Raw genomic sequence first — 115,343 nt, 5'->3', positions numbered from 1 at the left:
GTTCAGCCAATGCTCTGCATGCTTGCCGCGCACCACAATGCGAGCAGTGTTCCATTCACCCACAGGCTTGATGGGCTTATCGGCGGCAGCTGGAATCATGTCATAGAGTGAAGCAACGGTGCGGTCACCATCCTTACCGCGCTTCGCATCCGGGTGCAGAGCATCATCCAGAATCTGATACTCAAATCCAATGGGCGAACCATGTCCGTTCTTCCACGGCATCAGGTCCAGGTTCACAAAGTACATGATCCCGGAGTTCGCACCGGGCGACGTCTTGAAATCCACCGACAACTCAAAGTTGGAGTAAGTACGGTCGGTAACAATGTCGCCACCGTTGCCAGCTTCTTCGCCACCTGTCTCGGTCACAGTGATGGTGCCATCCTGCACAGCCCAGCCAGTAGCAGGGAACCCACCACCACGCGCACTGTGCCAGCCGTTGGTCGTCTTGCCATCAAACAGCAGCTTCCAGCCATCAGCCTTTTCTTTGGCGGTAAGCGTATTCGTCTTCTGTGCGGACGCCGGCAACACAGCAAGCGAAAGAGTCAGAACGCAGGCGGCAAACTGTTTCATCATGGCCAACAGCATATCGCTCTTTCGCAATCGCGATGTCAACGAGAACACGCCACGGAGGAACACATCAGAAAGCAAAAGGGCGAACTCACAAGAGTCCGCCCCAACTGCTTACACATCCGTTAGAAGTTAGGTTGAATATCCACCGGCGTAATCGACCACGGCAAAGAAATCACCGCACCCTTCACAGTCGAGCAAGCGCCGGGTCCCAGTGTCGGCCCAAAGATGCAGCCCCACCAGTTGCCGGTGGCATCAACAGTCGATGCACCCGTGTTGGATACACCGGTTCCTTTGCCCAGCAGATTGTTGAACTCCACCGTCACTGCCTGCGGATTGTTCACATTCACATCAATCTGTTCCTGCTGGATCTGATTGCCGGAGATCATGATGCCGCTCGCGTTCGATGTAGGCACTGCAGAGAACACATTGATGCCGGTCGGCCCCGCCGTCGCTGCATCTGCCGTATCTGCTCCATTGCCAACAAGCGTGTTGCCGATCAGCATGTTGTCATTCAACTGCTGATTCGGTGCATGCGCATGCATCGCAATACCCGGCAGCCCATTGTCCTTGGCGAAGTTGTTCACCACCACATTGCTGTATGTCTTCGCGCCCGGAATCGAAGCGAAGATACCGAAACCGGCACCGCCACCAATACCCGCGCCATTCCGCAACGAACGATTTCCATAGATCGTGTTGTGATACACGCCAAAGGGCACTGCCGCGCCGGTGCTCGGCGCAGGCACATGCGAAGCCATCGTGATGCCGCACGCGCCGGGATTGTCATGCACATTGTTAAAGCTGATCAGGTTGTCATGCGTCGGCCCGCTATCGTCTGAGATCAGGATGCCGCCCGCATTTCCCGTCACCGTGTTGTCCGTCACAATGGCGTGATCCGCTGCCTGCAAATGAATACCTTCACCGCAATCCTGCGCTTCACCCGGCTCATAGGTTAGCAGGTCAGGGCACATCCCTCCCGCCAGCGACGTGTTATTGTTCTTCACCGTGTTTCCAGACACGCTGACGTACGACGCATTCAAAACAAGAATGCCTTCATGCTTCGCGTTCTTGATCGTCAGATTCGAGATGTGCACATTCGCCAGACCGGGATTGTGCAGGCCATCGACAACAACTCCATTGACCATGCCGGAAGCATCAATCACACCGCTCAGCGCAGTCAGCGACAACGACTTGGTGATCGTCACCTGCTCGTGAAACGTGCCTTCGACGACCACGATCGTATCGCCTGGAGAGGCGGCAGCTACGGCATCGCTGATGTGGTGATAGCATCCGCCACCACTGGCGCTCACGCACAGTGTGGCAGCAACAGCAGCCTTGCACAGCAAGGCAGAGGCAAGAGTGAGAAGACTACGGACGTGCATGGGTATCTCCTGAAAAAGAGATTGCAGTGATGACGCGCATGGCAGAAATGCGGCGTCTGTCCGGGACAGATCCGGGCTCTCTAAGGGAGCGGCTTCATCAATTCAGTAAGTGCAAAAAAGTTGGGCAGCGCGGGAGTGATTGCAGCACCCCCGCAGCTTCCGGCGTAGATCATAGGCCGAACACAAAAGAATAGGAAAGAAAATATAAGGTGAATGTCTGTGCAGTAAAAATGCATACGGCCCGCACCTGCTTCATCGAAGCGAGATGCGGACCGCTATTCACCGTACAGGTATTTATCTACAACTACTTCTTGCTAAGTTCGCTCTCAATCGCGGCAATCACCTGCGGTGAATCCGGCGTCGTAGCGGGCTCAAACCGAGCCACCGGCTGACCATTGCGAGCAACCAGGAACTTAGTGAAATTCCACTTGATATCCCCGGCGAACTTCGGATCTGTCGTCGTGCTGGTCAGGTAACCATACAGCGGCGTCTGGTCCGCGCCCTTGACGGAAATCTTCGACATCATCGGAAACGACACATGATACTTGCGGTTGCAGAACGTCTTGATCTCCGCATCTGTGCCGCTCTCCTGGTTGGCGAAGTTATTCGCCGGAATGCCGACAATCACCAGTCCCTTGTCCTTGTACTTTTCATAGACAGCTTCCAGAGCCGTGTACTGCGGCGTAAAGCCACATGCGCTGGCCACGTTCACCAGCAACAAAACCTTACCCTTGTACGGCGCCAGTGTTGTCGGTGCGCCGTCGATCGTCTTCATGTGAAAGCTGTAGACCGATCCCGTCGAACCCGCGTTCGCGGCGACACTCATTGCCAACATTGCCACTGCCACTAACTGCTTCCGCATCTCATTCCCCCGATGTTTCCTTGCGGCCATTATAGAAAGCTTCCAGCCGCAGTTTGTCATCCGTTTGCCACGTCCCGAGACGGGAACCGGATTATCAATAAGAAACATTTTTATTGACGAATCTTCTTCATTTCGCATAGCTTCCTGTCCACCTCGCGAGACCCTCGATCCTGCGAGCTGAAACGTTTTCTTCCGGTTTTGTTCGTTGCGTTTCTTTTGGAGGCTTTATGACAATTTCATTGCGGAGAAGCGCACTGCTTCTGTGTCCGCTGCTGATGGGCGGAACCGCGCTGGTATCCACGCCCGCGGCATATGCTCAGGCCGCTGGCACGGCCAGTCTTTCAGGAACTGTGGTCGATCCCGCCGGTGCCACCATCCCAGGGGCCACCGTCACCATCAACAACGCGGCCACAGACTATACGCGTACCTCGACAAGCGATGCGGAAGGCCGCTACTCCTTCCCGAACATCCCGGTAGGAACATATAAGCTTTCCGTCACCGCATCGGGCTTTGCCTCGTACGTGCAGCAGAACATCCTCCTGCAAGTGGGTAACAGCAGCACCATCAACGCAGAGATGAAGGTCGGCGCTTCCACAGAAGAAGTGACGGTTCAGTCGAACAACGTGTCTCTGGAAACGGAGACGGTGAACTACAAGCAGGTCGTCGACTCTGCGCGTATCAACGAACTGCCGTTGAATGGCCGCCAGCCAACGCAGCTTGTGCTCATTACAGGTGGAGCCGTTACCTCGCCAAGCGGCGATATGGTGGGTTCAAAGAATTACGCCACGTCCACGGTCATCTCTGTTGCAGGTGGACAGGGCAATTACAACAACTACGTTCTCGACGGTGGCTATCACGTCGACGAGTTCACAAACGTCAACCTGCCATTCCCATTCCCCGATGCACTGCGCGAATTCTCGGTAGAGTCCAATTCGCTTCCTGCACGCAACGGTGTTCACCCGGGCGCACTGGTGAATGCGGTTACAGTTTCCGGCACCAATCAATGGCACGGAACGGCGTTTGAATTCATCCGCAATAACATCATCAATTCCACAAACTTCTTCTCTGTAGCAAAAGACACGCTAAAGCGAAATCAGTTCGGTGGAACTTTCGGTGGCTACATCCGACGCGACAAGTTGTTCTTCTTTGGCGGCTACCAGGGAACAAGAAACCGCCAGGTAGGCAACGCCACAGGCTATTGCATCCCCACGCCTGCAGAGCTCACGGGCGACTTCAGCAAGATGGGGGGTAACTGCACCATCAACGTGAAGGACGGACAGACGCTGGTCAATCCTGTAACTGGAGCGACGATCTCCACAACGCCTGGGACGCCGACGTATCGCCGCGTGGATACTTCCACCTACAGCCAGCAATCCTTGAATCTGGTGAAGTATCTGCCCAGTTCGCTTGCAGATCAATACGGATACGTCCGCGTCGCACTGCCAGCGAATTACTCTGAAGACCAATACATCGGCCGCGTTGATTTCACGTGGTCCCCCCGCCACTCGTTGTTTGGCCGGTACTACATCACCAACTACAACGCACCCTCGTATTACTCGCCAACCAATCTGTTGGTCACCACCACCGCAGGCAACGACGAACGTGTCCAAACCTTCACGCTCGGTGACACGTTCAACTTCACGCCACGCATGATCAACAGCTTCCGTGGAACCTATGCGCGCCGTCGCAATAATCGTGGACCGACAGCAGGTGGCATCAACGCGCAGACGTTAGGCGTGAACATCTACACCTATGTTCCCGTCGATCTTCGACTAACTGTTACCAACGGATTTTCTGTCGGTTGCGGAACCTGCTCGCCTGGCTTCTTTAACGTGAATACAGAAGCCTTTTCCGATTCTGTGGACTGGCAGCTCGGATCGCACGCACTCGCGTTCGGTGGTGAATACATCCGAACAGGAAACAACGTCCTCACGGGCTATCTGCAAAACGGTAACTACACCTTCAACGGCCAGCTAAGTGGCGCTAAGAACGGCAACACAGGTGAAGGCATGATCGACTTCCTCACGGGTCGCATGCAGGCATTCGGTCAAAGCCGTTCGCAGCAAAACTCGTTCCGTCAAAACATCTTCTCCCTGTACGGGCAGGACACGTGGCATGCAACGCAGAAGTTGACTGCGACCTATGGCCTCCGTTGGGAACCGATGTTGTATCAAACGGACAAGCAGGGACGTGGCAGCACGTTCGATCAAACAGCGTTTAACAACGGAACACATTCCACCGTGTTCCCCAACGCTCCGGCGGGTTCGCTCTACTATGGCGATGCGGGCATCCCGAAGAGTCTCACTAACAATCGCATGTTGAATTTCTCGCCGCGCGTCGGTCTCTCCTACGCAGCGGACGATAAGACTGTGATCCGGCTCGGCGGCGGCATCATGTATGACGTGCCCAATCTGTTCATGAATCAACGGCAGATCACCAACCCTCCATACACTAATGAAATCGATATCACCGGCAACATTCCATTCTCCAATCCGTGGTCGGTGTATCCCGGTGGCAGCCCGTTCCCCGGCGTATTCCCTCCGGATAAGACTGCAGTCTTTCCTACGCAAGGTCAGTTCGTTATCTTGAAGCGGAACGTCCGCACGCCGGTAATTTATCAGTGGACAGCCAGCTTGCAGCACGACCTTGGCATGGGCTGGTCCATGTCCATGAACTATCTTGGCAACCGGAATAACTTCCAGTGGATCGGTAATTACTTCAACCACGCAAGATACATTCCCGGTAACTCAACCGGTCTTGCCGGATCGTGCGGCGCACTAACAGGCTCGAACCTGCCAGCATCTGGAACGGCCTGCTCCACTACCGCATCAGCCAATGCGAACGCACGTACACCGCTTTCGCTCACGAATCCTACGCAGGGTTCGTATTACACGCCAACGATGACGTTGGTCGACGACAAGGCATACTCGGTCTATCACGGTGGCATCTTCACTGTGCAACATCGCGGTACCGGAAGCTTCAGCTTCCTGGCCAACTACACCTGGTCCAAGTGCCTTTCTCTGGCGGATAACCCAGGCGACGTAGCTTCCACCACGTTGCAAAACTCCGATAACCCACGCGGCGATTACTCCTACTGCGGTTTCGATGTCCGTCACATTGCAAACGTCACTGTCGTTGCGCAGAGCAACTTCAAGAGTCTGCATGGATGGGCATCCGCTGTGGTGAATCACTGGCAGCTTGCACCGTACCTTCGAATGCTCAGCGGTGCTGTCTACAACGTCACCACCGGATCGGACCGTTCGCTTACCGCGCAGGCAAACGATCGTCCCAACCTGGTCCCGGGGGCAAACGTCTACAGCGGCGTCAAGGTAACAAGCTCGACACCCGGAAACCGCTTCTACTTCGTGGGATCGGCATACACGCTCAACCCCACGGGAACGTACGGCAACCTGGCGCGCAACTCGCTGCGTGGTCCGGCTTACTACAACATGGACGTGGCCTTAAGCCGCATCTTCCCCATCCACGAGCGGTTGAATCTTCAGCTTCGGCTTGAGAGCTTCAACATGTTCAACCACCCATTTCTCAACGGTTTCACCACCGCCAATCCCACCAGCAGCACGTTTGGCTATGCGACCGCCGCAGGCGATCCCCGCATCTTCCAGGCTGCCGCAAAGTTCAACTTCTAGAGAGCAGTCCTCAAACCAGCACACAGACCCGTCCCCAACGACGGGTCTGTGTATTTTGACAGGGCGAAGATTGATGAATGTGGAATCATACTGGTGGCAGGATGCGTCTAATCTGCTAACAGTGACTATGGCGAATTCGTTTGACGTTCTGGCAGGGGTAGCGGTGGAACTGGCGCTGATTGTGCTCGCGGGCACCGTGCTGCAGCGCATCCTGGGCAAACTGTCGTTTGTGCCGGCGCGCATCAAGCTCCTGCCATTCAATCGCGGCGTTCTCCTCAAAGGCGACTCTGTGGTGAAGGTCGTAGCGCCCGGCTATCACTGGGTCCGGCCGTCGCAGTCGCTGGTTCCGGTAGACATGCGGACCAAGCCGTTCCAGGTCTCTGCCCGCGAACTCCTCACTGCCGACGACGGCGTCGTCCGTGCATCCTTCGGCGGAGAGTACCGCGTCAGCGACCCGCAACTCTACATCACGCAAAGCTCAGACGCATTCGGCGCTCTCTACGTCGCGCTGGAGAAGGTGATCCCATCCGCATCGGTGGAGTTTGAGACGGACACCATCCTCAACTCGCCTACGCTCTTTGCGGAACGCATCGTGGAACTCATTGAGCCGCGCGCCGCGCAGTACGGTCTGCGCGTGACCTCGCTTGAGGTGTCCAACAGCATCTCGCTCGGTTGGGTCATGAAGCACGTCGAACCGGAAAGATAAGAAAACGAATCACCGTGTTTTCCGTTGCGCCGGCAAAAGCTGGCGCTAGCGATTTTCACCTCGCGAAATCAGCCATCATCTCCCTCGCAGGATCTCAACGCGACCTCGCATTTTCGGTCAGACAAAAGCCAAAATAGGTTCTACAGTGAGGAGTGAATCCCAACCTCTCCTGGAGTGACTTGTGAAGCTGCCGATTTTCGTCTGTGTATCTCTGTCTCTTGCTGTCTCCCTTGCCGCGCAATCTCAGCCCGGCATCACCGGCAAATGGACCACGCAGACTGAGGTGCAGGGAATCGCCGTGAATGAGACCTGCATGTTGAAGCAGGCCGCGGACGGCGCTCTGACCGGCACCTGCGACACGCCCGGTGGAAAGTTTGCTGTTACGGGAAAAGCCAACGGCGGAAATGTAACCTTTTCACACCCTGCTGCGTACCAGGGAGAAGATATGACGGTATCCTTTTTCGGCAAGCTGGATTCGCCCGAATCGATCACTGGCTCCATTGATATGCAGCCAATCAACGCGGGTGGAGCATTTGCCATGAAGAAGATCGGCAACTAAATCTCAAGGCGGCAACACCTTTTGTGGAGGACAGGAATATGAAGAAAGTTTTGATCGCAGCATTTGCAGTGGCAGCACCCCTCCTGGCGCAGACAGCGGCCCCGGCAAACGTCGCCGGCGTGTGGGACATCGGTGGTGAAGTCGCAGGTGTTCAGGTCGTGGAGCACTGCACCTTCGTTCAGGCAGATGACGACAGCCTTACCGGCAGCTGCGACGTGCAGGGAGCCAAGTGGCCCACCAAGGGCAACGTCAAGGGCGGCGACGTCACCTTCCAGCACGCCGGCAAGTACAACGGTGACGACTACACCATCGTCTATCACGGCAAGCTGGATAAAGGCGCGTTGACCGGCACCATGGATGTTGATCCGTTCGGTGTCACCGGCAGCTTTACCGCGGCAAAGGGAACCGCCACCCCCGCACCAGCTCCTGCAGGCATGTAACTCCGCAAACAAGTTTGAGAAACAGAAGAGGGTCGCCATCAGGCGACCCTCTCTCGTTGCTTCCTTAACTCGTAACTTACTTGCCGGCGGGCTTCTGCGAAGCACTCTCGCGCTCTGCTTCTGCCTTTTCCGCATCCACGGGAACATAAGCATGCGGAGGCTGCGTAAACGCCGCATTCAATTCCGCCGCCAACCGAAGTCCACCCAGCTCCAACTGACGATCAATCGTTGGGATGAACTTCTGGTAGTACGCCTCATCAATATCGGCGCCGCTCGTCACCATGCCAGCGTCCGACACAACCTTGGACTGCTCCGTCCACGCAACCGGATCAATCGGCCCAGCCTCTACCGAGTGTGTTTTGATATCGCCTTCCAACATCGCCAGGTACTGCTTGTCGCTCAGCTTGCGACGGTCGATCAGGAATCCATCCCAGATAGCATGCAGGTTGCACTTCGCTGGGGTGGCATAGCTGCTGCACGTCGACTGACCAAACGCAGTGACGATAATGCCGTTGCCACCCTTCTCCACACCCGACGCATGAAACGGCTGATGGATATCGCCCACAAAATGCACCAGGAACTTCAGCGCCGTGGCGCGTTCCGAAGGATCAAGTGTCGTATCGGCAACAATTTTTTCAAAAAACGGAATGCGATCCGTAGCGCAGTCGCGCACCTTGTCGTTGTAGCTGCCCATCTTCACGCCCGGCTGCAACGGGCAGTCGCGGTCGCGGTCGTACTTATCCGTGTCTCCCGGAATATCCGTGAAGTGCCAGTTACCCGTCTGCGTCACGCTGGGGCGATACACATCCGGCCACGAAGCCACATCCGACAGCGATTCCTTACCCAGCAGAAACTGCACATTCTCGCGCGCAACCGGCGTCAGGTGGTCCCACGCAATCTGCGCCACCAGGCGGTGTCCCTTCTCCCACCACGCATGGGCGGCAGACGGCAAAAGAACGGCAACAAGGGCGGCTGAAGCAAGGAACTTACGCATACATTCAGCATAATGGAGCGGCGCGCGCCAGGAGATGTCACGCGTGTGAAACCACCCGCGAATCCACGCTACTCCGGTACACTTGCTCCGCAGATCCGATTTCATCCACGAAGGAAACCAACCATGAACCGGCGCGACTGGTTAAAGGGAGGCGCTGCCATGGCAGCAGCCGCAGGCATCGCAAACACAACCCCGTCCGTGGCGCAGGGCGCAAAGCCTCGCAGCTACTTCCTGACGCGCATTTACAAGATGCAGTCTGGCCCCTCCGGCAAGCTCCTCAGCACGTACCTGTCCGACGCGCTTCTGCCCGCGCTGCAGCGTCTTGGCCTCGGTCCCGTCGGTGTGTTCAACCTCAGCTACGGCGACGCCACACCGCAGGTCTACGTCATCATCTCCGGCAACGACCTTGAGAAGCTCGCCAAGCTCGACCTCCTTCTCGCGAAGGATCCCGCGTTCGTCTCCGCCGCCGCTCCGTTCTGGGCAACACCGGCCACGCAGTCGCCCTTCATCACCGTCACCAGCCGCCTGTCGATCGCGTTTGAAGGCTTCCCGCAACTCGTAGTCCCGGCAAAGGAGCCACGCATCCTGCAGCTCCGCACCTACATCAGCCCCACCTTCGCCGCGCACGAACGCAAAGTCGAAATGTTCCACCAGGGCGAGTTCCGCATCTTCGAGGAATCGGGCGCACGCGGCGTCTTCTACTCCGACAACCTCATCGGCCCCGACCTCCCCAGCCTCACCTACATGCTGGCGCACAAAGACCTCGCCGCCATGGATCAGAACTGGAAGAACTTCCTCAGCCATCCCGACTGGAAGAAACTTTCCAGCAACCCGCGCTACGCCAGCGAACCCATCGTTACGCACGTCGACAATCTGGTGCTAACACCCACTGCTTACTCGCAGATCTAGCAAGCAGCAAACAAAAACAAAACCGCCCTCTTCTCCCACAAGAAACACAGGGAGAAGAGGGCGGTTTGATTTACTGGCAAGCGGCGTTCTTCGCACCCGGCAGCGTGACAAAACTAACCGTCAAAGGAGCAAAGCTAACCTTCCCAGCAGTAACCTTCGCACCAGCCATGACCGGCAACGAACCATCCGCACCCGCAGTCAGTTCTGTCCCATTCAGCATCGTCTGCTTACTCGTCAGCTCCGGCGACGAAAGCGTGTAACGCTCTCCCGCAACGGGCAGCGTAAGTGCCTGCTCCGCCGAGTTATCAAAGTTAATCACCAGCAGCGTCACACCGCCCTTGTGGTCGCGTTCGCAAGCCGCATACACACGCGCTTTCCCCGTCAATGAAATCCCGGGATCAAGCACGCGCACATCCATCGTCCGCTTCCACAACACGGCAGCCCAGAAGTCCGGACGAGGCGCATACGTCTCTTCATCCAGCAGCCCGTAATCGCTCGAAGCCAGCGTGTTCACTATCACGCTGCGCACGCCCTTCGCCGACAACGAACCAAGCTGGTCCATGAACCGAAACACATCCACAAACTGCGCCGCAAACGGATCACCGCCGCACGCCGCCTCACTCGTTTCGGTCAGCCACATTTGCTTCCCGGGCAAATACTTATCGCGATCCGCAGCGTAGTGATTGAACCCCTGCATATTCCGGTCAAACCACGCTGCCGTCATCGCCGTCTCCGGCGTGTTCACAAACTTCAGCCCCATCATCCGCGTGCATCGCTGTGAAGCGTCGGAATAAAAGTGATATGAGAACGCATCGAAGATCGGGCCCGTAGCCTGCAGCATCTCCGGCGTCGTGGGCGACAGCTTCGGCCCACCAGCAGTCGCGCCGCCAGCCATCACCACGCCCTCGCCAATACTCCCTGGCCCCAGCAGCAGAGTGCTCGGTGAAGCTTTCTTCAGAAAGCTGCGGAACGCCTTCACATCGCGTCCAAAGTCCGCACCGCTATAACCCGCAGGCGCGCCGCCAATCGACGCATATGTCGGCTCATTCATGAACTCTGTAGCGGCAATGTGCCCACCCACGCTCTTCGTGTACTCGAAGAACCCCGCAGCTTCCGCAGGAGTCCACGCCCCACTCGCATCCCGAGTCCCCGCACTCGTGGCAACAGACGTCACCAGCTCCGCTCCCGCTGCGTGCGAGAAGTCCACCACACCCTTCCACTGCGCACGCGTCAACACCGCCTGATAGCCCGTTGGCGGACTCTTCGGTGCCGGATCATCCGTGTTTTGAAAGAAGCTGCTATTCCGCCACGTCCCGCTCACACGCATGTAAGCCGGAGCCAACGCACTCGCCAGCCGCCGCAGCTTCGCCTGCGAAAGATCAATCGGAGCGCGGTACTGAAACATGCTCGGATCAATCCCTACAGGCGCGTTCGTATTCGCCGTCTCGGCAGGCGTCTCAGCCTTGGAGGAATAGGGCTTCCAGAAGCGGCCACCCGTAACCTCCACCGTCTCCACGTTGTACGAAAGAAACCGCGGATCAACCTCCGCCACCTTCTTCATCTGCCCCGGTTGAACAGCGGTCTGGCAGGTTGCAGCAAGCGACGTGAGCAGGAAAAACGCAATACCGGAAGATCGAACAACAGCCATAGCGGGGCATCCTCAACAGTTACGTGTGCTCGCAATACGCCGCAGCACGCGCAAGTGTTCCGCCGCCTGTGTAGTGAACCGAACTACCGCCTGTCAACAGCGCTCAAAGAGCGCGTCGCGCCAGCTCGCGTACGGTTTCGCATACCACGCCATACACCACGTGTGTCACCATCTCGCTGCGATGCTCACGGCCCGAATGCGGATCAGGGCGCGCAGCCAATCCCAACGCCGGCAAAACACCTTCGTGTGTCACGGCCAGCATCGTCATGCCAAAGTTGGCCCCGTGCCTGTCCGTGACCGGCGGATAAAGTTCCGCCACCGCGCCATACGCGGCACCCGCCGCCGCGCCCAGTACCCACGGCATCAGTTTGCTCTCTTCGCTCTGCCGCCGTGCCAGTTCAGGGTGCGGAGGGTACACCTTTTCCGCAACGGTTCTGGCTGCCGTGGCCACCAGTCCGCCAATCATACCTGCCAGTGCGCCCTTCAAAATGTCTCGTGCCGGTGCGGGAAGCTTCTTCGTTTCTTTCGTCATAGCTCTCTCTGGGACGCCGGCTCCAGGAACCGGGTGGCCCGTCTTGAATCCTTTCATGGTCCTCGCGCATTTAGAATGATGGCTGTTGCGCTGCTTCGTACAGGTCAGCGCAAGAGAGACAGCAGATCGGACCTCATGTCGAACACATCCTCTACGCCTTCCAGCACCACACGCGACGTTGTCATTCTCGGCTCCGGCGTCAGCGGCCTTACCGCTGCCATCTACACGGCTCGCGCCAACCTCAAGCCGCTTGTCATTGAAGGTCACGAACCCGGCGGCCAGCTTTCCATCACCACTCTGGTGGAAAACTTCCCCGGCTGGCCCGACGGCGTACAGGGCCCCGAACTCGTGGAGAACATCCGCAAGCAGGCGCAGAAGTTCGGTGCGGAAATTGAGATGGGCCACCTTCACTCCGCCGACCTCTCCAAGACCCCCATCGAGCTGAACTTCGGTGGCGACCGCATCGTGCACACACGGACGCTCATCGTCGCATCCGGTGCATCGGCACGCTGGTTAGGCCTGCCCAGCGAACAGGCCCTCATCGGCCACGGTGTTTCGTCCTGCGCCACCTGCGACGGCTTCTTCTTCTCCGGCAAAGAGATCTGCGTCATCGGCGGCGGCGACTCCGCCATGGAAGAAGCCATCTTCCTCACGCGCTTTGCCACCAAGGTTTACCTGATCCATCGCTCGGGCACCTTCCGCGCCAGCAAGATCATGCTGGAACGCGCCATGGCCCACCCGCAGATTGAGTTCCTTCCGAACACCGTCGTGGAAGAGGTTCTTGGAGTCGAACAGAAGGAAGTCAGCGGCATCCGCGTGCGCAACACCGTCACCGGCGAGGTGAAGGAGATCGCGCTCAGCGGCTTCTTCCTCGGCATCGGTCACATTCCGAACGCCAAGTTCTTCGAAGGCCAGATGGATCTGGATGGCGACGGCTACATCAAGAGCAAAGACAATGTCTTCACCACGCTCGACGGTAAGGTCATCCCCGGCGTCTTCGCCGCAGGCGACGTACAGGACCGCCGCTACCGTCAGGCCATCACCGCCGCGGGCACGGGCTGCATGGCCGCTCTCGAAGTCGAAAAGTACCTCGAAGACCACGGCCGCTAATCCGAACCGAGACACAGGCAAGTAAGAGAGGCATCCCCAACGGGATGCCTCTTTTATTTCCAACGCGCAGGGCTTTAGCCGCTGAGGCAAACCCTACTTCGTAGCCGCCGGTGGAGCTGCCGCAGGAGCGGTGGTCGTAGCAGGAGGCGTCGTAGCAGGCTTCTTCTTCACTGTCTTCTTCTTCGGAGCAGTCTTCGCCGGTGGCGGAGCCGCTGCTGCCGCAGCAGCCGCCTGCTGTGCCGCTGCAATCTGGGCATTCTGCTGCTGAACCGTCGCCTGCAACTGGCTGATCTTCTTGTCCTGCGCCGCAGAAGAACTGATGATGCGTTCGCCCAGGCTACGGCGTGCCCCATCCAGCGACGCCAGAGCCCCGTCCAGGGCCTCGGCCTGGTCGCGTGGGGCGTTTCCCTTACCCGCAATCTGGATGCGCAGCAGCACGTTATACAGCGCGTCCAGGTTCAGCAGGATACGAAGACTCGCGGGCACAGATTCGGGCGCCTTATCGGAATCCGCAAGAAGGGGAGGCAGGGTGTTCTGCAAATCTTTCTGAACAGAGCCCAGATTCGCGTCTACCTCACCGCGCAAACCATTGCCACCCTTCCACTTGTTCAGGTCCACATTGCTGCCGGCCTGCGCCACCTTGTTCAGCGCCGGTTGCACCAATGAGGTGGGTTTCTGCGCTGCATCACCAGCAGCGTCCTGTGCAGTAGCCGTAGCTACGCCACCCAGAACAAAAACGGAAAGAAAGACAAACGATCGCAAACTCATAAAAATAAGGGCTCCTCAACTTTGAGAGACGTCTCAGAGGCGCGGGTTGCATGCACGCCAAACAGTGACAAGCAAATACTTCTCCAAATTTGCTGCGATGGAATAGTGCCACAATCGCCGGAAAAAGTTGTCAAGCCCCTAAGTCGCCTAAACTGCTCAAATCAAAAGAAATAGAGTTGGCAGGTTATTTCCACAAGTTCTCTAAAATAGAAATAGCCAAGAATCCCGCTGGCTGACGGACTCGGTAACCGGCTGCCTCGCTGCTCTTAACCCCTTTAGAAAGACGATTTTGCCTCTAAACCCAATGGGCAGACGATTTTAGCGGAACTGAAGGCGTAACTCTTTTAGAAAGACGATTTTAGAAAAACAGGGGGGAGGGGGTACCCCCCATACTGCCATCCCCAAATGAGAAACCCCGCCGAAGCGGGGTTTTCTCGTAAAGCGGGTTTGCTTACGAAGCCGATTCCACGCCAACAAGCTGGCCCTGTTCGGCCGGTGCGGAAGTCGTGGCAGCAGCAGCGGCAGCCTTCGGATCGCCGGGCTTGCGGATGTCGATGCCCCCCTTGAAGAACGCGCCGTCTTCAATGGAGATGCGGGCTGCAATCACGTCGCCCGTCAGCGAGCCTTCGCTGCGGATATCAATGCGGTCGCTTGCCTGGCAGTTTCCGCGAACCTTGCCCAGGACCACGATCTCACGGGCAGAGATGTTCGCTGCAACCTGGCCATTGCGGCCAACGGTCACGCGGTTGCCGGGAAGGTTGATGGTGCCTTCAATGCGGCCATCGATGTACAGCGATTCCGATCCGGTAACCTCGCCCTTGATCATCAGGCTCTTGCCAATGGTCGCCTGCTCACCAGTAGCTGCAGGTGCCTGCGGGCTGGCAGTGCGGGTGCTGGGCTGCTGTTCATACGACGACACAGCAGGCTGGCTGGGACGAACGGGTTCTGGGGTGGAGGGTGTGGCAGCGCCGGAGCCGGGAGTGTTGGGTTTCCACATGAGCTTCTTAATTTCCTTTCGGCTTGAAAATCCGGGCGGACAAGCGGCACAGCGGCCGGTTTCCGCAAGAACTTATGCCTGCATCTTACGCCTCCGTTTACTCGGTAGATTCTGCCGACCAGCGGAAAACTCTACCAATTTACGGAGGAACCTTCCTGGATACGCGAAAATCCCTTCGCCGCCACAGAATTCCGGATCTTTGGTATTTGCCCCGGTAGCTTCGGCAGCATTACCCTCCGCGTATGCGTTTCCTCCGGTTCACTGCAGTCCTCGCCGTCTCCACGGCGTTGCTGGCATCTCATGCTGCCGCGCCAAAGGTTCACACCGTAGTTTTGGGAGCGGTGCGCCGCGTGCCATTCGTGGCGGCAGACGTCTCCACCGAGGCGAAGGGAGACGAGGCAGGAACTCTGCGCATCCGCCCGCTGGTCGTGGATGGCAAGACACACGAGTGGCTTACCGGCGACACGCATGACATCACAGAGCGCAGCTTCGTGGCACGTCGCGTCCTGCACATCAACGACGCTCTGCCAGGAGAGAAGTCTGGTCGCTGGGTCTGGCAACCGGGATCGTGGATATTGGTGGACCGCATATCAGGCCGAGTAACCGCTCTCCACCTGCCGGACTTCGACGCCAGCATCAGCGATGTGGTCTGGTATCGCGACTACGCAGCGTACTGCGGCATTCACACCACGGCAAAGGCAAGTGGCCTCAGCGCAGAGGTGTGGCAGATCGGCGCGCACAAGGCGGCACTGTCTAAGGTGATCGCACCGTGGCCGCAGCCGGAGCGTGTTCGCCCCGTCTGCCTTCCTGCCGTGTGGCAGCGCGAACCCATGCGCGTCACCGTGAAGCCCAACGGCGGTGATCCGGTGGTCTACAACGTAGTCGGCACCTCCACCCAACTGGTAGAGGACGGCGAAGGTGGAGACGACGACAACTAGCCCTGCACTTGACACGGAACCGGCTGTGGAGAGCACCTCCAATCCCTGATACCCATGCCGGGAGTCCAGGCATACACTGTCCGCATGCGTCTTCGTTTTCTCCCGTTTGTTTTTGCAGTTGCAGTCACAGCTTCCGCTCAGCGACTTCCCTCGGATGTTCATCCCGAGCATTACTCGCTGCATCTCACGCCCAACCTGAAGGCAGCGACATTCACAGGCGAAGAGACGATTGATCTGACGCTGGACTCGCCGAAGACCGCGATCGCGCTGAATGCGATCGAGCTGAAGATCAACAGCGTGAAGGTGATTCGCCAGCGCATCGCAGACGCGCAGAAGCCGGAACTGGGACAAACGGGAACCGTAAGTTACGACACTGGCAAAGAACAGGCGACATTCACCTTCGCTTCGCCGCTGCCTGCGGGAAAGGTGTCGCTATCGATCCAGTTCACTGGCATCCTGAACGACAAGCTGCGCGGCTTCTATCTCTCCAAGACGGCGAAGCGCAACTACGCAGTGACACAGTTTGAGGCGACCGATGCGCGTCGCGCCTTCCCCAGCTTCGACGAGCCCGCAATGAAGGCGACGTTCGATCTCGCCATGACCATCGACAACGGCGATACCGTAATCGCCAACACGAACATGACCAGCGATAAGCCTGCGGACAACGGCATGCACACGCAGACCTTCGCCACCTCGCCGAAGATGTCCACGTATCTGCTGGCCTTTCAGGTAGGCGATTGGACATGCTCCAAGGGCGAGTCCGATGGCATTCCCATCCGCGTCTGCTCCACGCCAGACAAGGTCGCACTTACACCCTTCGCTGTGAAGGCAGCGGAACACTTCCTGCATTACTACGACCAATACTTCGGCGTGAAGTACGCAATGCCCAAGCTCGACCTCATCGGTATCCCTGACTTCGAGGCAGGCGCGATGGAGAACTGGGGCTGCATCACCTACCGCGAAACCGCACTACTCGTGGATGAGAAGCACTCCTCCCTGAGTGACCGCAAGAACGTGGCAATTGTGGTGGCACACGAGATGGCGCATCAGTGGTTCGGCGACCTCGTCACCATGAAGTGGTGGGACAACCTGTGGCTGAACGAGGGCTTCGCCACATGGATGGAGTCCAAGGCAGTGCACGAGTGGCAGCCAACATGGGGCGTCCTCGAGGACGAAGCCCAGACACTCAACAGCACACTGAACCTGGACGCCGCTGCACAGACGCGAGCCATCCGCAGCAAGGCCGATACACCAGAGGAGATCAACGAGCAGTTCGACGGCATCGCGTACGGCAAGGCAGGCGCTGTCATCGGCATGGTGGAACACTACGTTGGCGAAGGTGCCTTCCAGCGCGGCGTACATAGTTACATGGAAGCCCACAAGCTCGGCAACGCCACAGCAGAGGACTTCTGGGGCGCGCAGACCAAGGCGAGCAGCAAGCCAGTCGATGCCGTCATGGAGAGCTTCGTCGCGCAGCCGGGAGAACCACTGCTCACCTTCACCGCGAACGGCAAAGGCACATATGCGGTAAAGCAGAGCCGCTTCTTCCTCAACCCTCCTGCAACGAAGCCGATCCAGTCGTGGTCGATTCCCATCTGCCCTGCCAATGGAACATGCCAGGTGATCCGCGCGAACACCGACGTTACGGCAACTGCACCGGAAGACCTGCGTAACGCCAGCGCTCGAGGCTACTACCGCAGCAACTACGACACAGCCACCTTACAGTCCGTCCTCCAACACGCACCGACTTACACCGCACCCGAACGCATCCTGTTGGTGGGTGATCGATACGCCCTCCTCCGTTCCGGAGAAGGCTCTGTCGGAGAGTACATGCAACTAGTGCAAGCGCTGCGAGCAGACCCCAGCGCCCAGGTGCTACAGCAAGCCGTGGGTGGCCTGGGTTCCCTGCGCAGCCGTGTCGCAACCGATCAACAGACCGAACTGATCGAGACCTGGGTGCGGAATCAGTTCGGCCCCGTCTACCGTTTGTTGGGACAAGCTTCCTCGTCAGAGTCAGTCGAAGCGGAGCAACGTCGCGTTACGTTGTTCAGCCTGCTGGGTGGTGCGAAGGATCCCACTGTACTGACTCAGGCAAATACCATTGCCAACGCCTATCTCAGTGGCGACAGCAAAGCAGACCCGGAGCTTGCACAGTCTGCGCTAGCCATCGCGGCGCAACATGGGGATGCGGCCCTCTATGACCGAATGCAGAAGGTGGCACAGACCAGCGCTGACCCCAACCAGCAGACACAGGCGCTGTATCTTCTGGCGACGTTTGAAAACCCTTCACTGGTCAAGCGCACGCTGGATGACGTTGCCGCCGGCAAGGTTCGCAATCAGGATAGTTGGATACTGCTACAGATCCTGCTTCAGTCACGCAAAACACGTAAGCAGACGTGGACGTATATCGAAGAGCATTGGGATGCGATTCATGCACAGCTGACCACCAGTAGCGGTAACCGCCTGGTGTCTGCAACAGGTGCGTTCTGCTCGCAGGAAGAACATGACGATGTGCAACAGTTCTTCGCTTCGCATAAAGTGGAATCCGCAGACCGAGCTCTGCGTGACGCGTTGAACAGCATTGATGGCTGTGTACGATTCCGCGGCCAGCAGCAGCCCGGGCTGCAACAGTGGTTGTCGACTGCTTCACACTAGGTAAGAAAGAGAGCCGCGATGGAAACGCAGCCTGACTACCAGGGATTCTCGCCGTCGAGTTTTGGAGCGCCAACGATGCAGCCGCCCACCGCGCCTCTGCCTGTGCAGTCGCCCATGCTGCGGCCTCTTTCGACCGGCGAGATTCTTGATCGCACGCTCGCGCTGTATCGCAGACACTTCTGGTTGTTCGTTGGGATTGGTACCTTGCCCGCAGCGGTTGTTGCGCTGAGCACTGCTCTTCGGCTGCTGTTCCTGAAGGATTTTGCGCAGTTTCCTGGGCCAGCAGCGGGGAATGCAAACGCAACTTCCCAAGCCATGGGTGCCATTGTTCTGATGCAGGTGGCATTTCTACCGGCAGTGCTGCTCATTCTGGTTTCCTATGGACTTTCGCAGGCTGCTACGGTGCGCGCCGTGCAGCACTTGTCGATGGGCACGCTTTCAACAGCAGCCGAAGCTTATCGCGCGATCCGAGGCCGATGGCTTCGTTGGACTGGCATCGCGCTCCGCCAGATATGGAGCTTTGTGTGGCCCGTGATGGGTGGCGCCGCGCTGATGGTGGTTGCGTTGCTGTTGCCGGGCGGAGTTAACGCGCACCCCGCTGCGTTTGTAGGACTCGTCCTGCTGGGGTGGCTGCTGTTGATGGCCGGCTTTGTCCTTGGAGTATTGAACTATTTGCGTGTGGCGCTGGCCACCTCCGCTGGCGTGATGGAGAATCTCGGTGTCAATGCGTCGCTGCGACGTTCGCGCGCACTGGTAGAGGGGCGAAAGGGCCGCATCTTCCTGGCGTTTTTGCTTGTATACGTTTTGCACATGGTGGCGGGCGGTCTACAGCTGCCATTCGTTTTCCTCGCGCAGACCATGCACGGTGCACAACGCGTGCTGCTTCTGGCAGCAGACTTACTCATCGCTTTTGTTGCGACGGCCTTGGTTTCTCCGGTGGCTTCTATTGCAATGGCAATGTTTTACACGGACGAACGTGTTCGTCGTGAAGGCTATGACATTGAAGTGTTGCTGCAGCGCTCCATTGCAGAGCATGCTGAAGCTGGAGCCTGATCGCGGACGATGATCTATTCGCAGGGCGTGCGTCGATGGCTTTTAGCGATGGTTTTCGTTGCGCTGTGCATGCGCGCACAAGCGCAGGTCCCCGCGCTGACGCCCCCACAAGGGCTGCCTTCGTTGCAGGACGTTTCTGTTGAAGAGTATCGGCATCATCTGGATCAGTTACGCGGCCTGGTTGCAGATTGTGGCCGTGCTGTAACTGCGTGTAATCCCGAAAGCGTGGGCAATGACGATCGTGTCCATCCGTTGCGCGGGCAACCCTATGCCGTGCGCTATGGATGGCTGCGGGCATTGCTGGACGATCATGATCCTGCGGTGCATCGTTCCCGTGCGGAACTCCTCGCGCAGGCAGAGCAGCGACTGAACGATCAGGAAGAGGAGTTGAATCATCCGAAGTCTGTTTCACCGTTGCGACAGGAAGATCGTGTGCAGCGCGATCGCGTGCTGACCTCGAAAGAGTTTCAAGTGGTGCACGAATATTCCTGGAGGGAACGCGTCAGCGCATGGCTATCCGAGAAACTGGCACGCATCTTCGGCGGTGCAGCTTCTCTGGGCCGGATCGCTCCATGGCTTGGAAGGGCACTGGAATGGGGATCGCTGCTTGCGGCGATCACATTGCTTGTTCTTTGGATCTATCGCGCGCTTGACCGGCAGCGTACAGCTCTTGGGAGACTGACTGGAGATGTGTCAAAGCGGGAAGCGATTGAAGCGTCGCGCGCCTGGGCTGAACTAGCGCAGGCTCACGCTTTAAACACAGAATGGCGCGATGCAATTCATTGTCTCTATTGGGCGACGATCGTTCTGTTGGAGGAACGTCGCAGGCTACGTCGCAGCGAGACACGCACGCCGAGAGAGGCGCTCCAACTCTTAGTCGTCTCTCCACAACTGCGTGAACCGGTGGTCGCGCAGACTGTTGTGTTCGAGCGTGTCTGGTATGGCTTTGACTCTGCTACGCAGGAAGACTACGAAGCAGCGCAGCAGAACTATCGTCGCGTCCAGGGTGCTGCTATGGGAGCGACAATATGAAGTCGCCCAATGCAGATCGCAGAACCGTGTTGTGGGTGCTCGGAGTCATGATGCTTCTGGTGATGCTGACTGCCATCTTTGCTCCCGCAACCAGTGACGATGACAAGATGCCCACCACTTACAATCCCGGTGCTGCGGGTTGGAAGGGCGCGTTTCTATTGCTGCCGCGACTTGGCTACAGCGTTAGACGATCTGATGTATCTGCATCGATGCTGGATCAAGTGGATGCTATCCACACGACGTATGTGCTGGCCGCACCGAACGCGCCGGCGGAGGACGTGCAGAAGCGCGACTACGATTCCGTGGAACGCTTCCTGCGTCGCGGTGGTCGCGTCATCGCAACAGGATCGGGCGGTGCATTGTTTCTTCCCGGTGGTCGTAGTGGAAAGCCCACGCAGTTCGTAGGAAATCTATGCAATGCGGTGCCAGAGGGAAATAGTGACTTGGCGCAGACGGGCAGTTTTTCGCTTTACGATGCTGCGCCATGGAATGCGCTGGAACCGCTCGCACGCGTGGATGCACGATGTGGAGCGGACGCCGTACTCGTGCATCGCGAGTATCCGCATGGCGGCGCGATGGTCTATCTCGCTTCGTCGGAGCCGTTCAGCAACCGCGGGTTGAAGCAAGATCAGTCGTTGCATCTGTTGTTGCTTGCGGTAGGACCTGCATCGGGCGAAGGGCATCGTGCTGTCATCTTTGACGAGTTCTACCGCGGTGAGCAGGCATCACCGTCGGACTACCTGCATGGTTTACCGCTGCGTTCGCTGGTTGCGCAGGCATCGCTTGTCCTCTTGTTGCTTCTATTCACCTACACACGTCGCAGTGGACCGATACGCGAGCCGCTTATGGTGCCACGCACCTCGCCGCTCGAGTTTGTAGAGAGCATGGGCGCATTGTATGAACGCGCAGGTGTATCTAAGCCTGCTACAGATGGTGCCCATCGCAGACTCACCAGGTTCCTGATATCTATGTGCGGTGTTCCGTCCGATATGGCCGATTCCAGCCAAAGAACGGCAGATTTCATCGGGCAGCGGTTCGGTGGATCTCAAGGCTCTCTCAGTACGTTATTGGATCGTTTACAGGCTGCGCGTTATGAAACTCTGCGCCCACGTGATGCACTTGCACTCGTGCGAGAGGCGGACGCGGAGATCGAGAGGCTGCAAATCATGATGAAATCATCCCAATCCCAACCGCTTGTTCAGGAGATGAAGTGAATACCACCAGCAATTCCCTTGAATTGTTTCAAAGCGGTCGTGAAGAACTTGGCCGCGTTCTCGCTGGGCAACAGGAGTTGATTGAGCAATCCTTGTTGACCTTGCTTTGTGGAGGACATGCGCTCATTGAAGGTGTTCCAGGTGTCGCTAAGACACTTGCGGTGAAAACGCTGGCTCGTTTTCTTGGTCTGGACTTTCGCCGAGTGCAGGGAACGCCAGACATTATGCCAGCGGACATTCTGGGAACGAACGTGTTTTCTCCAAAGACGGGAGAGTTCGCGATGCATCGCGGCCCGGTCTTCACGGAGTTTCTGCTGGCCGACGAGATTAATCGCATGCCGCCGCGGACGCAGGCAGCTTTGCTGGAATCGATGGAAGAGCGCCAGGTAACGCTTGATGGTCAGACGTATCCTCTACCTCCCTATTTCACTGTTTTTGCAACGCAGAACCCGCTCGAATTCGAAGGGACGTATCCGCTTCCTGAGGCACAGCTCGATCGCTTTTTGCTGAAGATTCGTGTGGCTTATCCGGAGTCGGCGGAAGAGCGCATCGTGTTGGAGCGTCATCACGCTATTCCGGTGGGACATCGTTTAGAGGACGTTGTGTTGACGCCCGTGGCGCCGCAGTTGCTGGATGCCGCGCGCGCAGAGGTACGCGCAGTACAAGTAGAGCAAGCGCTGTTTGATTATCTTCTGGCCGTTGTGCGGCGCACACGAGAATGGCCTGCGTTGACGCTTGGTGCATCACCTCGTGCAGCGACAAGTCTGTTGCTCGTTGCAAAATCGTACGCGGCACGCGATGGCCGCGGCTATCTCCTGCCCGACGATGTGAAGGCTGCTACTGCGCCTGTCTTACGGCATCGTCTCATCTTGAAACCGGAAGCGGAGCTGGAAGGATTCAATACGGATCGTGTGATTGCAGATGTGCTCGCTGCTACTCCATTGCCTCGTTAACAAAGTATGCAGACGCTCATCCCACAGCCGGTTACTGCCACAGCGCACCCTAAGGGAAAGCGCGTCGGCCGGCTGCTGGGTTTTGGCGCCACACCGCGCCTGTTGCTTCTGCTGGCTGCCGCAGTACCGCTCAGTATCCCGGCTTTCCTTGCCAGTCGCACACCATGGCTGATGTTTGGATTCGATGTGTTGCTGCTTGGAACATTTGTCGTGGATGCACTCTTGCTGCCTGCGCCCGAGCGATTTCAGATAACACGAAGGTTTCTTCATGCACCGGAATTGGGAACTCCGGTGGCCGTCGAATTACAGGCCACAAAGTCTGCTCGCGGAATCCATACATTACGCTTCACGGATGACCTGCACGTATCCATGTTGTTCTTGCAGACCATTGGGGTCGTGATTAGTTATCCAAACGAACCATCGGTTACGGAATATATGGCAACGCCATCGCAGCGCGGTGACTTGGCGTTGGGCAAGGTGTATTTTCGCTATCGCAGTGCGATTGGATTTGCCGAGCGATGGGCGGTAGCTGATCTTCGTCAGACCATTCGTGTTTACGCCGCGGGAGAGCAGGCGAACGAGTCCTCAGAGTTTTTTCTGTTGCGCGCGCGACAGATTGAATTAGAGAAGCGAAGGCTGCGCCGCATTGGCCTCGGGCGTGAATTTGAACAGTTACGGGAGTATCGCACGGGCGATGAACTGCGCAACATTTCATGGAAGGCAACGGCACGGCACAACCGTCTGATCACGCAGCAATTCACGACAGAGCGTTCGCAGCAAGTGTGGATCGTACTGGATGCCGGAAGGTTATCGCGAACGACATTTGCATTGGAGAATGCATCCACGGCAAACGGCGACGAGGATGCAACACAGATTGTCACGCAGTTGGATCAGGCCGCCTCAGCAGCGGGACAACTTGCGCGTGTTATTCAGCAATCGGGAGATCGCAGTGCGCTGTTGACGTATGGTCGCAGCGTGCAACAGCAACTGCTTCCATCGTCAGGGACGCTGCATCTGCGCCGCATGATTGATGCTTTGTCACAGGTGCGATCAGAGACGGCAGAAGCGGATCACCTGATGGCCTCAGTACGTTTGCGGCAGTTGCAGCGGCGACGCGGACTCGTCTTGTGGATTACCGAGATGACGGAAAGCGCGGGGAGGCCGGAGATTGTGACCGCGGTAAGCGCCCTGGTTCGCCGGCATCTGGTCGTTCTCGTTCTGTTGCAGCAGCCAGAGTTGGAATCGTTGGCTTCATCCACTCCGAAGAACGCACGCGAAATGTATGCCATTACCGCGGCGCAGGAGATGCTTGATCGTAGAAGAGCTTTGCTGGCACAGTTGCGTTCACAGGGCGTGTTGGTGGTGGAAACCAGTGCGGCCAACGTCGCCAGTGACAGCATTTCAAAATATCTGGAAGTTAAATCGCAGGGGCAACTTTGATATCAGGTTGACGATCGCGTCCGCCTTCGCTTAGCCAGAAGAAGAGTCCTGTCAGTAACAGCCCACACACTGAGAATTTCACTGCCTTTGGTACATGTGTGGGATCGAGAAAAGCTTCCAGGACTCCCGCGATAAACAGCATCGGGATAGTGCCCGCAAGCAGCCGTACAGCTTCATTACCCGCCCGCGCAAGTGATGTTTTTCGTGTTAAGGTTCCTGGAAACAGTAGACCTGTTGCAATACGCAGGCCCGCACCACCGGCGATGAATATACTCGGAAGTTCTAATGCACCATGCGCTGCGACGAAACTCCAAAGATCAAGCGCCATGCCATGTTGCGCGCATGCCGTAGAGATAATACCGACGCTCATGCCATTCCAGAACAGCATCAGTACGGTGGGAATGCCCGCGAGAATGCCACCCGCAAACACATAGAATGTGACCGCAATGTTGTTCGTCATGATGGCGCTGGATTCCTGTGGTTTTGCACTCAGCACGCTCTCTGTCCACATCTCATGGCGTTCAATGGTGGCCACCATCTCCGGACCCAGAACAGCGCGCATGAAGTGTGGTCGAGCAAGCGTTTCCAGAGAGCCGAGCAGCGCGCCCAGAAGACACAGCGTTACAGAGGTGGCAATGTAAGGCCACAGACGCCGGACCAGTATGGGGAAATCCGCACTGAGAAAATACCAGACGCTAAGTATGGTGGTGCGCTGACCGCTATAGACGTGATTATGAGCGCGGCTGACAAGGCGATTGAGATATTCCGCCAGCGATTGTGCCGTGCGATCACTGCGTACCGCGGAAAGATCGGCGGTCGCACGTCGATAGAGTAGGCCGAAGTCGCGCAGTTCGTCTGCCGTGAGCGACCTCAGTCCTTTCGCCTCCACACCAGTGGTGAGCGCGTGCAATCGATCCCAGTCTTCACGTCGCGCCGCAATCCAGCCGTTGGAGACCATATAGTGAATGCTAACTGGAGAGTCCACCTCTGTGAGCATGTTTTCCCAACCACCCGCCACTTTTGACGACCACACAATCGACACGCCGGAACAGGTTGCGCTGTACTTTCCGTTGGCTGGCTTGGGAAGCCGGTTCCTTGCGGCTGCGGTGGACATCGCGATCCAGACGGCGGTGACGTTGCTGCTCATTGTTGTTGCGGCGATCGTATTCAGCGCCATCGGAACACACAGGCTGGATAACATGTCCAATACCGCCGCAAAGTGGTTTATGGCGCTGGTCATCCTTGGATACTTCATCCTGATCTGGGGGTACTACGCCCTCTTCGAGGCATTTCGAAACGGGCAGACTCCCGGCAAGCGCGTGCTGAAGATACGCGTGATCAAAGACAGCGGGCGACAGATCACGTTCTTTGAGGCACTGGCACGCAATCTGCTTCGAGTGATCGACAATTTGCCTGGGGCATATCTCACAGGCGTGATTTCCATTCTGTTGACAAAGCAGAATAAGCGGCTGGGTGATCTGGTCGCTGGCACGATCGTCGTTCACGAACGTACGGATGAGTTTGGTGGATACTTGTCTGCGCCTGTAAGCCGTAGTTTTACTGCAAACGTTTTTCAGATGCCAGCGGCTCCGCCCCCAATGTTGTCTGAGATTCCTGCGGATTCTGTTGCACGCCTCACCCACAACGACCTGCATCTGATCGATAGTTTTCTTGCGCGTGCGATCTTTTTGCCTATGGAAGCACGCGCTCAACTTGGGTCTCGTCTCTTGGATACGCTATGCACGAAGATGGATGTTCCTGTGCCGACGGACGTACCTCCCGAGCGAACGTTGGAAGCACTCGCGTATACCTTGCGCGGCGCGGGAAGAGTGTAATGCCAGCCGCGTATACTTTGCGATGCAGATAGCTTTTATCCGGAGAGTAAGTGCATGGCATTCCCGCAGTCGTACGTCGCCAATCCTGATCGTTATAGCAGCGAGCAGTTCCGTCGCTGCGGTAAGAGCGGCATTCAGCTACCCCTGATTACGCTGGGTCTATGGCAGAACTTTGGTGGTGATGACGTCTTTGAGACAGGCAGAGCCATGTTACGGCGCGCATTCGATCGCGGTGTGACGCACTTCGATCTTGCGAATAACTATGGGCCACCGTATGGCTCTGCCGAAGAGAACTTTGGAAAGGTCCTGCGTGCAGACTTCGCCTCGCACCGCGATGAACTCATCATTTCGTCGAAGGCTGGCTGGGATATGTGGCCCGGGCCGTATGGCATTGGTGGATCGAAGAAGTATCTCGTTGCTTCACTGGATCAATCGTTGAAGCGTATGGGGCTGGAGTATGTCGATATCTTCTACACGCACCGGCCTGATTTCGATACGCCCATTGAAGAGACGGTGAGTGCTCTCGCGCAGATTGTCCGTCAAGGCAAGGCGTTATATGTTGGCATCTCTTCGTACTCGCCGCAGCGTACGAAGATTGCGTATGAATTGCTGGCGCAGGAAGGGATTCGCCTGCTGATTCATCAGCCTTCGTATTCCATGTTGAATCGTTTTCTGGAACAGGGACTTTTGGATACGCTAGGCGAACTTGGCGTGGGATGTATTGCATTCTCTCCGCTCGCACAGGGACTGCTTACAAACAAGTATCTGAAGGGCGATGCGTCACAGCAGACGCGCGCAAGCGGTGATGACAGCAGCTTCAGCAAGGACTTGTTAAAGCCGGAAACGCTTGATCGCGTACGCGCGTTGCATGCGATTGCGGAAAAGCGTGGACAATCGTTGGCGCAGATGGCCATCGCATGGACGCTCCGCGATCCCCGTGTGACATCGTCGTTGATTGGGGCTCGCAACGTTGCGCAACTCGACGATTCGCTGAATTCTTTGAGCAAGCTTGCCTTCAGCGAAGAAGAGTTGAAGCAGATCGATCAGCATGCGGTGGATACGCCAGAGATTGATCTGTGGCGCCCTGTAAACAGCCGATAGCTCAGCGTCCGAAAGAAGAGGCGCGGAGGCGTGTGATCACTTTCACGCCTTCGCGCCACTTTTCATTCAGGCCCAATACTGTCCATTCGACCTCTGGCTTGAGATAACGAAGAACCGTTTCTGTCACGGGATGAATGCGCAGCGAGGGTGCAACCAGATACAGCCGCGGCGGTAGCGCACTCAGACGCAGCGTAGGGAAGTATCCATGCTGCTGCAACGCGCCGAGTCCTGAAGAGGCATCTATGGTCTGCGTATGGTGCCAACGAACGCGAAGCCAGTAATCCAGGCCCTGCAAAGCAAAGTGCATATCTTCATTCGCCTTCAGTTCCAACACCGCAAGACGGCCATCGCGCGTTACAGTCAGCAGGTCCAGCATGCCGCGATCACCTGCCTGAAATGCGGGAACTTGAGCATAAACATGTTCCGGATCAAACTGCGCGAGGCTGCTCTGCCCATCGGTTAAAGGGCCGATGTTGGCACGCAGAGAAGACTCAAGCCATGCTTCCGGTGCCATACGATACAGCGGATCCTTCTGTGATCCTGCAGCATGGCGTCGTTCGAAGAGTCGCTGCACAAAGTCTCGCAGCGTCGGTTCTGTATCTGACTCCAGCGGAGTCTCCTGCGCGCCACTGCCGAAGGTGATTTCTGTAACGCGATCAAACGAGTTTGCCGATGCGCCATGACGAATCCGCGCAAACTCTAAACCGTGCAGCAGGAGTGCCAACTCTGTTGCAGAACGTGGACGCAGCTCAACACGATTGCGCATGGTTTCCGGTACGAGTGAGAGCGCTTGCCCGATTGCAGAGGCATAGCGCTCCGTCATGCGGTGTTGATCTGCGACATGAATCAGTCGTGTTGCCAGGTTGCCGGTATCCGCCAGATCGCACTCTTCAAGCGCTTCGGATCCTTCGTCCAGTTCGTACAGTTCCCACTGCGCGGCATCGGAGCGCAACCATCCCATACGCGAGAGTGTCGTCAGTGCAGTGCCCTTTGGAACGACAACCCGCAAGCCTCGAAACAAACGCTTGCCGCCTGCATGATCGCGGCCGTGTTGCAGCCACAAAATACCAACGGTCAGGATGCCGTCGATCGTGCTTTGCGATTCCTCTGCATTCACACCAACAACAGCCCATGCATCTTGCCCGCGCGCCATGATGCCGCGTGCATATGCAGGGCCAAAGGATTTCTCCAGATCCATGGCAGAACGAAAAGCACCGCACTTCCAATCAGGGAACTGACGCTGGAACACACGTTCGAGACGTGCAACATATTGTCTTCGAGTCGTGTCACGCTCCGTTGGTGTACGACGATCAGGACGCGACACAAACTCCATCGTCTGCGGCTTAGTTTGGCCGAAACGCATGCTGGCAAGTCGCAAGGTATCCTGGCGCAATACGGTACCAGTGATGCGCCGCACCATGTTGCGATCTTCGCTCCATAGGTGCAGCGTGCAACGCCCGCGATCCTGCTGGATAGAGTAACGTGCGGAACGCATGTCGAAGACCATGCGTCCCTCTTCCAGCACGAGAGCCTCGGGGTAATCTGCAAGGAAGTCTTCCAGCGCACGCGCAACCACTTCCGGCGACTGCTCTTCCACTGTGCGTGACGACGCCAATGCTTACCAGCCTTTGGCCTGCCGCAGCGAAGTTATGTGTGCCAGATGATGGCGGCTGTGCCAGTCGTACATGACCAGTCCTGTTTGGAGGGTGACTGGACCATGTTCGGGATGCACAAACGTGCGTTGCCACTGCTTATCGTCGAGTGAGCGCAACAGCATCACCCAGCGTGAATGTAGTGCGTCAAGGAGTTGCAACGACCATTCCACGGGTGCATTCTTGCCATCGGATAACTCGGCCCAAAGCGCCTCTTCGTATGTCCTGATCACGGGTGCATCTTCGGTCAGGGCAAGCTTCATTCGGATGTAGGCATTCATGTGCGAATCGGCTACGTGATTCACTGTCTGCTGCAACGTCCATCCACCTTCACGGTACGGCGTGGCAAGCTGTGTATCGTTCAGATCGGAGACTGCGTTCCGGAGACGCTGTGGGAGGTTTTCCAGCGTGTTAAGTCCCTCTTCAATAGCGGCAACTTCCACGACTTCCGGCTTGTGGAAGCGGCCCACAGGGTACCGTGGATCGCTGGATGGCTGCGTTTGGGTGTCGGTTGTCATCCTCATGAACCTAGCACACAGAGGCGTAGAATCAGGACAGAATGAGTAGCCTGGCCGTCACGCCGTCCGCATCGACTTCTCCCAACTATTTCCAGGCACGCTTCGGTGTCGACTACGCGCTTGTCACGCGCTGTCTGGCGGCTGCGTTGAGTGCTGGTGGCGACTTCGCAGAGCTGTACTTCGAGTCGGTCACCTCGTCTTCTATCGGGATTGATGAGGGGATTGTGAAGTCGGCTAGCCAGGGTCACAGCATGGGTTGCGGTGTCCGCGTGCTCAGCGGCGAACGCACCGGTTACAGCTATACAGATTCGCTGGAGGAAGAGCGGCTGATCCATGCGGCGAAGACGGCCGCGTTGATAGCCAGCGGGCCCGCGAAGCAGCAGGTTGTGCCGTTTGTCGAGACGCAGGTACATGATCTGTATCCGGTGATTGGTCTTGATGCGGAGATACGCGAGAAGTTGGCGTTGGTGCAGCGTGCGGACAAAGCGGCGCGTGCGTATGACTTGCGCATCACGCAGGTTCGCGCGGGATTCAACGATGAGGTTCGCCACATTCTGATTGCGGCCAGCGATGGAACATGGGCTTCAGACACGCAGCCATTGAGCCGGTTCAGCGTTTCTGTAATTGCCAAGGGGGCGGACGGGGTCACCACGCGCGGGTCTGGCGGAGGCGGTGGCCGTGTCAAGCTGGACTACTACACCACAGAGCGCACTCCGGAGCACTTTGCCCAGCAGGCGGCGCGGCAGGCCATCCTGCAGATGGATGCGGTGGCGGCGCCGGCGGGTGAGATGGAAGTGGTGCTGGGGCCGGGATGGCCGGGCGTGCTTATCCACGAGGCTGTGGGACATGGTTTGGAGGCGGACTTCAACCGGAAGAAGCAGTCGGCCTTTGCCGGGTTGATGGGGCAGCGTGTGGCGACGGACAAGGTGACCGTAGTGGACAACGGCACCATTGCCAACCGTCGCGGGTCACTGAACGTGGATGACGAAGGCACGCCTACGCGTAACAACGTCCTCATCGAGAAGGGCATCCTGCGGCAGTACATGAGGGACAAGCTGTCGGCGAAGGTGATGGGGTTGCAGTCGACGGGTAGCGGACGCCGTGAGAGCTATGCCTGCGTGCCGATGCCACGTATGACCAACACCTACATGCTGGCGGGTGAGGATGATCCTGCGGACATCCTGCGCAGTGTGAAGCGCGGGTTGTATGCGGTGAACTTCTCCGGAGGTTCGGTGGACATTACCAATGGCAAGTTCGTATTCGCCGCCAGCGAGGCTTACCTGATTGAGGATGGCAAGGTGACCGCGCCGGTTAAGGGCGCGATGCTGATCGGTGATGGTGCTACGGCACTGAAGCACGTGAGCATGGTGGGCCATGATCTGGCGTTGGATGAGGGCATTGGTACCTGCGGTAAGCGCGGGCAGGGCGTGCCTGTTGGCGTGGGTATGCCGACGGTGAAGCTGGACAAGGTGACGGTCGGCGGGACAGGGAACTGATGCCATTTACAGCTGTATATGTACCAGCATCCACAACGCACACTTACTGCGGTGTTCGCTCCGGAACAGCAGGCAATGCATTTCTGGACGCTCCAGACGGCAAGGATTCGTTAACGCTTGCAGAGCAGGGCGGTTCGCAGCGACTGCTGGAAGAGATGGACAATCTCGTTGGTTCTGATGGTAGTGAAGCCGGAACGCAGAATGGCAAGCGCTATTGCGCTGTAGTTCAGCTCAACCGCAACGGTAAACCGGTAAAGGTGATGAAAGCATGGCGGGGACACAAGTAAGTTCGACTCTGGTGCAGGAGATTGTGGAGCGTGCGTTGGGGGCGGGGGCTACCGATGCTGAGGCCGTGGTGGTGGAGGGGGATGAGTTCTCCACCAAGGTGCGGCTGGGGCAGGTGGAGACGCTTACGGAGTCTACGTCGCGGGCGATTGGGTTGCGGGTGTTTCATGGGCTGCGTACTGCTAGTACTTCCACCAATGACCTGAGTGAGGAGAGCCTCAAGAGGTTGGTGAGTGGTGCGGTGGAGTTGGCACGCATTACCGAGGAAGACCCGTTTGCGGGGTTGCCGGATGCGACTGAGTACTCGACTACTCGTAACGCGGAGGGTCTGCACATCTACTTCGAGGATGTGTACAAGCTGCCTGCCGCGGAACGTATCGAGATGGCACGTGCGACCGAGGCTGCGGCGATGGCTGCGGATGTGCGTATCCAGAACAGTGATGGCGGGACGTTCTCAGCCGCGACGTCGTACAAGGCGATTGCCAACTCGCGTGGGTTTGCGGGTGAGTATCGCAAGAGCTACTGCGGCATTGGCGTGATGGCAATTGCGCAGGATGCTTCCGGGATGCAACGCGATGGATGGAGCAGCGGTGCGCGTACGTTGACGAAGCTGGAGTCACCTGAGGATGTTGGCAGAGAGGCGGCGAAGCGTGCGGTGCGTCGACTTGGCTCTCGCAGGGTGAAGACGCAGAAGGCTTCCGTGGTGTTCTCGCGGGAGATTGCGCGCGGCATCATTGGCGATATCTTCAGCGCGGTGAATGGCGATGCGATCTATCGTCATGCGTCGATGTTCGAGGACAAGCTGGGCGAGCAGATTGCCAGTCCGCTGGTGACGGTTGTGGATGATGGCACGATGATGCTGGAGCCGATGCTTGGTGGCTTTGGCACGTTGCCGTTTGATGGTGATGGTTTGCCGATGCAGCGCAAGGTGATCGTGGACAAGGGCGTGTTGCAGACCTATGTGACCAACACTTACACCGCGCGCAAGCTGGGTGTGAAGAGTACGGGCAATGCTTCGCGTGGATTGGCAGGAGCGCCAGGTATTGGTGCGGGTAACTTCTACCTGGAAGCTGGAACGCTGACACCGCGCGAGATCATCGCCGAAGTGCAGAACGGGCTTTACGTCACCGAGGTTCTTGGTAGCGGTGTGAACCTTGTGACCGGCGACTATTCGCAGGGCGCTGCTGGTTTGTGGATTGAGAACGGTGAGTTCACTGGCGCTGTGGAAGAGATCACGATTGCTGGCAATCTGAAGGACATGTATCGCAACATTGTTGCGGTTGGGAACGATCTGATTTTTCGCGGTGCCTCAGCTTCTCCATGCTTCCGCGTTGAGGGCATGACGATCGCCGGCTCCTAGTACTTCGTACCGTTCTCGAGTACTTCGTACTGTTCTCGACGCCTACGGCGTGTTGTTCCACTTACCGTCGGTGGAGGGTACCCCCTCCCCCCTGTTTTTCTAAAATCGTCTTTCTATTGGAGTTACGATTTTGGTGTCGCTAAAATCGTCTGTCCATTGGCGTTAGAGGCAAAATCGTCTTTCTAAACGAGTTAGGAGCTGAGTTGGTGCTCCGCTTACTCAGCGATTGATGGCTCTATTTCTATTTTAGAGAGCGAGAGGAAATAACCTGCCAACTCTATTTCGTTTGGTTTGTTGAGGTTGGGTGGTTTGGGGGCTTGACAGGATTTTTGCTTGTGCCTGTTCGTGTCTGTCTATAGGAGCTTTTCGACGATCTTCTCAATGCCGGAGATGTTTGCCAGCAGAGTTTCCGGTATGTGGTGGCGCGTGGCGAGGTAGGTGGGATCGTTGTAGGCCAGTTGTGTTGCTCCCTGTTCGTCTTCCCAAACGAGAATTTTGAGCGGCAGGTCAATCGCGCTGGTGATGGACGCGAGCATGAGCGGGGTTCCGGCTTTGGGATCGCCGAAGATGAACAGCTTGGTGGGTCGCATGGTGAGACCAGCTTTCGCGGCTTCTCCACTGTGGTCGACGAGAGCGAAGAGGTGGATGCCTTTTGCCACTAACATCGCCTGCAACGACTGCACGACTTCATCAACAGTGTGACTGCTACGGCGTATCACCAGACCGTTGGTTGCTTCCTGCTGCATGTTGTTCCTCCGACCTGTCTGCGTTTGGATTAGTGATCACTGTTTGTTAGTTCGAGGTCATTTCCAATCTCACGAGTCTTTCCCGGTCTCACGTTTCGTGTGCATACACCACAGTAATCGCAGTGCATGCATCGCTTGTTGTGTGGATGATGCAGGCCCGCAATTTTTCGCTGGTTGAGACGATTCAATTAAGGCTAGGATGGTGCGGCCCGGATTCTTGAGTGGGCACTCTTTCTGAATGAGAATGTCTATGGCTTCGTGGTCGCGCAGGGAAGTATTGAAGAGCGGAGTGGCTCTACCCACGTTGGGCTTGCTGCCTGCAGAGTTATTACCGGCGCAGACTTCGGCTTCCCACACCGTACGCGAACGACTTTGTCTGGACGCTGGCTGGCGGTTTCATTTTGGCCATGCGACGGATGCGGCCAAGGATTTTGGTTACAACACAGGCCGCAACGGTTCGTTTCAGAAGACTGGAAACTTCCTGCCCGCCGCGGCGCTCCCCTTTGATGACACTGGCTGGACGGATGTTGATCTGCCGCATGACTGGGTGATTTCGCTGCCATTCAAGAACGATCCATCGCTGAGCAGCAAAGGCTTTTATCCGATTGGTCGCTCGTATCCAGAAAACAGTGTGGGTTGGTATCGACGCGTCTTCACGCTTGCGAAAGACGATGCGGGAAAGCGCATCAGTGTTGAGTTTGATGGTGTGTACCGTGAAGCGCTTGTGGTCTTTAACGGGTACTACATTGGGCGTCATCGCGGCGGTTATGATCCTTTCCGTTATGACGTGACGGACTTCATGAAGCCGGGCGAACCGAATGTGTTGTTGCTGCGTGTGGACGCGACGGAAAGCGATGGATGGTTCTACGAAGGTGCGGGGATTTATCGGCACACGTGGCTGGTGAAGACGGCTCCTGTTCACGTGGCGCAGTGGGGTACGTTTGTTCGCTCGACGGTGGAAGGCAGAAAGGCGAATCTGCAGATCCGCACCGAGGTGGAGAATAACGCCGGTGCTTCAAAGGCTGTGCGCGTGACATCGACCGTGATTGATCCCAGTGGAAAGACTGTGGGGAAAGTTACAACAAAGCCGATGGCAGTTCCTGGAGATGGGACGGGCATATTTGAACAGCAGATGAGTGTGAGTGATGTCGCGCTGTGGTCGCTGGAGGAACGCAATCTGTATCGCCTGGTGACTGAGGTGGATGCAGACGGTGTGGCGATGGATCGATATGAGACGCGCTTTGGTATACGCACTCTGCGCTTCGATGCCAATGACGGATTTTTCCTGAATGGGAAGTCGGTCAAGATCAAGGGCACATGCAATCACCAGGATCATGCAGGTCTTGGCGTGGCACTGCCGGATGCGGCGCAGCGCTTCCGTGTGAAGACATTGCAGGAGGTGGGATGCAATGCGTATCGCAGTGCGCATAATCCACCCACATCGGAGCTGCTGGATGCATGCGACGAGATGGGCATGCTGTTTCTGGATGAAACACGCATGATGTCTTCGAATCCGGAAGGCATTGCGCAGTTTGAAAATCTGATTCGTCGCGATCGCAACCATCCTTCTGTCTTCATGTGGAACATGGGCAATGAAGAGCGCGAGGCGACGACGGAGACGGGGCTGCACATTTTGTCGACGATGAAGCGGTCGGCAATAAAGCTGGATGGATCGCGACCGGTTACAGTGGCGCCGCCACCGCTTGGCATGGGGCTGGGGCAGGGTGGGCTGATGGTGAGCGACGTGATTGGTTACAACTATGCTGACCCGCAGATTGAGGCGTTCCACAAGACGCATCCCACGCTGCCGTGCCTGGGGACAGAGAATGTCAGCGCTGTGGCGACGCGCGGAGCGTACGCCATTGATGAGGCGAGTGGTGCTGTGAGTTCTTATGATCCATACACCACCTCGGGGCGTGCATCGGCTGAAGGATGGTGGCGTTTTGTGAACACGCGGCCGTGGATGAGTGGCGGATTTGTGTGGACGGGATTTGATTATCGCGGTGAGCCTTCACCGTTTCAGTGGCCCAATATCAACTCAGAGTACGGCTTTCTGGATACGTGTGGCTTTCCTAAGGACACGTACTTTTACTACCAGGCATGGTGGACTGCGAAGCCGGTGCTCCACATTTTTCCGCACTGGAACTGGCCGGATTTTGTGGGTAAGGAGATTGCAGTCTGGGCGCACTCCAACATGGACGAGGTGGAACTGTTGCAAGATGGCACGAGTCTTGGGCGACAGCGCGTGCCAAAGGATTCGCACCTGCAATGGATTGTGACTTACAAGCAGGGAACGCTGGAGGCTCGCGGCTTCAAGGCAGGAAAGCAAGTGATGTCGACGAAGCGCGAAACGACGGGTAAAGCAGCGAAGCTGGCGATTCGCGTTGATCGTACTGAGATGGATGCTGATGGTGCGGATCTGGTGTTTGTGGTGGCGGAAGTACACGATGCTGAAGGTCGCGTGCTACCTGTTACGGATAACGAAATCTCTTTCAAGGTGAGTGGGCCAGCACGCGTGAAGGGAACGGGGAATGGCAATCCTGTGTCGCATGAGCCGGACACGGGGAGCAGTCGCAAGGCATTTGCAGGGATGTGTATGGGGATTGTGCAGGCGACTCGAGAGAGTGGCAATGTCACGATCGAGATCACTTCGCCTGGGCTGGAACCGGCTTCAGCGGCTGTAATGTCGCGAGCATCGAAGCCGCGACCGGAAGTGGCTGTTTGGAAGCGCGATGTGCCTGCTGGTGAGGGAGTGACCGGATTGTGGCGGCCTGTGTTGCAGGAAGGTCCTAGCGGACCTGATCCGCTTCAGCTGGCTGTATCTGGCGACACGCTGTATACGTTCATCCAGCGTGCCAGTGTGTTGACGGGCTCTATTGATGCTCCACCGGCGATGTTCGGACCTGCTACTACTGGCGCGGTGCAGGGAACGGTGGAAGGTGGCCGCGTTCACTTCACGTCTGGAAGCACAACGTATGACGGCAGTCTGACGGGAGACCGTATGGAGTTGCACAGGACGATGCCACCGCGTGGAGGACAGCCTGCGCGTGCAGCTGATACTGGTCCGCATCCTGTGATTGGGCCGCCGCCGGATGGTTCCGATCCGTCGTTAGGGCTTGGTCGACGCGGAGCAGGAACTCAGCCTGCGTTGATTTTGCAGAGGGCGAAACGGTAAGAGCGAGTTTTCTTCAGAAGCGAGTGGTGACAATACTGCTGCAGGATGTTCCTTCACTCGCTTGCGCCTGGACGATCGTTTGTCCGCCGTTTCGTTCGAGGTCCCATTTTGAACAACGGTTAGGAACCGATGTTTTGCTTAACGGTTCTTCCGTGGCGCATCTTCACTTTGATATGTATTCTCCCAGAGATGAACGTTGGTACTTGGTACCAGCGATTCAAACTATTGTTCTCTTGCTTCTTCGTTCCAATTTTCTGTTTTGGAGATTCGGTGAAAAGTTTTTCTCTCTTGTGCTCTCGTGTCGTTCGAACTGTCCGGCCAACTCTCAACAAAAAGAATGTAATAACGGCAGCGATGCTTTGCGGCATATCTGTGGGAACGATGGTCCCCTGCGGCCATGCGCAGAGTGCGCACTTTAGCGGATCGCAAGTTACATTGCCGATTACAGGCCTGAACAATCCTCGTCAGGTTGCGGCGGATGCCGGTGGAAATTTGTACATCGCTGATTCGCTGAACAATCGTGTACTCAAGGAAACCCTGTCTAACGGAAGCTATACCGAGACCACAATCGGTACCGGTCTGAATTCTCCGCTAGGTGTTGCGGTAGATGTCAGTGGCAACGTCTATATTGCCGACTCGAACAACGGTCGGTTACTGAAAGAAACGTTATCAGGCAGTGACTACTCGCAGACCACGGTAAGTAGTACGGTCGGTGCAGCGTGGAGTGTTGCTGTTGACGCGAGCGGAAATATCTTTGTTGCAGATTCCAGTGGCAACCGGGTACTCAAGGAAACACCGTCGGGAAGTAGCTACGTTGAGAGCACGATTGGGAGTGGTCTCTCGCTTCCGAGCGCTGTAGCAGTGGATGCAAGTGGCAATGTCTATATCGGTGACCGAGGCAGCAACCAGGTCTTCAAAGAGACGCTGACCAGTGGAAGCTACGTTCAAAGCACAGTTGTCAGCGGTCTGAGCTATATCAGCAGCGTTGCTGTGGATAGCAACTCAAATGTCTTTGTTGCGATCTACGGCATCCCAGGCGATCCAGAAGGCAGCCAGATTTTGAAAGAGACGCCATCGGGGAACAGCTATACCCAGAGCCTGGTAGGGAGCACTGCCTACTACAACGTCATCCCGATCTTTATTTCACTGGATGCTAATGGCGATGTCCTTATCACCAATTTCGCCAGCATTGCTAAAGTGAGTCCGTCGGCTGGAGACTTTGGTGCCATAAACGTTGGCAGTTCCAGCTCGCCGGTATCGTTAATCTTTACGTTCGACTCGGCGGGTACGATTGCCAGGCCTTCGGTGCTGACTCAGGGGACAGAAGGTCTCGACTTTACGGATGCGGGAACTGGAAGCTGCACGAGGTATGGGACGAGCTTTCCATATACCGCAGGGGTAAGTTGCACGGTTGATGTGCTTTTGAATCCGAAGTTTCCTGGCTCCCGTTATGGTGCTGTGGTTCTTCGATCGACTTCAGGAAATTTGATTGCTACCGGTTATGCCCACGGTTCCGGATTGGGACCTCAGATCAACTTTCCTGCAGGGAATCTAAGCAAGCTCTCCTTTAGCAATGTGACGAACCCGTACGCAGTTACGTCAGACCCTGCTGGGAATCTTTATATTGCCCAGGCTCTAAATGACAGTAATCCGCAAAACGCCGTCATCAAGCAGACCTGGACAGGGAGCGGCTATACGCAGAGTGTTGTAGCTACAAACCTGAGATATCCAGTTGGGGTGGCGGTGGATGGAGCTGGAAATGTCTATGTTGCCGACCAAAATGTTTTGAAGGTGTTCAAATATACGCCCCTGATCGGAGGAGGCTACGCGCAAAGTGCTGTATTCAGCAGCAGCCTTGGTTTCGTAGAGGCCGTGACTGTCGACGGTAGCGGCAATGTGTATATCGGAAACCTGTCTTACTCCGTACTTAAGGAAACGTTGACCAATGGCACTTATGTCCCGAGCCAGATCACAGGCTCTGTCCACCCGCGGGGAGTTGCAGTGGACGAGAAGGGTAATGTGTATGTGACTGATGCCGAACATGTGGTTATGAAGCAGACCTTATCCAATGGTGGCTATACCGAGAGCACAATAGCCAGTGACTTAAATTCCCCCCATGGGGTAGCTGTTGATGGAAACGGCAACGTCTACATTGCAGAGACTTCCGGTGGACGGGTGGTCAAATATACGCTTGCGGCGGGATCGTATTCACGGAGCACGATCGCTAGCAACCTCCCTGATGTTCTTGGAGTGGCAGTCGATGGGAACGGCAACGTCTTTGCATCCAGCGCTAGCGTCGCGGGCAACAGCGTATGGAAGGTGAATCTTTCCGACGCGCCGAATCTGACTTTTGCAACAACTACTTTGGGTTCGACAAGCAGTGCACAGGCCGTGACGGTTCAGAACGTTGGCAACGCTGCCTTGAGTTTTCCGATTCCGGCTTCTGGAAATAATCCAAGCATCGCGACGAACTTCAGCTTGAACAGTACGGGAACGACCGCATGTCCTGTTGTGGGGTCGGGTTCCTCGAATGCGGGAACACTGGCAGCGGGTGCTTCCTGCCAGCTTTCGGTCAGCTTTGCGCCTACTGCTGCAGGCAACATCACGGGATCGCTGGTGTTAACGGATAACAACCTAAATGCAGTGGCTCCAGGCTATGTAACTCAGAGCATCGCGTTGAGTGGTACTGCACTTGAGTTGCCGATATTAACGTTTGCGTCCATCCCTGCGCAGACGTACGGCAATGTACCTTTCACTGTAAGCGCGACATCCACCTCGACGGGCGCCATTACCTATTCGGTTGTCAGTGGTCGTGCCAGCATCTCCGGGACAACGGTCACGCTGACGGGAGCAGGCACGGTTGTGCTGAGTGCAAGCCAGGCAGCGAGCGGAAGCTATGGCGCGGCAACTGTGACGACCAGCTTCACTGTTGTGCCAATGGTGCCTATGTTAACCTTTGCGACCATCCCTTCACAGACGTATGGCAACGCGCCTTTCACTGTAAGTGCAACATCTGCTTCAAACGGAGCTATTACCTACTCTGTTGTGAGTGGCCCTGCAAGTATCTCCGGTGCGACCGTCACATTGACTGGCGCAGGTACGGTTGTGATAAGTGCAAGCCAGGCGGCGAGCGGAAACTATGGCTCGGCGACTGGGACAACCAGCTTCGTTGTTATGCCGATGGTGCTTACGTTAACCTTTGCGGCCATTCCTTCGCAGACGTATGGCAACGCACCTTTCACAGTGAGCGCAACGTCAGCCTCAGCTGGGGCTGTTACCTACTCTGTTGTGAGTGGTCCTGCAAAGATCTCTGGTGCGACGGTCACCTTGACCGGAGCGGGCACCGTGGCGCTGAGTGCAAGCCAGGCCGCCAGCGGAAATTATGCGGCTGCAACGGCTACTACGAGTTTCAACGTAGCGGCACAGAGCTTTACCCTTTCTGCCGGATCGGGGTCCACTAGCGCTACAACCACTGCAGGTGGAACAGCAACCTATACCCTCTCATTGTCGCCAGGAGCCGTGACGACTTTCCCGAATGCGGTGAATCTTTCGGTAAGTGGTATTCCTACAGGAGCGACTGCGACGTTTTCTCCGACGACGCTTCCGGCCGGTAGCGGGCTGACATCGGTTACCTTGACGATTCAGACCAGCAAAACCCAGACGGCGCGCAATGAAAGCTCTTTCCCGATGAGCCCTATTGCGCCTGTTGCATTGGGATTGTTGTTACTGCCGATAGTCGGAACCAAGTCCGCTCGTAGGCGCTTGCAAAATGGTCAGCGTTTGTTGGCGATGCTGGCCCTGGTATCGCTATCTTTGGGGGCAGCTATGGGCTTGAGTGGTTGCGCTGGTAACGGTTCAGGCTCCTCGGGCCAAACTACTCCCAAAACCTACACCATGGTTGTGACAGCTACAGATGCGACAACAGGCGCTCAGGGTACGACCAACTTGACATTGACCGTGCAGTAGAACCGCGTGGTTTTTGACTTAACGGTTGTACCGATAAAAGCGAATGGCGGAAGTAACTTAGTTACTTCCGCCATTCGTCTATTTGTTTGTGTTGACCGATTAGGAGAGAGCCCAGCCGGTGCGATCCTGGCGTTTGATGTACGGGGCTGCTTGTGGGCAGTTTTTTGCTTCCATCTTGTGGGCGTCCCACTCGATTTTTTGGCCGGCGCGTAGGGAGACGCAGCCGAGGAGCATGATCTCCACGAGGCGTCCTGCTACGTCGAAGCGCGAGTAGCAGTCTTCGGGCTTGTTTGCCTTGATGGCGGTGAGCCATTCGGCGGCGTGGGCCTGGACGAGGTTGGCGGAACCCTTTGCATCGATTGTTACGTGTGAGTTGCGCGGGATACGCTCCGGATACTTCGCCATGGCGGGATGCTTAAGGTAGTTAACGAATTCTTTCTCGCCCTTGAGCTTGATGAAGAAGTTCGTGCCGTAGTCGTCTGGCGAGAAGATCATGCCGCCTTCACCGACGAAGAGACAGCCGCTGTCAGGCAGCTTGCCCTGCAGAGTGACGATGTCTGCGGTGAGTTCGGCTGGTGGCTTGTTGGTGAGGTCGTGACCACCACGGAGGTTCTCGTTCGGCTGACCACCGTCGTACCAGAAGAGTGTGGTGGCGTCGTATTCGATCTTGCGAGTGCGATGGAAGAAGCTGGGGTGTTCCAGCGGCACGTGTGCTGTACGCTTCGGGAATTCAAAGCGGATCTTGGTGCCGACGGGGTAGGACTCTTTGTTCATGGTGCCGAAGGGGACGGCTTCGATTTCCGTTGGGGCATCGAATCCGAGCGAGCGGAATGGCATGTTGACGGTGTGGCAAGCCATGTCGCCGAGTGCGCCGGTGCCGAAGTCCTGCCAGCCACGCCAGTTGAACTGGGTGTAGACACCGTTCTTGTCCTTGGGATTGCGGTTGCCGACATAGGGACGTACAGGCGCCGGGCCAAGCCAGACGTCCCAATCGAGCGTCGAGGGGACGGGGTCTTGTCCGACGGGGCGGTCCATTGCCTGCGGCCAGACGGGGCGGTTGGTCCAGACGTGTACCTGATGCACCTGGCCGATGATGCCGTCCTGAATGACTTCCACGCCGCGGCGCAGGCCGGGTGAGGCAGAGCCCTGATTGCCCATCTGCGTGACGAGCTTCTTGTCGTGCGCCATGTTGCGGAGATAGCGTGCTTCGTAGATGGTCTGGGTGAGCGGCTTCTGGCAGAAGATGGCCTTCCTGCGCTTCATGGCTGCGGAGGCAATGATGGCGTGCATGTGATCCGGCGTGGAGACGGTCACGGCGTCGATGCGGTCGCCCATCTGGTCGAGCATCTGACGGTAGTCCTTGTAGAACTTCGCGTCAGGATACTTCTTGGTTTGAATCTGATAGGCATCGGTGCCGGCGTCGACGTCGCAGAGCGCAACGATGTTTTCCGCGGCGCAGGCGTCTGTGTCGCTGCGGCCTTTGCCGCCGATGCCGATGCAGGCGATGTTCAGCTTGCTGTTGAGATGTTGTGCGCGCACGATGGCGGGCGCCCCGATAGCGAGTGCACCTGCGGCCAGAGCGCTGGTTTTAAGGAAGTCACGGCGATCGACACGCGCGGGGGCAGCGGTCTCAATTTTCAGAGAGGGCAGATTTTCAGTTGGTTTGGACACGCGCACAGGATACACACGGCACATTACAGATGCCAGTGCGCTGTCATTACAGGTGTGACGATTGGATTAGTTGGCGGAAGATGACTCGTCCGCGACGATAACGACCGCGGTGAGAGGCGCTACGCTGATGGCGCTGGCGGCGTTGTTATCGAGTGACTTACTGGTGAGTTTCGCGGTAGATGGGGTTGTAAGGGAGCCGTATTCGTAACGCGTGATGTTGGTGAGCGGGCCTTTGCCCTGGACGTTGACGTATGCCGTGTCGGTGGTGCTGCGGTTGATGAGCATCACCGATAGCTTGCCGCTTTTTTGCTTTGCGGCGTGGACGAGAAGGTTGTTGGTGGCGCTGGTGGTCATGACGAGTTGATCGCCTGCGCTGGCGAGGATGGTGGCGAGTTGGAAGCCGTAGAAGGCCGGGCCGGGGACTTCCGTTTCGCTGAGGAAGGTGCCTGCGCCGCCGTGCAGTTCGAGCCATTCGGCGTTGTCGATGCCGGATTCAAATGATGTGATCAGATCGTGTGCTGCGAAGAGTGCTGTGGCGACGTCGGGTGTGGTGGTGGCGAGTGTGCCGTTGGGGTTGGTCTCCGTCATGAAGATGGGCATGGGAGTGCGTGAGGTGGTGCAGAGGTTGTTGGTCTGCGATTGAATTCCTTGCACGATGCCAGGGAAATCCTTTTGCGGATTGCTGAGGAGTTCGTCGGTGGTGACGGCGTTATAGGTGCCGGGGTAGTAGTGCAGGATAGTGAAGTCGAAGGTGGCGTGGCTGCAGGCGGCGGTGAGGACGTCGCTTGTCCATGTGGATGGGATGGGGTCGATGTCGGAACCGACGACGATGCCGACCTGAATGGTGGGATCGACGGCGCGCATGGCGTTTGCGTATGCCGCGGCTCCGGTGCCGTATGCGGTGGGTGACAGCGTGCCGATGCCTTGTCGGCTGTCGGGGTCGTTTGAGTATCCGTTGGAATACAGGAACGGCGCGTGCAGATCAGTTTCGGTCAGGATGCTGTTGTAGCCGTTGTAGTAGATTTCGTTGCCGATCTCCCAGTAATGGACGCCGATGGGTGTAGTCATGCCGAGGCGTAGGAAGTTTAAGCCGTCATCCTGTGCGAGTGGTTGGCTGGCGCGCAGCGATGCCCAGTAGCCAACGGTCTTCCAGTCGTATCCGGTTGCGTCGGTGCCGATGGTTTGGGTGTTGCTGGGTGCTCCGTTTGCGTAGGCGACCCATGCGGCGGCTTCCTGCGGTTGGCCACCGGTGTTGGGTGCGGAGCAGTCGTTGTCGCCACTCCAGCTGGTGGAGATTGTGCCGGAGGCATCGGCTACGCTGGTGCCGTAATTCACGGTGACGATGCCCGTGGCGCCGCTGGCCTGTAGGAGTTTCGCGAAGTTTCCGAAGTCAGAGTTGGCGGCGAGGTAGCCGTTCCAGATGTTGGCGCAGGCTCCGGTGTCGTTAGGCGAGAAGTTTGGCGTGAGGGTGTGCTGCGCCCAGTGATAACGGTCGGAATACGAGCCACCGGGGAAGCGCAGGACCTTTGCGCCTGCTGTTATCAGGAGCGGAGCTGTGCCGGTGATGTCGCCGATGGAGTGATCGTAGACCGAGGTGTGGATGCCGTAGGCTTCGGCTGAAACTGTGCGCAGCGGGATGTCGGAGTTCACGTGGACGCTGGTGGTCGACACCAGGAACGAGACGGGGATGGTGATGGTCTTGCTTGGGATGGTGCTGTCGGTAACGGACACTACGACGTTGTAAGTGCCGGGTTGTGTGACTTGTCCCTGCAGGGTGCCGGTGGAGGAGAGTGTGATGCCGGTTGGCAGTGTGCCGCTAGTGACGGAGAAGGTGTATGGCGCGGTGCCGCCTTGCACAGCCAGCGGTTGCAGGATGTTTTGATTGATGGGGACGATGAGTGGGGCAACCGTTGCAGCAACCAGCGGTGGTGATGTGACGAGAATGTCTACTGTGCCGGTTCCGGTTTGGCCCACGGCGTCTGTCCAGCGGATGGTTGCGCTGAAGGGAGCTGCCACGCTGGCTGTGCCGGAGACGCTGCCATCTGCGTTCAGTGCGACTCCGCTGGGGAGAGTGCCGCTGAGAATTGTCGATGCGTACGGTGGCGTTCCTCCGCTTAAGAGGCGCGAGGTGAAGGATGCTCCGCGTGCGATCTGGATGGATACCGAGGGTGCCACCTGCAGTCGTGTGGACGAGGTGAGGGAGAAGGATTGCGTTGCTGTCTTCGCTGGAGTTTCGGAATCAGTGAGTGTGACCTGGAATGCGTAGACGCCTGTGGTGGTTGCGGTACCAACGAGGGCACCACCGGAGCTGAGGGATAGGCCCGTGGGTAGGCTGCCGTTGGTGACGGCGTAAGTGTATGGCGATGTGCCGTAGCGTGCGAGCAGGCTTGTGCTGTAAGTGATTCCTGCGATGGCGAGCGGTAGCGTGAGCGGCAATAGTTCCGGCGCAGGGATTTGCTGCGGGGAATCTGGGGTCTTTGTCTCTTGTTGGCCGCAACCGGAGAGGAGCAGCAGGGAGCAAAGGAAAAGTCGGGGGATGGTGCGTGTTTGCATCATGCAGCGCTTGGTTGAGGATAGCAGCGCGTGTTTTGTGGTGCTGCGGGCATTCCCTCAGCGGCTAAAGCCGCATTTTGCTATGGCCGGTTTACGGCAGGGCTGAAGCCCTGCCCTTCCGAGAGAAGACGCACTTCGTGCGTTGGAGCTTCGCTTCAGCGAAGCTGGTTTGTATTTGAGGCTGTGAGGTTGAGTTTTAGGCTTCCCGGGGAATCGTAGTGCGGGGAGGGAAAGCAGGTCCTTCAGCTCCGCTTCGCTTCGTTCAGGATGACGGCCTTTGGCCGTATGAGCTTCGCTGGACGCACTTCGTGGGTTGGATCGCGCTAAAAGCGCGATGCCCAGGTGAGCTTCGCGCACCTGGGGCACCCACTTCTTCTTCTTACACTTCTTGTTGATGTCTATTTCAGGCCGTAGATGACGATGGATGCTGAGCCGGAGGCCATGGGCCAGGTGTTGGACTTCATGCCGGAGGTTACGGCGATGCGTTGTTTGCCTGCGATGGCGTAGCTGATGACACCGCCGCCGATGGCTCCTCCTGTGGCGGTCTTCCATGCGATGTCGCCTGTCTTTGCGTTGAAGGCGTAGAGGTTGCCGCCGAGGTCGCCTGCGAAGAGGAGATTGCCTGCGGTAGGTGTTATGCCGCCTACGACGGGTGCAGGTGTGCGGAAGCTCCATGCTTCTTTACCCGTTGCCGGGTTGAATGCTTTGACCCAGCCGGTGGCTTGTGTGGGTGAGTCGAAGGTGATCTTTGGTTTCGGTGTGTTGGTGCTGGTGAGTGTGGCGCACCAGTCTACGGCTCCGTTGTAGATGAGCTTGGTTGCGGGCGAGTAAGCGGGGTTGCTCCACTCGTTGCCGCCGAGTGTGCCGGGGCAGACGTGCGGCCCGGTGGCGGTGAGCGGTGCGGTTTCATTGCTTACTGTTGTGGCGTTGGCTGTCCATGCGGATTTGCCGGTCTTGATGTCGCCTGCGTAGATGCGGCCGTCCTTGGTGGCGGAGGCGAGCATGGCTTTGCCGTTGATGGAGTAGAGCAGCGGAGCGGCGGAGACTTCCCAGTCGTGGAAGTCGTGCTTCACGGGCAGGTAGGTTTGTTTGACGGCGCCAGTCTTCGCGTCGAGCGCTACGGAGAAGGCAGCGTCTTCGGTGCTGATGGGGTCGCCGCCGGGAACGTAGAGCGTGCCGGTGGCTTCATCAAATGTGAAGGCGGTCCAGGGTGTGCCGCCTTCGTCAGCGGTGCCCTTTACTTTGGGTGCGGGGGCTGCGGGGCCGCGTGACTTATCGTCTGCGGAGCGCGGCACCATGTACTGCTCCCATACGATCTTGCCGGTGGCGGCGTCGATGCCGTACATACGGCCCTTGGTGGGCATGCGGCTGCTGCCTGCGTTGCCGGTGAAGACCATGCCCTTCCATGCGAGGACGGCGGCGGAGGTGGTTTCAAGATGCTTGGGGTCGCCGAGGGAGATGTCCCATAGTTTCTTGCCGGATGCGGCGTCATAAGCGAGCAGGCGTGCGTCCTGTGTGCCGCGGAAGACACGGCCATCGGCGAAGGCAACGCCACGGTTGGTGTCGTTGGGGATGGCCATTGTGTAGTCGTCATGCGCGCGCCATTTTTCAGCGCAGGTGTTGGCATCGATGGCGATGGTGTCGTGCGCGGTGGTGATGTACATGGTGCCGTTCACCACGACGGGGCCGGTCTGGAAGCTGCTCTGCAGTTTGAGGTCGTAGCGGCAGAGCTCTTTCAGACTGGTTGCGTTTGCCGGTGTGATCTCAGTCTGCGGGGCGAAGCGCTGGCCGTTGAGCGTGCGGTTGTAGCTGGGCCAGTCCGATGCGTTTTGTGCGTGGGCGGCGAAGGGCAGAAGGACGAGGCTGGCTGCGATGATGTGACGCATGATTGTGCTTGCTCCCAGGTGCATGGCGAGTGTCACGGCTGCGTTCACGACGCGGTCTGTGCGTGCCATGCGGACACGAGGATTGTAGTGCTTCGCACCGTTCTCGACGCTACGCGTGGTACTTCGTACGGTTCTCGACGCTTCGCATGTTCGCACATTGGCGCCAGCTAGAATCGGTGAGTGGCAGTGGAACCCATCTTCGAGCATGAGATTGCGTTTGATCCGGCGCAGGCGGCGGATGCGTTGCGGCAGTTGCCTGCGGGGCCTGCTGTGGTGGGACTGTTCGGGCATAGTGCTACGGATCGCCCGCATTTGATGAAGAGTGCGAATGTGCGCCGGCGGTTGCAGCGTTTGCTGGAGCCTGCGGAGGGGCAGACGAAACGGCTGAATCTGCGCGATCGCATTGCGCGGATTGCATGGCGTGAGGCGGGCAGCGAGTTTGAGTCGTTGCTGTTGCTGTATCGCGCGATGCACCTGGCGTTTGGTGCGGATGAGGCGCGGAAGCGGATGCGGTTGTCGCCTCCGTTCACGATTCGGTTTGCAGCCGAGAATGCTTATCCGCGGATTTATGTGACGAACCATTTGCGTCGGCGGTCGTTGACGACGACGTTTGGGCCGTTTGCTTCTCGCACTGCTGCGGAGCGGTATTGCGAGGCGGTTGAGGAGTTGTTTTTGATTCGTCGTTGCTACATGGAGCTGCATCCTTCGGTGGATGATCCAGGTTGCATTTATGGCGAGATGAAGAAGTGTATGGCTCCGTGCCAGAAGCGATGCAGCGATGAGGAGTACAGCGCGGAATGCACGGCTATGTTGAGTTTTTTACAGACGCATGGTGGCTCTCGCATTGCGGCTCTTGAGTCGGAGCGCGATGAGGCTTCTGCCGCGATGGAGTTTGAGCAGGCAGCGGCGGTGCATGGACGCATTGCGAAGGTGAAGGCCGCAGCTGCGTTTGCGGATGAGTTGGTGCAGCCGTTGAGTGAGTTGAAGACAGTGTTGGTGATGCCTTGTCCTTCGCGTGCGGAGGATGATGCGCCGCATGTGGCGGTGTGGAGTTTTGCGGATGGATGTTTCCGCGGGCCGGAGCGGGTGTCGTTGCTTGGGGTGCGGTTGGCGAAGGAGCAGGCGGAGGTTGGGTCCAGCTTGTTTGCGCAGCCGATGATGTTGGCGGCGACTCCGCTTGAGGGGGGTGCTGCTTCTGGTGGTTCGTCTTCTGGTTCAGCAGAGGAGCGAATGCTTGCTGCTGTTGCGCATTTGTTTGATGGTGCTGCGGGTGCGCGCGACATGGTGGAGCTTGGGGATCAGTTGTCGCTGTTGAAGCGTTGGTATTACCGACCGGAGAAGCAGCGGGTGGGCGCGATCTTCTTTATGGCTCGTGGTGAGTGGCCTGTGCGGAGGATGGTGCGGGCTGCGGCGAAGCTGGTGTCGGGGCCTCCCTCAGCGGTTGAAACTGTTTCTGCTGCAGTGGAGGAACGTCAAGGCTAAAGCCCTGTCCATGAACGAAGACACACTTTGCGCGTATGAGCTTCGCGCTGTGAAGTTAGCCACGTTTCAAACTTGAGATGAGTTGAATCCCAGTGTTGATATGCTACGAGTCAAATGATCTCCGTTCATCCTGTGGTGACGGAACACCTCCGTCATAACACTCAGCAAGCCGCGTTGAACTCGCTAGGAATAGCGCTGGCAGTCATGATGATGCTGACTTTAGCTGGAGCGTCGCTTGATCCAGCGAGTCATCCTAATAGGCTGATCGTTGCGGTGCGGTTCATGGTTGTTGCTGTAGCTTGGGTTGCAACGGGATCGACCTTTCTTTTCATGGCGATTAACAGATTCTCCCAGGTGAGAGAACGCACGCGACAATTTGCGATTCTCCGAGTTTTGGGTGGATCACTGTTCTTCATCCTCACGCTCCTTCTTCAAGAGACACTCCTCGTAGCTCTGCCGGGAACGATTGCTGGAATCGTACTTGCCTATTTTCATGAATGGCTGATTTCAACTGTTCTTGGTGGCTTGTTTGTGTTGCGGACTCCCTACAGTTTTTGGCTGCCTGCCGGAATGATTGCTGCTTCAGTATTCTTCTTGGCTAGTTCTTGTTCCGCATGGCGAGCCACAAAACTCGAGGTGCTGGACGCATTGGCATACGAAGACTGATTCGGAAACTCCACGCCGTCAGCTTTACGGGCGTTCCCATATTTCGTCCTGCATGTGTGCCTAAGTTTTCGCCTTGACATCTGGCAACAATCCACTACCATTTGGTTGTGAATCGATTGGACACTACATTTGCGGCTTTATCGGATCCGACTCGGCGAGCCATGGTTGAGCGGCTTGCGCGAGGGCCGGATTCGGTACATGGGTTGACTGAGCGATTTGATGTGTCGCAGCAGATGATTTCGAAACACATTGCCGTTCTTGTGCGTGCACGGATTGTCGTGAAGACGAAGCGTGGGCGTGAGAGTGTGTGCTCGCTTCGGCCAGAGGCCATTAAGACGGTTAGTGACTGGGCTTCTAACTATCGTCGGCTTTGGGAAGAGCGTTTGGACAGGCTGGATGCGGTTGTAACTCAACTGAAGAAAGAGGAGATCAGAAATGAGAAACAGCATGGCAAATGAAACAGAGCGGATGACCATCACGCGCGTGTTCGATGCTCCGCGCGAGTTGGTTTGGAAGGCTTGGACAGACCCGAAGTATGTTGTGCAGTGGTGGGGGCCGAAGGGATTTACGACCACTGCATGCAAGATTGATTTTCGCGTGGGAGGGAAGGCGCTCTTCTGCACGAAGTCGCCGGAAGGGCAAGAGTTCTGGAACGGGATTGAGTACCTGGAGATTGTGCTGTACGAGAAGATCGTCTCGCTCATGTACTTTGCCGATGCGGACGGGAACAAGATTGATCCCGCGCAATTGGGAATAGAGCATGAGGCTATTGAGGGGGCTTACGACACGACTCTGTTTGAGGATCTTGGAGACGGCACGACAAAGCTCACCTTTATTGGCAATGAGCCTATGAAGGACGCGGCAGAGAGCGGTCAGCTTGAGGGCTGGATGGAGACTCTCGATAAACTTGCTGACGTTGTCGCGGAGTTGGTTTAAGGCGAACTAAGAAGCCGACGATTGATGATTGTTGTGTGCGAGATGCAGTCAGGTGTGGCGAGAGGGTTTCTCGTCCCTTGGCTGTATCGTCGTTTTTGGATCGTCGACTTACGGGTGTTCATTTGAATGTAAGTGGGAGGTTTGTATCTGAAGTGGGTGGCGGAGAGATATCCTCACTGGCCCATCTTTAGTTTACAAGAGGCGGGTGGGCTTGCCGCAAGGTCCGGGTGTTGGTTCATGATCGTCATTCGGCGCGGAAGATTGCGCCGCAGAAAATGATTCGTCTGGACCTGACGCTGGCTTGATCTGGTTCGACGTTTCGTCACTTCAAAGGAGCGATCGAACTTATGTCGGAAGTGGATAGCAGGTTTCGTCGGCAATACTTTCATGGCACTCGCGCTGATCTTCAGCACGGCGATCTGATCACAACTGGCTACGCGTCCAACTTCGGTGAAGGCAAAGTTCTGTCGTGGGTGTATTGCACGGGGACGCTGGATGCCGCGATATGGGGTGCGGAATTATCTGTTGGTGATGGGGCGGAGAGGATTTACGTTGTGGAACCGACCGGGGATATCGTGGATGATCCGAATTTGACGGACAAGAAGTTTCCCGGAAATCCGACTTTGTCTTATCGATCGCGTGAGCCGTTTCGCGTAGTGGCGGAAGTTACGAAGTGGCAGGGACATTCGCAAGAGCAGATTCAAACGATGAAGGGTGGTCTTGATCGTCTAAAGGCGGAACGCGCTGAGATTATCGATTGAGCTTCACGGTCGAAGCTGGTAGCTCCAGTTAGTTCGTTATGAAACTTGAACCGGAGACTGAACGGTCGGCTAGCTTGTCGTTACGAATCTGAGTCGAGAGTCTTATGGAGTACTGAACCTCGGTTTATTATTGGCAGGCTATCTTTCGAGTAGACATATGCGACAACCAGACCGCGGATCTCTAAGTTTCATGTTTGTAGCAATCATTGCTTTTTTCACCTCACCCGTTAGCGCACAGACCAGTCAAGACGTGTACAGGAGTATCAGGACACAACCGTCCACTATTCATTGGTGCGTGCCCCAAGCGGGCGATGATCCGGCCCACGTCATTGAAGGCAGATGCAAGGTATATCGCGATTGCCTTTCCGCGCTCTCTTTGGATGAGGGCATCGATGGCAGTCCCATACTTCCACTCACGCCGGAACAAGTTGATCCCGTTCGGAAATGTCATCAAGCGCTGTTCAACGCTGCCCGAACGAATCCGCAAATAAAAGGCTCGGGTGCTACGCAGCAGTGGTTGCTGCATTCGGTATATCCGGGCACAGAAGCGAAGTCGTTTCCTATCCCTGACAATTTTGGCAAAGTTCTGTGATTTAGGAGTAATGCAGAATTTAGTCCTGAATCAGAGAGCTTGTCTTATGCCTGTGTTCATTGCTGTAAGGTGATTCGAAATGGACCTGGCAAATTTGGTGTCGTCTACTGTTACGGTTTCTCCTGGTAATGGATTTCCCGAACCCGGAATGGCGTCAGTACATTCGCTTTTTAAGGATGGGACGTGGCTGCAGGCAGAGTACTGGCGTCTGATTGAGGACGGCATGGCGTCCTACAGCAGCTTTGACCATCAGCAGATATATGGCATGCCTGCCCGAATTGATGCAGTGGCAGAGCTCAAGTTGAGACTGTCTGATAAGACCGTAACAAGCGCTTCCCTTGACCGCGAAACGGGCGATCTGGTGTTCGTGTTTACCGGCAATCTGAAGTTACAGATTTTGAACCTCACCGCATACGAGATTTGGGAGCTGAGGTTTCCAAACGGCGCAGTCGAATATTCCAACTACGCGAAATGACCTGGGCATATAGCTCCCAAATCAGTTGTTACGCCTTGATTTGTGGGAAGGCGGAGATGCGGAGTTTGGCTCCTGCGTAGGGGACTAGTGTGATGGTTTCCTGTGGGCGGGCGCTGGCTAGGTCTTTGCCTGCGAGTGGGCTTTCTGGGAGTGGGTTGGCTACTCCGTCGGTGCTGCGCCAGCGGTCTATTTGGTGGGCTGTGACTGCGATGGTGACGGCTGGTGTTGCTGTGGCGAATGGGCGTGCGCCGATTGGTTTCTCTTCTACTTTGAGATCTGTGACAGTCGATTCATCCGTCGCGAGTGCGTAGTTCCATGCACCGGTGGGGAAGACTTGCCAGTCGGCGGTGGGTTTGCGGTCGCGGAGTTTCATCCAGCTTTGGCCGGGGTCGAGTGAGAAGAGTAGTGGGCCGCGTTCGATTGCGAGGGAGTTGTGGAACCAGCGGGTGGCTCGGGGCTGCATGGGCAGTTTGAGGGTGATGGTGTCGCCGGATTTCCACTCGCGCGTGATGGGTGTGAAGGCTGCGGGCTTGAGTGGGGTGGATTGGCCTGCGGCGGCTGCTGTTGCTGCGTCTGTCCATGCGGGACCGCGGAGGTGCAGCGGGAATCGAACCGGCTTGTCTGACTGGATGGTGATGCGGACGGTGTCGCGGAAGGGGTACTCGGTTTCTACTGTGATGTGGACGGGCGTGTTGCGGACTTTGGTTTTGATGTCGCACGGGGCGTAGAGGGTGATGGCTAAGCCGTCGTCCGGGGTGCGCATGGCGAGGCTGGCGGCGAATTTGGGCCAGCCCTGATGGAAGTTGGCGGTGCAGCAGCCGAAGTGCGGTTCGAGGCCGTAGAGGTTGGATTCGGGGCCGTTGGTGCTCCAGGGTTTGCTGTTGAGGCTGCACTGGACCTGGTTGGGTTGCTGGTCGTACTGGTGCGCCCACATGTCGTCAGTGAAAGTGCCGGGGAGGGCGTTGTAGGCGATCTTCTCGATGCGGTCTGCGATGGCGGCGTCGCCGAAGGTGGCGAGGGCGACTTCAAGCGAGAACATGGTGTCGACGACGGTGCAGAGTTCGGTGCCCTGCACGGGGTTGGGGCCGGCGAGGTGCTCGTCGCAACTGAACATGCCGTTGGGCAGGCCGTGGTACTTGTCCAGCGTTGCTAGCTGATAGGTAAAGTTGGCGTGTTCTTCGGGCTTGCCGTTGGAGCGGTACTGGACAGCGGCAGTCTTGAGCGCCATGCCGTTGTTGACGCCGTGGGCCTGCATGGCGCGGTCGGGTAGTGGCGAGTCAAAACCCTGGGGGCCGAGGATGGTTTTGTCCGTGGCTTTTTCGAATGGGAAGTTGCGGAACTCGGCGGTCCAGTCGAAGCCTTGCTTTTGAAGCAGCGCGGCAAGTTTGGGGAGTTCGGGGTCGTGGGTTTGATCGTAGAGCCACTGAACGCCGTACGCTGCGTCCTGCCAGCGGTAGAGACCCCAGCTTTGCAGCGGGCGGGTGGGGAGTTCGGCCAGTTGGTGGTGGAAGTATTTGGTGAGGACTTCCGGGACGCGCTTGTCGCCCGTGGCTTCGTAATGCTGGATGAGGGCTTTGACCATGAGCATGCGGGGCCACCAGTCGTTGTTGCTGGCGGGGCCAATCATGCCGTTGGCTTGCTGGTGGGTGAGTGTCCATTCGACCCAGCGGTTGGCCTTGGCTTTGAGTTTGGGGTCGTCGAGAAGGACGGCGAGGGGATAGAGGCCGTCGAGGAAGTAGGGGCCGCGTTCCCAGCTTTCGCCGGTGCCGCCGAGCCAGCCGCTGTTGTTATTGAGGTCGGGCCAGAACTCGTCGAGGTGGCCGCCCATACCGTCGGCCTGGACCTGGAGTTGGCGACGGAGCCAGCCGGTGGGCTTGATTTCGCCAAGCGGAAGCGGCTGGAGGGCTGTGGGCGCCAGCTTTTGTGCCTGGGCAAATCCGCTTGGGAGCATGGTGGCGGCGGCGGAGAAGGTGCCGAGTTTCAGGGCGTCGCGGCGGGACAGATTCATAGCTGGCAGGGATTCCTCAGGGGAGAAGGGTAGCGCCGGACTTATAAGACTGTCACGCGGTAGCCAGAAACGGGGTGAGTGATGCACAATAAGGGCAGGTTTTAACCCGTCTGCTGGCGCGTCTCGCCGCCGCCGGGGAAGTGTAGCCGCTGACGTGCGCAAAGGTCGCCGGGGCGGTTGAACAAAGTTTAGTTGTAACGAGTTTAGTTGTAACGAATTGCAAGCTGCCGGTTACGGGCCATCGGGTCACGAAAGGCGGCTGGGTATCAGGTTCTGAACTACAGCAGTTGCTTCACCGGACGGTAAACGGCCCCGCCTCCACCCCTTTGTAACGGAGGCAAGAGTGGTCACAAATCCGGAAGAGCAGTTGATACGAAGAGGCTTTGCAGGAATGCATCACTTGTCGCATACAAAAGTTCCATCACCACCCGGAGTGCGTTTCGACGCTCGTTCGGGGGAGCTTGTGTTGCGTCCGGATGGCCTTGGTTCGGTTCCCACCCTGCCGTTTGGGATTGTTTCGCGCTAAGACTAGCGCGGCTCCCGTACTGACCTGAAGTCTCTCGTAACCGTTAGCGGAAACGAGCAGGACACATGTCGAAGGAAATTTATATCTCCACAACGCCGCATGAGACGCGGCTGGCCATCGTCGAAGACGAACAACTGGCGGAGATCTACTACGAACGCGAGAACGAATACACGCTCGCTGGATCTATCTACAACGGAAAAGTAACGCGCGTGCTGCCAGGCATGCAGTCGGCGTTTGTGGACATCGGCCTGGAGCGCGATGCCTTCCTGTATGTCACCGACTTCATGGAAGAGCAGGGTGACTCCGCGGATTTTGATTCAAGCGAAAGCAATGGCGGCGGTGGCCGTCGTGGCGGACGCGAGCGCGGCGGGCGTGAACGTGGCGGACGCGAGCGTGATCGCGGTGGCGATCGTCGCCCGGCTGCGGATGCTTCCGCAGAGACAGAAAGCACCGTTTCTTTCGATGAGCCGATCGCGCCTTCGCCCACGGAAGGTGTGGGCAGCATTGATGCGGAGGGCACGGGGGGCAGCCGCCGGTGGCGCGGTCGTCGCGGCCGTCGTCGTGGCCGTGGTCGTGGTGAATCGCCTGAAGTGACGGCGACAACTGCAGATACCGAGTCCGTGACGCTGGAAGGCGGCTATGACGAGGATGAAGAGACGACCTCGTTGGATGCTGCTGCTCAAACCAGCGCTATTGAGATTGATCTTTCCGCTGAGGCTGAAGCACCTGCGGAGGGCTACACCCCGAGCCAGGGCCGTGGTCGCAAGGATGATCGTCGCGGTGGCCACGGTGGACGGGATCGTCGTGGACGTAGCGGCGGACGTGATCGCGATCGTGGTGAGCGCACCAGCCGTCCAACGGATGCTCCGCTGTATGACAACAGCTATGCAGGATATGACGCGCCGGAAGACTTGCTACCTGAGCCGACGGGTGAGCCGATTGTGCTGCCGGGCGAGTCGATCCGCAAGTATCGCGATCCTGCGGAAGTAGCCGCGGAAGAAGAAGAGGCACGGAAGAACGCGCCGCCGAAGCCTGAGGTAGTGACGGTTGCTGCGCCCTCGATTGAGATTGTGGGTTGGGATGGCGGTTCGGTGCTACCGGGCGAGACGCTGTCGCGCCACAAGAATCGCGCGCCGAAGGTTGTTGCTCCAGTCGTAGAAGTTGCAGAGCCGGCGCTGCCGCCGCAGGTGGAAGAGGCGCTGAGCGTGGATGCTGGCGCGGCCTTCGATGATGTGCCGGTTGCTCCGATTGCAGAAGATGCGGAGCCGGTGGCGGCGGAAGCAGAGTTTGAAGTGGCTGCGGCGACCGAGGTTGTCGAGGCTGCTGAGCCCGCCGAGTATGAGCCTGCCGAAGGCGAGAGCGTGAGTGTGAAGGACGAGACTCGCCGCGATCTTCGTCGCTTTGAGCAGGAGCCGGACAAGCCGGAGATTTCTGCCGAGGCTGAGGCGATCATCGAAGCCGAGACGGATGCGATTGGCGAGGAAGCTGCTGCAACAGACGAGACGGAAGAGGTTGAGTTCGTTGCGGAAGAGCCAGCAGAGACAGTGGCTGCAGAAGAAGCCATTGAAACAGGCGCAGAGACTGATCCCACCACGTATGACCTGCGTGACGAGATCGACGCTGCTGCAGAGCCGAACTTCACCACGCTGCAGGCCTCGGGTGAGTTGCTGTCGGTCACTGCTGGTGTGGAAGAGCAGGGTGTAACGCCGATTGCACAACAGGACATCTATGAACCTGCGACACCGGTAGCTGTTGAAGGTGCAGTGCAGTCTGTGACGCTGGCTGAGGCGGAGACGACGCCGGAGCCGGTCGATCTCTCTGAAGAAGACGAGATTCAGCCGCGGATTCACGCGTATGGCGATGGCGACTTCCACGAAGAAGAGATCGACGAGGAAGACGAGTTTGAGTATGAGGCGTTGACTGGCAACGCCGATGACGAAGAAGACGAGTACGAAGAAGAGACGCTGGAAGGTTCGGCGGATCTTGGTGGCGTACTGCACGAGATGCATCTGGACCGCGAAGTGCAGACCGAAGAGTTTGACGAGGAAGAGGATGCCAGCGGTGGATTCACCGAAGCGGACTTTGCCGCCGGTGATGAGGACGAAGAAGAAGGCGCTTCCGAGACTTCGACCAGCGAACCGCGTCAGGAACGCAGCGAGCGCAGCCGTCGTGGTGGACGTGATCGTCGCGGAGGTCGCAACAGTGGTGGCGATCGCGGACGTGGGCGTCGTCAGTCGGTGCAGACGCAGGACCTGCCGGCGATCAATGAACTGCTGAAGCCGGGGCAGGAGATTCTGGTTCAGATTGCGAAGGAGCCGATTGCGAAGAAGGGTGCGCGTATTACTTCGCACATCGCTTTGCCGGGACGCTTCCTGGTGTTCATGCCGACGGTGAATCACACGGGTGTGTCGCGCAAGATTTCATCGGATGAAGAGCGTCGTCGCTTGAAGTCGATTCTGCTTTCTGAAAAGGGCGATGCGCAGGGTGGATTCATTGTGCGTACCGCTGCGGATGGCGCGAGCGAAGAAGAGCTGCGCACCGATCTGCGCTTCCTGATCCAGATCTGGACTGACATCAAGCAGCGGTCGGAGACGTCGAAGTCGCCTGCGCTGATCTATCACGATCTGAATCTTGTTGAGCGTATTCTGCGTGACCAGGTGACGGATAACTTCTCTGCGATCTGGGTGGATACGGAGCAGGAGTATGAGCGTGTACTGCGCTTCCTGCAGCGCTTCCAGCCGTCGCTGGTGCGTCGTGTGAAGCTGTACACGAAGGAGACGCCGGTCTTTGAACACTTCGGCATTACGCAGGAGATTGATAAGGCGCTGAAGTCGAAGGTGTGGCTGAAGTCGGGTGGATCGATTGTGATTAACCAGACGGAAGCTCTGGTGGCTATCGATATCAACACTGGTAAGTACGTTGGTAAGACGGCTCGTCTGGAAGACACGATTGTGAAGACGAACCTGGATGCGATCCCGGAGATTGTGCGTCAGATTCGTCTGCGCGATCTGGGTGGCATCATCGTGATCGACTTCATTGACATGGATGACCGTAAGAATCGTACAAAGGTGCTGCAGGCACTTGAGGACGAGATGAAGACGGATCGTGCTCCATCGAAGATTCTGCCGTTCAATGATTTCGGTCTTGTGATCATGACGCGTAAGCGTGTGAAGCAGAGCCTGGAGCGCACGCTGTGCATTCCTGATCCGATCACCGAAGGTACGGGCATGATCAAGTCGCCCATCACGGTTGCGAACGAAATCTATGTGGAGATGCGAAAGATGCATCGTCATCTGGAGAAGCAGGATGTTCTGCTGCGTGTGCATCCTGAAGTGGTGAAGACACTGAAACTGAACAATGCGAAGCGTCTTGTGGAGCTGGAAGAGATGACGCGGAAGACGATTCTGTTGAAGAGCGATCCTTCCCTTAGCCCTGAGGCGTTTGATATCCACTAAGTTGTTGTGGAACGGAGAATGAGAAAGGCGGATGCGATTGCATCCGCCTTTCTTTATTTGTGAATTCTCCGTTGGTTAGTTGCAGAGTTTGAAGTCGGGATCGGACATTGAGGGCGGTGGTGTTTGTCTGCCCCATGTTGCGCTTGGAGATGAGCCCATGGTGAGGATGAGTTCGCCTCCGTTGGCGATGTCAGCGTGACGGAACCATGTGTTGTTGAGTGGTTTGCCGTTGAGTGTGGCGGATTGGATGTAGCGGCTGAGGCCGTCTTCGCCTGCGTTTTTGGCTACGATGTGAAGCGTCTTGCCGTTGCCGACTGCGATGGTGGAGTCAGGGATGGCGGGCGTGCCGAGGATGTAGATGTCCTGGCCTGCGACGGGGTAGAAGCCGAGTGTGTTGAAGATGAGCCAGCTCGACATGGCGCCGGAGTCGTCGTTACCGGGGATGCCGCTGCGTGTGTCGCTAAACCATTTTTCAAGCGTGAGGCGTAGAACGTCTGCAGTGTGATCCGGGTGGCTGGACCATGCGTAGAGCATGGGTAGAAGGAAGCCGGGTTCGTTGCTGACGTCATAGTGGCCGTGGGTGAAGGTGTAGTCAAGGCGGCGTGCAAATTCTTCCGGGCCGCCTGAGAGTTCCACGATGCGACGCATGTCATGCGGTGCGTAGAGCGAGTAGGTCCACTCGTCGCCTTCGTAGAAGAAGCTCCACCAAGAACCACGCACATCCTTGTTTGGTGCGGCCCATGTGCCGTCGGGGTTCTTCGGACGAATGAAGCCTTTGAAGCCGGGAACGCTGCGTTTGGCGCGGGGATTTACGTCTGCGCCTTCTTCAAGATTCTTGTCCCAAAGGTTTTCAAAGTTGTGTGAGCGGGCGAGGTACTTCTTTGCGATGTCGTCTTTGCCGAGACCGCAGGCGATTTCGGCGATGGAGTAGTCGTCGTTGCTGTACTCGACTGTGCGAGAACCTGAGCGTTCGTCTTTATTAGTTACATAACCTAACTTGTTGTAATCGTCGATGCCGCCGCGGCCTTCCTTCTGCAAGTCGGCGGGAGTGACTTCTGCGTTTTTGATCATGGCTTGCAGAGCGGTGTTCCAGTCGATGCCGGGAAGATGTTTCACGTAGGCGTCGGCCACCATCACGTCGGTGTTGCTGCCGCCTTGTGTGCGTCCGTTGATGTTGCCGCTGCGCGCGTCGGGCATGTAGCCGTCGTGCTGATAGATGTTCAGCAATGAGCGCACGAGGTCACGTTCGCGATCGGGAGCGACGAGTGTGAGGAAAGGCGCAGAGGAGCGGAAGGTGTCCCACACGGCGTAGTAATCGTCGTAGTAGGGTTCAGTGGATTGCCACAGCGGGTTCTCGCCGGTGCGGTCTACGGGCATCATCATGGTGTGGTAGATGGCCGTGTAGATCATGCGGCGCTGTTTCTCGGTTGCGCCGTTGAGGTGGATAGTGTCGAGCTGCTTCTGCCATTGGGCTACGACGTTGCGGCGTGCGGCATCGAGATCGTAGGTGGGCATCTCTTCATGCAGGTTGTTGCGTGCCTGATCAATGGAGACGAAGGAAATGCCGACGCGCACGTGGACCTGTTGCTGTGCGCTTGTTTTGAAATCGAGGATGGCGCCGATGGGTGTTTCCGCGTTGACTGTGGCGTTGTGGTCGTTGGTGATGCGGATGGTGGAGGTGTCAGGGATGCCGTCTTTCCATGGGTTGCCGCCGTTGCCGGTCCATGTGCGTGCGGTGGAGACAGGTGCGTCCGTTTGCAGGACGAAGTAGACGCGGTATTCGCCGCCACGATTCCATCCGCCGCTGTAACGGCCGATGCCGGTGATCTCATGCAGGTTGGTGACATGGACTTCGCCGCCGACGAAGTGCTGATCTTCCCATCCTTGTGAGTTGCCGCGCGAGAGGCAGTGTTCCAGGTCGAGTGTGAGGTGCGCGTTCTGCGATGCGGGGAAGGTGTAACGATGGACGCCTGTGCGACGTGTGGATGAGAGTTCGGCGCGGATGTTGTAACGCGTGAGTGTGGCTGCGTAATAGCCGGGTTGTGCGGTTTCTCTTTCGCGCGGTGATGCGATGGCGAGTGGTGTGACGTCGCCTGTTGTGGGCATGACGAGGATGTTGCCGTACTTGCCCTGCGCGCCGCTGAGGTGTGTGTGACTGAAGCCGAGGATGCTGCCGGTGGACGAGTAGCCGAAGCCTGAAGGCTTGTGATCAAACGTCTCCATGTCCGGGCCGAGCTTGACCATGCCGAAGGGAATGGCAGAGCCGATGAAGGTGTTGCCGCCCCAGTCGACGCCGATGTAGGGATCGATGTACGAGGTGAGCGGCTTCGGCTGTTGCGCGTGAAGCGTGGAGGCAAGGAGGAGCGCGAGGGCAAGAGTCTGCTTCGTCATGGCGGGTCTTGAGAAGGGTACAACTTTGCGATGACGTTTTGGTTGTAAGAAGAGCCCGCATCTCAAGGTCGAGATGCGGGCTCTTTTGATGGTTCGGTTGTTGATGGCTTACTTGGGGGTTACGCGGTAGACGCCGCCCTTGGCATCGTCTTCGAGGAACCAGAGCGCGCCATCTGGAGCTTCTTCGACGTCGCGGATCCGCTTGCCCACATCCCAGCGCTCTGCCGGCTTCGCCGTGTTGCCGGTGATGATGACGCGGTTGAGCGTGTGCGTGGCCATGCCGCCCATCAGCAGATTGCCGTCCCACTGCGAGAACATCTTGCCCTTGTAGAACATGATGTTGCCGGGAGCGATGATGGGTGTCCAGTAGATGACGGGCTTCTGGAGGTCAGGGCGCGTGTCCGGGCTGGGGATGGGCACGCCGTTGTAGTTCACGGCATAGGAGACAAGCGGCCAGCCGTAGTTCTTGCCCTTTTCGATGAGGTTGAGTTCGTCGCCGCCGCGGGGGCCGTGCTCTGCTTCCCATAGCTTGCCATCGGGAGCGAAGGCGAGGCCGTAAGGCGTGCGGTGGCCGCTGGTCCACGTTTCCGACGGCGTGAGGTTGGGGCCGGGGAAGGTGTAGTCGCGAAGCTTGGGTGCGGTCTTGGCGGCTTCCGTGTCTGACGGCGGATCGATCACAGGCACGGTTGCGGTGCCGGTCTTGCCTGCCCAGGGGTTGCCGGGTGCGGGCTTGCCGTCGAGGGTGAGGCGAAGGATCTTGCCGAGGGGCTGGTTAGGATCCTGCGCGGGTGTCATGCGCTGACGCTCGCCCACGGTGAGATAGAGGAACTTCTTGTCGGGCGAGAAAGCGATCTGAGCGCCGAACTGGCCGCCGAGTCCGCGCTCGCCGTCGCGCCAGATGACCTTCAGGTCTTCCAGGCTGGCGGCGTTGGGCTTCAGGTCGAGGCGAGCCTTCGCCAATGCGAGGCTGGAACCGCCAGGTTCACCGGGTTCGGAGTAGGTGAGGTAAACGCTGTGGTCCTTCGCGTAAAACGGCGAAAGGAAGACGCCGAGCTGACCGCCCTGGCCCTTGTACAGCACCGGAGGAACGTTGGCGACGGGAATGCTTTCGCCCTTCTGCGTCATGAGGACCATGCCGCCGACCTTCTCCGTGATGAGCATGCGGCCGTCTGGCAGGAAGGCGATGCGCCAGGGATAACGCAGCGTGGCCACCTGGGTCATGGTGAAGGGCAGGCTGGCTTCGGGCTTCTGTTCGCCTGCGTTGATCTGTGCCAGGGCAGGCTGGAGCGCGGAGGCCAGCAGCAATCCTGTAAGTGCAAACCGTTTCATGGGTTTCCTTCCTTGGTGAGGGACGTTCTCGATGAAAGATGGACGAACACAAGGATACGATGCGCGTTGTTTTCTGTGCGTGAAAGATTGCGCCGTGAAGGACGAGAGAAATTGATTCACGAAGCTGTGCGGGGTCACTTAGGATGAGGTGCCTCACAGGAGATGGTCAGGGTTATGGGTTCTCGCTACACATGGTTGGACTTGGGGATGTTGGGATTGGGTGTTTTAGTTCCGGGAATTGCGATGGCGCAGGCCGGAACGGCCGGAAATCAGGCGTGGGGACGATGGAACCCGGTGACTCCGCTAACGGCTCAGAGCTTTGCGCACCCGTCGATGTCGGACAGGCCGTGGGTGCGCATGAATACGCCGGATGGGCTGACCTCTGACGAGTTGAAGGCCGAAGTGGATGCGATGGCTGCTGCGGGTATTGGTGGTGTGGAGATTGGGCAGGGCACGTTTCCCGCAACGCCGCAGTTGATTGCGATTTTGCAGGAGGCGAATCGCAAGGGACTGAAGGTGAGTTTGAGCCATGGATCGACGACGGCTCCGAAGGGCTACAGCCTGGATGAAGACAACGTTCGCAAGACGTTGTTGTTTACGGCGTCAGATGTGAAGGGCGGGCAGACGGCGGAGGTGACGTTTAAAGCGCCGTTGCCGCCGGTGAATCGTGGATTTGGTGGTGGCGGTGGACGACCTGCGCCTGCTCCTCAGCCTCGCCGCAGCACGCTGATTGCAGTGATGGCTTACAAGTGTGTCTCTACGTGCGATAGCGGCGTGGCCACGCTGGATTTTTCTTCGGCTGTGGATGTGACGTCTCAAATTACAAGGAAGGATTCGGCTGGAGTGGGTGGTGGTCCTACTACGGGCAAGCTGGCGTGGAAGGCTCCTGAAGGTGGTGACTGGAAAGTTGTTGCGTTCTGGTCGCAGGGCGCGAATGCGCAGCCTGATCTGTTTAGCAAGGCGGGCACGGATGAATTGATTCGCGGCATGGAGGCGGATTGGACGCCGGAGATGAAGGCGTTGCTGAAGGCGAATGGCGGGGATATTTTTTATGACTCGCATTCGGCGGATCGCGGCAGCCCGACTGAGTTGTGGACGAACAACATGGAGGCAGAGTTCAAGGCGCGGCGTGGGTATTCGCTGTTGCAGAGTGCCGCTGCTTTGTTTCCGCAGAACTTTACGTTCAGCGATGGCAGCACGGAACGTGTGCGCAATGATCTGAATGCGGTGCGCACGCAGCTTTGGATTGAGAATCATCTGAAGCCGATGCGTGCGTGGGTGCATGGCTACAATCTGCGTTTGCGTTTGCAGCCGTATGGCGAAGTGGTTGCCGCGACGCCGGATGAGATTGAAGCGGCGAGTGTGTTGGATCGTCCGGAGACGGAGTCGCTGTTCTTTGGCGATGAGGTGGACAGCTTTCTGCCGATTGCTGCGGCGAATCATATGACGGGCAACACGTGGTATTCGACGGAGTGCTGCGCTGCATTGCAGAAGGCATATGCGCAGACGTTTCAGGATGCTGTGATCCGCATGCATCGTGAGTATGTGGCGGGTGTGACGAAGCTGGTGTATCACGTGTATCCGTATCGTGACGCGAAGGATGCGAAGTGGCCCGGGTATCACTCGTTTGGTTCTGCGGGATTTTCAAATGCGTGGGGACCGCGTAATCCGAATTGGATTGATGCGAATACGTACAACGATTACTTCGCTCGCACGCAGCAGGTGCTGACGCAGGGGACGGCGAAGGTGGACGTTGCCGTGTACATGCTGAGTTATACGTTTCCGCAGCCGATGCAGGTGAAGGGTGGATTTCACATCTGGACGGATACGAAGTTGCAGGAGGCTGGATTTACGCGGGATTATCTTGATCCGGCGTTGCTGGCGATGCCGAGTGCGGTGGTGACGAATCATGTTCTTGCTGCGAATAAGGCGGCGTACAAGGTGCTGATCCTGGATGGAGAGCAGCAGCCGAATATGAACCCGGAACGCGATGCGATGCCGCTGGCTACGGCACAGAAAATTCTTGCGTTGGCGAAGGCGGGATTACCTGTGGTGGTTGTGGGTAAGGCTCCGGATCATGTGCCGGGGCGCGACACGAAAGGTGATGCTGCTGTGAAGTCAACGATGGATGCGTTGATGCAGTTGAAGAATGTGCATCGTGTATCGCATGAGAGCGATGTACCTGCGTTGTTGTTGTCGCTGGGGATTCATCCATCGGCAGAGCCCGAAGCTCCTTCGCAGGTGTTGAGTTTGCGACGTGAAGATGCAGCTCGTGGTATGCAGTACTACTTCTTCTACAACCAGCAGGAAGTTACGCCAGCGGGTGAGCCTGCGAACTTGTTTGAGCCAGCAGGGACTAAGGTTTATGACGGCAAGGTGACGCTGCATGGGCAGGGGAAGCCGTATGTGCTGGATGCGTGGAGTGGCGCGATTACGCCGTTGCAGGGATATGAAGCGGTTGCTGGTGGTGTGCGTGTGCCGTTGCATATTGCCGCGGATGATGCGGTGGTGATTGCGTTGAGTAGGACGCCGTTGACGTCCGCTGTTGCAGTCGCAGTTGTGGCTGCTGCTGGCGGCGGTAAGACGATGGACCTTACGAGTGCGCGCTGGCATCTTGCGGTGGAAGATTGGAAACCTGCTGTGAAGTATGGCGCGACCGGAGTGGAGGCGACGCAGACTTCGAAGGATGCGATCCCTGTGGAGTTGGAGAGGCTGAAGTCCTGGAGGCAGATTCCGGGATTGGCAGATGTGAGTGGTGTTGGCACTTACACGACAACGCTTAACCTGCCTAACGATTGGAAGGCTGGAGACTCTTCCGTATTGCGGTTGGGTGAGGTGATGGATTCGTTCCAGTTGAAGGTGAATGGGAAGCTGGTGCCTGTGAACCAGATCAGTGCTTCCGCGGACGTGGGTAAGTATCTTCATGCCGGTGCGAACACCATTGAAGTGCGCGTGGCGACGACGCTGAACAATCGGCTTTCGCAACTGGACGCAGATGTGCGCAAACGAAAGATTGTGCAGGAGTATGGATTGATTGGGCCGGTGGTGCTGCAGACTTCAGCACAGCAGTAATGGCCCATCTATCTTAGGGATGGCATTGAACCGTAATGGTGTCCATACCGCTGAGTCTGTGAAGCAATGCTTCAATGCGATAGGCATGTTGCACTTCGCAGTCGAAGCGCACCGTGATGGTGATGGTTTTCTGACTGCTTTCGCCGGTAAAGGAGCGGATGTTGACTCTCTGCGTTTCAAAGACCTGAAGCACTCTTTGGAAGAACAGATGTGTTTGCGTTGCGCTTAATTGGAATGTCCATGTCATAAGTCGTTTCCTGCTGAAAATGAAAATGCCACCTACCCGCTTGGGTGGTGGCCATGAGCTGTCGGAATGTAAAGCGTCTAAGTCGCTATCCGGCCACCCATGGCAGAAGTAATGCAAATCGGAAGAATCGCACAGACAGTGCATGCCTGTGAGCGAAGCGAAAGTCCGAGATGGAGGGTGGTCGGGTACATACGTTTGTTGTGCTGAGTTATACCAAATTGCTCTTTCCGCTCGCAATTCTGTGCTACGAATTTACCGATGGGTGCTGGATGAATCGATTTGTGTTGCACGTTGTATTTGCAATGATCACAACAGGTTCTGTGCTGGCACAGGCACCTGCGAATGCGGGTCGGCTCGCGTTTGATGTTGCTTCGGTGAGACCGAGTAAAGCGGGCGCGGAGCAGCGATCGAATGTGCCGTTGGATTCCGGCAATGTGTACAGCACGGTGAGTGCGGATGATGCGCGAACGGCTGCGGGTGGGTATTTTGTTGCCACGCATCAGCCGCTGTGGCGCTACATCTCGTTTGCTTATAAGTTGTCGGGAACGCAAGAGCTTTCGTTTCGCTTCAACATGTTTTCCGGTGCGCCGAAGTCGGGTGCACCTTTCTGGGTGACGGGTGGGTTTGATTCACCGCCGGAGTTCTTCGACATCTCGGCGCGTGCGCCTGCGGACACGACGATCGACCAGATGCGGTTGATGATGCAGCCGTTGTTAGCGGAGCGTTTTCATCTGGCGATGCATACGGTGGAAGCGGATGCTCCTGTGTTTGCGCTGGTGCTGGAGAAGGATGGTGTCACCGGGCCGAAGCTGCACCCTCATCCGGCTTCGGATACTTGCAGTGCGCCTGTGATTGATCTGCCACCGGTGTGTGGTGTGGTGGCGCATGTTGCTGCGACAACGCCGGGGCAGCACTATGGTGGACGTGGTGTTTCTCTTTCGCTGTTTGCGAACTCCATTCAGACGATGACGGGTATTGCTGCCGTGCCTCGCCCGGTGGTGGATGAAACGGGTTTAACGGGGCTGTATGACTTCCAGCTGGCATGGGTGCATGATTCCGCGAGTGGAGATGCGGGCGTGGTGGATAACTCTGCGAACTTTCGCGATGCTTTGAAGCAGCAGTTGGGATTGCGGCTGAAGAATGCTCGTGCGCCGATCCAGTTTTTGATTGTGGATCGCGTGGAGCGGCCTACTGAGAACTAGCGATGCGGCGTCAGTTTCACTTCAGGGCATCTGTTGAACCCATTGTTTGCGCCATCCAGGTGCCTCGAATGGATCGGAAAAGTATTGTGTTTCGTGTACGACTTTGTCGCCCCGAAACTCCATGATGCTGACTGTGAATGCGGGTTGTCCCTGGTAGATGATGGTGTATTCGGTGACCCAGAGATTGCCTTGTCCGCTGATGCGCCGTATGTGGAAGCCTGATGGTTTTCCGGGATGATGTCCGCGTAGTGCCTGCAGATTGCTTCGCCCGACGATGCGTTCTCCGGACTGCGGATAGTCGCAGATGGCGTTGTCGTCGTAGATGGCGTGTTCTGCGTTCAGATCACCGGCGGCAGATGCCTGCCAGTGTGCATCGAGTGCTGCGCGTATCTGCGGTTCTGACATGATGCGATCCTTTGGGACTGCGCACTCATTGTGAACCTTGGCGAAGCGAAATGACGAGGGTGGCGGGAATCAGCGTTTGCCGCGGGTGCGTTGCCACTCGCGATAGGCTTCGCTTTTGCCGATGCCGAGTTCTTTTGCGACTTGTTTCAGCGCATCCTTTTCGCTGATGCCGTTGCCGATGAGGCGACGGACCTGGTCGGAGAGGCTGGCGCTCGATTCGTTTTGTTCGCTGAGCAGTTTGCCGGAGATGAGCAACACCATTTCGCCACGGATGTTTTCACGCGCGTGTACCGTGCTGCGGACTTCGCTTGCGGCGCCGCGCAGAAATTCTTCGTGCAGCTTGGTGAGTTCGCGTGCTAGCGCTATGGGGTGCTGAGGACCGAAGACGGCTTCTACATCCGTGAGTGCTTCTGCGATGCGGTGTGGCGTTTCGTAGAAGATTTGGGTCGCTGATTCCTCTGCGGATTTGAGCGTTTCGCGTAGGGATTCGAGGACGGTGCGGCGTTCGCCTGCTTTGGATGGGAGGAAGCCGTGGAAGGCAAATTGTTCTGTGGGCAGGCCGCTTGCGGTGAGCGCGCTGAGGACTGCGTTGGCGCCGGGGACGGGATAGACCGCGATGTTTGCTTCCACTGCGGCGCGCACGATTTCTTCGCCGGGGTCGGCGATGCCGGGCATGCCAGCGTCGCTGACGACGGCGATGCGCGCGCCTTCACGGATGGCGTTGACGAGTTCTTCGGAGCGGCCGCGTTCGTTGTGCAGGTGATAGCTGACGGTGGGCGTGGTGATGCCGAAGTGGTTTAGCAGTTTCTGCGTCTGGCGTGTGTCTTCGCAGGCAATGCGGTCGGCGCTGCGCAGAATGCGGAGAGCTCGCAGAGTGATGTCTTCAAGATTGCCGATGGGTGTTGCGACGAGATAGAGGCCGGGCGCGAGTGGTGCGTCGCTACTCATCGTCGCCGGACCTTGCTGCGGCCAGTTCGGTGACGCGTCGTGCGTTGCCCAACATCGACATGGATTGCGTGAGGCTGTTGGGGGTGAGGATGCCGACGAGCTTTTCTTCTCGCATGACAGAGACGAGCTGCGCTTCGCGATTTTTCTGCATGCGTTCCAGCGCCGGAAGAAGAGCGGCGTCGGCGGAGACGACTTCGACGATACGTGTCATGACGCCCTGGACGTAGCCGTTGCCGTCTGCGCGGAGAGCTTGCGCGAGGGTGTCGCGATGAATGGAGCCGACTAGGACGGGACCGCGCACCACGGGGAAGACATCCTGCAGGGAATGAACGCTGCGGCGAAGTGCGTCTTCCAACGTGTCGGACGCTGAAAGGGTGGCGAAGTCTGTGAGCATGACTTCTGCTGCGGTAACGGCTCCGGCTGCTTGTTGGCCAAGGCGGCTGATGGCGTCGCCGCGACTGGAGAGCAGAAGGGAGCAGCCCATGACGATGAGCCATGCGTTGGTAAGCGCTGCGCCCAGAATAATGAGGACGAGCGAGATGGCGTGCGAAAGGCCGGCGGAGGCGCGTATACCGGAATCGTTGCCACGGATACGGCGGAACTGACGGCGCAGCACGATGCCCGAATCGAGCGGCCATGCGGGAAGAAGATGCAGGCCACCGAGCAGAACCTGCGCCCAGATGGCTGAGCGCAGAAGGTGTTGCGGTGTGACCCACGGTTGCGCGAAGAGGTTGATGGCGGGCGTGGCGGCGTACATCAACAGAGCCATGGTGATGCCTGCGGCGAAGTTGGAGAGGGGACCAGAGAGAGCGATGAACCGTTCGCCACGTGTGCTGGCGTTGAGAGAACGCTCTTCTGTGGGTGCAGAGCCTGTTGGCAGAAGCAACAGGCTATCGACCGCGAACCCTGCGGACGCGGTGGCAAGGCCGTGACCTACTTCACGCACGATCACCGCTGAAAGCAGAAGCAGCCAAAGGCCGAAGCCACGCATGCCGCTGCCGTCCAGAAGCGCGGACAGCATGATGATGATGGGCAACGAGAGAACGAAGATGGCGTGGAGACGAACCTCAACGCCGAAGTATTTGCCCAGAGTGATCGACCATCCACGCATGTTGGATTGATTGTACGGTTTTCATAGAATGGGTTTATGCGTGTGATTGCGGGAACGTACCGTTCGCGGGTGTTGGGGGCTCCAAAGGGGTTGGCTACACGCCCCACGAGTGACCGGCTGCGCGAGACTCTTTTCAATGTGATTGCGGCGCGGGTGCCTGATGCCTGTTTCGCCGATCTGTATGCCGGTTCGGGTGCGGTGGGCATTGAGGCTATTTCGCGTGGCGCGACTGAGGTTTTCTTTGCCGAGAAAAATGCTGCGGCGCTGGCGGCGATTCGCGGGAATCTGCGGACGCTGGGGATCGCTGGTGGATTTCAGGTGGAGGCTGGTGGGACTGCTCCGTTGCTGAAGCGGCTGTCGGGAAAGCCGCTGGATGTGGTGTTTCTGGATCCGCCGTATGAAGAGGCCGAGGAGTATCGCAAGACGCTGACGACGCTGGGCGATGCGGGGAATGAACTGGTGAACGCAGATTCGCTGGTGATTGCGGAACATACGCGGAAGCAGGGATTGCTGGATCGCTATGGTGTTTTGAAGCGGACGCGGACATTGTTGCAGGGCGATGCTGCGCTGAGCTTTTATGCGATGGAGACTGCCGATTAAGGGTTGAAGCCGCCACCGGTCAGAGTTTGCGTGCGCAGGTCGAGTGCGAACGGGAGCTCCTTATCGGAGGGCATGTGCCAGCCTTTGCCACGGAGGATGGTGCCGTCGATGGCGACTTCCGTGACGCCTTCCCATGTGAGTTTTGGGCTTTGCCACATGCCGTCTGGTGTGAGGATGACGGCGTCGTGGAAGCCGATGAGGACGAGTGCCTCTGCTTCTACTGCGGCGTGGACGCTGACCACTGGACGGATCGGCAACAGTTCGGCTGATTCGGGATGGCTGGCGGGGATGCGATAGGCGTAGCCACCGGCGACGGCCAGGAGATGATCCGGGTTCGGCGTGGACCACAGGCCGGAGACGAGATTCTTATCCGAGAAGCCGAGGGCGCACTGGGCCACGAAATTTGATCCTTCTGCAGGTTTTACGTTGAGCCAGAGAGCGCCGCGGGCCAGCGCTTCTTCTTCACCGGCAATGGCCAGCGGAAAGACGAAGTGACGCGTGGGCATGATCATGGGTGGCCCGTTGAGGATTGTTGCCTGCCAGGTGTGGGGGAAGTGGTCGGTCATAGTGAGTGCTCCCATCCGGCGGGCTGTAGCTGTTCTGCCTTGCCGTTGCTGCGGAGACTGATGTCTTTGCCGCGGACGATTTCGCCGATTCGGGTGATTGGAGTGCCGCCGATGCTGCGCGGGATCTTGCTGGTTGCGGGCGCGGTGAAGAGAAGTTGGTAGTCCTCGCCGCCGTGCAGGGCGTGGCGTAGCGCGTCTTCTTTTGTCTTCAGGAGCGGATGCAGCGGCAGGGAGTCTACTTCGACGACGGCGCCTACGCGAGACTCTTCGCAGAGATGCGTGAGGTCGGTGGACAGGCCGTCGCTGATGTCGATGGCTGCGGAGGCCAGGCTGCGGAGGCGCTGACCAATGCGGAGCTGAGGCTGCGGGTAAAGGTGCGGGTGGTCGGCGTCCGGGGAGGCTTTGCGGAAGCTGCGAGGTGATTTTGCCAGCGCAGCGAGTTCGGCGGATGCTCCTCCGAGGTGGCCGGTGACGTAGAGACTGTCGCCGGGGCGCGCCTTGCTGCGTCGGAGTTCATTGCCTGCCGGGACGGAGCCGAGAAGGACGATGTCGGCGAGGATGGCGTCGCCGGGGGCGGTGGAGGTATCGCCGCCTGCCAGGGGTGTTTTGGTTTGTTTTGCCAGATGAAGCAAACCGCCGAGAAAGCCGTCGAGCCATGTGCGGTTTGCTGCTCGACGGGTGAAGCCAGCGGGCAGGGCCAGGGACAGGAAGGCGGCCATGGGATGCGCGCCCATCGCGGCGAGGTCGCTGAGTCCGCGGGCGAGGCACCGGTGCCCTGCGGAGGCGGCGGGGTGCCAGTCACGGCGGAAGTGGCGTCCCTCCAGTGAAAGGTCAGTGGTTACAAGGACATCGTGGCCTTTGGGAGGTCGCAAAACGGCGCAGTCATCACCGATGCCGAGGCGCACCACGCCACCGGGGCGTCCCGCGCGCTTGCGAAGGTTGTGGATGAATTGGAGTTCGCCGCTGGCCACGTCTTTCAGGATACCGGCGAAAAAGTTCGTCTTTCTGGAATGGCGGCCCGTATTTATTAGTGTCGGGAAAGAATTCGCAGAACTCTCACCGTTGATGAGGCAACCCGTGTTTACCAGACAGCTTCCCGGCGGGTAGACTTGAAGTGTCGGAACGATCTGGTAACTCGCATTTCTGAATCGAGATCGGCGAATCGCATTTCGCAATTTTGGTTCACAGGATGAGCTTGGTTTTGAAGAAGAGTTTTTATGTAGTACTGGTTTCACGCGAGGAAGACGGATCGTTGCGCAGGGTTCCTGTGCCGCTGAAGTTCGCCTGGATGTTTGCAGGCGCGGCGGTGGTGGGCCTGTTCACGATCGCCGGTCTGGCTGGATCGTATTCGCGGATGTTGTTGAAAACGGAGCGGTTTAACCAGCTCCGGCAGGAACACAATACACTTCTTGGCGATTACGCGAAGCTACAGAAGCGCGAGCATGAGAAGGAAGTCCAGGCAGCGTCGTTGGGCGCGCTGGCCAGCGAGGTTTCCGCGCTGTATGGCCTGACCGCGAAGGGGATTGCCAGCAGCACGCAGGGCGTTTTCGGGCGTGGACGGAAGTCCGCTGGAACCGAGACTGCCGCGATTGCTCCGACGGAGACTCCCTCGGCTGACACCGGTTTCAGTAACGCGAACTATTACAAGTCGTTGCAGGCGTTCTATTCGTTGCGGAACACGGCAATGGACGGCTCGATGACGCGCGCGATTTCGAACAGCTTTACGCCTTCGGGCCTGGGCAATTTTGGAATTGGGCCGAATCTGATGGGCGGCAACATTCCCACGTTATGGCCGGTACTGGGTTCCATTTCGTCTCCTTTCGGAGGACGGCAGGACCCGATTCTGGGCAATGGCGAAGGCGAGTTCCACAAGGGTGTCGATATTTCTGCGCCGTATGGCACGCCCATTCACGCGACGGCTGATGGTGTGGTGCAGATGGCGGGTATGGGGAATGGATATGGCCGTGAGGTGGTGATCAACCACGGCGGTGGCGTTGAGACGACCTACGCGCATATGTCTGGCTTCCATGTCTCGGCGGGTGAGCAGGTGGTGCGCGGCCAGATTATCGGCTATGTGGGGACCAGCGGTCGTTCCACTGGCGCGCATGTTCACTATGAGGTGCGCTTGCGCAATGTGCCGGTGAATCCGCACAAGTATCTGCGGGACTCAGTCAATGGAATCGGAACCGAAGTCGCCAGCAAGTAGCGTTGGATCTGCGAAGGAATGAAGAAAGGCCGCTCTAAGAGCGGCCTTTCCTATTTCGTATTCGGGCTGAAGTAGCTCTTAACGGACGCCGATGGGGCGACCGTTGTTCCACTCGTCGGCGACGACACCGATGGAGTTCAGCGTGTCCATGGCTTTTTCAACGTTGATGCGGAGCTGGCGACGGGCGGCTTCCGGTGCGTCGTGGGCCTCTTCAATGGCGACGACGCGGCCGTAGGGCCATGCTTCCTTGGGAATCGCGTTCAGAGCCTCGGCCAGGTTGACGGGATCAATGTTGAGTATCTGGCGACGGGCGGCCTCAGGGCGCAGCATGGTGCCTTTGCCCAGATCGCTGGGGTTGGCATCCGGCATGAGCACGTGCAGCGTGATCATCTTTTCCTGCACGGTCAGCGAGGGATTCTGCCAGCCGGCGATGGAGCTCACGGACATGTAGAGAGTCTTTGACGGCGGCGGAATCTGGGCCAGGTCGCGGCGCGCATCGTTCACCTGTGCTGCGGCTTCACGGCTGGCTTCTGCTGCGGATGCGGGCCTGCTATGGCAACCGGTCAGCGGGACGAGGGAGACGGCAGAGAGGAGAAGAAGAGCGGAGGTACGCACATCACTAAGAATAGCAACGCAGCCCACATAGATTGCAGCAGAATGTGGGCTGCATTGCCGATTTTTTGGCTACACGGTAGTGATGTTGCCGTTTACACCGTTGGGGAAAAACGCGCCCTTGGCGGTTCCGGCAGCGGTGTTGTTGTACAGAATGGCCAGAGTCTGCGAGGTGGAGCGCTGGTAGGCAAAACCGTTGAAGGTGTTGGTCTGGCCGGGGACGCCGTTTGACGCTGTGTCAAAGAAGCCACCATTCGCCGTTGTGGGGCCTTGCTGGGCGAGGGCCACCGTTCCGGGATCGCCCGGTTTGATGTCATAGCCGTCTGCTGGAACATAACCGGGAAGGCTGCTGGGGTAGCCGGAGTTCTGCTGGATGGCGATGAGACGAAGTGCACCGGCATGGAAGCCTTCAACAGCCAGGATCTGGGCCAGCGCGGTGGCATTGTTGCCACTCAGCCTTGCAATGATGCCCGCGTATGCGGTCGCACCGACGTCCTCCAGTAAGCGCGCAATGGGGATTACGTTGGAGGCATTGATGGCGGTGATGACAGAAAGATTGAGTTGCGGCCGCGCGATGGAGAGGCCACTCCCGACGGCTGTTCGCAATGCGGAGACGTGTGATGTCTCATCAAAATAAATTTCGGCGAAGAGATCTGCGATCTGCTGGTTGGGGAACGTCAACTGCCCAGGGGCACCTGTGGGCGCGGGGCCACCGCCCGTCAGAGAGCTGTCCAGATCCTTGCCGGTGACGACGTAGGAATAGAGTGTGGCCTGCAGATACTCAATGTTCAGTGCGAAATTGAGCGTGTCGATTTCCGGTTGCGTTGCTGCATCGACGTAGGGTGCGGGGTCGCCACATCCAACTGTCATGGCTGCGGCACCGGCGACGCCAGCGCAACTGAGAAAACGACGCCGGCTCAGAAGATCGTTTTTCATGTTCTTCTTTGTGCCGGATGTTGAAACGTCTGTCATGTTGCCATTGTCTCCTTACAGCTGGTTGCGAAAAGATCGCATGACGATTCCTTTTTATGAAAGGATAAGCCCGGGCTGTTGGGCACTTAGAGCGCAAAGAGCGGGTATGCGTTGTAACGAAACGGATGCTTTTACGAGAAAAGCATTATCGTCCGGTAAGCGCACAGAACCCGCTGTCTGAAAGCGATTTTTGCTTCCGTTGAGAGATGTCGTGCGTACTTACACACTGGATACTTTCCGCAGGAGATGGATGAATGGTCAAGAGCAATGAAACCCTGGAGAAGCTGAAGCGAGGCGTTCTGCAGTTTCAAAGTGAGGTGTACCCGGCCCGCCGCGAAGAGTACGAATACGCTGCAACGCACCCGCAGAAACCGCACACCCTGCTGATCACATGCGCGGATTCACGCATCGATCCGGAAGCACTCACGCATAGCGGCCCTGGTGAGATTTTTGTCGCGCGTAACGTGGGCAACATGGTGCCGGCCTATGGCGAAATGATGGGTGGTGTGTCTGCCGTGATTGAGTACGCGGTGGATGCGTTGAAGGTGAACCACGCTGTTGTATGCGGTCATACAGACTGTGGCGCGATGAAGGGCATTCTTGCTGGAGAGGGTGCGTTGGACGCGATGCCCACAGTGAAGAGCTGGCTTCGCAATGCTGATGCTGCCAAGCGCGTGGCGCAGACAATCGACGGCGAGAAGCCTGCATTGCATACGATGACGGAGCAGAATGTGTTGTTGCAGCTGCAGCATCTGCGCACGCATCCTTCTGTGGCGGGAGCCATCGCTCGCGGTGACCTTACGCTTTCTGGATGGGTGTACGACATTGGCCACGGCGATGTTCGCATCTATGACGAAGCAGCGAACCGCTTCCTGTCTGTTCGAGAATCCGTTGCTCTGGAGGCCACTGCTTGATTGTTCCTCACGCGCCGCAGCTTCGACGACTGCTGGAATATGTGGGTATGCCGCTTCTGCTGTTGTTTCTCTGGGACGGTGCAATTGTTCTGTTGTACAAGGTGGCGCATTGGGATTGGGTGGCATTGCCACACATCCCACTGGCGCTGCTGGGATCATCCATTGGCCTGATTGTTGCGTTTCGCAATAACAGCAGCTACGGCCGATGGTGGGAAGCGCGCACTATCTGGGGCGGTATCGTAAACAACTCCAGATCATGGGCACGCCAGGTGCTCACAGCCATCGCGCCTCAGAAGAATGCGGAGCTGGAAGCCGTTCGTACGATGCAGGTACGGATGGTATATCTGCAAATTGCGTGGGTGCATGCTCTGCGGCAGCAGTTGCGCGGTCTTCCCCCGCTGGATGAGTTGCATGGTCTGCTGACAGAAGATGACCTGATGGCGCTGAAGGAGCAAAAGAATGTCGCCTTCACGCTCCAGTTGTGGCAAGGCGACCTGGCGCGGAAGGCGTTGGAGAACGATTGGGTTGACAGTCTACAGTGGTCGTCTTTGGACGGTACGCTGAATGATTTGATCGACTTTCAGGGCGCTTCGGAGCGCATCAAGAACACGCCGATGCCAAAGCAGTACGACTTCTACCCCCAGTTGTTTGTGAAGATCTTCTGTCTTCTGCTGCCGCTGGGGCTGGTACAGAACATGGGTTGGTTTACGCCGCTCGGCTCTACGATTGTGGGTTTCATCTTTATCGCGCTGGATAAGATCGGTCGCGACCTGGAGGATCCTTTCAACAACACGATCTACGATATTCCGCTCACAGCGATGAGCCGGACCATCGAGATCAACCTGCGGCAATCTCTGGGCGAGCGTTCCTTGCCTGCGGCATCAGAACCGGTTCACGGAGTGCTCTGGTAACAATGGGGTACGCTACTCCTAAACTTTTAGTTGACACGCGGCGGCGGACAGGCGCATTCTTACTCCTAAAGATTTAGGAGGAAAGAACGCGAATGTCCGCCGCCACTTCTGATAAGACCGCACTCACGCCGCTGGAACTGGAAATTATGCAGGTGCTGTGGAACCAGGGCCCCAGCACAGCGACGGAAATCGTTCCTCTGCTGAATGGCAACCTGGCCTACAACACCGTTGGCACCATGCTGCAGGTATTGCTGCGCAAGGGGCGCGTGAAACGTACGGCAGAGGGGCGAGCGTATCGCTATCGCGCGACAGTGACCCGGGAGCGTGCCGCCGGTTCTGCGATCGGCGATCTGTTGAAGCGCATGTTTGCGGGCGATGCGCAGGCCATGCTGCTGGCCATGGTCGATTCCGGACACGTGGATGCGGAAGATCTGCAGCGCGCTCGAAAGGCCCTGCAGGCAGCGGAGCGTGAGGACGCGAAAGAGGCGCGGGGATGAGCGCGCCCGGTCTGTTTGACCAGGTGATTGCTGCCTTTGCGTTGCATGCCGTGTGGCAAGTGCCGCTGCTGGCATGTGCGACGTGGCTGGCGGTGCGAGTGGGGCGGCCAAAGGTTCGTCTCGCACATGCGCTGTGGATGTTGACGTTGCTGTTGTGTGTCGTTGCACCGCTCCTGTCGACGTGGCAGGGATATCGCGTGGCACGCGCACAGCATCGCGTGAGTACGGTTTCCATTAGCTACCCCACAGCCGATGCAGCGCATGATGCTCCGCCGATGCAGCGCGAATCAGTCTGGCTGCGTTTGGTTCACACTCACTTCAATTCTGTGGATGGTGTGCGGCCATTTGCATTTGCTCTGCCGCCGTATGTGGCGCGCGGTATCAGCGCGGCGTACGTGTTGCTGCTGGTGTTTTCCTGCCTGCGATTCGGCATGGCGTGGCGACGTGCGCGGCGCCTGGTACATGCAGCTTCTGCAGATGTTCCACAGAGATTCGTTCGGGCCATGGAGATGCAGTGCGAGGCGATGGATTGTCGTGCGCCACAGGTCGCGACGAGCGATGAGGTTGCAGGGCCGCTGCTGGCTGGAGTGATACAGCCGACATTGCTGTTGCCTCGTAATTCAGCGGACGAATTGAGCGATGAGGAAGTCGAGGCGGTGTTGGCGCATGAGCTTTCCCATCTTCGTCGCCGCGATCCTCTCTGGCATACCGTGTCTTCCGTGATGCTGTTGCCGGTGCAATTCCATCCTGTAGCAAAGTGGATTGCATCACGCATTCGGCAGACGCGTGAGATGGCGTGCGATGCAGAGGCCGTGGCGTGGATGGGATCGTTGTCGCGCTACGCGGATGCGCTGTTGTGTGTGGCGGAGCGGATGTCGTTTACGCCTGCGGCTACGCAAGGCGTGGGGCTGGGACTTTTCGATGTGGAGCATGTGTATGCAGCTACTGTTCGCGACGGTTGGCTGCGGTCAAAAACAGGGCCTGCGACGGCAGGTCTCGAACTCTTCGACGCCACGGGCGCCATGGAGGAACGTATGAGGTCCATGATGAAGAACAATGAAGTGATAAGTCTTCGCAGTCGTTGGATGCGTGGACTTGCTTCTGCCGCAATTGCTGTAACAGGAGTCGCGGCAGCGAGCATGATCCAAGTGCAGCCTGCGTTGGCTGCACCACAAAAGGACGCGACTGTGGAAACACAGACGATAGTTACCGTCGATGACCAGGCACCCGCACTGGTAAGCGGACATCGTGTACAGAAGCAGTTGCTCGATGCAAACCGCCGGTTGAATGAAGCGAAGACAAAAGCGACCAGCGATGAAGACCGCATCAGGATTGCGACTGCGCAGCAGGTGCTTCGCGCGGCACAGTCAGAACTGGCGGAGCAGAGTGCGCCTCGCACAGTTACGGTTCATGTCGTTCATGATGCGCCACTGATGAGTGGGGATGATGTGAAGGTGCACCTGAAAGTGCGAGACGCGGAACTGTCTCAGGTGAAGCTGGATCATCAGAAGGTACAGTTCGATGTGCAATTGAAGGCATTGCCGGTGCAGCGCGTTGAGTTGGCAAAGACGCAGGTGATGGTTGCGAAACTGGACTCGCCGGTGCTTGTGATTACGCCACAGGAAAGCGACAAGCCGAGGAAGGTTCCTGCGAATGTGATGGCGGGAAATACTTTGACTAAGGTAACGCCGGAGTATCCAGCGTCAGCGAAAGACGCGAAGATTCAGGGTGCAGTGGTGTTGCACGCGATCATTGATGAGAACGGCAAGGTGGAACAGATTTCCGTCGTTAGTTCTCCAGATAGTGCGTTGTCAAAGTCTTCCATCGAAGCAGTACAGCATTGGACGTATAAGCCGTATCTGCTGAATGGCAAGCCGACGGCAGTGGATACGACCATCAACGTGAACTTCACACTTGCACCATGATTCGTTGTTCTCTTTCTGTAGCGATGGCGGCGGTCTGCATGGTTCTTGCGGGATGCAGCGCCGCGCATCGCGTGGATGTGCCTTCGATTCGTCTGATGGAAGCTGCTGGCTATCCTGTGTTGTCTTCTACTGCGGACGCGTCAAAGCAATTGACGGTGCAGACGACCGTTGCGCTGGGTGCGGTGTCCAGTGCGGATTGTTCGATTGTGGGTAAGGTGTTTTCGTTGCGGCCTCCCACCGCAGGCACGGCGCAGTGGACGATGACGAGTCCGAGCGTGCAGGGATGGCAGGTGGCGGATACGGCATCGCAGCTTCGCACGGAGTGGAGTGCGTTTGTCGCACAGCTTGCGGAGCGCAGGCGCGCAGGATGTTTTCGCGCGGGCTGGAGTGCTGCTCCGTTGCAGCAGACCATAGCAGATGCCATTCCTGTGCCCGCGGATGAGGCTTTGGTGCTGCGTTATGGATTCAGCGGCGAGGGGGTTGCGGATCTGCAGCCAGGCATGGTGTTGCAGGTGGAGCGCAGTGTTCTTGGCGAACGCAAGGGACGGCGTGAGTTGCAATCCCTGCAGGCAGATTATGAAGTGATTGCCGCTGGTGAAGGTGTTCGGCTGAAGCAGGTGCGAGCGGAGACGCTGCACATGAAAGAGCGGCCGGATGAAATTTTCGCGCTGGATAAGCTCACGCAGAGTGCGACGCATCTGCGACTGCTGCTGCAGAACCTCACTCCGGGAACATCGGCGCAGCGGCCCCCTATTTTGTTGATGGGTAAGGAAGACGCGGCATTGCAGCATGCTTCCTCAGGTGTGGAAGCACAAGGATGCAATGTGGCGAAAAGTGTTGCCGGTGTACAGTGTCTGACGTTTCATGAAGCGGTCAGCCTGTTGGTGTCGGTGAAAGTGAATCGCAAGCCTGTGACGTTTGCGTTGGGGACAACGCTGGGCGTGGCGCTGGAGTCGCAGGGGATTGATCCTGCGACTGCAACGTTACGTCGTTCGTTGACGAGCGGGCGCTTTGCCACGGTGGTTTTTCCCCAGACGCGGGACGGCGTTTCCCACATTGTGTTGCAGGGCGGGGATGAGATTGCCGGAACTAAGTTAAGTAAATGAACTAACGTTCCGGGTGCAGATTGATCCTGAGGAAGTCCACATAGACTGGCCAGTCGGAAGGAACCATGCCGTGGCCGCCGTTGTGCATCTCGTAGCTTAGATCGTGAAAAATTGGTACGCCTGCCGCGGGTAAGACATCTGTGCCGAGGTCCTGCTTGCCGTAGAGACGGTAGACAGGGCCTGCAGCGACGGCGGCAAGGAACTCGCCTTTAGGATCGCTCCAGAAGTCTGTGTTGCCGGTCTGCAGCAGCAGCGGACGGGGCGCGACGAGTGCGACGAGCATGTTGGCATCCATCGGTGCGTTGTCGGGGAAACCTGCGTAGTTGGCCCAATTCTTTGCGAATTGATAGGGGTAGCGACTGGGCGCCGTCATGTGCGCGATGGTTTCGCCGTAGTTGCGATGGCTGAGTGCCCCGCCACCTTCGCCGCCGCAGCTTGCAATGACAGCGGCGAAGCGTTGGTCATGCGCGCCTGCCCATAGAGCGGTCTTACCCAGACGTGAGATGCCGTGAACGGCGACACGTTTCGCGTCGATGTCTTTGTCTGTCTCGAAGTAGTCCTGCACGCGGCTCATGCCCCACGCCCATGCGGCGATGGAACCCCATGCGTCGCCGGGACGGTCATCGTTGTTCTTGATATTCATGGCGCGCACGCCGTCGGGAACGCCGGCGGGATAGTCGGGATCGATGTCGCCGTAGTAGAAGGTGGCGATACCGATGCCTGCGTCAAGGAAGATGTCTGCGTTGAGCTTGCCGAAGGCGCGCGTGGGCATCTCGCGCTTGCCGGTTTTTGGATTCCAGACTTCGACAGGGCGGATGCCGGGATCGTCAAAAGCCATCTGGGGCGCGCCGAAGTTGATGCTGAGCAACACCGGAGTGCGCTTCTTTGCAGAGACTTTGTTCGCCGGAAGATATTCGACCAGGTTGATGTGCGGGCCGGTCTTTTCCTTGTTCAGCCAGATCACAACTTGTTTGCGGACGGCTTTGCCGTTGAGGGCGGGCGTGCCTTTGTCGAAGACTTCAAAGCTTTCGTCTGCGGGCTTGCCGGGCGCGATGCCGTATTGCTGCGTTTCAAAGATGCGTACGATTTCGGGGCGGCGTTTGGTTTCCCATGTCTTCACGTCGCGGACGGGCGTGCCATCGGCCATCTTGAGCGCGTCTGGAAGTGTGTAGGTGCCCACTTTGCTCTCGTCGTAATTGACGGGAATGCCTGCAACGTCCTCAGGCTTGGCGGGAGGCGTCGTGGACGTTGCGGAAGGCAGATTGGGGCCAGCCTGCGGCGTTGCCGGAGCGCTTTGTGCGTTTGCTGTGGATGCAGCGAGAAGGATGGCGGTGAGCGCGAGAGGCAGGCGGGTGGCACGGAATGTACGGCGCAACGGAATACTCCATGTGCGAAAGTAAGTACCGTCACACCGTAGTTTCACGTAACAACAGGCGTCAAGTGCCAGCCTGAGACATTTGTATGAATTGAGAAGAAAGTAAAACGCCCTCGTCTTCGCTGAGGACGAGGGCTTGTTAGGAATGATTTGCTGATTAGCCTGCTAGCAGGCTGCCGATGAGCGATTTGCGCGATTCGCGCGGCGGAGGCGGCGCTTCGTGCAGGCGGCCGTCGCGGACGTAAAGTATGCGGTCGGCGATGGCTGCGGCTTCCGGATTGTGCGTGATCATCAACACGGTCTGGCCCATTTCCTTGGAGGCATGGCGCAGCATCTCGAGGACGGTTTCGCTGTTTTCTGTATCGAGATTGCCGGTGGGTTCGTCGGCGAGGATGATGGCGGGGCGAGTGATGAGAGCGCGTGCAATGGCCACACGCTGCTGTTCGCCGCCGGAGAGTTCGCTGGGACGGTTATCCAGACGATTCTCAATGCGAAGAAGCTCCGCGAGATGGTGCAGCAGATTCTGATCCAGGGGCTCTCCGTTATCTGCAATGGAGTGCGCAAGTTCCACGTTGCCGCGCGCGGTGAGTGTGGGCAGCAGGTTGAAACGCTGGAAGATGAAACCGATCTTCTGGCCGCGTTTGCGCGTGCGTTCCCCGTCAGAGAGGGAACTGAAGTCTACGCCGTCAATGGTGACGGAGCCGCCCGTGGCGCGAGTGAGGCCACCGAGGAGGTAGAAGAGTGTCGATTTGCCGGAGCCTGAGGGGCCGACGATGGCGACAAACTCGCCGCGATCAATGGTGAAGGTGGCGTCGCGCAGAGCGTGTGTTTCGATCTTTCCGCTGCGATACGTTTTTCCGAGCTGCTGGGCGACGATGATGGGCGGCATACCGCTTTTAAGTCTATCGCGGATGGGCGGCGGGCAGGGTTTGCCGTCATTTTGCTACCATTCGCCTATCCATGAATATGGCTCTTGCGGGGAACATGCATCCTGTTGCGCTTGCGGTTTTTTGTGTTGCGTTTGCGCTGGTGACGGTGGCGGGATTTCTTGCCGCAAAATGGCGGCGCCCAACGGAAGGACTGCACTCGCTGGAAGAGTGGGGGCTGGGCGGGCGTTCGTTCGGCACGCTGATCACCTGGTTCCTGCTGGGTGGCGACGTGTATACGGCCTATACCGTGATCGCGGTGCCTGCGGCGCTGTATGGTGCGGGCGCGCTTGGTTTCTTTGCGGTGCCGTACACCATCCTGATTTATCCGTACATGATGCTGGTTCTGCCTAAGCTGTGGACGGTGTGCCACCGCAATGGCTATGTCACGTTTGCGGATTTTGTGAAGGGGCGGTTTGAGTTTCGTCCGCTGACCGTAGCGATTGCGCTTACGGGCATTCTTTCGCTGATGCCATACATCGCGCTGCAGCTTGTGGGCATGAAGGTTGCCCTGGCTGCGATGGGGTTGCGCGGTGAATGGCCGCTGATTCTTGCGTTTCTGATTCTTGCGTTCTATACGTATTCGGCTGGTCTGCGCGCGCCTGCGATTATTGCCGTGGTGAAAGACATCATGCTGTACGTGATGGTGATTGCCGCTGTGATCTGGCTACCGTCGAAACTGGGCGGCTTTGGGCATATCTTTGCCGTGGCGGCTGCGGAGTTGCCGAAGCATACGCCGCCGGGTGGAACGCTGCTGAAGGCGGGGCAGCTACTGCCGTATTCCACGTTGGCGATTGGATCGGCGTTGGCGCTGATTCTATATCCGCATACTTCGACAGCGACGTTGTCATCGTCCGGGCCACAGACATTGCGTCGTAATGCTGCGCTGCTGCCTGCGTACACGTTGCTGTTGGGATTGCTGGCGTTGCTGGGCTACGTGGCGTTGGCCGCGGGCGTGAAGGCAGCGGATAAGTCGGAAGTGATTCCGCTGTTGTTCCTGAATGGCTTCCCAGAGTGGTTCGCGGGATTCTGCCTCGCAGCGATCGCGATCGGCGCGCTGGTGCCTGCTGCGATCATGAGCATTGCCGCGGCGAATCTGTTCACGCGCAATCTGTGGGGCGAGTTTGTGTCGACGCCCCTGACACCGAAGAAGGAAGCTGCACAGGCGAAGATTGTGTCGCTGATTGTGAAGTTTGGTGCGCTGGCGTTTGTGCTGGAGACACCGGGTTCTTACGCGATTGAGATGCAATTGTTGGGTGGGATCTGGATTGCGCAGTTGTTTCCCGCAGTGGTGTGCGGCGCGTTTGTGAAACGTCGCGTGCTGCATCCGTGGGCTGTGTTTGCGGGATGGCTCGCGGGTATGGCGTGGGGATCAGGAATGGCCATTGCGCTGGAGTTCAAGGGCAGCGGCGTGTATCCGTTGCATGTCTTCGGGCAGACGTGGAGTATGTATGCTGCGATTCCTGCGTTGACTCTGAATCTGGTGATCAGCTTTGGATTGTCGCCGGTGTTTGCTCGGATGCGGCCAGTTGCTGTGCGTGCTTAGTTGTCCGACGGCTTCTCAACGTAGTCGATGACGAACACGCTGACTGGGCCTTTCGAGGCTTGTAGCTTGAGGCCGAGTTGTTCCTGAATCGCGGTAAACATGTCAGGAGCGTTCTGTTCGGAAGCGTCGGGGCGGATGGTAGCGGACTCGGGTGTCCATCGCAATTCGACGTCATAGTGTCCCGATAGATTGGTCTTGTCCACCACGGCTTTTGATAGGAGCCAGGAGAGGCTGGCGGCGAACTCACTGGATGACAGCTTGTAGCCCTTTGTATAGCCCATGCGGTTTTCCAGGTCGCCGCAGGGAGCGTCTTCTGGAATGCCCTCCGGATGGGAGAAGGGGCGAGGGCAATCTGCCTTTACGACGGACTCTCTCAGTTTTCCCGGCTTTGTGACCACGAGGTTGTAAACGGGCTGTTCTCTCGTTTCCCAGTGGTATTTAAGTTGGAAACGATCTTCCAGCACGCCTTGGAGCATGAGAGGGATGTCGTCGAATCCACGGACTTCGGCGGGCTTCGCGTTCAGGTCGAATCCGAGGGATTTGATCCAGTCCGGGCCACCGACAAACTGGTATGGCTGTATCTGGAACGCGTAGTGGATGAGCATCCAAAGGGAGCTATTGTCCGAGGTGAATCGTCCGTCGGGATACGCCTGAAAGTTGTTGAAGTTTTTGCGATCTGCCGGGTCGTGGGCGCGGACGGAGGCTACCTCAAAGGAGGGCCTTGGTGTATTGGCTTGCGATGTTGTGGCCTGCCCCATCGCTACGACCGAGATGGATGCAACCAGCATGGTCACGACGAGAAGCTTCCTGACAGGACGCATCCACTCGAACATTTTGCTCTCTTCTCAGAAGGAACGGAAAGACTAGAAGACTTTGAAGTGGATGGTCAGGTACTTCTTCGGGTCGCTGCGGATGGTGTTTACCAGCATCTGCGAATCAACGGCGAGCTTATCGAGGTTGTGATACAGCGCGGGGTCTTTTACGAGCAGGCCTGCAGAACCTTCGCCCTTGTTGATGCCTGAAAGAATATCGTTCAGGTTGCTGACAGTGGCGTTCAGCTTGCCTGCGAAGGCCTGGTCTTTCGTGAGCAGGCCCAGCGCGCCTTTGCCTGCGTCGGCCTCAGCCATCAGATTATTTGCATGGGCCAGCGTGGAGTTCAGGTTGTTATACAGCGCGTCGTCATGCAACAGCTTGCCTGCGGAACCTTTGCCTGCTGCCAAGTCGTCCACGATCTTGTTGAGCTTGGAAGTGGTCTGGTTCAGGTTGTTGTAGACGTCGTCGTCATGCAGCAGCTTACCCACGGAGCCTTTGCCGTTGTTGAGATTTACTTCCAGCGTGTGCAGCTCTTCAATGGTGGCGTTGGCGCGTCTATAGAGGGTGTCGTCGTAGATGAGTCCGCCGACGGAACCCTTGCCGGACGCGATCTGATCCACAATGCGATCCATCTTGGCGAGGATGACGTTCAGGCTCTCGATGGTGCCCTGGCTGGCCTTGACCACATCCTGAAGATTCGGTGCTTCCAGCGTCTTCAACTCTGCGTGATCTTGCACAATGGGGCCATTGGCAGTCTGGCTGTTCAGGTCGATCACGGTATCGCCAAGCACGCCCACGGTGGAGAGCGATGCGCGCGTGTCGGTGTGCAGGTCTCTCTGGTACTTGCCGTCAATGCGCATGGCCACCTGGATCGGCGTCAGTTTGCGCGTGGGATCGTGCACCACGTTGACCGATTTGACGGTGCCGATGGTGACGCCCTGCAGGTTGACGGCTGCGCCTTCTTTTACGCCTGCAGCATTTTCAAAGTAGGTGTAGAGGGTCAGCTTGCGCGAGAACAGGCCCAGCCCCTGCGCGCTGGTCATCAGGAACAGGAGCGTGATCAACAGGGACAGCGAGACGATGACCACTATGCCAACCTTCAACTGCGACCACTTCACTTCACTCTGGCTGGGCATGCGTGCAGGGTTACTCCTAATAGATCAACAATGTGCGGAGCGATGGTGCTTACCCCGGCCAGTTCGTTTCAAACGAGAGCTTACGTTAAATGGATGCAATTCCGGTAACTTTCGTTTCAAGCCGTTGGCAGGCTTTCGAGAACTACCTGTGCAATGGCGAGGTCGCGGCCATGGGACAGGCTGAGATGCGCAGCGGTCACTCCCATCGTAGCGGCTCTTTCGGCTGCGCGGCCATGAAAGAGAAGCGTGGGCCGGCCGCCGCGAAGATGTGTCACCTCAATCTCGCGCCAGCTTACGCCGCGTGCGATGCCGGTTCCGAGGGCCTTGGCTCCTGCCTCCTTGGCGGCGAAGCGCGCTGCCAGGCTTTCCGCGCAGTTTTTCTTACGCATGCAATAGGCGATTTCGCGCGGCGTAAAGATGCGATTGAGAAAACGATCGCCGAATCGATCCACGGAATCCTGTATCCGCGAGATTTCGGTCAGATCAACGCCCGTTCCAACGATCAAGAGAAATTCCGTCCTTGATCCTATGAGACATCAGAAGAAGACTTTGCGATAGAGGCAAACTGTTCTGCAACAGGGCAGTGCGGGCCATCACGGGGATGGTGTGCAGGCCGATATGCTTGTTGTGAACGATCCTGCAAGACAACCCGGACTACGACTGCGCGGCTTCACTTACCTGGAGCGAAACGCGCTGCTGCCGGAGTTGGGCGTGTCGATTGACCACGCCGGCGGGTGGGTTCTGGATCGTAAAACGCTGGATGCCAACTCGCTTGAGCTGGTGATGGAGTCGCAAGCCGCGTCGCTGCCCGATATCTATGGCGCGCTGTTGAGCAGCGGCCTGGAACTGACCCGCGACAGCCATCGCGCGTTGGCGCAGCGATGTCTCTGCAGCCAGCATTTGCCCCTGAGGCGCGGTCCAGCGGGCATTGTGCTGATGTATGTGGGAATCCAGTTTCTGGAGCAGTCACCGCAGCCGTTGGACATGGCGCAGGTCCTTCCTTTGAAGAGCGTCGTGGCCTGAATCTTTGCTAATTCCGCTCCTGTAAGGGCAAGATGGAGAGCAGATGGATTCGGTTCGGCTGGACAAATGGTTGTGGGCGGCGCGCTTCTTCAAAACACGTGCGCTGGCGGTGAAAGCTTGCGAGCTAGGCAGGATTAAGCTGCGCGATCAGCCGGTGAAGCCTGCCCGCGAAATCAAAGCAGGCGACGTGCTCCGCATTACCAACGACGGCGGAATCTTCACAGTGGATGTGCTGGCGCTGAGCGATGTTCGTGGACCAGCCGCGGCGGCACAGGCCCTCTATCGCGAGACGGAAGAAAGTGTAGCCGCCCGGAAGAAAGAACAAGAAGCGCGGAAGATGAACCCGTGGTTTGAGATGGATCGTTCCGAGCGGCCTACGAAACGGGATCGCAGGGATCTGAATCGGCTTCGCGGGCGATAGTCGTTCACAAGAACAAAACAGAAAATGCCCTGAACGTAAGCCTTACGTTCAGGGCATTTCTGTTTAGAGCGTTGGTGCGTCTACAGGAGCACGCCGGGGTGAGCGTGGAGCCAGTAGAGAATGACTGCGCCAATGATGATTCGATATGCGGCGAAGATGCCGAAGCCGCGTGTGCGTACCCATGACAGGAACCACGCCACCACCACATAAGCCACCACAAATGACACGGCCATGCCAATGATGAGGACGATCCAGCGTTCCGGTCCCATTACGAGCGGCGTGAGAGCCTCAGCACCTTGTGCGGCGATGTCCTTGGCGCTGGGGTGGACGGCCTTCAGCAGGGAATAGCCAGTGGCGGCGATCATGGTGGGGATTGAGAGCAGGAACGAGAACTCCAGTGCGGCAGGGCGATCCATGCCTGCGATCTGACCCGCGGCGATGGTGCTCATGGAGCGCGACGTGCCCGGCACGACAGCGGACAGCACCTGGCAAAGGCCAATCCAGATTGCCTGCGGCAGACTCATGTCTTCCACGTGCGTGGTGGAGGGTTCGCGACGTGACGCCCAGAAATCCACGGCCCACATGATGATGCCGCCAATGAGCAGCGCCAGCGCGATGACCGTCATGTTCTCAAGGTTCTCGCCAATCTTCTTCGTCAGGAGCTTCGCCGGAACGGCAGTGCAGACGAAGGCGATGAGCGTGAGCGAGATGGGGTGCGTCAGCCAGGTTTTGTCGCCGCGTTCGCCCTGCGGGAAGGTGCGGAAATAACGCACGATGCGCAGCAGGAAGAAGAGCAGGAGTGCCAGAATGGCTCCCAGCTGGATGACGATGGTGTACATCTTCCAGAACGGGTCGGCCAGCGGGATGTGCAGCAGTGCTTCGGTGATTCGTAAATGGGCCGTGGAACTGACCGGCAGAAACTCGGTAAGGCCTTCGACGATGCCAAGGATGACGGAAAGAATGTATGCGTTCAAAGGGCCTTCACCAGCGGATTAGTCGCGGTCACTGCCGTAAATCGCAATGCCCTGCTCCACCCTGTATACCAGACTGATGGCTCGAAGCGTGTAGTCGCTGTTGGGGAAGTTCTGCACCATGCGGTCACGAAGCTGGTGTACGCGCTGTGTGGCGACGTCTGCTTTCTTCTTGTTCTCCTCCGCGGCGTACATGGTTACCAGCACGCCCTGGCGATAGGCAGCGTCCCAGAGCGCCTCGGCGGTCTTCGGGCCGTTGGGGAAGGCGTCAGCGTATTTCATGTACAGTTCGGTCTCGCGTTCCGGGCATTTGGTCAGGCCCTGCCAGTCGCCGCATACCTTGATGTCCAGTAGATCGAATGCGGCCAGTGCGGGATATTTGCCGGTGCCGGTCTTCACGATGCGCTCCAAATCCTTCTGGTAGAGCTTAGGGCGCATGTTCGGATCGGGGTCTTTCCACGAGGGCAGGGTTGAGGCGTCAAATTTTGCTTCCTGCCAGCGGACGTCGGCGGAGCGCCATTGCGCTTCGGGGGCCAGCGGCGACGAAGGGAAGTATTCGTAGACGCGGCGATAGAGCAGGTAAGCCGAACCTACAGCGGTTTTTGGCGCGTGTGGTTCGCTGGCGGCGGCTTCCCATGTGGCGGCTGCGCCGTAAATCAGCTTGTCGCCGTTGGGTGTGGCGGAGGTGACGATTCCTTTGTCCTTGATCCAGCCAGAACGTGGGATGCTGCCTTCGTCGGTCGAGAATTCTGGCTCGTCCTCAGCCTCGGAGCGCTCCTGAATGTCGGTGTTCGCAAAGATTGACGCCCAGGGGCCGCTCTTTTCATTCACCACGATCTCGTGCCCCGGCGTAACGGTGCTGACGCGCTGCGAGTTGCCGTCGGGTGCAACGTAGACGTCCGCAGTGTGCAGAACGACGCCGCGCCGGGCGTCAGGCGCAACTTGTTTCTGCGCCATGGCGACAGTCGGAAGAGCGAGGCAGAGAACAGCGGCAAGCTTGCGCATATGTTTTCTTAGACGACGATTATGCTTTGGCGGTCAGTAGTTCTTGTTTCAACGACGGGTCAATGTTACCGCCGCTGACTACTACGACGATCTTCTTTGCTTCCGGCAGACGATCGCTGTGGAACAACGCTGCGGCGAGCGTGACCGCTCCGCTCGGTTCCGGAACGATATCGGTGGCCAGCAGCAGGACGCGCGTGGCTTCCAGGATTTCCTCTTCCGTGACGGTTGTAATGCCATCGACGAACTTCAAAATGTGCTGGAAGTTGCGCTCACCCAGGCTTTGCGTGCGCAGGCCGTCGGCAATGGTGCGGGTAGTTTTGCTGCCGGGCCACTCGATGAGTTCTTTCTTGTAGAAGCTTTCGGTAGCGTCACCAGCCAGTTCCGGTTCGCATCCCCAGACCTTCGCGTTGCTGCCGGAGAGCTTAATGCCGGAAGCTACGCCGCTGAGAAGGCCTCCACCGCTAACGGGCGAAAGAATCAGGTCGGCATCGGCAGCCTGTTCGGCGATTTCGAGTCCGCAGGTGGCTTGTCCCGCGATGATGTACGGATCGTCGTACGGCGGCACCATCACGTAGCCATGTTCTGCGACGAGTTCCTCGGCCTTCTCTTTGCGCTCGCTGCTGGCAGGGCCGACGAGGACGACTTCACCACCTAGAGCAATGGTGGCTTCGCGCTTGTTGATGGGCGCGGATTCCGGCATGACGATGACGGCCTTTGCACCCATTGCACGGCCTGCATAGGCCACACCCTGCGCGTGGTTGCCGCTGCTGTACGTGATAACGCCGCGGCTGCGCTCCTCGTCGGTAAGAGATGCAACCTTGTTGTAAGCGCCGCGCAGTTTGAAGCTGCCGATGGGCTGCTCGTTCTCTGCCTTCAACCAGATTTCGCTGTGCAATGGAATGTCGAATCCTGCTGCGGCCATGCGTTCGGGATCAAGCCGGTAAAGGCCTGTGCGGACACAGGTTCCGGCAATGCGTTCGCGTGCGGCGTGGATGTCGGCGAGGGTGATCAGCGGCTCTGTCGGCATGAATCTATTGTCGCGCATCTGCGCGCGTGAGAGGAAACAAGCGAATTGGCGGGTGATTCGGTATCCTAGAAGCAGGCTTTTCGCCGCGATTTGAGCGAAGTCTTGATCGGAACAGGAGCAGTATGCAGGAGCGCATCAAACTCGAACTGCCGGTGGGGAAGAGCAATCTTCTTCTGCACTCGTGCTGCGCGCCGTGTTCCGGTGAAGTGATGGAAGCAATGGTCGAATCGGGCATCCGCTTCTCGCTGTTTTTCTACAACCCCAACATCCATCCGCGGCGCGAGTATGAGTTGCGCAAGGAAGAGAATGTCGACTTCTGCAAGAAGATGGATATTCCCTTCATTGATGCCGACTACGACATGGATAACTGGTTCGCGCGCGTGAAGGGTATGGAGAACGAGCCGGAGCGTGGCATTCGCTGTACAGAATGCTTCGAGATGCGTTTTGAACGCACTGCTCTGTACGCGGCTGAGAACGGCTTTGACATCATCAGCAGTTCGCTTGGAATCTCGCGTTGGAAAGACTTTAATCAGGTGACGGGAGCAGGCGTGAAGGCCGCTTCACGCTATGACGAGTTGCAGTACTGGGAGTACAACTGGCGTAAAGGTGGCGGTGCATCGCGCATGATTGAAATCAGCAAGCGTGAAAATTTCTATCAGCAGGAATACTGCGGCTGCGCTTACTCGCTGCGCGATACGAACCTGGTACGCATCTCCAACGGACGCGAGCCGATTCGTATGGGCGAGAAGTTCTACGGCATTGAGTAGTTGCCGATTTTTGGCGCTTAACGATCTTCCGGTAGCAAAAGGACGATTAGCAGGATCCCTTCAATGGCGACCATGCGGAACGCAGCTTCCTGACCATTCCATATTTTTGATTGCCACATCAGGAACCACTCTGCACCCACTTCCAGAAACGCTACCAGCCATAGCAAAATTCCCGCGGTAAGCGCTACGACACCCAAGGTCTTTGTCTGAGTGAAGACCTGCGGTGTGGCATTGCGTGCCCAGAACATTGCAACAGCGGCCCACCAGCACAGCACCATGTTCAGCCCTTCATACGCGATGATGCCGAGGTAGAAGAGCAAGTGCGTCCACACCGGATGCAGCGCACGCCACATGCCTTTGTTGCCAGGAAAGGTGGTGTCCATGTCCAGCACGTGATGCACGAACTGGTAATTCGATTGGAAGTCAGTGATGTTATTGAAGACCACCAGCGTGAAGAAGAACGCCATGGCCGCCATCAATACGGATTTAGCAAGACGGACAGTGGTTGTGAAATGCAAGGATGACTCCTTGGCTACTTCCATCGAAGGTTGTTTGTTGAGAACCAGATGATATCGCGATTTTGCTTGCAGTTTAGTCAATAACGAAGGCGGCCCTTGTGGGCCGCCGTTGTGTTCTGCGTCTGTGATGTGTTTAGAAGTTGCGGGCGTAGGTGTCTCTGGGTAGGCCGGATTGACGGGCGCGGTTGCGGAGTGCAAATGCGCTGGATGAATCCAGAGGGCCGCCCAGTGCAACGAAGTATGGCGCGTGACCTGTGGGGGAGAAGACCTGCGGTTGCAGACCCATGTACTTCTGCTGCAGTTGCATAGCTTTCGCCTGCGCCTGTTGTTCGTGGTTGTAGGTGTAGGCGATCACGCGCCAGCCTGCTTGCGCGGTTGATGTGAGCAGCGAAGTCGTTGCGGAAGGTGCAGGTGTGTTGGTCGCGGCTGGTTGTGCGGGTTGAGGCTGTGCTTCCACAGGCGCTTGCGCCACTACGGCAGCGTGCGTTTCTGAAGGCGTTGGTTCGCTGTTGTGGAAGGTCACCCAGAGGACGACAGCAAATAGTGCTGCGAGCGAGCCGGAGATTGCATAGGCTTTGCGGCTGATGGGACGCGGCATGAGGGGGCGCATTCGCTTCCACATCGCGGATGCTGCGGACTCTGTGCCTGCCTGATAGCGCGGTTCATTGCGCAGGCTACCGAGACCCACGTCGAATGGATCGTCTGACTTTGTTGCGGATGGTTGGGTGCGACGTGGTTCTGATGCAGCAGTCTTTGCGGATACTTCTCGGTTTGCCAAAGCTCCGAGCACCGCATCGGGAGAGTTCGCCGCGCTTTGCGAAGCGGGCTGTGGTTTGACGGTGTTGGATGGCTGCTCATTCGCAACTGCAGCGGCAACAGTCACCGGCTTTGCGATGGGAGCAGGCTTCAAGTTGTTGAGGATGTCGACTACGCCTTGTGCAGTTATGGTGCCGTTGAGCGCGTTGGGAACGATGCGATCCATTGGGCTGGGCAGCTTCATAGACGCCGGCCCTTGCCATTCCAGTGCAAGGCAACGCAGCAGCAGCAGGCCCAGGTCGCGGACGTCGCGCTTGCGCAGAGCGTCATGTGATTCGGGAGTGTCTGCTTCAAAGTCGCCGATGCATTCACGGGCGCAATCGCTGCGCAGCTTCACCACTTCGCCGTGAGCGTAGACGTTGGAGGCATCGAGATGCTCATGGATGAGTTCTGTGGCGTGCAGTGAGGCGAGCGCACCCGCCACGGCTTCTGCTACTTCTTTGGTTTCGTCGAGTGTCAGTGGGCGATCACGCAACACGTCGGCCAGGCTGGCATCGATGGGTTCCAGCAGGCAGCAAGCCAATGGCACGCCGTCAAATGTGATCTGTCCGCAATGCTTGATGGCCTGCAGATTGGGATGCGTGACGGCAGAGATTTTTCGCCATCGGCCAACAAGTTCGCTTTCATCAAAGTGTGACTCGGTCAGGCGTAGCAGGGCTGGCTGGTCATCGGGCGTTGTGGTGCTGAAGAAGGCGCTGCGGCCTTCAGAGCGGAGTAGCCGGAGGATGGGATAACCGGCAAGAACATTGCCTTCGTATTCGGTCCATAAGTGCATACGTCACGATCCTGGGGGATTGAATTCTCAAGGGATCGCGTGCACGTTATTCACCAAAACGAAACGTAAGCAATCATGCGGTGTTTCGTTAGTACGTCAGTATCAACAAGGAAATTCCTGCCCGCGCTTTCATCAGGATCGGGAAGATTATCGGCATCTCTTGAGATACTGCGTCACCTACCGCCTTCCCATCTCGTGAACATTGCTTGCGTTTCGATGAAATCGCAGTGCGTTCTATCCTGCTTCGCCCGCCTTGGGATTGGGCTTGGGGTCGGTGCGGTGATAGCCCTCGGCAAGCTGCTTGCGACTGCGTTGTTCAATCTGATTCGGGTCTTGTCCGAGTTCTGCCACCAACACTTTGTGCATGTTTGCAATGCGTTGTTTGTGTTCGGGCAATGAAGCAAGGTTGTGCAGTTCCTTGGGGTCGTCGGGAAGGAAGTACAGTTCGTGTTCGTCCAGATGCTGCGCGTCAATCACGCAGTGGTAGACGTATTTCCAGTCGCCCTGGCGAATCATGGCATAACCGCTGGAGGTGAACTGAGCCCAGTACTCACTGACGGCTGTGTCCTTCCACTTGTGCGTGGAGTTATCCATCCACGAGAGCATGGAGGTGCCGTTCCAATCCTTTGGCGCTGTGCCGCCGCCCACTTCAATCAGTGTCTGCACCAGGTCCAGATGCGAGCTTGCGCCTTTGCGGCGTTGGCCACCCTTCCAGCGTCTGGGATAACTCACGATGAGCGGTACACGTGCTGCAGTTTCAAACATGTTGTTCTTCCACCACATACCATGCTCGCCCAGGTTTTCGCCGTGGTCGCTGCTGTAGACGATGATCGTGTTTTCCGCGATGTGCGGATGTGCCTCAAGCGCAGCGAGTACTTTGCCAATCTCGTCGTCCACCCAGTTGGTCAGGCCGTAATAACACTCGCGGCCTTGCTTCACCACAGCGTCGGGAACGCCGAGCTCCTGGAAGCCTGCTCGTTGCACCTTGTAGTTCAGCGGTAGCGAATCAAGGTAGCCCTCGGGGATCTCCGGCATGGGCACCTTGTCCTTGTAACGATCGAAGTATTGCTGCGGCACGGTCAGAGGGAAGTGCGGCGCGAGATAGCCAACGAAGAGGAACCACGGCTCGTCCGCGTCCTTGTGCTGCGCGAAGAAATCGAGTGTGCCCGCGGTGACCTTCTGATCGTGATTCATAATGCTGGAATCGTCGCCGGGATGGAACGATTCGAAGCGATCAGAGAGGGAAGCCTGCGTCAGATGCGTGGCGGCATCGCGATGTCCTTCGCCGGTCTTGTAGTTGTTGTTGAAGTTGCCGCCCCACTCAATGAATCCGTAGCGACGCGTGTAGTCGTAATGCTGCTTGCCGCAGAGATAACTCTTATAGCCAGCGGCATTCAGCACGCGTGGCAGCGTTGGCATGTTGGCATCAGGCAGTTCGCTGGTCAGTCCCCACGCATCCACGCGTGAGGCATACTTACCCGCCGTCAGCGATGCTCGCGACGGTACGCATAGCGGGGAATTGCAGTAATGCGTGTCGAACGTAATGCCCTTGGCTGCGAGCCAATCGATGTGCGGCGTCTGGATGAGCGTGTTGCCGTATGCGCCGGTGATGGCGTAGTTGTGCTCGTCCGACATGATCCAGAGGATGTTCGGCTTCTTCTTTGACGTGGGCTTGGGAGCAGCGTGCGCAGCTTGTGCCGTAGCAAGTGCGGCTGCGCTGGCTGCGGTGTTGCGAAGGAACTTGCGTCGGGAGAGTTTGCCTTGGTCGAAGTTCAATGGTCGCCCCTCAGGAGTATTGATGCTAGGCGTTCATTGCGAGTAGGTACAAATTCTCGACCATTGATAACAAGAGCTAACTAGCTTATCAAGCAGGCGCTGACTTTCCGTGTCATCTCCAAAACGGTTAATGAGAACGCTGAGTGTTAAGTCGCTTTCATGATGCGGCTTTGTTGCTGCTTCATAGAACAACTCCGCTTCATTGGTTGCCGTAACGGTAATCTGCAGATATTCGTTCTGAAATTGACGAACGGATTTTAGTCCGGAAGCGCGATAGCTAGGCCAGTCGCTGAGTTTCGCTTGGCGAAGGTCAGCATCTTTCATGGAAAAGTCTGCAAGAGCCTGGCGGACCACTGGAACCAGTTGATCCACATCTGCTACGAGCAGGCAACTCTGTTCGTAGCAGATGCCTGCTTCGTTGTAATGCATAGACGTGACGAGCGTCGGTCGATCTTTAGCCGCGTAGATGATTGCCAATCTTAGAGGAGGCTTCAGCATCACGTCAGACTGGATCAAATCTCCAAAATCACCGGCATGATCATCGGTCGGCGCTGGGTGTTTTTCTGGATGTAGCGCTTCAGGTCGGCGCGGATTTTTTCCTTGATCAGGATCCAGTCGCGCTTCTCTTCTGCACTGCTCTCTTCCAGCGTGCGGCCGATGATGTTGCGGGCGTCGGACATGATGCCTTCTTCGTTCACCGCAAATCCGCGGGTCACAATCTCCGGTGGTCCAGCCTGCTTGCCCGTCATCTTGTCGATGGTGATGATGGCGAGGACGAGGCCCGCTTCGCTCAGGTGACGACGGTCGCGGATGATGATGTCTTCCACGACGTCAGCAGTGGAGCCGGAGTCGATGAGGATGCGTCCGCTGGCGACCTTGCCGGTTTTCTCAATGGACGTCCCGGTGAGTTCGAGGACTTCGCCATCTTCGATCAACATCGCCTTTTCGGGGATGCCGGTGCCGACGGCGATTTCGACGTGCTGCGTCAGGTGGCGGTAGTCGCCGTGGACGGGCACGAAGAACTTGGGACGCAGCAGGTTGATCATCAGGCGGAGTTCTTCCTGCGATGCGTGACCGCTGACGTGGATGAGGCCGCTCTTGCCGTCGTCGTGAATGACCTTCGCCTTGCGGCGGTAGAGGTGATCGATGACGTTGTAGATGGGCTTCTCGTTGCCGGGGATGACGCGCGAGGAGAACAGCACTGTGTCGCCGGGTTCAATGCGGGCGTGCTTGTGGTTGTCCACGGCGGCGCGGCTGAGCGCGGACATGGGTTCGCCCTGCGTTCCGCTGATGAGAACGCAGACCTGTTCCGGCGGCAGTTCCTTGATCTGGCCGCTGTGGATGAGGAGGCCCTGCGGCGGATCGATGTAGCCCAGATCCATCGCGATTTCCGTGGAATTGTCCATGGAACGGCCGATGAGCGCGACCTTGCGGCCATGCTTGTGCGCCAGCTCCATCGCCAGCTTGATACGGTGGATGGACGACGAGAAGCAGGAGAAGAAGAGGCGCTTCTCCGTGCGCGCAAAAATTTCGTCCAGGCGCGGCTTCACGGCGAGCTCGCCGGGCGTGTAGCCGGGGCGGTCGCAGTTGGTGCTGTCCTGCAGCAGCAGCAGGACGCCTTCTTTGCCCAGTTCCGCGAAGGAGTGCAGATCGAAGGGCTTGCCATCGGGCGAGCTGAGGTCGATCTTGAAGTCGCCGGTATGGACGATGGTGCCTACGGGCGTGCGGATGGCCAGCGCAACGCAGTCCACCAGCGAATGGGTAACGCGGATGGGCGAAATCTTGAACGGCCCCAGGACGAAGCTCTCGCCGGGCAGCATCTCGATTAGGTCAGCGTCGTCCAGCAGCTTGTGCTCTTCGAGCTTGCCTTCCACGTAGGTCAGCGTGAACTCGGTACCGTAGACGGGCACGTTCAACTGCGACAGGATGCGGGGCAGACCGCCGATGTGGTCCTCGTGGCCGTGCGTGAGGACGATGCCGCGGACCTTTTCGCGGTTTTCCAGCAGGAAGGTGATGTCGGGCACAACAATGTCAACGCCGAGGAGGTCGTCCTCGGGGAACATCAGGCCGGCGTCGATGACGATGATGTCGTCCTTCCACTGGATGGCCATGCAGTTCATACCGAACTCGCCCAGACCGCCCAGCGGGATTACTTTCAGTGTTTCGTTACCCATGGACTTTCAGGGTAGCACTCTACGGGTGGGCGTTGGCCAGATCCGCGGGCATTTAGGGTCTTGAAGCACCGGGTAACGGGGTCACTGCAAAGGGTGCGGACTTCTGTTCATGCTGTACATCGGTTAAGGCCGCATCGTTGCCATCTGCAAAGGGATAGCGCAAAGCAAGGAAGAACATAACGGCCAGAACAACGGATTTTGACTGACCATAGAGATCCCGGCCACCGATGTAAATGAACAACTCCGGAGAGAGGACCAGAGCGAAGCAGGCCATGGTGGCGGTTGCTCCGGGAATGCGTCTGCCTTCCATGGCAGATTCCGCAATCGCCAGCACGATCCATGCGAACGGGATGTAGAGCAGTTCTAGCGTGTAATCCAACGACATGGTAGGCGCTGAGACGCAGGCCAGCGCAATGAACAAGACCTGGTTCGCACGCGGCATTTTCCATACTCGCGCGAAGAAGGCCACCATCAGGAGAACGCCCAAGGTGGGCAGGTAGACCTTGAGGATGGGCATAAGGATGGACGGATGTCCGTCCAACAACAGGTGCAGAAAGCCACAGAAGGAATGCTCAAACATTGCTGCGCCCGGCCATGCAAAGGCTGGTGCCAGATTCAGGGCGCCGAAGATGTGGACACCTTCGGAGACTCGACGGTTCGCCTCCAGAACATTTGGCCCAAGATAGGCCAGTGACGCCACGGTCACTCCGGCGAATACTGCGATGGACAACAGCATCGGCATGAATTTGCGCGGGCGAAGACAAAGAGCCAGGAACAGCATCGGATAAATTTTTGCCGAACCGAAGATGCCTATCATGATGGCGAAGAGCCACCAGTTTCCACGGTAATAGGCCCAGAGCGCCACTGCGACGCCCACCCACAGCAAAGCCTCGATATTGCCCTGGTGCAATGCGTAATCCACCGGCCAACTGCAGATGAGAGCGGTAAGCAGAAACAAGAATGACTGCTTGGCATTGATGCCACGTTCCTGCAGGCTGCGATGCATCCGCAGACACATGAGCGCAATGGCAGCCAGTGCAATTCCCACCAGTGCATAACAGCTTCTTGCGAAGACGCGAGCGGGGCCTGCAAACCAATGCAGGAACACATATACGAAGATGGCCGGGGCGGGATAGTAATAACGAACGCCTTCTGTGTACATCGTTGGAGAGTGGATGATGTCCACCTTCCCGATGTAGGCGTACACATCGCCAAACCAATCCTTGGTGTAGATGGCCGAAGGCAGACCATGCTGTGGCACATGCACCAGTAACACACGCAGCACCACGCTCAAGATGGAGAGCGCAAGGCACACAAGGCTGATGATCATGAACCATCGCAACTCCGTAGGCAAAGCCGGGAGGGTGCGAGACGAGCGTGCGTTCGAAGCGGTTTCCATATCTTTAGATCGCCAGTACCAGGTGTGCAGTGGGGGAGCCGCAGCTCTGTCTTCGTCGCCGATGGACTTCAGGTTAGCATCGGTAGGTTTAGCCTTCGATGGACGTGTCTTTACGATTTAGAACTTCAGTCACAGAGCGGCGGCTGCCTACTCAGTTTGCGGTTGTTGGATTGCATCCGCCTGGGCGTCCATGGATCGCTTCAGGTGACCGCAGCGATAGCCCATGTAGCTTTTCCACGGGGCGATGAGCAGGAACAGCAGGCAGGCGGTCGCAGCGCGTCCGGGCATGGTGACGGCCACAATGCAGACCAGCACACCAATGGTTGCTGTTCCGCTTTCTTCCAGGATGAAGTTGCGCGTTAGCCCTCGTTCCAACGGCGTAAATTGCAGCGCCTCTCGCTGACGATAGCCGTTGGCGTATAGCGCGGCGAACAGGTAGTAGATGGTGGCGAAGCCGCCCGCATACAGCACCACTAGTTCCTGCATCTTGCCGATTTCCAATTGGCCGCTCTGTCCGAAGGCCGACAGAAACAGGAACTTCAACGGATAGACATAAAACAGGATGACGAACAGCAGCATGCCGTTCAGCCAGAGCGTTCCAGCATCGTGTGTCCCAAGGCGGCGGAAGATGTTGAAGTGGCCGAACCACACCAGCATCAACAGGAGAAAGCTCACGCCAAAGGGAACAAACCCCGCCAGAAGATGATGCAGCTCGCCAAAATCGCGTGGGACTTCCAGCGAGACGACGAGCAGCGTGAGTGCAAAGCCAAAGACAACGTCAGAGAATCCGTCGAGGCGTGAAAAGCCAAGTCCCCGCAGGCGAAAGCCGTCACTGTCGTAATGCTCGTGGTCGTCGTGCAACAGCGTTCGCAGCATCGGCTCTCTCCGGCGGGGGATTCGGATTGTTCTTTAGCGCAGCAGGTCTTCCAGCGCGAGCGAAAGCTCTGTCTTCTCGTCGCGATACTTCACGATGACGGGAGTGTACACGCTGAGGCCCTCCGCGCCGGGTTTGGTGATGGCGCGTGATCCGGGAACGACAACTGCGCCCGACGGGATGATCAGAGGAGTCTCTGCCGTCGCCTTGATGACGGTGTTGTTCACCACGTCATAGACCGGTGTGCCGCGCGTCAGGATGGTTCCAGCGGCCAGAACGGCCTTGCTGCGCACGATCGTTCCTTCGTAGACGCCGGTGTTGCCGCCAACCAGTACGTCGTTCTCAATGATGACGGGCGTCGCGTTCACAGGTTCCAGAACGCCACCGATCTGTGCAGCGGCGCTCAGGTGAACACGCTTTCCAATCTGGGCGCAGGAGCCGACGAGGGCGTGCGAGTCGACCATGGTGCCTTCATCAACGAAGGCACCTACGTTGACGTATGCGGGCGGCATCATCACGACCGATTTTGCGAGGTATGCGCCTGCGCGGACGCTGGATCCGCCGGGAACAACCCGGATGCCCTGTTCGGGAGCGAAAGTGCGGGCGGGATAGGTGTGCTTGTCGACGAAGGAACCCGCGGACATCTCGATCAGGTTGCCGAGACGGAAGCCCAGCAGGATGCCACGCTTGACCCACGCATTCACCTTCCAGCCGATGGGGCTGGTGGCGTCGGGTTCGGCGGAGCGGAGAGTTCCGGCTTCCAGAGCGTCGCGGAGTTCGTTGAAGGCGATGAGAGAGTTCGGGTCGGCGGCAGCAGATGCGCCAAGCGAAAACGCATGCTCGATGCGCTGTTCCAGATCATTCAAAGGCATAAGCAAAGTTTATCAATGATGTGCTTTACTAGCCGCGAGGCGCCGCGTGAAGCTACGAAGAAAACGATTCTTAAGCATTGTCATTGGCGTTTTCGCGCTGAGTGTGGGAGGAGGGGTAGCCATATGGCAAGAAGGTGTCGCCTCCGATTGCAGACCAGAACAGATTGATGGGCAGTGCGGGCTCAGCAGTGCAATGGGAACATTGTTCGGTATCGGGTTTTTTCTGGGTGTAAATCTTATTATGGCGGCAATTATGCTGATCCTTCACTTACGGTCGAGGGATGTCAGGACATCGCCTGATCACTAACAGGATTGTGCAAAATGAAAGAGCCATCGCCATGAAGACGACAGCTCTTTCCTATCTCGTTGCAGTTTAGTGATGTCCGCCGCCGCCACCGGGATGGCCACCACCGCCAGGTCCGCCGTGGCCGGAGAAGCCCGGCGCATGTTCGCCTTCTGGTCCATGCGGTGCATTGCCAATGTGGCCCTGTCCATCGCGAGCTTCGTTGCCGTGGAAGTGATTGAAAGGCGCCTCACCGCGTGCAGGCATCGGGCCGTGGTAGCCGTAATGCGGGTCATAGCGATTGTCTACGTGACCGTAGAAACCGTGCGGTCCGTGGAACCACGGGCCAGCGCCAATGAACACGCCGCTGGCGAACCAGTCGGGGCCGTAATAGCCATATGGAGCACAGCTGTAAGGCGCGTAGTCAAAGTAGCCGTAAGGGCAGATCGGCGCGGGGCCAATGTTGACGCCGATTGAAACCTGCGCTCGGTCAGTACTGGGAGCAGCCAATGCCAGGGCAGCTACCGCCACCGCAGACAGGCCAAATGTTTTCCAGGAAGCCATGAATGTGTAACTCCTCTCGCTATCGTTTGATAGCAGACGGAGAACACTTCGTTGCGGCGTCATTCTATGTCAGCAAATCGATTACAGCAGATGGAGTTCCGTGGCGATTTTATGTAGCGATTCGCGCGTCTTGTCGCCAACCGGCAGCATGGGGAGACGAAGTGCGTCGCCTGCGGTGATCTTCATTGCGGCCAGCAGAGCCTTGGTGGGCGCTGGATTGGGTTCGGCGAAGAGCACCGTGTTCAAGGCGTGAACCTTCTTGGCTGCTTCTGCGGCCGTCTCGCGATTGCCGGAAAGCGCAGCGGTAATCACTGCCTTCACTTCCTTCGGCGCAACATTCGATGCCACAGAGATGAGTCCCACGCCGCCGCCCGCAACGATGGGTAGCGCAAGATAATCATCGCCAGAGAAGACGGAGAAGTTTGCAGGCTTGAGGGCGAGCAGCTCGCCAATCTGCGCAAGGTTCCCGCTGGATTCCTTGATGCCGATGACGTTTGGCAATTCAGCCAGACGCACGACAGTCTCGGGGAGCAGGTTTGCGGCGGTGCGTCCGGGGATGTTGTAGAGCAGCACCGGCATCGGTGCGACGGCTTCAGCGATTGCCTTGAAGTGTAGATACTGGCCCTGCTGCGTGGGCTTGTTGTAGTACGGGTTGGCGGTCAGGATGCCCCTCAAGCCCTTGATTTTTGCGATGCGTTGCGCGCGCGCCACCGCCTCGCGTGTGCTGTTGTGCGTGCATCCGGCCACAACGGGGATGCGTCCTGCGGCAGCTTCAATCACCGTGGCAATGACCGCATCCGTCTCGTCTTCAGTCAGGGTGCTGGCTTCGCCCGTGGAACCACAGGCCACCAGGAAATCGACACCGCCTGCAATCTGCGCTTCCACCAATTTTTTCAGCGAAGCGTGATCGACGCTCTCGTCCGGGTGAAAAGGGGTGATGATTGCAGTGCCGAGTCCAGTAATAATCGCGGGTTCCATACCACTGTTAAGTGTATCGCGTTCCCTTTTGTTTCTTGCGATGGGCTCTACGAAAGACGAAGGCCGGTGAGACTAACCGCGGTGTTTGCGGTGTAAGCGGCGTTGTGTGCCGAGTTCCGGGATGATCCAGATCAGCGTCACCGCAAAATCCAGCGCCAGCGACAGGATCGGCTTGTAATACGCCACGGGGAGGGCGGCGACGTAGATTGCCAGGCTTGTGAGGTGTTTCACGGTCTCTTTGCGATCACGACTGGGCAGCTTTTCCTCATGATCATCATGCAGTCCGTTGAGCGAGAGTCGCAGCACCAGAAACCCCATCGCAACGACGATGAAGGTGACGGTATAGAGCGCAGTGGAGAACGAGTCGTAGTGATGCTCTGCGACGTAGTCCGTGAAATAGGGCAGGAGCGACAGCGTGAAGAGGAAGAGCAGATTCGCCCAGAGCACGCGATAGTTGATGACCTCAGTGCGGCTGCAGAGGTCATGATGGTTCACCCAGTAAATCGCCACCACGAGAAAGCTCAGACCATAAATGCCGAGGCGCGGAAGGATGTGAAGGAAGCCCCCAAGGCCGTGTGCCTCCGGCACGTGCAGCTCCAGCACCATAATGGTGATGATGACAGCGATCACGCCGTCACTGAAGGCTTCGAGGCGGGTGGACTTCATCTCATGTGCGGGCATTTGCCTTACGCCTCCTTCGGAGTACGAGGCCGAGAAGCAGCCAGAGGATACTTGCCCAGAAGGCGAACGCAATGATGATTGCAAGCCAGGATGAAAAGGAGTGCACATTGCCGAAAGCCATGGATATCAGCAGTCCGGGCAGGATCAGAAAAACCCCAGGCCCCAGCCAACCCGCGTCGCTTGCAGCATTCGTTACTACCAAGCCTCCAGGAAGAACGAGAATGGCAGCGCAAATGAGTGAGATGAAATTGCGATACCTCTCCATGGACTAGGCCCACTCGCCGCTGCGCATCAGTGGCTCTTCTGTGCCGTCTGCGGAGACGCCGTCCACGTCCATCTTGCCGGAGCCGATCATCCAGTCCACGTGGATCAAGCTGCTGTTCGCACCCTTGCTGTTCAGCGTCGCTTCATCCATCGTCTCGCCATCCTTGATGCAGGTGGCGTACGCCTGGCCCAACGCAATATGGCTGGCTGCGTTTTCATCGAATAGGGTGTTCCAGAAGAGCAAGCCGCTCTGCGCAATGGGTGATGAGTGCGGTACGAGTGCGACTTCGCCGAGGCGGCTCGCGCCATCGTCTACGGCGATGAGCTTCTTCAGCGCCTCTTCGCCAGCGGTGGCGTGCGCCTCCACGATCTTGCCGTTTTCAAAGCGAACGCTGATGTTCTCGATCAGCGTCCCTTGATGCGACAGCGGCTTCGATGCAGTGACCGTGCCGTCCACGCGATCCTTATGCGGCGTGGTGAAGCACTCTTCCGTGGGGATGTTCGCGTTGCAGAAGATGCCGTTGCCGCAGACACCACCGCCGCCGGCCCACAGATGATCGTCAGCAAGACCAACGACAAGATCGGTGCCGGGGCCGCGGAAGTGCAGCGCGTGATAGCGCTTGTCATTCAGCAGGGCCACGCGCTTCATGATGTTTTCGCCGTGGTCTTTCCAGTCCTGCACAGGATCGTCACCGGTGATGCGCGATGCCAGGAAGATGGCGTCCCACAGACGCGCGACGGCCTCGTTTTCCGGGAGGTCAGGGAAAACCAACTTTGCCCACGCGGGCGTGGCACCGGCGAGAATGCTCCAGTTGATGGCGTGGCGCGTGACCATTTCCATCGCAGGCTTCATGGCCTTGGACGCAGCCACGTTGGCGCGGCTGATCTTGCTGGGGTCCTGATCTTTTAGCAATGCCGGGTTTGCGCCGGTGATGCCGAGTCGCGCGGCGTTACTGTTAAAGGCTTCTGCAATGCCGTCGGCCAGCCACTTCGGTGTGAAGTCGAATGCAGCATCGGGTGCGTTCTGGTATCGCGCGAGCGTGGCGACGTCGTCCTGGTAGAGCACTGTCACGGCGTATGCGCCCGCCTTGTAGGCCTCTGCCACAACCTTGCGGATGAAGGGGATGTGGTCGAGCGATGCTGTCACGACAACTTCCTGGCCTTCCTGGAGGTTCAGGCCAACGCGAACGGCAACAAGTGCAAGGCGGTCAAGCTTTTCATCGAAGGTGAGATTGGCAAACGGCTTGGTGGACATGGATGTATTCCTCAGAGGACGAAGCCTCGCATTGCTTGTAAGACGAAGAGGCCCGACCGAAGCCGGGCCATTCAAGTTTTAGATCTGCGTGAAGATATCGCGGAAGTCGTAGACACCCTTGCGTGTGCTCAGCCACTCGGCGGCGCGCACCGCACCTTCTGCGAAACCCCGGCGGCCAAAGGCTTCATGGCGCAGGCTGAGCTTGTCGCCTGCGCTGATGGCTTCGGCAATGTGAATGCCCGCAACATCACCCTCGCGGATGGATTCAATCGGCACTTCGCCTGCTGCGTTCATCGCCTGCTGAATGCTGACGGCGGTTCCGCTGGGCGCGTCCAGTTTCTGCGTATGGTGTGTCTCTTCAATCTTGAAGTCGTAGCCGTACTTCTTCAGAGAATCGGTCATCTGCTTGGCAAGCTGCAACATCACCTGAACGCCAATGGAGTAATTGGTGCCGTGCAACAGCGCGGCATCCTTGCGGATAGCGAGGCTGGTCATGTCGTTTAGTTGCTGATACCAACCCGTTGTACCTACAACGACCTTCGCTCCCACCGCGAGACATGCGCGGAGATTCGTCAGCACGGCTTCTGGTGTGGTGAAGTCGATGATGACATCGAAGCCTGCTACGAAAGGCGCGGTGAGCGCCGCGCCGCGCGGGTTTTCCTTTGCGTCCAGAACGTGTACGCCATGGCCACGCTCTGTGGCGACTTCTGCTACCAGCTTGCCTGTCTTGCCGTGTCCCAGAACCAGCATCCGCATGGTTGTTTCCTTCAGGGGATCAAGCCCCTTGTTGATGATTTCGATGGAACGGCCCGGCTTAAGCCGGGCCTCTTCAAAGTCTTACTGCACTGTGATGCGGGCGGGTTCGTTCACTGGAGGCGCACCGGTAGTGTTGGCGCGTGCATCCAGGTCAAAGATATTTGGGTCAGGATCGGCGAAGAAGGTGCTGTGCAGCGAACGAATCGCCTCGGAAGCATCATCCTCTTCGATCATGAAACTCATGTTGATTTCGCTGGCGCCCTGCGAGATCATGCGGACGTTTACATGTCCGATGGCAGAGAAGACCTTGCCCGCAATGCCAGCGTGTCCGCGAATGTCTTCGCCCACCAGGCAGACGAGCGCCTTATTGCTCTCGTACTTCACGTCAGCAATCTTTGAAAGGTCTTCTGCAATCTGCGGCAGTTTGTCGCTGGTGTCCACCGTAACGGAAATGGAAACTTCTGACGTGGAGACCATGTCGATGATGACCTTGTGCTTATCGAATACGTCGAAGACGGCCTTCAGGTAGCCATGCGTCATCAGCATACGGCTGGCGACGATGTCCACGATGGTCAGCTTCTTTTTCACAGCGATGCACTTGAACGGCGAGCGGCAGGGCGGAGCAACAGCGCTGATGCGTGTGCCTTCGTTCGCAGCGTTGCGGCTGTTCAGCACGAAAACCGGGATATTCTGCTGCACGGCGGGAAGGATCGTTGCGGGGTGCAGCACCTTCGCGCCGAAGTAAGCGAGTTCAGCAGCTTCTTCAAACGAGATCGTCTTCACGCGCAACGCATCCGAACAGATGCGCGGATCGGTCGTCATGATGCCGTTTACGTCGGTCCAGATTTCAATAGCTCCGGCATGCAATCCGCCACCAACCAAAGCAGCGGAGAAGTCGCTACCACCGCGGCCCAGCGTGGTAGTAATGCCTTTTTCGTTTGCCCCGATGAAGCCGCCCATCACAGGCGTCAATCCCTGCTCAATCAGAGGAAGCGCATGTTCCTTCAGGCGTACTTCGATCAATGCTTCATTCGGCACTGCCTTGCCATAGCTGTCATCGGTGACGATGCACTGGCGCGCGTCCAGGTGGATGCCCTTGATACCGGCTGCGTCGAATGCAGCAGCTACAATCTGGCTGCTGAGGCGTTCGCCGTAGCTGACCACGTTGTCCGTGGTGCGCGGGGTCAGTTCGCCTACTGCAGCGATGCCGCGCAACAGGTCATCCAGATGATCGAAGTCGTGCTGGATGTGGTTCAGCAATACGTTCAACTGCGGCTGCTTCACCAGTTCGCCAGCGGTCTCCAGATGACGCGAACGCAGACGTGCCGACAATGCGAGTGCGCCGGACTTGTCACCGTGACCCGCTGCTGCTGCGGCGGCCAGAAGCGTATCGGTCACCTTCGCCATTGCTGAGACAACGACAACGGCTTCCAGACCCTTTTCGCGGCGGCCACGAACGACGGCTGCAGTGCGGCGGATTGCAGCAGCGTCTTCAACCGACGTGCCACCAAACTTCATCACAACGAGTTGCGGACGGGATGCATTGCTCATGCGTTCACCAACTCATTCTCGGCCAGTCCTGCTCCAGTCTTCGTGTGCAGGTGCTTGCCGGGCAATAGATCCATCTTTGCCAGGACTTCCGCGTTCAGCACAGCTGCGCCTGCGGCTCCCCGCAGCGTGTTGTGGCTCAGCAGAACAAACTTCCAGTCCAGCAGCGGGCATTCGCGCAGGCGACCAACGGTGGTGCTCATGCCGTTGCCTGCACCCACGTCAAAGCGCGGCTGCGGACGGTCCGGCGCATCGGTAAAGATCACCGGCTGCGCAGGTGCCGTGGGCAGATGATGCTGCACCAGCGGCTGGAACTCGCTCCATGCAGCCAGAATCTCTTCACGTGTGACGGGCTTCTTGAATTTGACGGAGACGCATTCGGTGTGGCCGTCGATCACGGCAACGCGGTTGCAGTGAGCGCTGACCTTTGCAGGCAGCATGTCAATGCCATTGCCGTTGAAGCTACCCAGCAACTTGCCCACTTCTTCCTGCAGCTTTTCCTCTTCATTCTTGATGAAGGGAACCACGTTGCCAAGGATGTCCAGCGAAGGCACGCCGGGGTAACCCGCGCCGCTGACGGCCTGCATGGTGCTGACAAACAGCGATTCAATGCCGAAGCGCTCTTCCAGGGGCTTCAGCGCAAGCACGAGGCCAATGGCGGAACAGTTGGGATTGGTGACGATATAGCCACCGCTCTTGGAGGTGTAGGCAGCCTGCTTGGTCAGCAGCGGCAGATGGTCTGCGTTGACCTCAGGCACCACCAGCGGCACATCCGGTGTCATGCGGAAGGCCGACGAGTTGGAGATGACAGCGCATCCTGCGCCCGCAAACAGCGGCTCCAGTTCCAGTGCAATATCGCTGTCCAGCGCAGCGAAGATGATCTTCGGCACGTCGCCGGTGTTGGCGGCAGGCGTGTTCGGCTGCAGCACCAGATCGGCAATGCGCGCAGGCATGGGGGTGTCCAGCTTCCATTTGGCGGCGTCGGCGTAGCGTTTGCCCGCCGAACGATCGCTTGCCGCGACCCACGTGATCTCAAACCACGGGTGCTGGTCCAGAAGTTGAATGAAGCGCTGGCCGACTGTTCCGGTCGCGCCGAGAATCCCCACCTTGCGACGTTCCATGTTGTTCTGCAGTCCTTAATCCATACCGGATGTATCTGTTAAGGATACCGGATTGCGGCCGCAACGATCGAATTTTGGGTTTAGAAGTCCGAGGCGCGGCGGCGGGTGACATAAACCGTCCGTGTCCGCGTGCCAAAAGTTCCCCATGCGATCAACAGGCCGATGGCGTGAATCAGGAACCAGATGCTAAGACCCTGCGTGGTGTAAATCCAGAAAAGAATCAGAATGCGTGGGATCAGCAGCGCTACCAGCGTGGGAATGAGGCTGATAACGAAGACATTTCCCGTATGACCCTGCAGGTACAGCGCCAGCAGCGAAAGCCGCGGCAGGAACAGGCTGAGGATAAGGAACCAGAGAGGAAGTCCAAGCGAATGCAGATCGGGCATGGGTTATTGCACCTTTACTGGGGGAGGGGTCTGAGCCTGAGGCTGATTTTGTTGTGGCGGAGTTGGCGCGGCTTGCCCGGCTTTGCCGGTGTCGTGGCCGCTGGGCGCAGCATCAATCACCGCGCCGTGCTTCACGGCGGCGTCAGGTTTGCATCCCGTGATGGCAACCATCAGAACGCACAGCAGCGTTCCCGCCAGCAATTTCATAACTGCTGTGATGCCGGGCAGATGGATGTGGTTTGCGAAGTGTGGGAGTTTATATTCCCGGGGTAGTTTTGCGTAGCCGCGATCCCAGCAGCTCTTCCAGCTCTGCCTTGAATTCGCGCACGTCCTTGAAGTCGCGATAGACGCTGGCGAAACGGATGTACGCGACCGTGTCGATTTCTTTCAGTCGCGTCATGATCAGTTCGCCCACCTCGACTGTGGTGCGCTCGCGCTCCGGCGAATCAACCACGTAGGCTTCGGTCTCATCGACGATCTTGCCCAGCTTGCCCGTAGGTACAGGACGCTTCTGGCAGGCGTGCAGCAGGCCATTCAGGACCTTCTGCCGATCGAACTTCTCGCGGCGTCCGTCCTTCTTCACGACCATGTAGGGAATTTCATCGATGCGTTCGTATGTGGTGAAGCGCTTGTTGCACTTCTCGCACTCGCGGCGGCGACGGATGCTATCCGCCTCCTTGCTCTCGCGTGAATCAACGACTTTATCCTGAGCCCAGCCGCAAAACGGACACTTCATGCAAGGCCAATTCTATCAAGCATTCCCATCATGACTTCTGCGCGCTTTCGCGGGCCACGGTGCGCAGGTTCACGCTCTCCACGCGGGCGTAGATCAATCCGGGCAGGATTACGTTGATCGAAGTCACAAAGTACATGATGATGGCCGCGCTTGCCGCCAGCTCTGCCGGAATACCAAACAGGCGAGTCAGCGCGCCGAAAGTGAGTGCCTGCGCACCGCCGCCGACACCCGGTAGAGTCACAATGCCACCCACTACGCTGAAGCCCATCAGCAGAAGGCAGTGGGCAATGGTGAGGTTGTGCACCGGTGCTGGGAACGCCTTCATCGTGAGCACATAGGCAATGGCGACGGCTCCCCACAAAGCAAAGCTGCACACGATAATGCCGATGAAGTCGCTCGTGCTGCCGACCACGTTCAGGCCGTTGCGGAACTCCAGTACCTTGGCTTCCGCACTTTGTCCGGCTGGCTTGGAGAGGATGCCAACAATGTGGCGGATCAGGCGTGCCATGAATTCGCCAGCCACGCGGATGGCGACGACAAACGCGACCAGCACGGCGATCATTGCAGCAATCACCCATCCCAGCTTGTGGAACAGCTCATGGTAGGGAAGCGCGTTCAGTTGGGGGCTGACGATGAGATTTCCCGCGAAGAGAATGCCAAAGGCCGCGAGATCGAAGATGCGCTCCACCGCTACGACCGCAATCTGTGATGAAAACGACAGGCCGGTCCGTCGGCTGACGAGGTAAGGGCGAATCAGTTCGCCCACGCGCCCGAAGATCGCAAGGCCTGTAAAGCCGATGAACTGAGCGCCGAGCAGCGTCCACCAAGGCTTCCGTTGTTCCGGTGGCAGAGACGGTTTCAGAAAGATCGTCCACCGAACGGCACGCGCGACGGAGTTGCTGTAGACCATCAGCGTTGCCATCAAAAACAGTGGCAGATTGACCTGGCGGCAGGCGAGCCAAAACGCATGCCAATCAAACTGCGATTGGTGAATTTTCCAGAGAAGAAATGCTGCAAGGAGGACGACGATCGTCCAGATGGCGATGCGGCGTTTGTTCATGCTTTAGCGAACCACCGTGGCGGAAACTGCGCGTGCCTGTTCCGCAACACGGCGATTAAATTCCCGGATCACGCGTGCCACGTACGCCCGCGTTTCACGGTAGGGCGGGATGCCATGATAACGATCCACTGCACCGGGGCCTGCGTTGTAAGCGGCCAGAGCCAGTGCGAGGTTGTCGTGGTATCGCGTCAACAGTTGATCCAGGTACGCACTGCCACCGTTTACGTTCGATGCGGCGTCAAAGCTGTCTTTTACGTCTAGTTGGTTCGCAGTGCCTGGCATTAGCTGCATCAGGCCGCGTGCTCCCGTGCGCGATACGGCCTTCGTGTTGCCGCCGCTTTCCGCCTGCACTACAGACGCCAGCAGTGCGACGTTCACGTTGTGGCGCGCACCGGAATCAGCAAGGATCGTCGCTGTTCCAGCGGGTTCGTGAGCCGCGGTTTTCGGGGCGTCAGGGGCATCCGGTGCCGCCTCCACTGAGGTGATGGAGGAAGCCGCAACATCCATGAAATTGTCCGCGTGGAGATACAGCCGGGTGATGTCCGTGGTCAGCGTTTCATGGCGTTCGCAGTTGATGCTGAACCCATTACGCAGCGTCACCACCTCCGCAGCGCGTGCCGAAGCACCGCACATACCCGGTAGCAAAAGAAGCGCTGCAATCCTTCGGACGGAGAGGGAGGCCATCCCTTTCAGAGTAGCATCCGGGGTCTTATCGACTGGCATTCTCATCCGCGAAGCAGAGCGCAATGGCCTCAGCAACACCGTCTTCGTGATGATGCCGCGTGACCGTCCAGTTACGCTCTTCCGCCAGCAGCCGAAGATCGTCGGGAGCATTGCCCATCAACATGGGCCAGCGAGCCTGTTCCAGCATGGTCAGGTCGTTCCAGTTGTCGCCAATAGCCATCAGATCGCTCGCTGTAAGTCCCTCTTCGCGCAGCAGATGTGCCAATCCCGCACCCTTCGAGCAGCCCTGCGGAAGGACGTCCAAGATGCAGAGGTCGCGCAGCGGATAGACCGTGCGTGTCAGCGATAGGCGTCCTTCGTGCGCTGCATCCAGATGGCGAAAGGCCGTTTCCATGCGTTCCATGCCACCGCACAGCATCGCCTGAATCGCGGGAAACTCCGCAGCCTGAAAAGCGGATTCAATGGGCGTAAAACGACGGATGTCCGCGGCGTTGGCCACCATCCATTTCTCAATGCTGGCGTGCAGATCGTCGACTTCCTCCAGCACCAATGCGCCACCGGCTTCATTGCCGTGCGCGTCCATCGTGTCAAAAGTGAATACGAAACAGTTGCGATAATCATTGACCATCTCGCAGAGCCACAGCGCCGTTTCCGTGGACATGGCTTCGCGGAACAGCAGGCGACCGTCCATGGTGCGCGCTACGGCTCCGTTCGAACTGAGCACGATGTCGTCGGGCTGGAAGTTGCCCGTCTGCAGCACCTTCATGGCGTAACTGTGGCGGCGTCCTGTGGCGATCACGATGCGGGCACCGGCACGGCGTGCGCGGTCCAGCGCATCCTGATTACCGGGCGATACCGTGCCACCGGGATGCACCAGCGTGCCATCCATGTCGATGGCGATCATCTTCGGTGTATCGATCACACAGACTCCATCTGGATAGCTTCGCTGGCAACCTCTCCGCGTGTGGAAAGCACCACAGCCGCGCCCACAATCAGCGATCCCCCCAGCCATGCAATCAGCCCAAGATGTTCATTGAGAAGGGTCACTCCCAGCACTGACCCGATGACCGGCTCCAGGTTGATAAAGATGCCGCCCTGCGACGCGGGAACCTGTGTCATACCCCAGTTCCACAGCAGGTTGGTTGCAGCGGTGCAAAGAACACCACTGGCTGCCAGTGCCAGCCATGCCTTCATGGAGATTCCATGCACCGGTGGCATGCCGTATTGCAGCGGCACCCAGATGAGCAGCATGATCGTCCCCAGCACCAGGCTCCGCGCGCTTACCTCCAGCGCACTGTGACGCAGAAGAAGTTTCTTGTTGCCCAGCAGCCACACGAGCGCAATCACCACGGAGAGAACGATCAGCGAATCACCCAGCAGTGTGGACGTTCCGCTTGCGTCGTGACCGCCCAACGCGATCATGCAAGCGCCCGTAGTGGACGCAATCAGCGCAGTCCAACCCACGGCATCCAGCCGCTCTTTCAGGAAGATAGCGGCGGCTGCGGCAAGGATGACAGGAAGCGTGCCAATCATGAGTGCAGCATGCGAAAGGGAAGTGATGGAAAGCCCCTTAAACTGCACCAAAAACTGCAACGGAACACCGAAAAAGGCGGCGATGATCATCAGGCGCCATTCTGATGCGGTCCATCGTTCACCACGGCCTTTTACCAGCGGCAGTATGGGAAGTGCTGCAAAGAGAAAGCGATACAGCACCATGTGGCCCACGCTGACCTCGCGCAGGGCGATCTTGCCAAAGAAGAATCCTGTGCCCCAGAGCGCCCCCGCCGAGGCGCAAGCCAGAAATCCAAGCGGACGGGAAGTAGTAGAAGAGGGCATCTTTCCACTGTCGCACAGGACGGCGCGGAACATGATGAGCGGGTTGTTGAAGGCACGCGTTACCATAAGACTCGCAACCCGGACCACTGCCGCAATGCCTGCCTCGCTACGCCACCGCTTGTTCGTACTCGCGCTGTTGTTGCCGAGTCATGCCTTTGCGGCGGTAGCGAACGATGATCCCGCTGCGAAGCCCGCTGTTCCTGCGATTCAGATCCCTCTGGAGACACTTGGCTATCGCCCCATGACCTCTGGTATGGGGCTGCGCGCCGGATACACCAGCGCCACGGTGCACTTCATTGATGCTGATCATCTTCTGGTGACCTACACCGCAAAGAAGTTGATAAAGCGCATGCCGGATCAGCGTGAGACCGACGACGACCACTTTGTGCGCGCTCTGGTCATCAGCCTTCCCGATGGCAAAGTGCAGCGCGAAACAGAGTGGCGCATGCATGACCGTTCGCCCTATCTGTGGGCACTTGGAAGTGGACGCTTTCTGTTGCGCGTCCGCAACAATCTCTACTCGCTCGACCCCATGGGCAGCTACGATCCGTTGCATCTGGGACAGCGACTACTCATCGAAAACGAAGATGATCTGGAGGCATTGCAGTTTAGCCCGCAGCGCGACCTGATCCTGCTGGAGACCACGCCTGCCCGCAAGATCGGAGACGATCCCACGGATCAGAAGGAGCGCCCTGTTTCCGTCTTCTTCTATGGCGTCACTTTGCAGTCCGACGGGTCGGTTCGCCTGTCGAACCGTGGCCGTGCGGAGTCTAAGAGCACCTTCACCCTCTCCTTCACCTCCATGGGCGTGCTGGAAACAGTGCATGAGGATCGCAACCATTGGGGCTTCGATTTTCACGGCTATAACGGCGCCAAGATGGAACTGGGAGGTTTCACCTCCACCTGCCGCCCCATCAGCATGTTCATTTCCGACGCGGAGTTTTTTGCCTTTGGCTGCCGCGGTGGCGAAGACCACAAGCTCATGGGCGGATTCAACCTGCTGGCCGAGGCAAAGTGGGTGTTCACAACGGATGATGAACCGTTATGGCTGGCCGTAGAAAACTCACCGACTACCGGGCGGTTCGCAGTGCGCAACACAATCACTTCGGTGAGCACGCAAGGCACCGGCATGGTGGACGCAACCGAGGTTCGTGCAGAAGAGATCCGTGTCTATGGCAACCGCGAAGGCGAAGAGTTACTCCGCGTTAATGCGACGCCTGTGCAGCGTCCTGCGGGGAACTTTGCGCTGTCGGCCGACGGAATGCGGCTGGCTGTTTTTCAGGGGTCGCAGCTTTCCATCTTCAACCTGCCGGAACTCAAGGCTGCGGAGCGTTCGTTGCATAACAAGGAACAGGGAGCGCTTGCACCGTTGCGACCCGCCGCAACACTCAGCGTCATCTCTGCGCTGACGGGCGGCAGTGATAACCGAACGCCCTAGTCGCGTTACAGCACGGTGTCCATACGTGTGCGGTCCAGCAGCAGGAAGATCGGGATTGCCACAGCAGAATTGATCGCCGCGCGAAGCAGTTCATGCACCCAACGCGGATGCGCCTCTGCCTGCCCCAGCAGAATGCTTTGAATCAGGTACAGCAGTGCCGATTGCAGTAGGCAAAAGACGAAGTTCATCGCGACGCGGGTCACCATGTTCTCCACGTCCACCTTCAGCCCGATGGAAGCTGCAGCATATCCCAGAACAGATTTCGCAATGCCATTGACACCAATGAACTGGTTGCCGGGCAGATCCTGCAGTAAGCCAACGACGGTGCCAAAGAGCGTGCCCGCAATTGGGTTTCGCCATGCGATGGAGAAGTACAGGACGAGGATCAGTGGCAGATCGAGGATCGACAGCGGTTCCCAGATGCGTGGCAGGTAAGCATTCAGGAATAGCGCACACAAAGGTACTGCCAGCAGCACGGCAGGATGAAAGCTGTGCTCTTCTAATTCGCGACGATTGGTAAAGGGGCGACGGGGCATCTTACGGTTCCTCCGGCGCGTTGGGAGTGCTGTGCTGGGGAGGAGTTGCAAGCTGCGTGTTCGGCGCTCCAGGCGTCAGGCTTGAGGCTGGAGGAGCGGCGCCCGGCGAATAACGATCCGTGTGGATCGCAGGCTGAGGTCTCGGCAGGGTAGGAGCCGGACTGGTCGCGGCGTTCTCATCCCCATTTTTCTCATCGGCCTTCTTCAGCCCGGGCAGTCGGTCCGCGACTACTTCTGCAGCTTTCTTGCCCTCTTCCTGATCGTCATCTGCCGCGGTATTCAACTGCTGCGAAACCTCTGTCACCACCAGTACTTCTTCCAGCCGATCAAGATTCGCCGCAGGCTTGATCGCAATGCTGGCATAGGGCTGGTGATCCGGGTCGGGCTTCATGGAAATCACGTTGCCCACGGGTAGCCCGCGAGGATAAACACGATCGCCTCCGCTGGTGATGAGGGGTTCGCCCGCCTTGATGCGTTCATCCGGCAACAGATTGTTGATGATGAGTGTGCCGCCCGGTCCGCCGCGCAAGATACCGCGGCTGCGCGTGTTCAGCAGAATGACTCCCGCGCCGGAACTCATGTCATTCAGCAACAGCACCTGCGACGACATCGCGAAGACGTCACGCACCTTGCCCACCGCGCCATCCGGCGTAATGACTGCCATGTCTGTACGAATGCCGTCGTTCGATCCCTTATCAATCGTGACGATGCGGCCCTGATCGCCACCACCCGTGCCGATCACCTGCGCGGCTACAGTTTTGCCCACGTACTGCTGCTTAAACGCCAGAAGCCGTTGTAGTCGCTGCCCCTGACGCGCATCTTCTGCCAGCGACGCTTCGCGTAGACGAAGCTGGTCAATCTGGTACTGGAGATCTTTGTCATGCTGGCGGACGTGGCGCAGGTCAATGTAGCTATGCCACACCCCGCGCAAGCCGCCGCCCGTATGTTTCAGCAGTGACTCGACGGGGGCAATGGTGTAGGCAGGCCATGCCCGCAAACCGCGTACATGGTGTCCATCTTCTCGCGCGGCGTAGTTCAGTCGCTTCATCTGCGACGCAAGACCGATTACCTGCGCCAGAAGCACAGCCACAAGCACCAGGGCACTTTTGAAGCGGCTGAAGAAGGATTCCATGGAGAGTCTCGAGTCTTAGTTCGATGCTTTGTCCCTCGTTCGTTTTTACGGGTGAAAGCAAACGAGGGACAAAGCCAAAACGGAAAACTAAAACTACGAACTAATCGATGGCGACCTTGCGCAACAGGCCGAAGTCATTCAGCATGCGGCCGGTGCCCAGTACCACGGAAGCCAGCGGATCGTCCGCAATGGAGACGGGCAGGCCCGTTTCTTCGCGGATGCGGCGGTCCCGGTTCTTGATCAACGCGCCACCACCCGTCAGCACAATGCCACGGTCGCTGATGTCGGCGGACAACTCTGGAGGGGTCCGTTCCAGCGCCACGCGAATAGCATTCATGATGGTGGCAATCGATTCACTTAGGGCTTCCCGGATTTCGGAGTCGTCGATGGTGATGGTCTTCGGCACGCCTTCAATCAGGTTGCGGCCCTTGATCTCCATGGTCAGCGGCTTGTCCAGCGGGAACGCCGAGCCGATTTCCATCTTGATCATTTCCGCAGTGCGCTCGCCGATCAGCAGGTTGTACTTGCGCTTCAGGAAGTTCATCACGGCTTCGTCCATTTGGTTGCCGGCCATGCGCACCGAGCGGGAATAGACGATACCTGCCAGCGAGATGACGGCAATATCCGTGGTGCCGCCGCCGATGTCGACAACCATGTTGCCGCCGGGTTCTGTGATGGGCAGACCTGCGCCAATTGCGGCCACCATGGCCTGTTCCACGAGATACACCTCAGAGGCCTTGGCGCGATACGCGCTGTCTTCCACGGCGCGCTTTTCCACCTGCGTGATCTCAGAAGGCACGCCGATGATGATGCGCGGGTGAACCAGCATCTTGCGGTTATGTGCCTTTTGGATGAAGTAGTTCAACATTTTTTCCGTGTGCCGGAAATCGGCGATCACGCCGTCCTTCATCGGGCGGATGGCGATGATGTTGCCGGGGGTGCGGCCAACCATCTCTTTGGCTTCCTTGCCCACGGCCTCGACCTCGTTCGTCACTTTATTGACGGCGATGATCGAAGGCTCATTGACGACGATGCCTTTGCCGCTGGCATAGACCAGCGTGTTTGCGGTTCCCAGGTCGATTGCAAGATCGTTCGAAAACAGCGAAAAAAGCGAGCGCATGGAGCGCTGACGGGAGGTGCGGCCCTGGTATCCGTTTTGAGGCATGGTTGGTGTGTGCTTCCCCAGCAAAAGGCGTTCTACCCATTGTAGCCGCCGGACAGAGGAAAAACGGGTACACCCAATTCGTCTTTGGTGTTATCGAACAGGCGAAGCCACGGCGAAATGGGCTAAGGGATTCGCAACGAG

100 protein-coding genes (1 of these 100 only partly in view) are annotated in these 115,343 nt (G+C 57.9%); 41 read left to right on the top strand and 59 right to left on the bottom strand.

Annotation, left to right across the window (positions count from 1 at the left end; genetic code table 11):
- From M504_RS17545 to M504_RS17535, 3 genes are all read right to left on the bottom strand, one after another.
- A protein-coding gene (locus M504_RS17545) for a DUF1080 domain-containing protein (RefSeq protein WP_084214500.1) crosses the window boundary here: on the bottom strand, positions 1–585 show its 5' portion. 177 nt of this gene lie to the left of the window's left edge; the window shows 585 of its 762 coding nt (coding positions 1–585); the start codon lies at positions 583–585; the stop codon falls past the left edge of the window.
- A gap of 107 nt (positions 586–692) precedes the next feature.
- Positions 693–1,949: a nitrous oxide reductase family maturation protein NosD gene (locus M504_RS17540; protein ID WP_047496376.1), complete on the bottom strand. Its 1,257-nt coding sequence runs from the start codon at positions 1,947–1,949 to the stop codon at positions 693–695.
- A gap of 304 nt (positions 1,950–2,253) precedes the next feature.
- A complete protein-coding gene (locus M504_RS17535) occupies positions 2,254–2,775 on the bottom strand; it encodes a glutathione peroxidase (RefSeq protein ID WP_232296352.1) in 522 nt (173 codons plus the stop codon).
- Positions 2,776–3,038: 263 nt separating this feature from the next.
- On the opposite strand from M504_RS17535, the gene M504_RS17530 reads away from it, so the two are divergent.
- The 4 genes from M504_RS17530 (at position 3,039) to M504_RS17515 (ending at position 8,163) form a co-directional block, all read left to right on the top strand.
- A complete protein-coding gene (locus tag M504_RS17530; protein WP_084214499.1) occupies positions 3,039–6,458 on the top strand; it encodes a carboxypeptidase-like regulatory domain-containing protein in 3,420 nt (1,139 codons plus the stop codon).
- 73 nt (positions 6,459–6,531) lie between these two features.
- Positions 6,532–7,164, top strand: a complete 633-nt coding sequence (locus M504_RS17525; protein WP_047496367.1) for an SPFH domain-containing protein — start codon at positions 6,532–6,534, stop codon at positions 7,162–7,164.
- A gap of 181 nt (positions 7,165–7,345) precedes the next feature.
- Complete coding sequence (locus M504_RS17520; RefSeq protein ID WP_047496364.1) at positions 7,346–7,723, top strand: hypothetical protein; 378 nt, start codon at positions 7,346–7,348, stop codon at positions 7,721–7,723.
- 38 nt (positions 7,724–7,761) lie between these two features.
- Positions 7,762–8,163, top strand: coding sequence for a hypothetical protein (locus tag M504_RS17515; RefSeq protein ID WP_052200983.1), 402 nt, complete (start codon positions 7,762–7,764; stop codon positions 8,161–8,163).
- A gap of 76 nt (positions 8,164–8,239) precedes the next feature.
- Here the strand turns inward: M504_RS17515 and M504_RS21520 are convergent, their stop codons facing one another.
- Positions 8,240–9,157 (bottom strand): S1/P1 nuclease, encoded by a 918-nt coding sequence (locus tag M504_RS21520; protein WP_052200982.1) that lies wholly within the window; start codon positions 9,155–9,157, stop codon positions 8,240–8,242.
- A 123-nt stretch (positions 9,158–9,280) separates the two neighbouring features.
- On the opposite strand from M504_RS21520, the gene M504_RS17505 reads away from it, so the two are divergent.
- The gene (locus tag M504_RS17505) at positions 9,281–10,066 is read left to right on the top strand and encodes an NIPSNAP family protein (protein ID WP_047496898.1); all 786 of its coding nucleotides are present in this window, start codon (positions 9,281–9,283) and stop codon (positions 10,064–10,066) included.
- 70 nt (positions 10,067–10,136) lie between these two features.
- Here M504_RS17505 and M504_RS17500 read toward each other — a convergent pair whose 3' ends face one another.
- Complete coding sequence (locus tag M504_RS17500) at positions 10,137–11,714, bottom strand: hypothetical protein (protein WP_052200981.1); 1,578 nt, start codon at positions 11,712–11,714, stop codon at positions 10,137–10,139.
- A gap of 103 nt (positions 11,715–11,817) precedes the next feature.
- A complete protein-coding gene (locus tag M504_RS17495) occupies positions 11,818–12,246 on the bottom strand; it encodes a DUF1440 domain-containing protein (RefSeq protein WP_047496360.1) in 429 nt (142 codons plus the stop codon).
- A 135-nt stretch (positions 12,247–12,381) separates the two neighbouring features.
- Here M504_RS17495 and trxB point away from each other — a divergent pair, with 135 nt between their 5' ends.
- Positions 12,382–13,356, top strand: a complete 975-nt coding sequence (trxB, locus tag M504_RS17490; protein WP_047496357.1) for a thioredoxin-disulfide reductase — start codon at positions 12,382–12,384, stop codon at positions 13,354–13,356.
- A gap of 93 nt (positions 13,357–13,449) precedes the next feature.
- On the opposite strand, the gene M504_RS17485 is transcribed toward trxB, so the two are convergent.
- Positions 13,450–14,124, bottom strand: coding sequence for a hypothetical protein (locus M504_RS17485; protein WP_052200980.1), 675 nt, complete (start codon positions 14,122–14,124; stop codon positions 13,450–13,452).
- A 451-nt stretch (positions 14,125–14,575) separates the two neighbouring features.
- The gene (locus M504_RS17480; protein ID WP_047496354.1) at positions 14,576–15,121 is read right to left on the bottom strand and encodes a polymer-forming cytoskeletal protein; all 546 of its coding nucleotides are present in this window, start codon (positions 15,119–15,121) and stop codon (positions 14,576–14,578) included.
- A gap of 242 nt (positions 15,122–15,363) precedes the next feature.
- On the opposite strand from M504_RS17480, the gene M504_RS17475 reads away from it, so the two are divergent.
- The 7 genes from M504_RS17475 (at position 15,364) to M504_RS17445 (ending at position 24,406) form a co-directional block, all read left to right on the top strand.
- Positions 15,364–16,059, top strand: coding sequence for a hypothetical protein (locus tag M504_RS17475; protein ID WP_232296348.1), 696 nt, complete (start codon positions 15,364–15,366; stop codon positions 16,057–16,059).
- 84 nt (positions 16,060–16,143) lie between these two features.
- Positions 16,144–18,714, top strand: coding sequence for a M1 family metallopeptidase (locus M504_RS17470; RefSeq protein WP_047496892.1), 2,571 nt, complete (start codon positions 16,144–16,146; stop codon positions 18,712–18,714).
- A gap of 18 nt (positions 18,715–18,732) precedes the next feature.
- Complete coding sequence (locus M504_RS17465; RefSeq protein WP_047496351.1) at positions 18,733–19,767, top strand: hypothetical protein; 1,035 nt, start codon at positions 18,733–18,735, stop codon at positions 19,765–19,767.
- 9 nt (positions 19,768–19,776) lie between these two features.
- Complete coding sequence (locus tag M504_RS17460) at positions 19,777–20,799, top strand: DUF4129 domain-containing protein (protein ID WP_047496348.1); 1,023 nt, start codon at positions 19,777–19,779, stop codon at positions 20,797–20,799.
- A complete protein-coding gene (locus tag M504_RS17455; protein WP_047496346.1) occupies positions 20,796–22,013 on the top strand; it encodes a DUF4350 domain-containing protein in 1,218 nt (405 codons plus the stop codon). Before M504_RS17460 ends, M504_RS17455 begins: the two co-directional genes overlap by 4 nt.
- Positions 22,010–22,966 carry a MoxR family ATPase gene (locus tag M504_RS17450; protein ID WP_047496343.1) on the top strand — a complete coding sequence of 319 codons (957 nt, stop codon included), beginning with the start codon at positions 22,010–22,012 and terminating at the stop codon, positions 22,964–22,966. The genes M504_RS17455 and M504_RS17450 overlap by 4 nt, the downstream gene beginning before the upstream one ends.
- Before the next feature lie 6 nt (positions 22,967–22,972).
- A complete protein-coding gene (locus M504_RS17445; protein WP_047496340.1) occupies positions 22,973–24,406 on the top strand; it encodes a DUF58 domain-containing protein in 1,434 nt (477 codons plus the stop codon).
- Here the strand turns inward: M504_RS17445 and M504_RS17440 are convergent.
- Positions 24,384–25,403 (bottom strand): stage II sporulation protein M, encoded by a 1,020-nt coding sequence (locus M504_RS17440; protein WP_232296347.1) that lies wholly within the window; start codon positions 25,401–25,403, stop codon positions 24,384–24,386. The genes M504_RS17445 and M504_RS17440 overlap by 23 nt on opposite strands.
- Between M504_RS17440 and M504_RS17435 the strand changes: the two genes are divergently transcribed.
- Together M504_RS17435 and mgrA are read left to right on the top strand one after the other, a co-directional pair.
- Positions 25,402–26,241, top strand: a complete 840-nt coding sequence (locus tag M504_RS17435; protein WP_047496337.1) for an RDD family protein — start codon at positions 25,402–25,404, stop codon at positions 26,239–26,241. The genes M504_RS17440 and M504_RS17435 overlap by 2 nt on opposite strands.
- A gap of 54 nt (positions 26,242–26,295) precedes the next feature.
- Complete coding sequence (gene mgrA, locus M504_RS17430) at positions 26,296–27,342, top strand: L-glyceraldehyde 3-phosphate reductase (RefSeq protein ID WP_047496336.1); 1,047 nt, start codon at positions 26,296–26,298, stop codon at positions 27,340–27,342.
- A 1-nt stretch (position 27,343) separates the two neighbouring features.
- On the opposite strand, the gene M504_RS17425 is transcribed toward mgrA, so the two are convergent.
- Positions 27,344–28,957, bottom strand: coding sequence for a hypothetical protein (locus M504_RS17425; protein WP_052200979.1), 1,614 nt, complete (start codon positions 28,955–28,957; stop codon positions 27,344–27,346).
- A 3-nt stretch (positions 28,958–28,960) separates the two neighbouring features.
- Complete coding sequence (locus M504_RS17420) at positions 28,961–29,512, bottom strand: YfiT family bacillithiol transferase (RefSeq protein WP_047496333.1); 552 nt, start codon at positions 29,510–29,512, stop codon at positions 28,961–28,963.
- Between the two features lie 41 nt (positions 29,513–29,553).
- Between M504_RS17420 and tldD the strand changes: the two genes are divergently transcribed.
- From tldD to M504_RS17405, 3 genes are read left to right on the top strand one after another with little or no spacing between them, the layout of a single operon-like run.
- A complete protein-coding gene (gene tldD / locus M504_RS17415) occupies positions 29,554–31,008 on the top strand; it encodes a metalloprotease TldD (protein ID WP_047496330.1) in 1,455 nt (484 codons plus the stop codon).
- Positions 31,008–31,295 carry a hypothetical protein gene (locus M504_RS17410; protein ID WP_047496327.1) on the top strand — a complete coding sequence of 96 codons (288 nt, stop codon included), beginning with the start codon at positions 31,008–31,010 and terminating at the stop codon, positions 31,293–31,295. The genes tldD and M504_RS17410 overlap by 1 nt, the downstream gene beginning before the upstream one ends.
- Positions 31,277–32,653, top strand: a complete 1,377-nt coding sequence (locus M504_RS17405) for a TldD/PmbA family protein (RefSeq protein WP_047496324.1) — start codon at positions 31,277–31,279, stop codon at positions 32,651–32,653. Before M504_RS17410 ends, M504_RS17405 begins: the two co-directional genes overlap by 19 nt.
- A gap of 353 nt (positions 32,654–33,006) precedes the next feature.
- On the opposite strand, the gene M504_RS17400 is transcribed toward M504_RS17405, so the two are convergent.
- The gene (locus M504_RS17400; protein ID WP_047496321.1) at positions 33,007–33,399 is read right to left on the bottom strand and encodes a DUF302 domain-containing protein; all 393 of its coding nucleotides are present in this window, start codon (positions 33,397–33,399) and stop codon (positions 33,007–33,009) included.
- A gap of 250 nt (positions 33,400–33,649) precedes the next feature.
- Between M504_RS17400 and galA the strand changes: the two genes are divergently transcribed.
- Together galA and M504_RS17390 are read left to right on the top strand one after the other, a co-directional pair.
- Positions 33,650–36,574 carry a beta-galactosidase GalA gene (gene galA, locus M504_RS17395; protein WP_084214495.1) on the top strand — a complete coding sequence of 975 codons (2,925 nt, stop codon included), beginning with the start codon at positions 33,650–33,652 and terminating at the stop codon, positions 36,572–36,574.
- A 381-nt stretch (positions 36,575–36,955) separates the two neighbouring features.
- The gene (locus M504_RS17390) at positions 36,956–40,540 is read left to right on the top strand and encodes a choice-of-anchor D domain-containing protein (RefSeq protein WP_232296351.1); all 3,585 of its coding nucleotides are present in this window, start codon (positions 36,956–36,958) and stop codon (positions 40,538–40,540) included.
- Between the two features lie 99 nt (positions 40,541–40,639).
- On the opposite strand, the gene M504_RS17385 is transcribed toward M504_RS17390, so the two are convergent.
- The 3 genes from M504_RS17385 to M504_RS17375 all read right to left on the bottom strand — a co-directional run bounded on the left by M504_RS17385 (position 40,640) and on the right by M504_RS17375 (position 46,719).
- Positions 40,640–42,211, bottom strand: a complete 1,572-nt coding sequence (locus M504_RS17385; protein ID WP_232296346.1) for a Gfo/Idh/MocA family protein — start codon at positions 42,209–42,211, stop codon at positions 40,640–40,642.
- A 66-nt stretch (positions 42,212–42,277) separates the two neighbouring features.
- The gene (locus tag M504_RS17380; protein ID WP_084214492.1) at positions 42,278–44,767 is read right to left on the bottom strand and encodes a putative Ig domain-containing protein; all 2,490 of its coding nucleotides are present in this window, start codon (positions 44,765–44,767) and stop codon (positions 42,278–42,280) included.
- 395 nt (positions 44,768–45,162) lie between these two features.
- Positions 45,163–46,719, bottom strand: coding sequence for a PQQ-binding-like beta-propeller repeat protein (locus tag M504_RS17375; RefSeq protein ID WP_052200978.1), 1,557 nt, complete (start codon positions 46,717–46,719; stop codon positions 45,163–45,165).
- A gap of 117 nt (positions 46,720–46,836) precedes the next feature.
- Here M504_RS17375 and M504_RS17370 point away from each other — a divergent pair, with 117 nt between their 5' ends.
- The 6 genes from M504_RS17370 (at position 46,837) to M504_RS17340 (ending at position 51,562) form a co-directional block, all read left to right on the top strand.
- Complete coding sequence (locus tag M504_RS17370) at positions 46,837–48,132, top strand: UvrB/UvrC motif-containing protein (protein ID WP_232296345.1); 1,296 nt, start codon at positions 46,837–46,839, stop codon at positions 48,130–48,132.
- A gap of 204 nt (positions 48,133–48,336) precedes the next feature.
- Positions 48,337–48,798, top strand: coding sequence for an FtsX-like permease family protein (locus M504_RS17365; protein ID WP_198137672.1), 462 nt, complete (start codon positions 48,337–48,339; stop codon positions 48,796–48,798).
- Positions 48,799–48,905: 107 nt separating this feature from the next.
- Positions 48,906–49,256, top strand: a complete 351-nt coding sequence (locus M504_RS17360) for a helix-turn-helix transcriptional regulator (protein WP_255347733.1) — start codon at positions 48,906–48,908, stop codon at positions 49,254–49,256.
- A complete protein-coding gene (locus M504_RS17355; RefSeq protein ID WP_232296343.1) occupies positions 49,246–49,734 on the top strand; it encodes an SRPBCC domain-containing protein in 489 nt (162 codons plus the stop codon). Before M504_RS17360 ends, M504_RS17355 begins: the two co-directional genes overlap by 11 nt.
- 347 nt (positions 49,735–50,081) lie before the next feature.
- Positions 50,082–50,495 (top strand): NAD(+)--rifampin ADP-ribosyltransferase, encoded by a 414-nt coding sequence (gene arr, locus M504_RS17350; RefSeq protein WP_047496304.1) that lies wholly within the window; start codon positions 50,082–50,084, stop codon positions 50,493–50,495.
- A gap of 671 nt (positions 50,496–51,166) precedes the next feature.
- Entirely contained in the window at positions 51,167–51,562 is a 396-nt protein-coding gene (locus tag M504_RS17340) for a hypothetical protein (RefSeq protein ID WP_156993947.1), read from the top strand.
- 28 nt (positions 51,563–51,590) lie between these two features.
- On the opposite strand, the gene M504_RS17335 is transcribed toward M504_RS17340, so the two are convergent.
- Positions 51,591–53,570, bottom strand: a complete 1,980-nt coding sequence (locus tag M504_RS17335; RefSeq protein ID WP_084214490.1) for a beta-L-arabinofuranosidase domain-containing protein — start codon at positions 53,568–53,570, stop codon at positions 51,591–51,593.
- Between the two features lie 591 nt (positions 53,571–54,161).
- Between M504_RS17335 and M504_RS17330 the strand changes: the two genes are divergently transcribed.
- Complete coding sequence (locus M504_RS17330) at positions 54,162–57,551, top strand: Rne/Rng family ribonuclease (protein WP_047496295.1); 3,390 nt, start codon at positions 54,162–54,164, stop codon at positions 57,549–57,551.
- A 75-nt stretch (positions 57,552–57,626) separates the two neighbouring features.
- On the opposite strand, the gene M504_RS17325 is transcribed toward M504_RS17330, so the two are convergent.
- Together M504_RS17325 and M504_RS17320 are read right to left on the bottom strand one after the other, a co-directional pair.
- The gene (locus M504_RS17325) at positions 57,627–59,942 is read right to left on the bottom strand and encodes a GH92 family glycosyl hydrolase (RefSeq protein ID WP_047496292.1); all 2,316 of its coding nucleotides are present in this window, start codon (positions 59,940–59,942) and stop codon (positions 57,627–57,629) included.
- 108 nt (positions 59,943–60,050) lie between these two features.
- Positions 60,051–61,271, bottom strand: a complete 1,221-nt coding sequence (locus M504_RS17320) for a PQQ-dependent sugar dehydrogenase (protein ID WP_047496289.1) — start codon at positions 61,269–61,271, stop codon at positions 60,051–60,053.
- Positions 61,272–61,445: 174 nt separating this feature from the next.
- On the opposite strand from M504_RS17320, the gene M504_RS17315 reads away from it, so the two are divergent.
- A complete protein-coding gene (locus tag M504_RS17315; RefSeq protein ID WP_047496287.1) occupies positions 61,446–64,343 on the top strand; it encodes a glycosyl hydrolase in 2,898 nt (965 codons plus the stop codon).
- A 13-nt stretch (positions 64,344–64,356) separates the two neighbouring features.
- Here M504_RS17315 and M504_RS17310 read toward each other — a convergent pair whose 3' ends face one another.
- A complete protein-coding gene (locus M504_RS17310; protein ID WP_047496284.1) occupies positions 64,357–64,590 on the bottom strand; it encodes a hypothetical protein in 234 nt (77 codons plus the stop codon).
- Positions 64,591–64,859: 269 nt separating this feature from the next.
- Between M504_RS17310 and M504_RS17305 the strand changes: the two genes are divergently transcribed.
- Positions 64,860–65,792, top strand: coding sequence for a TIGR03435 family protein (locus tag M504_RS17305; RefSeq protein ID WP_198137671.1), 933 nt, complete (start codon positions 64,860–64,862; stop codon positions 65,790–65,792).
- 21 nt (positions 65,793–65,813) lie between these two features.
- Here the strand turns inward: M504_RS17305 and M504_RS17300 are convergent, their stop codons facing one another.
- The 3 genes from M504_RS17300 to M504_RS17290 all read right to left on the bottom strand — a co-directional run bounded on the left by M504_RS17300 (position 65,814) and on the right by M504_RS17290 (position 68,256).
- Complete coding sequence (locus tag M504_RS17300) at positions 65,814–66,197, bottom strand: nuclear transport factor 2 family protein (RefSeq protein WP_047496277.1); 384 nt, start codon at positions 66,195–66,197, stop codon at positions 65,814–65,816.
- Positions 66,198–66,266: 69 nt separating this feature from the next.
- The gene (gene rsmI, locus M504_RS17295; RefSeq protein ID WP_047496275.1) at positions 66,267–67,145 is read right to left on the bottom strand and encodes a 16S rRNA (cytidine(1402)-2'-O)-methyltransferase; all 879 of its coding nucleotides are present in this window, start codon (positions 67,143–67,145) and stop codon (positions 66,267–66,269) included.
- Positions 67,138–68,256, bottom strand: a complete 1,119-nt coding sequence (locus M504_RS17290; protein WP_052200976.1) for a CBS domain-containing protein — start codon at positions 68,254–68,256, stop codon at positions 67,138–67,140. The genes rsmI and M504_RS17290 overlap by 8 nt, the downstream gene beginning before the upstream one ends.
- Before the next feature lie 36 nt (positions 68,257–68,292).
- On the opposite strand from M504_RS17290, the gene rsmD reads away from it, so the two are divergent.
- Complete coding sequence (gene rsmD / locus M504_RS17285; protein WP_047496272.1) at positions 68,293–68,856, top strand: 16S rRNA (guanine(966)-N(2))-methyltransferase RsmD; 564 nt, start codon at positions 68,293–68,295, stop codon at positions 68,854–68,856.
- Here the strand turns inward: rsmD and M504_RS17280 are convergent.
- Positions 68,853–69,422 (bottom strand): hypothetical protein, encoded by a 570-nt coding sequence (locus M504_RS17280; protein WP_232296342.1) that lies wholly within the window; start codon positions 69,420–69,422, stop codon positions 68,853–68,855. The two genes, rsmD and M504_RS17280, sit on opposite strands and share 4 nt — an antisense overlap.
- On the bottom strand, positions 69,419–70,393 hold the full coding sequence (gene thiL / locus M504_RS17275; protein ID WP_047496266.1) for a thiamine-phosphate kinase: 975 nt from the start codon (positions 70,391–70,393) through the stop codon (positions 69,419–69,421). Before thiL ends, M504_RS17280 begins: the two co-directional genes overlap by 4 nt.
- 230 nt (positions 70,394–70,623) lie before the next feature.
- Here thiL and M504_RS17270 point away from each other — a divergent pair, with 230 nt between their 5' ends.
- Positions 70,624–71,628: a M23 family metallopeptidase gene (locus M504_RS17270; RefSeq protein WP_047496874.1), complete on the top strand. Its 1,005-nt coding sequence runs from the start codon at positions 70,624–70,626 to the stop codon at positions 71,626–71,628.
- Positions 71,629–71,706: 78 nt separating this feature from the next.
- On the opposite strand, the gene M504_RS17265 is transcribed toward M504_RS17270, so the two are convergent.
- The gene (locus M504_RS17265) at positions 71,707–72,243 is read right to left on the bottom strand and encodes a hypothetical protein (protein ID WP_047496873.1); all 537 of its coding nucleotides are present in this window, start codon (positions 72,241–72,243) and stop codon (positions 71,707–71,709) included.
- A gap of 69 nt (positions 72,244–72,312) precedes the next feature.
- Positions 72,313–73,212, bottom strand: a complete 900-nt coding sequence (locus M504_RS17260; protein ID WP_047496263.1) for a ferritin-like domain-containing protein — start codon at positions 73,210–73,212, stop codon at positions 72,313–72,315.
- Positions 73,213–73,466: 254 nt separating this feature from the next.
- Here M504_RS17260 and M504_RS17255 point away from each other — a divergent pair, with 254 nt between their 5' ends.
- The 5 genes from M504_RS17255 to M504_RS17235 all read left to right on the top strand — a co-directional run bounded on the left by M504_RS17255 (position 73,467) and on the right by M504_RS17235 (position 78,565).
- Positions 73,467–74,126, top strand: coding sequence for a carbonic anhydrase (locus M504_RS17255; protein ID WP_047496260.1), 660 nt, complete (start codon positions 73,467–73,469; stop codon positions 74,124–74,126).
- Positions 74,123–75,037 carry a bestrophin family protein gene (locus M504_RS17250; protein ID WP_047496258.1) on the top strand — a complete coding sequence of 305 codons (915 nt, stop codon included), beginning with the start codon at positions 74,123–74,125 and terminating at the stop codon, positions 75,035–75,037. The genes M504_RS17255 and M504_RS17250 overlap by 4 nt, the downstream gene beginning before the upstream one ends.
- A gap of 92 nt (positions 75,038–75,129) precedes the next feature.
- Positions 75,130–75,534, top strand: coding sequence for a BlaI/MecI/CopY family transcriptional regulator (locus M504_RS17245; protein WP_047496255.1), 405 nt, complete (start codon positions 75,130–75,132; stop codon positions 75,532–75,534).
- Entirely contained in the window at positions 75,531–77,459 is a 1,929-nt protein-coding gene (locus M504_RS21515) for a M56 family metallopeptidase (RefSeq protein ID WP_052200974.1), read from the top strand. The genes M504_RS17245 and M504_RS21515 overlap by 4 nt, the downstream gene beginning before the upstream one ends.
- Positions 77,456–78,565: a hypothetical protein gene (locus M504_RS17235; RefSeq protein WP_047496252.1), complete on the top strand. Its 1,110-nt coding sequence runs from the start codon at positions 77,456–77,458 to the stop codon at positions 78,563–78,565. The genes M504_RS21515 and M504_RS17235 overlap by 4 nt, the downstream gene beginning before the upstream one ends.
- A gap of 1 nt (position 78,566) precedes the next feature.
- Here the strand turns inward: M504_RS17235 and M504_RS17230 are convergent, their stop codons facing one another.
- Together M504_RS17230 and M504_RS17225 are read right to left on the bottom strand one after the other, a co-directional pair.
- Positions 78,567–79,940: a S9 family peptidase gene (locus tag M504_RS17230; protein WP_232296341.1), complete on the bottom strand. Its 1,374-nt coding sequence runs from the start codon at positions 79,938–79,940 to the stop codon at positions 78,567–78,569.
- Between the two features lie 157 nt (positions 79,941–80,097).
- Entirely contained in the window at positions 80,098–80,829 is a 732-nt protein-coding gene (locus M504_RS17225; RefSeq protein WP_047496249.1) for an ABC transporter ATP-binding protein, read from the bottom strand.
- A gap of 95 nt (positions 80,830–80,924) precedes the next feature.
- Between M504_RS17225 and mctP the strand changes: the two genes are divergently transcribed.
- Positions 80,925–82,412 (top strand): monocarboxylate uptake permease MctP, encoded by a 1,488-nt coding sequence (mctP, locus tag M504_RS17220; RefSeq protein ID WP_198137670.1) that lies wholly within the window; start codon positions 80,925–80,927, stop codon positions 82,410–82,412.
- On the opposite strand, the gene M504_RS21510 is transcribed toward mctP, so the two are convergent.
- The 3 genes from M504_RS21510 to acpS form a co-directional block, all read right to left on the bottom strand.
- Positions 82,409–83,245, bottom strand: coding sequence for a TIGR03435 family protein (locus M504_RS21510; RefSeq protein ID WP_052200973.1), 837 nt, complete (start codon positions 83,243–83,245; stop codon positions 82,409–82,411). The genes mctP and M504_RS21510 overlap by 4 nt on opposite strands.
- 30 nt (positions 83,246–83,275) lie before the next feature.
- Complete coding sequence (locus M504_RS17210) at positions 83,276–84,361, bottom strand: MlaD family protein (protein WP_047496244.1); 1,086 nt, start codon at positions 84,359–84,361, stop codon at positions 83,276–83,278.
- Positions 84,362–84,477: 116 nt separating this feature from the next.
- Positions 84,478–84,867 (bottom strand): holo-ACP synthase, encoded by a 390-nt coding sequence (gene acpS / locus M504_RS17205; RefSeq protein WP_047496241.1) that lies wholly within the window; start codon positions 84,865–84,867, stop codon positions 84,478–84,480.
- Positions 84,868–84,979: 112 nt separating this feature from the next.
- On the opposite strand from acpS, the gene M504_RS17200 reads away from it, so the two are divergent.
- Positions 84,980–85,384: a hypothetical protein gene (locus tag M504_RS17200; protein ID WP_047496239.1), complete on the top strand. Its 405-nt coding sequence runs from the start codon at positions 84,980–84,982 to the stop codon at positions 85,382–85,384.
- A 43-nt stretch (positions 85,385–85,427) separates the two neighbouring features.
- On the top strand, positions 85,428–85,805 hold the full coding sequence (locus M504_RS17195) for an RNA-binding S4 domain-containing protein (RefSeq protein ID WP_047496236.1): 378 nt from the start codon (positions 85,428–85,430) through the stop codon (positions 85,803–85,805).
- A gap of 80 nt (positions 85,806–85,885) precedes the next feature.
- Here M504_RS17195 and M504_RS17190 read toward each other — a convergent pair whose 3' ends face one another.
- Genes M504_RS17190 through M504_RS17180 form a run of 3 tightly spaced genes read right to left on the bottom strand, consistent with a single transcriptional unit; the run spans position 85,886 to position 88,808 of the window.
- Positions 85,886–86,779 (bottom strand): undecaprenyl-diphosphate phosphatase, encoded by an 894-nt coding sequence (locus tag M504_RS17190; RefSeq protein WP_047496233.1) that lies wholly within the window; start codon positions 86,777–86,779, stop codon positions 85,886–85,888.
- Between the two features lie 18 nt (positions 86,780–86,797).
- Entirely contained in the window at positions 86,798–87,781 is a 984-nt protein-coding gene (locus M504_RS17185) for a hypothetical protein (protein WP_047496231.1), read from the bottom strand.
- A gap of 19 nt (positions 87,782–87,800) precedes the next feature.
- The gene (locus M504_RS17180) at positions 87,801–88,808 is read right to left on the bottom strand and encodes a threonine/serine dehydratase (RefSeq protein ID WP_047496228.1); all 1,008 of its coding nucleotides are present in this window, start codon (positions 88,806–88,808) and stop codon (positions 87,801–87,803) included.
- A gap of 122 nt (positions 88,809–88,930) precedes the next feature.
- Between M504_RS17180 and M504_RS17175 the strand changes: the two genes are divergently transcribed.
- Positions 88,931–89,575 carry an epoxyqueuosine reductase QueH gene (locus tag M504_RS17175; RefSeq protein WP_047496226.1) on the top strand — a complete coding sequence of 215 codons (645 nt, stop codon included), beginning with the start codon at positions 88,931–88,933 and terminating at the stop codon, positions 89,573–89,575.
- Positions 89,576–89,592: 17 nt separating this feature from the next.
- Here the strand turns inward: M504_RS17175 and M504_RS17170 are convergent, their stop codons facing one another.
- The 22 genes from M504_RS17170 to M504_RS17060 all read right to left on the bottom strand — a co-directional run bounded on the left by M504_RS17170 (position 89,593) and on the right by M504_RS17060 (position 110,997).
- Complete coding sequence (locus M504_RS17170; RefSeq protein WP_232296340.1) at positions 89,593–90,093, bottom strand: DUF2165 family protein; 501 nt, start codon at positions 90,091–90,093, stop codon at positions 89,593–89,595.
- A 133-nt stretch (positions 90,094–90,226) separates the two neighbouring features.
- Positions 90,227–91,684, bottom strand: a complete 1,458-nt coding sequence (locus M504_RS17165) for a hypothetical protein (protein WP_047496222.1) — start codon at positions 91,682–91,684, stop codon at positions 90,227–90,229.
- A 234-nt stretch (positions 91,685–91,918) separates the two neighbouring features.
- Positions 91,919–93,460, bottom strand: coding sequence for a sulfatase-like hydrolase/transferase (locus M504_RS17160; RefSeq protein WP_052200972.1), 1,542 nt, complete (start codon positions 93,458–93,460; stop codon positions 91,919–91,921).
- Positions 93,461–93,493: 33 nt separating this feature from the next.
- On the bottom strand, positions 93,494–93,976 hold the full coding sequence (locus M504_RS17155; protein WP_047496218.1) for a hypothetical protein: 483 nt from the start codon (positions 93,974–93,976) through the stop codon (positions 93,494–93,496).
- Complete coding sequence (locus M504_RS17150; protein ID WP_047496216.1) at positions 93,973–95,634, bottom strand: ribonuclease J; 1,662 nt, start codon at positions 95,632–95,634, stop codon at positions 93,973–93,975. The genes M504_RS17155 and M504_RS17150 overlap by 4 nt, the downstream gene beginning before the upstream one ends.
- A gap of 52 nt (positions 95,635–95,686) precedes the next feature.
- Entirely contained in the window at positions 95,687–97,033 is a 1,347-nt protein-coding gene (locus M504_RS17145; RefSeq protein WP_084214489.1) for a glycosyltransferase family 87 protein, read from the bottom strand.
- Between the two features lie 147 nt (positions 97,034–97,180).
- Positions 97,181–97,909 carry a TMEM175 family protein gene (locus M504_RS21505; protein WP_052200971.1) on the bottom strand — a complete coding sequence of 243 codons (729 nt, stop codon included), beginning with the start codon at positions 97,907–97,909 and terminating at the stop codon, positions 97,181–97,183.
- Between the two features lie 33 nt (positions 97,910–97,942).
- Positions 97,943–98,779, bottom strand: coding sequence for a 2,3,4,5-tetrahydropyridine-2,6-dicarboxylate N-succinyltransferase (locus M504_RS17135; protein ID WP_047496208.1), 837 nt, complete (start codon positions 98,777–98,779; stop codon positions 97,943–97,945).
- 373 nt (positions 98,780–99,152) lie between these two features.
- A complete protein-coding gene (locus tag M504_RS17130; protein WP_047496205.1) occupies positions 99,153–99,626 on the bottom strand; it encodes a hypothetical protein in 474 nt (157 codons plus the stop codon).
- 81 nt (positions 99,627–99,707) lie between these two features.
- Positions 99,708–100,604, bottom strand: coding sequence for a 4-hydroxy-tetrahydrodipicolinate synthase (dapA, locus tag M504_RS17125; protein WP_047496202.1), 897 nt, complete (start codon positions 100,602–100,604; stop codon positions 99,708–99,710).
- Positions 100,605–100,676: 72 nt separating this feature from the next.
- Positions 100,677–101,285, bottom strand: coding sequence for a TMEM175 family protein (locus M504_RS17120; RefSeq protein WP_232296339.1), 609 nt, complete (start codon positions 101,283–101,285; stop codon positions 100,677–100,679).
- 268 nt (positions 101,286–101,553) lie between these two features.
- Positions 101,554–102,804 carry an aminopeptidase gene (locus M504_RS17110; protein ID WP_047496195.1) on the bottom strand — a complete coding sequence of 417 codons (1,251 nt, stop codon included), beginning with the start codon at positions 102,802–102,804 and terminating at the stop codon, positions 101,554–101,556.
- A 78-nt stretch (positions 102,805–102,882) separates the two neighbouring features.
- On the bottom strand, positions 102,883–103,560 hold the full coding sequence (locus tag M504_RS17105) for a 4-hydroxy-tetrahydrodipicolinate reductase (protein ID WP_047496192.1): 678 nt from the start codon (positions 103,558–103,560) through the stop codon (positions 102,883–102,885).
- A gap of 81 nt (positions 103,561–103,641) precedes the next feature.
- A complete protein-coding gene (gene lysC / locus M504_RS17100) occupies positions 103,642–105,111 on the bottom strand; it encodes a lysine-sensitive aspartokinase 3 (protein ID WP_047496188.1) in 1,470 nt (489 codons plus the stop codon).
- On the bottom strand, positions 105,108–106,229 hold the full coding sequence (gene asd / locus M504_RS17095) for an aspartate-semialdehyde dehydrogenase (RefSeq protein ID WP_047496186.1): 1,122 nt from the start codon (positions 106,227–106,229) through the stop codon (positions 105,108–105,110). The genes lysC and asd overlap by 4 nt, the downstream gene beginning before the upstream one ends.
- Positions 106,230–106,309: 80 nt before the next feature.
- On the bottom strand, positions 106,310–106,615 hold the full coding sequence (locus M504_RS17090) for a hypothetical protein (protein ID WP_047496183.1): 306 nt from the start codon (positions 106,613–106,615) through the stop codon (positions 106,310–106,312).
- Positions 106,616–106,618: 3 nt separating this feature from the next.
- Positions 106,619–106,822: a hypothetical protein gene (locus tag M504_RS17085; RefSeq protein ID WP_047496180.1), complete on the bottom strand. Its 204-nt coding sequence runs from the start codon at positions 106,820–106,822 to the stop codon at positions 106,619–106,621.
- 49 nt (positions 106,823–106,871) lie between these two features.
- Positions 106,872–107,351 (bottom strand): transcriptional regulator NrdR, encoded by a 480-nt coding sequence (gene nrdR, locus M504_RS17080; protein ID WP_047496177.1) that lies wholly within the window; start codon positions 107,349–107,351, stop codon positions 106,872–106,874.
- 28 nt (positions 107,352–107,379) lie between these two features.
- Positions 107,380–108,411 (bottom strand): lysylphosphatidylglycerol synthase transmembrane domain-containing protein, encoded by a 1,032-nt coding sequence (locus M504_RS17075; protein WP_047496854.1) that lies wholly within the window; start codon positions 108,409–108,411, stop codon positions 107,380–107,382.
- Between the two features lie 3 nt (positions 108,412–108,414).
- Positions 108,415–109,134, bottom strand: a complete 720-nt coding sequence (locus M504_RS17070; protein WP_232296338.1) for a lytic transglycosylase domain-containing protein — start codon at positions 109,132–109,134, stop codon at positions 108,415–108,417.
- Complete coding sequence (locus tag M504_RS17065; RefSeq protein ID WP_052200970.1) at positions 109,121–110,017, bottom strand: HAD-IIB family hydrolase; 897 nt, start codon at positions 110,015–110,017, stop codon at positions 109,121–109,123. The genes M504_RS17070 and M504_RS17065 overlap by 14 nt, the downstream gene beginning before the upstream one ends.
- Entirely contained in the window at positions 110,014–110,997 is a 984-nt protein-coding gene (locus M504_RS17060; protein ID WP_369792915.1) for a DMT family transporter, read from the bottom strand. Before M504_RS17060 ends, M504_RS17065 begins: the two co-directional genes overlap by 4 nt.
- A gap of 28 nt (positions 110,998–111,025) precedes the next feature.
- On the opposite strand from M504_RS17060, the gene M504_RS17055 reads away from it, so the two are divergent.
- Entirely contained in the window at positions 111,026–112,369 is a 1,344-nt protein-coding gene (locus M504_RS17055) for a hypothetical protein (protein ID WP_047496170.1), read from the top strand.
- A 5-nt stretch (positions 112,370–112,374) separates the two neighbouring features.
- On the opposite strand, the gene mreD is transcribed toward M504_RS17055, so the two are convergent.
- The 3 genes from mreD to M504_RS17040 all read right to left on the bottom strand — a co-directional run bounded on the left by mreD (position 112,375) and on the right by M504_RS17040 (position 115,202).
- Entirely contained in the window at positions 112,375–112,905 is a 531-nt protein-coding gene (gene mreD, locus M504_RS17050) for a rod shape-determining protein MreD (RefSeq protein ID WP_047496168.1), read from the bottom strand.
- Between the two features lies 1 nt (position 112,906).
- Positions 112,907–114,037, bottom strand: coding sequence for a rod shape-determining protein MreC (gene mreC, locus M504_RS17045; protein WP_047496165.1), 1,131 nt, complete (start codon positions 114,035–114,037; stop codon positions 112,907–112,909).
- A gap of 100 nt (positions 114,038–114,137) precedes the next feature.
- Positions 114,138–115,202 (bottom strand): rod shape-determining protein, encoded by a 1,065-nt coding sequence (locus M504_RS17040; protein WP_047496163.1) that lies wholly within the window; start codon positions 115,200–115,202, stop codon positions 114,138–114,140.
- Between the last annotated feature and the right edge of the window lie 141 nt (positions 115,203–115,343).

The organism is Terriglobus sp. TAA 43 (genome assembly GCF_000800015.1).
Taxonomy (GTDB): domain Bacteria; phylum Acidobacteriota; class Terriglobia; order Terriglobales; family Acidobacteriaceae; genus Terriglobus.
This window is presented reverse-complemented; position numbering and strand designations above follow the sequence as displayed.

Excerpts from the sequence above, each read along its gene's own strand:
- rsmI (WP_047496275.1), bottom strand. The coding sequence starts at position 67,145 with ATGAGTAGCGACGCACCACTCGCGCCCGGCCTCTATCTCGTCGCAACA.
- M504_RS17260 (WP_047496263.1), bottom strand. The coding sequence starts at position 73,212 with ATGACAGACGTTTCAACATCCGGCACAAAGAAGAACATGAAAAACGAT.
- dapA (WP_047496202.1), bottom strand. The coding sequence starts at position 100,604 with ATGGAACCCGCGATTATTACTGGACTCGGCACTGCAATCATCACCCCT.
- M504_RS17090 (WP_047496183.1), bottom strand. The coding sequence starts at position 106,615 with ATGCCCGATCTGCATTCGCTTGGACTTCCTCTCTGGTTCCTTATCCTC.
- M504_RS17365 (WP_198137672.1), top strand. The coding sequence starts at position 48,337 with ATGATGATGCTGACTTTAGCTGGAGCGTCGCTTGATCCAGCGAGTCAT.
- M504_RS17210 (WP_047496244.1), bottom strand. The coding sequence starts at position 84,361 with ATGCCCAGCCAGAGTGAAGTGAAGTGGTCGCAGTTGAAGGTTGGCATA.
- M504_RS17300 (WP_047496277.1), bottom strand. The coding sequence starts at position 66,197 with ATGTCAGAACCGCAGATACGCGCAGCACTCGATGCACACTGGCAGGCA.
- M504_RS21520 (WP_052200982.1), bottom strand. The coding sequence starts at position 9,157 with ATGCGTAAGTTCCTTGCTTCAGCCGCCCTTGTTGCCGTTCTTTTGCCG.
- M504_RS17375 (WP_052200978.1), bottom strand. The coding sequence starts at position 46,719 with ATGGCACGCACAGACCGCGTCGTGAACGCAGCCGTGACACTCGCCATG.
- M504_RS17195 (WP_047496236.1), top strand. The coding sequence starts at position 85,428 with ATGGATTCGGTTCGGCTGGACAAATGGTTGTGGGCGGCGCGCTTCTTC.
- mctP (WP_198137670.1), top strand. The coding sequence starts at position 80,925 with ATGCATCCTGTTGCGCTTGCGGTTTTTTGTGTTGCGTTTGCGCTGGTG.
- M504_RS17075 (WP_047496854.1), bottom strand. The coding sequence starts at position 108,411 with ATGAACAAACGCCGCATCGCCATCTGGACGATCGTCGTCCTCCTTGCA.
- M504_RS17390 (WP_232296351.1), top strand. The coding sequence starts at position 36,956 with ATGGTCCCCTGCGGCCATGCGCAGAGTGCGCACTTTAGCGGATCGCAA.
- M504_RS17435 (WP_047496337.1), top strand. The coding sequence starts at position 25,402 with ATGTTTTCCCAACCACCCGCCACTTTTGACGACCACACAATCGACACG.
- M504_RS21505 (WP_052200971.1), bottom strand. The coding sequence starts at position 97,909 with ATGCTGCGAACGCTGTTGCACGACGACCACGAGCATTACGACAGTGAC.
- M504_RS17185 (WP_047496231.1), bottom strand. The coding sequence starts at position 87,781 with ATGCGCAAGCTTGCCGCTGTTCTCTGCCTCGCTCTTCCGACTGTCGCC.
- mgrA (WP_047496336.1), top strand. The coding sequence starts at position 26,296 with ATGGCATTCCCGCAGTCGTACGTCGCCAATCCTGATCGTTATAGCAGC.
- M504_RS17280 (WP_232296342.1), bottom strand. The coding sequence starts at position 69,422 with ATGACCGACCACTTCCCCCACACCTGGCAGGCAACAATCCTCAACGGG.
- M504_RS17420 (WP_047496333.1), bottom strand. The coding sequence starts at position 29,512 with ATGACAACCGACACCCAAACGCAGCCATCCAGCGATCCACGGTACCCT.
- mreD (WP_047496168.1), bottom strand. The coding sequence starts at position 112,905 with ATGCCCCGTCGCCCCTTTACCAATCGTCGCGAATTAGAAGAGCACAGC.
- M504_RS17485 (WP_052200980.1), bottom strand. The coding sequence starts at position 14,124 with ATGAGTTTGCGATCGTTTGTCTTTCTTTCCGTTTTTGTTCTGGGTGGC.
- M504_RS17060 (WP_369792915.1), bottom strand. The coding sequence starts at position 110,997 with ATGGTAACGCGTGCCTTCAACAACCCGCTCATCATGTTCCGCGCCGTC.
- M504_RS17315 (WP_047496287.1), top strand. The coding sequence starts at position 61,446 with ATGGGTTCTCGCTACACATGGTTGGACTTGGGGATGTTGGGATTGGGT.
- M504_RS17380 (WP_084214492.1), bottom strand. The coding sequence starts at position 44,767 with ATGATGCAAACACGCACCATCCCCCGACTTTTCCTTTGCTCCCTGCTG.
- M504_RS21510 (WP_052200973.1), bottom strand. The coding sequence starts at position 83,245 with ATGTTCGAGTGGATGCGTCCTGTCAGGAAGCTTCTCGTCGTGACCATG.
- M504_RS17105 (WP_047496192.1), bottom strand. The coding sequence starts at position 103,560 with ATGCGGATGCTGGTTCTGGGACACGGCAAGACAGGCAAGCTGGTAGCA.
- M504_RS17480 (WP_047496354.1), bottom strand. The coding sequence starts at position 15,121 with ATGTGGAAACCCAACACTCCCGGCTCCGGCGCTGCCACACCCTCCACC.
- M504_RS17530 (WP_084214499.1), top strand. The coding sequence starts at position 3,039 with ATGACAATTTCATTGCGGAGAAGCGCACTGCTTCTGTGTCCGCTGCTG.
- M504_RS17150 (WP_047496216.1), bottom strand. The coding sequence starts at position 95,634 with ATGGGTAACGAAACACTGAAAGTAATCCCGCTGGGCGGTCTGGGCGAG.
- M504_RS17245 (WP_047496255.1), top strand. The coding sequence starts at position 75,130 with ATGTCCGCCGCCACTTCTGATAAGACCGCACTCACGCCGCTGGAACTG.
- mreC (WP_047496165.1), bottom strand. The coding sequence starts at position 114,037 with ATGGAATCCTTCTTCAGCCGCTTCAAAAGTGCCCTGGTGCTTGTGGCT.
- lysC (WP_047496188.1), bottom strand. The coding sequence starts at position 105,111 with ATGAGCAATGCATCCCGTCCGCAACTCGTTGTGATGAAGTTTGGTGGC.
- M504_RS17070 (WP_232296338.1), bottom strand. The coding sequence starts at position 109,134 with ATGCCAGTCGATAAGACCCCGGATGCTACTCTGAAAGGGATGGCCTCC.
- M504_RS17110 (WP_047496195.1), bottom strand. The coding sequence starts at position 102,804 with ATGTCCACCAAGCCGTTTGCCAATCTCACCTTCGATGAAAAGCTTGAC.
- M504_RS17055 (WP_047496170.1), top strand. The coding sequence starts at position 111,026 with ATGCCTGCCTCGCTACGCCACCGCTTGTTCGTACTCGCGCTGTTGTTG.
- M504_RS17445 (WP_047496340.1), top strand. The coding sequence starts at position 22,973 with ATGCAGACGCTCATCCCACAGCCGGTTACTGCCACAGCGCACCCTAAG.
- M504_RS17465 (WP_047496351.1), top strand. The coding sequence starts at position 18,733 with ATGGAAACGCAGCCTGACTACCAGGGATTCTCGCCGTCGAGTTTTGGA.
- M504_RS17180 (WP_047496228.1), bottom strand. The coding sequence starts at position 88,808 with ATGCCGACAGAGCCGCTGATCACCCTCGCCGACATCCACGCCGCACGC.
- M504_RS17475 (WP_232296348.1), top strand. The coding sequence starts at position 15,364 with ATGCGTTTCCTCCGGTTCACTGCAGTCCTCGCCGTCTCCACGGCGTTG.
- M504_RS17535 (WP_232296352.1), bottom strand. The coding sequence starts at position 2,775 with ATGAGTGTCGCCGCGAACGCGGGTTCGACGGGATCGGTCTACAGCTTT.
- M504_RS17175 (WP_047496226.1), top strand. The coding sequence starts at position 88,931 with ATGCAGGAGCGCATCAAACTCGAACTGCCGGTGGGGAAGAGCAATCTT.
- trxB (WP_047496357.1), top strand. The coding sequence starts at position 12,382 with ATGTCGAACACATCCTCTACGCCTTCCAGCACCACACGCGACGTTGTC.
- M504_RS17470 (WP_047496892.1), top strand. The coding sequence starts at position 16,144 with ATGCGTCTTCGTTTTCTCCCGTTTGTTTTTGCAGTTGCAGTCACAGCT.
- M504_RS17305 (WP_198137671.1), top strand. The coding sequence starts at position 64,860 with ATGAATCGATTTGTGTTGCACGTTGTATTTGCAATGATCACAACAGGT.
- M504_RS17325 (WP_047496292.1), bottom strand. The coding sequence starts at position 59,942 with ATGACGAAGCAGACTCTTGCCCTCGCGCTCCTCCTTGCCTCCACGCTT.
- M504_RS17085 (WP_047496180.1), bottom strand. The coding sequence starts at position 106,822 with ATGAAATTGCTGGCGGGAACGCTGCTGTGCGTTCTGATGGTTGCCATC.
- M504_RS17540 (WP_047496376.1), bottom strand. The coding sequence starts at position 1,949 with ATGCACGTCCGTAGTCTTCTCACTCTTGCCTCTGCCTTGCTGTGCAAG.
- M504_RS17235 (WP_047496252.1), top strand. The coding sequence starts at position 77,456 with ATGATTCGTTGTTCTCTTTCTGTAGCGATGGCGGCGGTCTGCATGGTT.
- galA (WP_084214495.1), top strand. The coding sequence starts at position 33,650 with ATGGCTTCGTGGTCGCGCAGGGAAGTATTGAAGAGCGGAGTGGCTCTA.
- M504_RS17340 (WP_156993947.1), top strand. The coding sequence starts at position 51,167 with ATGGACCTGGCAAATTTGGTGTCGTCTACTGTTACGGTTTCTCCTGGT.
- M504_RS17455 (WP_047496346.1), top strand. The coding sequence starts at position 20,796 with ATGAAGTCGCCCAATGCAGATCGCAGAACCGTGTTGTGGGTGCTCGGA.
- M504_RS17400 (WP_047496321.1), bottom strand. The coding sequence starts at position 33,399 with ATGCAGCAGGAAGCAACCAACGGTCTGGTGATACGCCGTAGCAGTCAC.
- M504_RS17255 (WP_047496260.1), top strand. The coding sequence starts at position 73,467 with ATGGTCAAGAGCAATGAAACCCTGGAGAAGCTGAAGCGAGGCGTTCTG.
- M504_RS17165 (WP_047496222.1), bottom strand. The coding sequence starts at position 91,684 with ATGCACTTATGGACCGAATACGAAGGCAATGTTCTTGCCGGTTATCCC.
- M504_RS17290 (WP_052200976.1), bottom strand. The coding sequence starts at position 68,256 with ATGCGTGGATGGTCGATCACTCTGGGCAAATACTTCGGCGTTGAGGTT.
- M504_RS17130 (WP_047496205.1), bottom strand. The coding sequence starts at position 99,626 with ATGGCTTCCTGGAAAACATTTGGCCTGTCTGCGGTGGCGGTAGCTGCC.
- M504_RS17040 (WP_047496163.1), bottom strand. The coding sequence starts at position 115,202 with ATGCCTCAAAACGGATACCAGGGCCGCACCTCCCGTCAGCGCTCCATG.
- M504_RS17330 (WP_047496295.1), top strand. The coding sequence starts at position 54,162 with ATGTCGAAGGAAATTTATATCTCCACAACGCCGCATGAGACGCGGCTG.
- tldD (WP_047496330.1), top strand. The coding sequence starts at position 29,554 with ATGAGTAGCCTGGCCGTCACGCCGTCCGCATCGACTTCTCCCAACTAT.
- M504_RS17320 (WP_047496289.1), bottom strand. The coding sequence starts at position 61,271 with ATGAAACGGTTTGCACTTACAGGATTGCTGCTGGCCTCCGCGCTCCAG.
- M504_RS17515 (WP_052200983.1), top strand. The coding sequence starts at position 7,762 with ATGAAGAAAGTTTTGATCGCAGCATTTGCAGTGGCAGCACCCCTCCTG.
- M504_RS17145 (WP_084214489.1), bottom strand. The coding sequence starts at position 97,033 with ATGGAAACCGCTTCGAACGCACGCTCGTCTCGCACCCTCCCGGCTTTG.
- asd (WP_047496186.1), bottom strand. The coding sequence starts at position 106,229 with ATGGAACGTCGCAAGGTGGGGATTCTCGGCGCGACCGGAACAGTCGGC.
- M504_RS17135 (WP_047496208.1), bottom strand. The coding sequence starts at position 98,779 with ATGCCTTTGAATGATCTGGAACAGCGCATCGAGCATGCGTTTTCGCTT.
- M504_RS17405 (WP_047496324.1), top strand. The coding sequence starts at position 31,277 with ATGGCGGGGACACAAGTAAGTTCGACTCTGGTGCAGGAGATTGTGGAG.
- M504_RS17355 (WP_232296343.1), top strand. The coding sequence starts at position 49,246 with ATGGCAAATGAAACAGAGCGGATGACCATCACGCGCGTGTTCGATGCT.
- M504_RS17225 (WP_047496249.1), bottom strand. The coding sequence starts at position 80,829 with ATGCCGCCCATCATCGTCGCCCAGCAGCTCGGAAAAACGTATCGCAGC.
- M504_RS17440 (WP_232296347.1), bottom strand. The coding sequence starts at position 25,403 with ATGCTCACAGAGGTGGACTCTCCAGTTAGCATTCACTATATGGTCTCC.
- M504_RS17200 (WP_047496239.1), top strand. The coding sequence starts at position 84,980 with ATGCTTGTTGTGAACGATCCTGCAAGACAACCCGGACTACGACTGCGC.
- M504_RS17120 (WP_232296339.1), bottom strand. The coding sequence starts at position 101,285 with ATGCCCGCACATGAGATGAAGTCCACCCGCCTCGAAGCCTTCAGTGAC.
- M504_RS17505 (WP_047496898.1), top strand. The coding sequence starts at position 9,281 with ATGAACCGGCGCGACTGGTTAAAGGGAGGCGCTGCCATGGCAGCAGCC.
- rsmD (WP_047496272.1), top strand. The coding sequence starts at position 68,293 with ATGCGTGTGATTGCGGGAACGTACCGTTCGCGGGTGTTGGGGGCTCCA.
- M504_RS17410 (WP_047496327.1), top strand. The coding sequence starts at position 31,008 with ATGCCATTTACAGCTGTATATGTACCAGCATCCACAACGCACACTTAC.
- nrdR (WP_047496177.1), bottom strand. The coding sequence starts at position 107,351 with ATGAAGTGTCCGTTTTGCGGCTGGGCTCAGGATAAAGTCGTTGATTCA.
- M504_RS17495 (WP_047496360.1), bottom strand. The coding sequence starts at position 12,246 with ATGACGAAAGAAACGAAGAAGCTTCCCGCACCGGCACGAGACATTTTG.
- M504_RS17460 (WP_047496348.1), top strand. The coding sequence starts at position 19,777 with ATGATCTATTCGCAGGGCGTGCGTCGATGGCTTTTAGCGATGGTTTTC.
- M504_RS17310 (WP_047496284.1), bottom strand. The coding sequence starts at position 64,590 with ATGACATGGACATTCCAATTAAGCGCAACGCAAACACATCTGTTCTTC.
- M504_RS21515 (WP_052200974.1), top strand. The coding sequence starts at position 75,531 with ATGAGCGCGCCCGGTCTGTTTGACCAGGTGATTGCTGCCTTTGCGTTG.
- M504_RS17525 (WP_047496367.1), top strand. The coding sequence starts at position 6,532 with ATGAATGTGGAATCATACTGGTGGCAGGATGCGTCTAATCTGCTAACA.
- M504_RS17335 (WP_084214490.1), bottom strand. The coding sequence starts at position 53,570 with ATGAATCTGTCCCGCCGCGACGCCCTGAAACTCGGCACCTTCTCCGCC.
- M504_RS17500 (WP_052200981.1), bottom strand. The coding sequence starts at position 11,714 with ATGGCTGTTGTTCGATCTTCCGGTATTGCGTTTTTCCTGCTCACGTCG.
- arr (WP_047496304.1), top strand. The coding sequence starts at position 50,082 with ATGTCGGAAGTGGATAGCAGGTTTCGTCGGCAATACTTTCATGGCACT.